Origin of the sequence: Bacillus sp. EKM202B (genome assembly GCF_011066025.1) — a bacterium.
In the GTDB taxonomy this organism is placed as follows: Bacteria; Bacillota; Bacilli; order Bacillales; family Bacillaceae_G; genus Bacillus_A; species Bacillus_A toyonensis.
Genome location: NZ_JAAMNK010000002.1, coordinates 288358 through 403700 on the forward strand (window position 1 = coordinate 288358; position 115343 = coordinate 403700).

General features: G+C 36.2%; 122 protein-coding genes, 5 pseudogenes and 1 other annotated feature (2 of these 128 only partly in view). Of the genes and pseudogenes, 48 read left to right on the plus strand and 79 right to left on the minus strand.

Going from position 1 to position 115343, the window contains the following annotated elements; all coding sequences use genetic code 11:
* From fabI to G9F74_RS04810, 9 genes are all read right to left on the minus strand, one after another.
* On the minus strand, nucleotides 1–400 hold the 5' portion of the coding sequence (gene fabI, locus G9F74_RS04770; RefSeq protein WP_000421885.1) for an enoyl-ACP reductase FabI. The gene continues 371 nt to the left of window position 1, outside the view; the window shows 400 of its 771 coding nt (coding positions 1–400); the start codon lies at nucleotides 398–400; its stop codon lies off the left edge, out of view.
* Nucleotides 401–508: 108 nt separating this feature from the next.
* A complete protein-coding gene (gene rfbD / locus G9F74_RS04775) occupies nucleotides 509–1363 on the minus strand; it encodes a dTDP-4-dehydrorhamnose reductase (RefSeq protein ID WP_016108018.1) in 855 nt (284 codons plus the stop codon).
* 11 nt (nucleotides 1364–1374) lie between these two features.
* Nucleotides 1375–2346, minus strand: coding sequence for a dTDP-glucose 4,6-dehydratase (gene rfbB, locus G9F74_RS04780; RefSeq protein WP_001024154.1), 972 nt, complete (start codon nucleotides 2344–2346; stop codon nucleotides 1375–1377).
* A 15-nt stretch (nucleotides 2347–2361) separates the two neighbouring features.
* Nucleotides 2362–2907: a dTDP-4-dehydrorhamnose 3,5-epimerase gene (gene rfbC, locus G9F74_RS04785; RefSeq protein ID WP_000869430.1), complete on the minus strand. Its 546-nt coding sequence runs from the start codon at nucleotides 2905–2907 to the stop codon at nucleotides 2362–2364.
* 8 nt (nucleotides 2908–2915) lie between these two features.
* Nucleotides 2916–3653, minus strand: coding sequence for a sugar phosphate nucleotidyltransferase (locus tag G9F74_RS04790; protein ID WP_000676183.1), 738 nt, complete (start codon nucleotides 3651–3653; stop codon nucleotides 2916–2918).
* 14 nt (nucleotides 3654–3667) lie between these two features.
* Entirely contained in the window at nucleotides 3668–4348 is a 681-nt protein-coding gene (locus tag G9F74_RS04795; RefSeq protein WP_000651532.1) for a glycosyltransferase family protein, read from the minus strand.
* Between the two features lie 12 nt (nucleotides 4349–4360).
* Nucleotides 4361–5047: a glycosyltransferase family protein gene (locus tag G9F74_RS04800; RefSeq protein WP_001271194.1), complete on the minus strand. Its 687-nt coding sequence runs from the start codon at nucleotides 5045–5047 to the stop codon at nucleotides 4361–4363.
* Nucleotides 5044–5733, minus strand: coding sequence for a class I SAM-dependent methyltransferase (locus tag G9F74_RS04805; RefSeq protein WP_001078421.1), 690 nt, complete (start codon nucleotides 5731–5733; stop codon nucleotides 5044–5046). Before G9F74_RS04805 ends, G9F74_RS04800 begins: the two co-directional genes overlap by 4 nt.
* A gap of 154 nt (nucleotides 5734–5887) precedes the next feature.
* On the minus strand, nucleotides 5888–6985 hold the full coding sequence (locus G9F74_RS04810) for a glycosyltransferase (RefSeq protein WP_033668570.1): 1098 nt from the start codon (nucleotides 6983–6985) through the stop codon (nucleotides 5888–5890).
* Nucleotides 6986–7150: 165 nt separating this feature from the next.
* Between G9F74_RS04810 and G9F74_RS04815 the strand changes: the two genes are divergently transcribed.
* From G9F74_RS04815 to G9F74_RS04845, 7 genes are all read left to right on the plus strand, one after another.
* Entirely contained in the window at nucleotides 7151–7975 is an 825-nt protein-coding gene (locus G9F74_RS04815) for a BclA C-terminal domain-containing protein (protein ID WP_016108016.1), read from the plus strand.
* 122 nt (nucleotides 7976–8097) lie between these two features.
* A complete protein-coding gene (locus G9F74_RS04820; RefSeq protein ID WP_016108015.1) occupies nucleotides 8098–8943 on the plus strand; it encodes a TylF/MycF family methyltransferase in 846 nt (281 codons plus the stop codon).
* 235 nt (nucleotides 8944–9178) lie between these two features.
* Complete coding sequence (locus G9F74_RS04825; RefSeq protein WP_016108014.1) at nucleotides 9179–9931, plus strand: class I SAM-dependent methyltransferase; 753 nt, start codon at nucleotides 9179–9181, stop codon at nucleotides 9929–9931.
* Between the two features lie 13 nt (nucleotides 9932–9944).
* Nucleotides 9945–10874 (plus strand): glycosyltransferase family 2 protein, encoded by a 930-nt coding sequence (locus G9F74_RS04830; protein WP_016108013.1) that lies wholly within the window; start codon nucleotides 9945–9947, stop codon nucleotides 10872–10874.
* Nucleotides 10875–11017: 143 nt separating this feature from the next.
* Nucleotides 11018–12178 carry an FtsW/RodA/SpoVE family cell cycle protein gene (locus G9F74_RS04835; protein WP_016108012.1) on the plus strand — a complete coding sequence of 387 codons (1161 nt, stop codon included), beginning with the start codon at nucleotides 11018–11020 and terminating at the stop codon, nucleotides 12176–12178.
* A 77-nt stretch (nucleotides 12179–12255) separates the two neighbouring features.
* Nucleotides 12256–12996: a bis(5'-nucleosyl)-tetraphosphatase PrpE gene (gene prpE / locus G9F74_RS04840; protein WP_016108011.1), complete on the plus strand. Its 741-nt coding sequence runs from the start codon at nucleotides 12256–12258 to the stop codon at nucleotides 12994–12996.
* Nucleotides 12997–13152: 156 nt separating this feature from the next.
* Entirely contained in the window at nucleotides 13153–14541 is a 1389-nt protein-coding gene (locus G9F74_RS04845; protein ID WP_016108010.1) for a peptidase G2 autoproteolytic cleavage domain-containing protein, read from the plus strand.
* Between the two features lie 48 nt (nucleotides 14542–14589).
* Here the strand turns inward: G9F74_RS04845 and G9F74_RS04850 are convergent, their stop codons facing one another.
* The 4 genes from G9F74_RS04850 to G9F74_RS04865 are packed head-to-tail and all read right to left on the minus strand — an operon-like array spanning nucleotide 14590 to nucleotide 17353.
* Entirely contained in the window at nucleotides 14590–15483 is an 894-nt protein-coding gene (locus G9F74_RS04850; protein WP_001079113.1) for an RluA family pseudouridine synthase, read from the minus strand.
* A 14-nt stretch (nucleotides 15484–15497) separates the two neighbouring features.
* Nucleotides 15498–16295 carry an NAD kinase gene (locus G9F74_RS04855; protein WP_000673191.1) on the minus strand — a complete coding sequence of 266 codons (798 nt, stop codon included), beginning with the start codon at nucleotides 16293–16295 and terminating at the stop codon, nucleotides 15498–15500.
* Between the two features lie 17 nt (nucleotides 16296–16312).
* Nucleotides 16313–16951 (minus strand): GTP diphosphokinase, encoded by a 639-nt coding sequence (gene yjbM, locus G9F74_RS04860; RefSeq protein WP_001081482.1) that lies wholly within the window; start codon nucleotides 16949–16951, stop codon nucleotides 16313–16315.
* Between the two features lie 30 nt (nucleotides 16952–16981).
* On the minus strand, nucleotides 16982–17353 hold the full coding sequence (locus G9F74_RS04865; protein WP_001180013.1) for a UPF0738 family protein: 372 nt from the start codon (nucleotides 17351–17353) through the stop codon (nucleotides 16982–16984).
* 144 nt (nucleotides 17354–17497) lie between these two features.
* On the opposite strand from G9F74_RS04865, the gene G9F74_RS04870 reads away from it, so the two are divergent.
* The 3 genes from G9F74_RS04870 (at nucleotide 17498) to G9F74_RS04880 (ending at nucleotide 19549) form a co-directional block, all read left to right on the plus strand.
* The gene (locus G9F74_RS04870) at nucleotides 17498–18076 is read left to right on the plus strand and encodes a CYTH domain-containing protein (RefSeq protein ID WP_000191111.1); all 579 of its coding nucleotides are present in this window, start codon (nucleotides 17498–17500) and stop codon (nucleotides 18074–18076) included.
* Between the two features lie 181 nt (nucleotides 18077–18257).
* Nucleotides 18258–18656, plus strand: coding sequence for a globin domain-containing protein (locus G9F74_RS04875; protein ID WP_016108009.1), 399 nt, complete (start codon nucleotides 18258–18260; stop codon nucleotides 18654–18656).
* The gene (locus G9F74_RS04880) at nucleotides 18656–19549 is read left to right on the plus strand and encodes a ClpXP adapter SpxH family protein (protein ID WP_000360648.1); all 894 of its coding nucleotides are present in this window, start codon (nucleotides 18656–18658) and stop codon (nucleotides 19547–19549) included. The genes G9F74_RS04875 and G9F74_RS04880 overlap by 1 nt, the downstream gene beginning before the upstream one ends.
* 535 nt (nucleotides 19550–20084) lie before the next feature.
* Here G9F74_RS04880 and pepF read toward each other — a convergent pair.
* The 4 genes from pepF to mecA all read right to left on the minus strand — a co-directional run bounded on the left by pepF (nucleotide 20085) and on the right by mecA (nucleotide 25587).
* Nucleotides 20085–21911 carry an oligoendopeptidase F gene (gene pepF / locus G9F74_RS04885; protein WP_016108008.1) on the minus strand — a complete coding sequence of 609 codons (1827 nt, stop codon included), beginning with the start codon at nucleotides 21909–21911 and terminating at the stop codon, nucleotides 20085–20087.
* 50 nt (nucleotides 21912–21961) lie between these two features.
* Nucleotides 21962–23206 (minus strand): competence protein CoiA, encoded by a 1245-nt coding sequence (locus tag G9F74_RS04890; protein WP_016108007.1) that lies wholly within the window; start codon nucleotides 23204–23206, stop codon nucleotides 21962–21964.
* Between the two features lie 80 nt (nucleotides 23207–23286).
* The gene (locus tag G9F74_RS04895) at nucleotides 23287–24831 is read right to left on the minus strand and encodes a cardiolipin synthase (RefSeq protein ID WP_000799211.1); all 1545 of its coding nucleotides are present in this window, start codon (nucleotides 24829–24831) and stop codon (nucleotides 23287–23289) included.
* Nucleotides 24832–24903: 72 nt separating this feature from the next.
* Nucleotides 24904–25587 (minus strand): adaptor protein MecA, encoded by a 684-nt coding sequence (gene mecA / locus G9F74_RS04900; protein WP_000402125.1) that lies wholly within the window; start codon nucleotides 25585–25587, stop codon nucleotides 24904–24906.
* 345 nt (nucleotides 25588–25932) lie between these two features.
* Between mecA and G9F74_RS04905 the strand changes: the two genes are divergently transcribed.
* A complete protein-coding gene (locus G9F74_RS04905; RefSeq protein ID WP_000362596.1) occupies nucleotides 25933–26607 on the plus strand; it encodes a TerC family protein in 675 nt (224 codons plus the stop codon).
* A gap of 49 nt (nucleotides 26608–26656) precedes the next feature.
* Here the strand turns inward: G9F74_RS04905 and spx are convergent, their stop codons facing one another.
* Nucleotides 26657–27052 carry a transcriptional regulator Spx gene (gene spx, locus G9F74_RS04910; RefSeq protein WP_000258267.1) on the minus strand — a complete coding sequence of 132 codons (396 nt, stop codon included), beginning with the start codon at nucleotides 27050–27052 and terminating at the stop codon, nucleotides 26657–26659.
* Nucleotides 27053–27644: 592 nt separating this feature from the next.
* Between spx and G9F74_RS04915 the strand changes: the two genes are divergently transcribed.
* On the plus strand, nucleotides 27645–27848 hold the full coding sequence (locus G9F74_RS04915; RefSeq protein WP_000559975.1) for a hypothetical protein: 204 nt from the start codon (nucleotides 27645–27647) through the stop codon (nucleotides 27846–27848).
* Nucleotides 27849–27877: 29 nt separating this feature from the next.
* Here the strand turns inward: G9F74_RS04915 and G9F74_RS04920 are convergent, their stop codons facing one another.
* A complete protein-coding gene (locus G9F74_RS04920; RefSeq protein WP_000728607.1) occupies nucleotides 27878–29527 on the minus strand; it encodes a peptide ABC transporter substrate-binding protein in 1650 nt (549 codons plus the stop codon).
* 352 nt (nucleotides 29528–29879) lie between these two features.
* Between G9F74_RS04920 and G9F74_RS04925 the strand changes: the two genes are divergently transcribed.
* Nucleotides 29880–31325 carry an MATE family efflux transporter gene (locus G9F74_RS04925; RefSeq protein WP_016108006.1) on the plus strand — a complete coding sequence of 482 codons (1446 nt, stop codon included), beginning with the start codon at nucleotides 29880–29882 and terminating at the stop codon, nucleotides 31323–31325.
* Nucleotides 31326–31451: 126 nt separating this feature from the next.
* Here the strand turns inward: G9F74_RS04925 and G9F74_RS04930 are convergent, their stop codons facing one another.
* The 5 genes from G9F74_RS04930 to G9F74_RS04950 all read right to left on the minus strand — a co-directional run bounded on the left by G9F74_RS04930 (nucleotide 31452) and on the right by G9F74_RS04950 (nucleotide 37170).
* The gene (locus tag G9F74_RS04930; protein WP_016108005.1) at nucleotides 31452–32387 is read right to left on the minus strand and encodes an ABC transporter ATP-binding protein; all 936 of its coding nucleotides are present in this window, start codon (nucleotides 32385–32387) and stop codon (nucleotides 31452–31454) included.
* A complete protein-coding gene (locus G9F74_RS04935) occupies nucleotides 32380–33423 on the minus strand; it encodes an ABC transporter ATP-binding protein (protein WP_000854338.1) in 1044 nt (347 codons plus the stop codon). Before G9F74_RS04935 ends, G9F74_RS04930 begins: the two co-directional genes overlap by 8 nt.
* Nucleotides 33424–33443: 20 nt before the next feature.
* Entirely contained in the window at nucleotides 33444–34460 is a 1017-nt protein-coding gene (gene opp3C / locus G9F74_RS04940) for an oligopeptide ABC transporter permease (RefSeq protein ID WP_000974107.1), read from the minus strand.
* Nucleotides 34457–35386 carry an oligopeptide ABC transporter permease gene (gene opp3b, locus G9F74_RS04945; protein ID WP_000534168.1) on the minus strand — a complete coding sequence of 310 codons (930 nt, stop codon included), beginning with the start codon at nucleotides 35384–35386 and terminating at the stop codon, nucleotides 34457–34459. Before opp3b ends, opp3C begins: the two co-directional genes overlap by 4 nt.
* A 128-nt stretch (nucleotides 35387–35514) precedes the next feature.
* Complete coding sequence (locus G9F74_RS04950; RefSeq protein WP_000727209.1) at nucleotides 35515–37170, minus strand: peptide ABC transporter substrate-binding protein; 1656 nt, start codon at nucleotides 37168–37170, stop codon at nucleotides 35515–35517.
* A 319-nt stretch (nucleotides 37171–37489) separates the two neighbouring features.
* Here G9F74_RS04950 and G9F74_RS04955 point away from each other — a divergent pair, with 319 nt between their 5' ends.
* Together G9F74_RS04955 and trpS are read left to right on the plus strand one after the other, a co-directional pair.
* Nucleotides 37490–37870: a DUF3899 domain-containing protein gene (locus G9F74_RS04955; protein ID WP_001045000.1), complete on the plus strand. Its 381-nt coding sequence runs from the start codon at nucleotides 37490–37492 to the stop codon at nucleotides 37868–37870.
* A gap of 105 nt (nucleotides 37871–37975) precedes the next feature.
* Nucleotides 37976–38192, plus strand: a binding site (T-box leader).
* A gap of 75 nt (nucleotides 38193–38267) precedes the next feature.
* Nucleotides 38268–39257, plus strand: a complete 990-nt coding sequence (gene trpS / locus G9F74_RS04960; RefSeq protein ID WP_016108004.1) for a tryptophan--tRNA ligase — start codon at nucleotides 38268–38270, stop codon at nucleotides 39255–39257.
* A gap of 155 nt (nucleotides 39258–39412) precedes the next feature.
* On the opposite strand, the gene G9F74_RS04965 is transcribed toward trpS, so the two are convergent.
* The 7 genes from G9F74_RS04965 to G9F74_RS04995 all read right to left on the minus strand — a co-directional run bounded on the left by G9F74_RS04965 (nucleotide 39413) and on the right by G9F74_RS04995 (nucleotide 45523).
* Nucleotides 39413–40159 carry a YjbA family protein gene (locus tag G9F74_RS04965; protein ID WP_000966122.1) on the minus strand — a complete coding sequence of 249 codons (747 nt, stop codon included), beginning with the start codon at nucleotides 40157–40159 and terminating at the stop codon, nucleotides 39413–39415.
* A 142-nt stretch (nucleotides 40160–40301) separates the two neighbouring features.
* Nucleotides 40302–41093 carry a DUF2268 domain-containing putative Zn-dependent protease gene (locus tag G9F74_RS04970; RefSeq protein WP_000539318.1) on the minus strand — a complete coding sequence of 264 codons (792 nt, stop codon included), beginning with the start codon at nucleotides 41091–41093 and terminating at the stop codon, nucleotides 40302–40304.
* Nucleotides 41094–41199: 106 nt separating this feature from the next.
* Nucleotides 41200–42438, minus strand: coding sequence for a beta-ketoacyl-ACP synthase II (gene fabF / locus G9F74_RS04975; protein ID WP_000412641.1), 1239 nt, complete (start codon nucleotides 42436–42438; stop codon nucleotides 41200–41202).
* 30 nt (nucleotides 42439–42468) lie between these two features.
* On the minus strand, nucleotides 42469–43401 hold the full coding sequence (gene fabH, locus G9F74_RS04980) for a beta-ketoacyl-ACP synthase III (RefSeq protein WP_001100553.1): 933 nt from the start codon (nucleotides 43399–43401) through the stop codon (nucleotides 42469–42471).
* A gap of 244 nt (nucleotides 43402–43645) precedes the next feature.
* Nucleotides 43646–43822: a ComZ family protein gene (locus tag G9F74_RS04985; RefSeq protein WP_001003338.1), complete on the minus strand. Its 177-nt coding sequence runs from the start codon at nucleotides 43820–43822 to the stop codon at nucleotides 43646–43648.
* 64 nt (nucleotides 43823–43886) lie between these two features.
* Entirely contained in the window at nucleotides 43887–44759 is an 873-nt protein-coding gene (locus G9F74_RS04990) for an NAD-dependent epimerase/dehydratase family protein (RefSeq protein ID WP_000486175.1), read from the minus strand.
* Between the two features lie 29 nt (nucleotides 44760–44788).
* Nucleotides 44789–45523: a lipase family protein gene (locus tag G9F74_RS04995; RefSeq protein ID WP_000028709.1), complete on the minus strand. Its 735-nt coding sequence runs from the start codon at nucleotides 45521–45523 to the stop codon at nucleotides 44789–44791.
* Nucleotides 45524–45679: 156 nt separating this feature from the next.
* On the opposite strand from G9F74_RS04995, the gene G9F74_RS05000 reads away from it, so the two are divergent.
* Entirely contained in the window at nucleotides 45680–45862 is a 183-nt protein-coding gene (locus G9F74_RS05000) for a YjzD family protein (RefSeq protein WP_001211112.1), read from the plus strand.
* 36 nt (nucleotides 45863–45898) lie between these two features.
* On the opposite strand, the gene clpB is transcribed toward G9F74_RS05000, so the two are convergent.
* Both clpB and G9F74_RS05010 read right to left on the minus strand, forming a co-directional pair.
* Entirely contained in the window at nucleotides 45899–48499 is a 2601-nt protein-coding gene (gene clpB, locus G9F74_RS05005) for an ATP-dependent chaperone ClpB (RefSeq protein WP_016108002.1), read from the minus strand.
* Nucleotides 48500–48709: 210 nt separating this feature from the next.
* Complete coding sequence (locus tag G9F74_RS05010) at nucleotides 48710–48889, minus strand: YjzC family protein (RefSeq protein ID WP_016082481.1); 180 nt, start codon at nucleotides 48887–48889, stop codon at nucleotides 48710–48712.
* 492 nt (nucleotides 48890–49381) lie between these two features.
* On the opposite strand from G9F74_RS05010, the gene G9F74_RS05015 reads away from it, so the two are divergent.
* The 3 genes from G9F74_RS05015 (at nucleotide 49382) to G9F74_RS05025 (ending at nucleotide 50634) form a co-directional block, all read left to right on the plus strand.
* Entirely contained in the window at nucleotides 49382–50191 is an 810-nt protein-coding gene (locus G9F74_RS05015) for a Cof-type HAD-IIB family hydrolase (protein WP_000043171.1), read from the plus strand.
* A gap of 104 nt (nucleotides 50192–50295) precedes the next feature.
* A complete protein-coding gene (locus G9F74_RS05020) occupies nucleotides 50296–50436 on the plus strand; it encodes a hypothetical protein (protein ID WP_000516816.1) in 141 nt (46 codons plus the stop codon).
* Nucleotides 50437–50634, plus strand: a complete 198-nt coding sequence (locus G9F74_RS05025; protein WP_000527396.1) for a DUF3813 domain-containing protein — start codon at nucleotides 50437–50439, stop codon at nucleotides 50632–50634. It abuts the gene before it with no gap.
* 25 nt (nucleotides 50635–50659) lie between these two features.
* Here G9F74_RS05025 and G9F74_RS05030 read toward each other — a convergent pair whose 3' ends face one another.
* Nucleotides 50660–51517 (minus strand): YitT family protein, encoded by an 858-nt coding sequence (locus G9F74_RS05030; RefSeq protein ID WP_000364440.1) that lies wholly within the window; start codon nucleotides 51515–51517, stop codon nucleotides 50660–50662.
* Between the two features lie 100 nt (nucleotides 51518–51617).
* Here G9F74_RS05030 and G9F74_RS05035 point away from each other — a divergent pair, with 100 nt between their 5' ends.
* Both G9F74_RS05035 and prsA read left to right on the plus strand, forming a co-directional pair.
* On the plus strand, nucleotides 51618–51749 hold the full coding sequence (locus G9F74_RS05035; RefSeq protein ID WP_001120851.1) for a DUF3941 domain-containing protein: 132 nt from the start codon (nucleotides 51618–51620) through the stop codon (nucleotides 51747–51749).
* A gap of 129 nt (nucleotides 51750–51878) precedes the next feature.
* Nucleotides 51879–52736, plus strand: a complete 858-nt coding sequence (gene prsA / locus G9F74_RS05040; RefSeq protein WP_001214219.1) for a peptidylprolyl isomerase PrsA — start codon at nucleotides 51879–51881, stop codon at nucleotides 52734–52736.
* A gap of 68 nt (nucleotides 52737–52804) precedes the next feature.
* Here the strand turns inward: prsA and G9F74_RS05045 are convergent, their stop codons facing one another.
* The 4 genes and pseudogenes from G9F74_RS05045 to G9F74_RS05060 all read right to left on the minus strand — a co-directional run bounded on the left by G9F74_RS05045 (nucleotide 52805) and on the right by G9F74_RS05060 (nucleotide 56542).
* Nucleotides 52805–53407 (minus strand): hypothetical protein, encoded by a 603-nt coding sequence (locus G9F74_RS05045; protein WP_016108001.1) that lies wholly within the window; start codon nucleotides 53405–53407, stop codon nucleotides 52805–52807.
* 221 nt (nucleotides 53408–53628) lie between these two features.
* Nucleotides 53629–53991: pseudogene (locus G9F74_RS30385) on the minus strand (hypothetical protein).
* A 16-nt stretch (nucleotides 53992–54007) separates the two neighbouring features.
* Nucleotides 54008–55435 (minus strand): annotated as a pseudogene (locus tag G9F74_RS05055) (RHS repeat domain-containing protein); the annotation flags it as partial.
* A 252-nt stretch (nucleotides 55436–55687) separates the two neighbouring features.
* Nucleotides 55688–56542: a CvfB family protein gene (locus tag G9F74_RS05060; protein WP_000281281.1), complete on the minus strand. Its 855-nt coding sequence runs from the start codon at nucleotides 56540–56542 to the stop codon at nucleotides 55688–55690.
* 230 nt (nucleotides 56543–56772) lie between these two features.
* Here G9F74_RS05060 and G9F74_RS05065 point away from each other — a divergent pair, with 230 nt between their 5' ends.
* Complete coding sequence (locus tag G9F74_RS05065; protein WP_001040146.1) at nucleotides 56773–57264, plus strand: YajQ family cyclic di-GMP-binding protein; 492 nt, start codon at nucleotides 56773–56775, stop codon at nucleotides 57262–57264.
* 39 nt (nucleotides 57265–57303) lie between these two features.
* Here the strand turns inward: G9F74_RS05065 and G9F74_RS05070 are convergent, their stop codons facing one another.
* Nucleotides 57304–57531: a hypothetical protein gene (locus G9F74_RS05070; RefSeq protein ID WP_001169968.1), complete on the minus strand. Its 228-nt coding sequence runs from the start codon at nucleotides 57529–57531 to the stop codon at nucleotides 57304–57306.
* 10 nt (nucleotides 57532–57541) lie between these two features.
* A complete protein-coding gene (locus G9F74_RS05075) occupies nucleotides 57542–58837 on the minus strand; it encodes an alpha-amylase family glycosyl hydrolase (RefSeq protein WP_000412000.1) in 1296 nt (431 codons plus the stop codon).
* Between the two features lie 218 nt (nucleotides 58838–59055).
* Between G9F74_RS05075 and G9F74_RS05080 the strand changes: the two genes are divergently transcribed.
* Nucleotides 59056–60288, plus strand: a complete 1233-nt coding sequence (locus tag G9F74_RS05080) for an ammonium transporter (protein WP_016107998.1) — start codon at nucleotides 59056–59058, stop codon at nucleotides 60286–60288.
* Nucleotides 60289–60560: 272 nt separating this feature from the next.
* Here G9F74_RS05080 and katB read toward each other — a convergent pair whose 3' ends face one another.
* The 3 genes from katB to asnB all read right to left on the minus strand — a co-directional run bounded on the left by katB (nucleotide 60561) and on the right by asnB (nucleotide 65082).
* Nucleotides 60561–62027 carry a catalase KatB gene (katB, locus tag G9F74_RS05085; RefSeq protein WP_001069169.1) on the minus strand — a complete coding sequence of 489 codons (1467 nt, stop codon included), beginning with the start codon at nucleotides 62025–62027 and terminating at the stop codon, nucleotides 60561–60563.
* A 57-nt stretch (nucleotides 62028–62084) separates the two neighbouring features.
* Nucleotides 62085–63044, minus strand: coding sequence for a ferrochelatase (gene hemH, locus G9F74_RS05090; RefSeq protein ID WP_016107997.1), 960 nt, complete (start codon nucleotides 63042–63044; stop codon nucleotides 62085–62087).
* 190 nt (nucleotides 63045–63234) lie between these two features.
* The gene (gene asnB, locus G9F74_RS05095) at nucleotides 63235–65082 is read right to left on the minus strand and encodes an asparagine synthase (glutamine-hydrolyzing) (protein ID WP_000333959.1); all 1848 of its coding nucleotides are present in this window, start codon (nucleotides 65080–65082) and stop codon (nucleotides 63235–63237) included.
* Nucleotides 65083–65322: 240 nt separating this feature from the next.
* Here asnB and G9F74_RS05100 point away from each other — a divergent pair, with 240 nt between their 5' ends.
* Nucleotides 65323–65877 (plus strand): DUF2777 domain-containing protein, encoded by a 555-nt coding sequence (locus tag G9F74_RS05100; protein WP_000616037.1) that lies wholly within the window; start codon nucleotides 65323–65325, stop codon nucleotides 65875–65877.
* 57 nt (nucleotides 65878–65934) lie between these two features.
* Here G9F74_RS05100 and G9F74_RS05105 read toward each other — a convergent pair whose 3' ends face one another.
* Nucleotides 65935–66300: a YisL family protein gene (locus G9F74_RS05105; protein WP_000233490.1), complete on the minus strand. Its 366-nt coding sequence runs from the start codon at nucleotides 66298–66300 to the stop codon at nucleotides 65935–65937.
* 150 nt (nucleotides 66301–66450) lie between these two features.
* Between G9F74_RS05105 and rocD the strand changes: the two genes are divergently transcribed.
* Complete coding sequence (gene rocD / locus G9F74_RS05110; RefSeq protein ID WP_016107996.1) at nucleotides 66451–67641, plus strand: ornithine aminotransferase; 1191 nt, start codon at nucleotides 66451–66453, stop codon at nucleotides 67639–67641.
* Nucleotides 67642–67751: 110 nt separating this feature from the next.
* A complete protein-coding gene (locus G9F74_RS05115) occupies nucleotides 67752–68033 on the plus strand; it encodes a hypothetical protein (RefSeq protein WP_000926856.1) in 282 nt (93 codons plus the stop codon).
* A 35-nt stretch (nucleotides 68034–68068) separates the two neighbouring features.
* Here G9F74_RS05115 and G9F74_RS05120 read toward each other — a convergent pair whose 3' ends face one another.
* On the minus strand, nucleotides 68069–68968 hold the full coding sequence (locus G9F74_RS05120) for a fumarylacetoacetate hydrolase family protein (protein ID WP_001213082.1): 900 nt from the start codon (nucleotides 68966–68968) through the stop codon (nucleotides 68069–68071).
* A gap of 246 nt (nucleotides 68969–69214) precedes the next feature.
* On the opposite strand from G9F74_RS05120, the gene G9F74_RS05125 reads away from it, so the two are divergent.
* From G9F74_RS05125 to gerPF, 7 genes are all read left to right on the plus strand, one after another.
* Nucleotides 69215–69391: an aspartyl-phosphate phosphatase Spo0E family protein gene (locus tag G9F74_RS05125; protein ID WP_000462849.1), complete on the plus strand. Its 177-nt coding sequence runs from the start codon at nucleotides 69215–69217 to the stop codon at nucleotides 69389–69391.
* A 99-nt stretch (nucleotides 69392–69490) separates the two neighbouring features.
* Complete coding sequence (gerPA, locus tag G9F74_RS05130; RefSeq protein WP_001111187.1) at nucleotides 69491–69712, plus strand: spore germination protein GerPA; 222 nt, start codon at nucleotides 69491–69493, stop codon at nucleotides 69710–69712.
* 14 nt (nucleotides 69713–69726) lie between these two features.
* Nucleotides 69727–69933 (plus strand): spore germination protein GerPB, encoded by a 207-nt coding sequence (gerPB, locus tag G9F74_RS05135; RefSeq protein ID WP_001012514.1) that lies wholly within the window; start codon nucleotides 69727–69729, stop codon nucleotides 69931–69933.
* Nucleotides 69934–70001: 68 nt separating this feature from the next.
* Nucleotides 70002–70616, plus strand: a complete 615-nt coding sequence (gene gerPC, locus G9F74_RS05140) for a spore germination protein GerPC (protein WP_001070753.1) — start codon at nucleotides 70002–70004, stop codon at nucleotides 70614–70616.
* 6 nt (nucleotides 70617–70622) lie between these two features.
* Nucleotides 70623–70817, plus strand: a complete 195-nt coding sequence (gerPD, locus tag G9F74_RS05145; RefSeq protein ID WP_001052804.1) for a spore germination protein GerPD — start codon at nucleotides 70623–70625, stop codon at nucleotides 70815–70817.
* A 15-nt stretch (nucleotides 70818–70832) separates the two neighbouring features.
* Complete coding sequence (locus G9F74_RS05150; RefSeq protein ID WP_000902326.1) at nucleotides 70833–71219, plus strand: spore germination protein GerPE; 387 nt, start codon at nucleotides 70833–70835, stop codon at nucleotides 71217–71219.
* Nucleotides 71220–71261: 42 nt separating this feature from the next.
* Complete coding sequence (gene gerPF / locus G9F74_RS05155; RefSeq protein WP_001141566.1) at nucleotides 71262–71477, plus strand: spore germination protein GerPF; 216 nt, start codon at nucleotides 71262–71264, stop codon at nucleotides 71475–71477.
* 88 nt (nucleotides 71478–71565) lie between these two features.
* On the opposite strand, the gene G9F74_RS05160 is transcribed toward gerPF, so the two are convergent.
* From G9F74_RS05160 to G9F74_RS05185, 6 genes are all read right to left on the minus strand, one after another.
* Nucleotides 71566–71844 (minus strand): RNA polymerase alpha subunit C-terminal domain-containing protein, encoded by a 279-nt coding sequence (locus tag G9F74_RS05160; RefSeq protein WP_000224035.1) that lies wholly within the window; start codon nucleotides 71842–71844, stop codon nucleotides 71566–71568.
* Between the two features lie 23 nt (nucleotides 71845–71867).
* The gene (gene addA, locus G9F74_RS05165; protein WP_016107995.1) at nucleotides 71868–75593 is read right to left on the minus strand and encodes a helicase-exonuclease AddAB subunit AddA; all 3726 of its coding nucleotides are present in this window, start codon (nucleotides 75591–75593) and stop codon (nucleotides 71868–71870) included.
* Entirely contained in the window at nucleotides 75590–79105 is a 3516-nt protein-coding gene (gene addB / locus G9F74_RS05170) for a helicase-exonuclease AddAB subunit AddB (protein ID WP_016107994.1), read from the minus strand. The genes addA and addB overlap by 4 nt, the downstream gene beginning before the upstream one ends.
* A 116-nt stretch (nucleotides 79106–79221) precedes the next feature.
* Nucleotides 79222–79785: a signal peptidase I gene (gene lepB, locus G9F74_RS05175; RefSeq protein ID WP_000751914.1), complete on the minus strand. Its 564-nt coding sequence runs from the start codon at nucleotides 79783–79785 to the stop codon at nucleotides 79222–79224.
* Nucleotides 79786–79967: 182 nt separating this feature from the next.
* Nucleotides 79968–80561, minus strand: a complete 594-nt coding sequence (locus G9F74_RS05180) for a TVP38/TMEM64 family protein (RefSeq protein WP_000347508.1) — start codon at nucleotides 80559–80561, stop codon at nucleotides 79968–79970.
* A 508-nt stretch (nucleotides 80562–81069) separates the two neighbouring features.
* A complete protein-coding gene (locus G9F74_RS05185) occupies nucleotides 81070–81651 on the minus strand; it encodes a competence protein ComK (RefSeq protein WP_000444438.1) in 582 nt (193 codons plus the stop codon).
* Between the two features lie 290 nt (nucleotides 81652–81941).
* Here G9F74_RS05185 and G9F74_RS05190 point away from each other — a divergent pair, with 290 nt between their 5' ends.
* Nucleotides 81942–82127 carry a hypothetical protein gene (locus G9F74_RS05190; RefSeq protein ID WP_000391370.1) on the plus strand — a complete coding sequence of 62 codons (186 nt, stop codon included), beginning with the start codon at nucleotides 81942–81944 and terminating at the stop codon, nucleotides 82125–82127.
* A 137-nt stretch (nucleotides 82128–82264) separates the two neighbouring features.
* On the opposite strand, the gene cspA is transcribed toward G9F74_RS05190, so the two are convergent.
* Complete coding sequence (gene cspA / locus G9F74_RS05195; protein WP_000301522.1) at nucleotides 82265–82468, minus strand: RNA chaperone/antiterminator CspA; 204 nt, start codon at nucleotides 82466–82468, stop codon at nucleotides 82265–82267.
* Between the two features lie 313 nt (nucleotides 82469–82781).
* Between cspA and G9F74_RS05200 the strand changes: the two genes are divergently transcribed.
* The 3 genes from G9F74_RS05200 (at nucleotide 82782) to G9F74_RS05210 (ending at nucleotide 84759) form a co-directional block, all read left to right on the plus strand.
* The gene (locus G9F74_RS05200; protein ID WP_050570019.1) at nucleotides 82782–83240 is read left to right on the plus strand and encodes a DUF6584 family protein; all 459 of its coding nucleotides are present in this window, start codon (nucleotides 82782–82784) and stop codon (nucleotides 83238–83240) included.
* Between the two features lie 19 nt (nucleotides 83241–83259).
* Nucleotides 83260–84051 (plus strand): phosphotransferase, encoded by a 792-nt coding sequence (locus G9F74_RS05205; protein ID WP_000073821.1) that lies wholly within the window; start codon nucleotides 83260–83262, stop codon nucleotides 84049–84051.
* A 378-nt stretch (nucleotides 84052–84429) separates the two neighbouring features.
* A complete protein-coding gene (locus G9F74_RS05210; protein WP_000721808.1) occupies nucleotides 84430–84759 on the plus strand; it encodes a hypothetical protein in 330 nt (109 codons plus the stop codon).
* A gap of 37 nt (nucleotides 84760–84796) precedes the next feature.
* On the opposite strand, the gene aceA is transcribed toward G9F74_RS05210, so the two are convergent.
* The 10 genes and pseudogenes from aceA to G9F74_RS05255 form a co-directional block, all read right to left on the minus strand.
* Nucleotides 84797–86074 carry an isocitrate lyase gene (gene aceA, locus G9F74_RS05215; protein ID WP_000787333.1) on the minus strand — a complete coding sequence of 426 codons (1278 nt, stop codon included), beginning with the start codon at nucleotides 86072–86074 and terminating at the stop codon, nucleotides 84797–84799.
* A 21-nt stretch (nucleotides 86075–86095) separates the two neighbouring features.
* Nucleotides 86096–87685, minus strand: coding sequence for a malate synthase A (aceB, locus tag G9F74_RS05220; protein ID WP_000107647.1), 1590 nt, complete (start codon nucleotides 87683–87685; stop codon nucleotides 86096–86098).
* A 225-nt stretch (nucleotides 87686–87910) separates the two neighbouring features.
* Nucleotides 87911–88819, minus strand: coding sequence for a DMT family transporter (locus tag G9F74_RS05225; RefSeq protein WP_000282398.1), 909 nt, complete (start codon nucleotides 88817–88819; stop codon nucleotides 87911–87913).
* Between the two features lie 221 nt (nucleotides 88820–89040).
* Entirely contained in the window at nucleotides 89041–89994 is a 954-nt protein-coding gene (locus G9F74_RS30645; protein ID WP_406565830.1) for a methyl-accepting chemotaxis protein, read from the minus strand.
* Nucleotides 89989–90768: pseudogene (locus tag G9F74_RS30650) on the minus strand (MCP four helix bundle domain-containing protein); the annotation flags it as partial. The pseudogene G9F74_RS30650 and the gene G9F74_RS30645, both read right to left, overlap by 6 nt.
* Nucleotides 90769–90903: 135 nt before the next feature.
* Complete coding sequence (locus G9F74_RS05235; protein WP_016107992.1) at nucleotides 90904–92172, minus strand: M48 family metallopeptidase; 1269 nt, start codon at nucleotides 92170–92172, stop codon at nucleotides 90904–90906.
* Between the two features lie 287 nt (nucleotides 92173–92459).
* Complete coding sequence (locus G9F74_RS05240; RefSeq protein WP_000949414.1) at nucleotides 92460–92648, minus strand: hypothetical protein; 189 nt, start codon at nucleotides 92646–92648, stop codon at nucleotides 92460–92462.
* A gap of 15 nt (nucleotides 92649–92663) precedes the next feature.
* Nucleotides 92664–92963: a hypothetical protein gene (locus G9F74_RS05245; protein ID WP_002093819.1), complete on the minus strand. Its 300-nt coding sequence runs from the start codon at nucleotides 92961–92963 to the stop codon at nucleotides 92664–92666.
* Between the two features lie 31 nt (nucleotides 92964–92994).
* Nucleotides 92995–93293: pseudogene (locus tag G9F74_RS05250) on the minus strand (malate synthase).
* Between the two features lie 61 nt (nucleotides 93294–93354).
* Nucleotides 93355–94203: a CPBP family intramembrane glutamic endopeptidase gene (locus tag G9F74_RS05255; RefSeq protein WP_001067942.1), complete on the minus strand. Its 849-nt coding sequence runs from the start codon at nucleotides 94201–94203 to the stop codon at nucleotides 93355–93357.
* A gap of 140 nt (nucleotides 94204–94343) precedes the next feature.
* Between G9F74_RS05255 and G9F74_RS05260 the strand changes: the two genes are divergently transcribed.
* Nucleotides 94344–95048, plus strand: coding sequence for a response regulator transcription factor (locus G9F74_RS05260; RefSeq protein WP_000283866.1), 705 nt, complete (start codon nucleotides 94344–94346; stop codon nucleotides 95046–95048).
* 9 nt (nucleotides 95049–95057) lie between these two features.
* Nucleotides 95058–96800 carry an ATP-binding response regulator gene (locus tag G9F74_RS05265; RefSeq protein ID WP_016107991.1) on the plus strand — a complete coding sequence of 581 codons (1743 nt, stop codon included), beginning with the start codon at nucleotides 95058–95060 and terminating at the stop codon, nucleotides 96798–96800.
* 120 nt (nucleotides 96801–96920) lie between these two features.
* On the opposite strand, the gene G9F74_RS29980 is transcribed toward G9F74_RS05265, so the two are convergent.
* From G9F74_RS29980 to G9F74_RS05280, 3 genes are all read right to left on the minus strand, one after another.
* Complete coding sequence (locus G9F74_RS29980) at nucleotides 96921–97115, minus strand: YxiJ family protein (RefSeq protein WP_307838071.1); 195 nt, start codon at nucleotides 97113–97115, stop codon at nucleotides 96921–96923.
* Nucleotides 97116–97184: 69 nt separating this feature from the next.
* The gene (locus tag G9F74_RS05275) at nucleotides 97185–97550 is read right to left on the minus strand and encodes a VOC family protein (RefSeq protein ID WP_016107990.1); all 366 of its coding nucleotides are present in this window, start codon (nucleotides 97548–97550) and stop codon (nucleotides 97185–97187) included.
* A 60-nt stretch (nucleotides 97551–97610) separates the two neighbouring features.
* Nucleotides 97611–98513, minus strand: coding sequence for an AraC family transcriptional regulator (locus G9F74_RS05280; RefSeq protein ID WP_000446845.1), 903 nt, complete (start codon nucleotides 98511–98513; stop codon nucleotides 97611–97613).
* Between the two features lie 136 nt (nucleotides 98514–98649).
* Between G9F74_RS05280 and G9F74_RS05285 the strand changes: the two genes are divergently transcribed.
* Together G9F74_RS05285 and G9F74_RS05290 are read left to right on the plus strand one after the other, a co-directional pair.
* Nucleotides 98650–99135, plus strand: coding sequence for an RNA polymerase sigma factor (locus G9F74_RS05285; protein ID WP_016107989.1), 486 nt, complete (start codon nucleotides 98650–98652; stop codon nucleotides 99133–99135).
* 5 nt (nucleotides 99136–99140) lie between these two features.
* Nucleotides 99141–100265 carry an anti-sigma factor gene (locus tag G9F74_RS05290; protein ID WP_000501642.1) on the plus strand — a complete coding sequence of 375 codons (1125 nt, stop codon included), beginning with the start codon at nucleotides 99141–99143 and terminating at the stop codon, nucleotides 100263–100265.
* A gap of 43 nt (nucleotides 100266–100308) precedes the next feature.
* Here G9F74_RS05290 and G9F74_RS05295 read toward each other — a convergent pair whose 3' ends face one another.
* Nucleotides 100309–101286, minus strand: coding sequence for an HD domain-containing protein (locus tag G9F74_RS05295; protein ID WP_016090917.1), 978 nt, complete (start codon nucleotides 101284–101286; stop codon nucleotides 100309–100311).
* 260 nt (nucleotides 101287–101546) lie between these two features.
* Between G9F74_RS05295 and G9F74_RS05300 the strand changes: the two genes are divergently transcribed.
* Nucleotides 101547–102437, plus strand: a complete 891-nt coding sequence (locus G9F74_RS05300; RefSeq protein ID WP_016107988.1) for a CPBP family intramembrane glutamic endopeptidase — start codon at nucleotides 101547–101549, stop codon at nucleotides 102435–102437.
* A gap of 72 nt (nucleotides 102438–102509) precedes the next feature.
* Here the strand turns inward: G9F74_RS05300 and G9F74_RS05305 are convergent, their stop codons facing one another.
* The gene (locus G9F74_RS05305) at nucleotides 102510–103616 is read right to left on the minus strand and encodes a metallophosphoesterase (protein WP_000793639.1); all 1107 of its coding nucleotides are present in this window, start codon (nucleotides 103614–103616) and stop codon (nucleotides 102510–102512) included.
* A 34-nt stretch (nucleotides 103617–103650) separates the two neighbouring features.
* On the opposite strand from G9F74_RS05305, the gene G9F74_RS05310 reads away from it, so the two are divergent.
* Together G9F74_RS05310 and G9F74_RS05315 are read left to right on the plus strand one after the other, a co-directional pair.
* Nucleotides 103651–103833, plus strand: coding sequence for a hypothetical protein (locus G9F74_RS05310; RefSeq protein WP_002042824.1), 183 nt, complete (start codon nucleotides 103651–103653; stop codon nucleotides 103831–103833).
* Nucleotides 103834–104113: 280 nt separating this feature from the next.
* Nucleotides 104114–104479, plus strand: coding sequence for a hypothetical protein (locus G9F74_RS05315; protein WP_016107987.1), 366 nt, complete (start codon nucleotides 104114–104116; stop codon nucleotides 104477–104479).
* A 228-nt stretch (nucleotides 104480–104707) separates the two neighbouring features.
* On the opposite strand, the gene G9F74_RS05320 is transcribed toward G9F74_RS05315, so the two are convergent.
* The 5 genes from G9F74_RS05320 to G9F74_RS05340 all read right to left on the minus strand — a co-directional run bounded on the left by G9F74_RS05320 (nucleotide 104708) and on the right by G9F74_RS05340 (nucleotide 109103).
* Nucleotides 104708–104959, minus strand: coding sequence for a hypothetical protein (locus G9F74_RS05320; RefSeq protein ID WP_016107986.1), 252 nt, complete (start codon nucleotides 104957–104959; stop codon nucleotides 104708–104710).
* A gap of 111 nt (nucleotides 104960–105070) precedes the next feature.
* The gene (locus G9F74_RS05325; RefSeq protein WP_016107985.1) at nucleotides 105071–106603 is read right to left on the minus strand and encodes a fatty acid--CoA ligase family protein; all 1533 of its coding nucleotides are present in this window, start codon (nucleotides 106601–106603) and stop codon (nucleotides 105071–105073) included.
* Between the two features lie 164 nt (nucleotides 106604–106767).
* Nucleotides 106768–107193: a hypothetical protein gene (locus G9F74_RS05330; RefSeq protein WP_000822230.1), complete on the minus strand. Its 426-nt coding sequence runs from the start codon at nucleotides 107191–107193 to the stop codon at nucleotides 106768–106770.
* Nucleotides 107194–107369: 176 nt separating this feature from the next.
* Complete coding sequence (lplA, locus tag G9F74_RS05335) at nucleotides 107370–108359, minus strand: lipoate--protein ligase (RefSeq protein ID WP_000897290.1); 990 nt, start codon at nucleotides 108357–108359, stop codon at nucleotides 107370–107372.
* 9 nt (nucleotides 108360–108368) lie between these two features.
* Nucleotides 108369–109103 (minus strand): MBL fold metallo-hydrolase, encoded by a 735-nt coding sequence (locus tag G9F74_RS05340; protein WP_016107984.1) that lies wholly within the window; start codon nucleotides 109101–109103, stop codon nucleotides 108369–108371.
* 202 nt (nucleotides 109104–109305) lie between these two features.
* Between G9F74_RS05340 and yhfH the strand changes: the two genes are divergently transcribed.
* On the plus strand, nucleotides 109306–109434 hold the full coding sequence (gene yhfH, locus G9F74_RS05345; RefSeq protein ID WP_000567010.1) for a protein YhfH: 129 nt from the start codon (nucleotides 109306–109308) through the stop codon (nucleotides 109432–109434).
* A 40-nt stretch (nucleotides 109435–109474) separates the two neighbouring features.
* On the opposite strand, the gene G9F74_RS05350 is transcribed toward yhfH, so the two are convergent.
* Nucleotides 109475–110488 carry a LacI family DNA-binding transcriptional regulator gene (locus G9F74_RS05350; RefSeq protein WP_000103728.1) on the minus strand — a complete coding sequence of 338 codons (1014 nt, stop codon included), beginning with the start codon at nucleotides 110486–110488 and terminating at the stop codon, nucleotides 109475–109477.
* Between the two features lie 196 nt (nucleotides 110489–110684).
* Between G9F74_RS05350 and G9F74_RS05355 the strand changes: the two genes are divergently transcribed.
* A complete protein-coding gene (locus tag G9F74_RS05355; RefSeq protein WP_001082252.1) occupies nucleotides 110685–111626 on the plus strand; it encodes a helix-turn-helix transcriptional regulator in 942 nt (313 codons plus the stop codon).
* Nucleotides 111627–111718: 92 nt separating this feature from the next.
* A complete protein-coding gene (locus G9F74_RS05360; protein ID WP_016107983.1) occupies nucleotides 111719–112219 on the plus strand; it encodes a DinB family protein in 501 nt (166 codons plus the stop codon).
* Nucleotides 112220–112238: 19 nt separating this feature from the next.
* Here G9F74_RS05360 and G9F74_RS05365 read toward each other — a convergent pair.
* From G9F74_RS05365 to G9F74_RS05385, 5 genes and pseudogenes are all read right to left on the minus strand, one after another.
* Nucleotides 112239–112325, minus strand: a pseudogene (locus G9F74_RS05365) (YknW family membrane protein); the annotation flags it as partial.
* 108 nt (nucleotides 112326–112433) lie between these two features.
* Nucleotides 112434–113609, minus strand: a complete 1176-nt coding sequence (locus G9F74_RS05370) for a cell wall-binding repeat-containing protein (RefSeq protein ID WP_016107982.1) — start codon at nucleotides 113607–113609, stop codon at nucleotides 112434–112436.
* Between the two features lie 396 nt (nucleotides 113610–114005).
* Nucleotides 114006–114095, minus strand: coding sequence for a YjcZ family sporulation protein (locus G9F74_RS05375; RefSeq protein ID WP_000505668.1), 90 nt, complete (start codon nucleotides 114093–114095; stop codon nucleotides 114006–114008).
* 51 nt (nucleotides 114096–114146) lie between these two features.
* Nucleotides 114147–114449: a DUF2087 domain-containing protein gene (locus G9F74_RS05380; RefSeq protein ID WP_000140282.1), complete on the minus strand. Its 303-nt coding sequence runs from the start codon at nucleotides 114447–114449 to the stop codon at nucleotides 114147–114149.
* A 36-nt stretch (nucleotides 114450–114485) separates the two neighbouring features.
* Nucleotides 114486–114701, minus strand: coding sequence for a hypothetical protein (locus G9F74_RS05385; protein ID WP_000977616.1), 216 nt, complete (start codon nucleotides 114699–114701; stop codon nucleotides 114486–114488).
* Nucleotides 114702–114975: 274 nt separating this feature from the next.
* Here G9F74_RS05385 and G9F74_RS05390 point away from each other — a divergent pair, with 274 nt between their 5' ends.
* Nucleotides 114976–115122: a hypothetical protein gene (locus tag G9F74_RS05390; RefSeq protein WP_000264964.1), complete on the plus strand. Its 147-nt coding sequence runs from the start codon at nucleotides 114976–114978 to the stop codon at nucleotides 115120–115122.
* A gap of 152 nt (nucleotides 115123–115274) precedes the next feature.
* Here G9F74_RS05390 and G9F74_RS05395 read toward each other — a convergent pair whose 3' ends face one another.
* Nucleotides 115275–115343, minus strand: partial view of a YhgE/Pip domain-containing protein gene (locus G9F74_RS05395; protein WP_016107981.1) — the final stretch only. Its footprint extends 2871 nt past the window's final position; the window shows 69 of its 2940 coding nt (coding positions 2872–2940); its start codon lies off the right edge, out of view — the gene reads right to left on this strand; the stop codon is at nucleotides 115275–115277.

Here is a 115343-nt window from a genome sequence, read left to right on the forward strand (position 1 = left end):
TCTTCGCTTCTCTTGCTACAGCTGTTAAAGAGAATGCACTAATATTTTGTGCAAGTAAAAATCCATCGCGAGAAGTATCTACAAATTCACCTTTTAAATCATCACGATTTGCAAAAGCAATACAATGTGCTACACCGTGAATGGTACCAACTTCTTGCTTAATCGTTTCAAAGCAAGCTGTAAGTTCTTCATCATTCGTTACATCACAAGGTAATACAAGTGATTCTTGTCCTTCTAATGTGTCCGCTAATTCACGAACATTTCTTTCTAAACGTTCTCCTGCATATGTGAATATTAATTTTGCACCTGCATTATGCAAAGAGCGAGCAATTCCCCATGCAATACTTCTTTGGTTCGCAACGCCCATAACAACAAATGTTTTCCCTTGTAATAGTTCCATGATATATCCTCCCAGAAATACTTATACTTGTTATTAGTACCTGATACTATAATTATAGTACCATAAAACCGCTTAAAGGCAAACAAAAAAGTCATTAACATAAATTTGTTAATGACTTTTTGTTTCTATAAAAAAACGTTCTAATCCTTCTTCCCAAGAAGGCATTTGTAAAAAACCATTTAATCTTAGCATGTTATGTTGAAAGATAGAATATTTCGGCCTCACAGCCTCCGATCCAAATTCTTCCGTTGAAACAGGTAATACATTCACATTCATATTTGCATAAGAAAATATTTTTTGTGCAAATTCAAACCAAGAACATGATCCTCTATTGGATACGTGATATGTACCGTATAAAGAAGTGTGAATGAGCTTATTAACCATCATATTTAAATCTGCCACGTACGTAGGAGAGCCAATTTGATCCGCTACAACGGTTATTTCATCTTTTTCTTTACCTAATCGCATCATCGTTTTCACAAAATTACTTCCATATTTACCATACAGCCACGATGTACGAACGATAAAGTATTTATTATGTAACTCTTTGACGAACTGCTCCCCCGCATACTTAGAGGCCCCGTATATATTTATCGGCGCTGGATTATGAAATTCCCCATACCCATCCGGTCTTGCGCCCTGAAATACATAATCGGTACTAATGTAAACTAACTTAGCCCCTACTAATTGTGAAGCAACCGCTACATTTCGAGCTCCTATTGCATTTATTAAATAAGCAAGATCTTGTTCTTTCTCAGCACGGTCCACCTTCGTATAAGCGGCACAATGAATGATTATATGTGGTCTTATCTCTTGTACCACTTGTTGAACTCGGGATATGTTTGTTACATCTAGTAACTTTTTATCAAAAGGATATATGTCATATTCTTCAGGACTTAACTCTTCTTGCAGTTGCTTTCCTAACTGACCATTTGCTCCTGTTATGATAACCCGCTCTTTCATTTTCATGCCCCTTACTTTTCTTTTAGTGGTTTCCACCATTCTATATGATTTTCATACCATTCCACTGTTTCTTTTAGCCCTTGTTCAAACGTATACTGCGGTTCCCAATCAAACTCATTCTTCATTTTGTGTGCATCAATTGCATAACGACGATCATGACCTAAACGATCTGTAACAAATTCAATATCTTTTTCTGTTTTACCTAAGAGAGTAATAATTTGTTCCACAACATCTACATTTGTTTTTTCATTATTTCCGCCTATATTATATACTTCTCCTAAACGCCCCTTATGCAAAACGATGTCAATTGCACTGCAATGATCCTTTACATGTAACCAATCTCTTACATTTAATCCATCACCATATAACGGTAGTTTTTTTCCTTCCAGCGCATTCGTAACCATTAATGGAATTAATTTTTCGGGATATTGATACGGCCCATAGTTATTGGAACAACGCGTCACTATAACTGGTAATTTATATGTTTTATAATAAGATAAAGCTATCATGTCCGCGCTCGCCTTACTTGAAGAATACGGACTATTTGGAGCTAATGGGGTTTCCTCAGTAAACTTTCCTGTTTTCCCTAAAGAACCATATACTTCATCTGTTGATACTTGTACGAGCTTAATATGCGGATACTTTTTCACTAATTCTAATAAAGTGACTGTCCCGATTACGTTTGTATCATAAAAAGGGATCGGATCTTCAATGCTACGATCTACATGTGATTCAGCTGCGAAATTTACAACTACTTGCACGTCACGTTCCTTAATAACATGTTCCAGCAGCTCTCCATTTTGAATTTCCCCTTTTACAAAAAAGTAATTCGGATGATCTTGAAGAGACTTTACGTTATTTAAATTTCCGCTATATGTTAATGCATCGAAATTTATTATTTTATATGTTTCATAGCTTTGTAACATGTAATGGACAAAGTTACTTCCAATAAATCCGGCCCCACCTGTTACTAATATATTCATAAACAACTCTCCTACTCAAAAGCTATCTTCACATTCCTGAAGTAACGGTAATATTCGATCTTTATCAGACAAAATAGGACTTGTTACTGGCCATGGAATCGCTAATTCTTTATCGTTCCAAAGCACACCAGAGTCATGATCAGCACTATAATATTCATCTACTTTATACATAACAATAGTATGCGGGACAAGTGTACAAAAACCATGTGCAAATCCTTTTGGCACTAATAATTGCCTGTGGTTATCTGCGCTTAAAATATATCCTCTCCACTGTTTAAAGGTTGGTGAATCTCTTCGCAAATCAACGATAACATCATAGATTGCTCCTTGCATAACTTGAATAAGTTTCGTTTGTGCTTTCGGATTTTTTTGAAAGTGTAATCCGCGAATTGTTCCCGCTTCTGCTGAATAAGAAACATTATCCTGTACAAATGAATACGTAACCCCTAATGTTTCTAGCACCTTCTTATTATAACTTTCAGTAAAAAAGCCACGCTCATCTCCAAATAACCTCGGTTCTAACAATTTTGCATCGGTAAAGTTTGTTTCTACAACTTTCATATTCTCACCTATTCTCCGTTAAACTGTTTCCCAAAGTTCATATCCCGTGCTAACGTATTCGCCCTTTGAAGAGAAGCATGAGTTCCCGCATCCGTCCACCAACCGCTCATTTCATTATAAGTAAGTACTCCTCGTTTTAAATACCAATTATTTATATCTGTAATTTCAAGTTCTCCCCTTGCGGAAGGTTTTAATTCTTTTATATAAGAAAAGACTTTCGAATCATACAAATAAATTCCCGTAACAGCATAAGAGCTTTTCGGCTCTTTCGGCTTTTCTTCAATTTCAATTATTTTTCGGTTTTGAATATGCGCTACACCAAACCTTTCAGGATCTTCTACAGATTGCAATAGCACTTTCGCACCTTCTTTTTGCTTTGTAAACTCTTCAACATACGGATGAATATCATCTGAAAAAATATTATCTCCTAATATAACTACCATACGATCATTTCCGACGAAATCTTCACAAAGACCTAAAGCTTGTGCAATCCCGCCCGCTTTATCTTGCACCCGATACGTAAAAGACACGCCAAATTCGTGGCCACTTCCTAAAAAACTAACAACATCTCCCATATGCTCTTTACCTGTAATTATCATAATATCTGTAATCCCGCATTGTTTTAGCTTATATACTGCATGATAAATCATTGGATACCGTCCAACAGGAAGCAAATGTTTATTCGTGACTTTCGTAATTGGATATAGTCTCGATCCAGTTCCGCCCGCTAAAATAATCCCTTTCATCCTACATCTCTCCCTTATGATGGAGATAGTATATCTTTATACTGTTCTACAAACACTTTCCGATACTTCTCGTATGTATCGGCATCAAACTCATCTCCGTTATAATGAATACACCATAAATTTGCTTGATTAGGGATACCAATTAGATAGCCAGCCTTTTGAAACTCTAAAGACTGTGAAACGTCATAAAAGTGGAATCCTTGAAATAAATCTTCTCGCCACGGAATATCATACTGTGTTGCCATGAGTAAACCATCGATTGCCTGCACTGACATAAAAGATTGATTTCCATAAAACCCTTGATCTAAATTTAATAATTGATAATTCCGTCTTCTATACTCAATCACTTTCCCCACTAAATTTTTCCCTTCCCACCATATCCCGTTACTCGGTAAAAACTGAGCACCAGCGACTCCAATTAAACCAAGTTTTTCATTTTCTTTAAAAAGAGAAATAAGATTATAAAACATATCACGATTAATAAGGTACGTGTCTTGATGTATATATACTTTATACTTTGCTGGAAATGAAAGAGCACGGTTATATGCACTTGCCATACTTTTTGCATCTCGTATCGGGAAAATTTGCACAGCATAGCCAGGGGGAACAAAAATGTTTCTTATTTGCCTCTCGCATTGCTCGAAAAGCTTTTCATTATTTACACAAACAACGACTAATATTGTGTGATCTTTCATTTTGTAGCCCCTCTATTCTTCCTTATTCACATCTGACATATAGTTTTCTACAAATACTTTTCTATATTTTTCATAGTTTGTCATATTCACATCGAAATGATAATGAATACACCAAGCATCGCGCTGTACAGGTACACCGACTGTATATCCTGCTTTTTTAAATTCAAATGATTGAGATACATCATAAAAGTCAAATCCGTCAAATAAGTCTTCTCGCCACGGGATATCATATTGTGTTGCCATTAACAAACCGTCAATACATTCAACAGGAATAAACGTCTTTGATTCATGAAATGGTTGCTCTAAACTTGCCATATAAAACAAATCGTTCATATAACCAATGACTTTCCCGACAATCCCACGCCCTTCGTTCCATACACCAGTTGGAGGAACATATTGCGATCCAACCATCCCAATCATTCCAAGATGTTCATGTTCCTCAAATAATTGAATTAATCCGTATAAAAAGGCTGCGTTTATAATAAATACATCTTGGTGTAAATACACTTTATACTTTGCTGGATGTGAAATGGCTTGATTGTATCCGCTCGTCATGCTTTTTGCATTTCGAATCGGCATGAATTGTATAGTATATCCAGGAGGTACTGCCAATTTCAATATATGTCGCGCACATTGTGCATACAATTTCCGATCATTTATACATGTAACAAATAATATTGTTTTGTCTGCCGCACTCATAATTGTGATTTTTCTGCTTCAATAATATATTGAAATACAACCGTCTCAGCCATGAAGCCACTTCCAAGACGATACTTTTTACAAATTCCATATAACTCTTCAATAAGTGGCTCATATATTTTATGATCAACATATACACGATCTACTTTACTAATTGAATATCCAGCTTTTAAAAACAGTCTTAACATTTCATTAAAAGTAAAGAAACGAATATGCGTTTTATCTAACAGACCATACTCTGTATACGTCCAGTTTCCAGCGAGTAAGGGGGCTAACACCGAGATGTGAGCAACGTTCGGTATACTAGCTAAAATCACACCATTTTGTTTGATATATGGTTTCACTTTTTCTACCACAGCCCATGGATCAAACAAATGCTCTAATACGTCACCAAATATGACGCAATCAAATTGGCCCTCCTCATACGGCATATCCATTGTCTCTATATCACCTAAAACAACATGATCTAGCTTTTCTTTTGCTTTTTCCGCTGCTTCTGAAAATGCCTCAATTCCTGATACACGTGTACCATTTTCTTTTATAGCCGCTCCTAATGCACCGCTCGAGCAACCAATATCAAGAACTTCTTTCCATTCCTTTTTTATATGCTTCAATAAATTTGGATTCGCTGCATTATAATAAAAATCAGATTTTTCTTCATATAAAGAACTTTTTTCCCGATTCATTTCACACGCTCCTTATGTAAATTGAATTTGAAATATACATCTCATATGAACAAAATACACTTTATAACCAATACCATCCCTGCCGATACTCTAATATATAGCCAATCTATCATTATTAGAATCGTGACAAGTTATTTCCTAAAAATAGCATGCATTACACCTTATATTGTTTATCAAAAACACCTCGAAAATATTTACGGTTATACTCGATTGCAGCATTATTCGGAACATAAGAAGCTGCTAATTCATTGTAATAATAAGCTTTGTCTTGCTCCCCTAACTTGCTGTAGCAAATACACATTTGTAAATAAGGAAGCCATGTGTAGCTAGCTGGACTGTGAAACGGACTTTCCTTTGCCAGCGGCACTTCCGTTGCTAATTTAAACCAAAATATCGCTTCATTATACTTTTGTTGATCCATATATATATATCCTATTCTTGTACAATTCTCTCCTCTAGGAACATCGTACCGAAACGATTTTGCACAAGCCTCAACTGCTTTCTCCCACAGTCCGAGCTTCGCATAACAATCCCCTAACTTACCACATGCATAGATTTTCTCTTCATACCATCCTTCATCTTGATTCAGAAATGTTTCATATAAAAGAACCGCATCATTGTATTTTTGATTATCCATAGATTCATTTGCATAATAAAACAAATCTCTCGGACTCAATTCTTCTCCAGCTGCTACAGCATTTTGAAAAATTTTCAAATTACGATCCGTTACTTCTTTTTCCTTTTTATGTGTAATAGCAATGTTGCTATTAAAAATTTCACCGGAAACCGCTAAATACTCATGTACTTTACCAAACCATTGAAACTGTTTTTCGCGCTTTACAAGCCGATACCTTCTTGTGCAATATAAAGGCTTCCCGTTAGAGTCCATTACGAGGTGATAAGGCATCGAAACAGCATCCACATTAGAATCTAATTGGCCCTTTAATTGTTTCAATGCTTCTTGAGCATCTTCTAATAATACGTCATCTGCATCTAGCCATAATATATACTGTTGCGTCGCTTTTGAAAAAGCAAAATTTCTAGCCGCCGAAAAATCATCAATCCACTGAAAATCATATATATTAGGAGTATATTTCTCTACAATTTCTTTCGTTCGATCAACAGAACCTGTATCAACTACTACAATTTCATCAACAATTTCTTCAACCCCATCCAAACATCGAGCTATTGTCTTTTCCTCATCTCGGACTATCATACATAAACTAATTGTAATGCCTTGCTTGTTCAATATAATCACCTTCTTCCAACTCAATCATATGTTATACAAACGCGAAACTTTCCACATTTTTATATTGTTCAAGTTATTTTAGATTTCTTTTCAATAATTCAAATGTCCGTGTCATTTTCTTGCGATTTTGCATCTACTATATAATGAAAGCTTTATGGAGGTGAATTTATGTCAAATAATAATTATTCAGATGGCTTAAATCCTGATGAATCATTATCAGCTAGTGCATTTGATCCTAATCTTGTAGGTCCAACTTTACCACCAATACCACCGTTTACACTTCCAACCGGGCCAACTGGACCTACTGGGCCGACTGGACCTACTGGACCGACCGTACCTACTGGGCCGACTGGACCTACTGGACCTACTGGACCTACTGGGCCAACTGGACCTACTGGGCCGACTGGACCTACTGGGCCAACTGGACCTACTGGGCCGACTGGAGGCACTGGTACAACTGGCGCGACTGGACCTACTGGAGGTACTGGTGCAACTGGACCTACTGGGCCGACTGGACCTACTGGGCCAACTGGATCCACTGGCGCAACTGGACCTACTGGGCCGACTGGACCTACTGGGCCATCTGGATTAGGACTTCCAGCAGGATTGTATGCATTTAACTCTGCTACAGTTTCTTTAGCTCTTGGAATTAATGATCCTGTACCGTTTAACACGGTTGGATCTCAGTTTGGTACTGCAATTTCTCAATTGGACGCTGATACTTTCATCATAAGTGAAACTGGATTCTATAAAATTACTGTTATCGCATATACTGCAGCAGTAAGTTTATTAGGTAGCCTTGCAATTCAAGTTAATGGTGTTACTGTACCAGGTGCAGGCACAAGCTTAATCTCAATTGGCGCACCTATCGTTATCCAAGCAATTACACAAATTACAATAACTCCATCAATGGTTGAAGCAGTTGTTACTGGAATTGGATTATCTCTAGCTCTTGGTACAAGTGCATCTATTATTATTGAGAAAATCGCTTAATCTTTTACTTAGCAGTAAAACTGATATTGGTTTTACTGCTTTTTCTATTTCGAATTCAATCATGAAATCTTTGCTATCTACATAATCATATTGTTGTATGACATTTTTCAGGAGGCATAAATATGGAAAATAAATCCGCTGTTCAGCTTTATCTCGAATTGCTAAAGAAGACAATTTTATTTGAAATATGGTTAGAATATGAGGAGTACTTACCTGCATCTCTACATATATCAAAAGAACTTCAATTCGAGCCAGTTACCGTACCACTCCCTTTATTCATTAAGCAATATGCCGAAAATCACAACTTAAAAATTGTAAAGCCAGATGTTTCAAAAAGTGAACGTCATGATGGACTGGATTGGCCAAGAGCAGCACATAGTATGATTGGCCGAGAACGTATGAATCAGTTACATGAGGCAATGGAAACCGTTGTTCGTGAAAATATAGAAGGAGATTTTATCGAAACAGGTGTATGGCGCGGAGGCTCTTGCATTTTTATGAATGGCTTTTTACAAGCCAATAACATTACGAATCGTAATATTTGGGTTGCAGATTCATTTGAAGGTTTGCCAGCACCAAATTTAGAACAATATCCGAAAGACTACGGTGATTATTTACACACATTCGATTATTTACGTGTTTCTTTAGAACAAGTACAAGAAAACTTTAAAAAATATGATTTATTAAATGATCAAGTAAAATTTTTAAAAGGCTGGTTTAAAGATACTTTACCAACAGCACCAATAGAAAAGATTGCAATTGCACGACTTGATGGGGATATGTATGAATCTACGATGGATGGTCTCGTGAACTTATACGATAAAGTTTCAACAGGTGGCTATATTATTATTGATGACTATGGACTACCAGCTTGTGCAGAAGCTGTGACGGACTTTAGAAATCAAAGAAACTTAAAAGCTCCTATTACTAAAATTGATATCTTTGGTGTATATTGGCGAAAAGAATAAGAGAAATTTTGATTATAAGGAGGTTCCATTCCTATTAATCTAATACTTGAATACATGAACCGTTTTAGGAATCTCCTTGTATGTAATAAGCGGTCACATCTTATCCTCTTTCGCTATCAAATAAAACTTTAATTTCCCCATACTCCTCGTTTTGAGGTGAGATTTGTCTGTAAATATCGAGATAATATGGATACTGTATTGGTTTGCCTTTTTACTACAAGGAAGGAGTGTATTTATGAGCGAACTTGAAAAAGAAATAAAATTACTCCCCCCTCCTGAACTCGTCCAATATGTAGGTGGCGATTTTGAAAAGGTCGGTAAAGAATTCCTAAAGCATTTCATTCAAATTGGGGCTTTAAAGTCAAACGAAAAAGTATTAGATGTAGGCTGTGGCGTCGGCCGAATGGCTGTTCCATTAATGAATTACTTAACTGATGATGGAGCGTATTATGGATTTGATTTATTTAAAGAAGGTATCACTTGGTGTAAAAATAATATTACAACTACCTGTAATAATTTTCATTTTGAACACGTTGACATATACAATCAATTTTACAATCCAGAAGGAAAAGAAGATGCCTCTCACTATAAGTTTCCATATGAAGACGCGACATTCGATTTCATCTTTTTAACTTCTGTATTTACGCACCTTCTCCCAACAGAATTAGAACATTACGTATCTGAGATTACACGTGTATTAAAAAAAGACGGGAGATGTTTTATTACGTTCTTTTTAATAAACCCTGAGTCATCCTATTATTTAAATGCAGGACTAAGTACGTTAGGATTTTATCATCAAATTGAAAATTGTTATGTCGTAAATAAAGATATTCCTAATTTCGCAGTTGCTTATCCTGAAACAGATATTTGCGCTTTATTGAATAAATATGGCTTAGAGGTAATGAATAAACCACACTATGGTTTATGGTGCGGCCGACATGAATATACGAGTTATCAAGATATTGTTCTTACAAAAAAAAGCTTCTGAAAGGAAGTTACGTATGACAAATGAAAAAAATCTACCTCTTGTTTCCATCCTTATTCCCACCTATAATAGACCACATTATTTCAAAATCGCTTTAGAAAGTGCTTTGGCACAAACTTATCCAAACATTGAAGTTATTGTAGGAGACGATAGTACGAATGATGAAACTGAAAAATTAATGCATGAAAAATACTTACTAAACCATTCCCATATAACATATATCCGGAATAGTACTACTTTAGGACAATTCCATAATGACCTCATGCTCTTAGAACAGTCTAGTGGCGAATACATAAACTTCTTAATGGACGATGACTTATTCCATAGTAATAAAATTGAGAAAATGATGTTCTATTTCCAACAAGACTTAAATCAAAAACTCGCACTTATTACATCATATCGCACTTGGATTGATGAAAATGGAGATATAATTGAAAACCATCCCGCTGTAAATAGATTGTATAGCGAAGATACCCTGCTAAGTGGGATAGATTTTGGAAACCATATGCTTTTATCTGGACAGAATATTATTGGTGAACCTACGACTGTACTCTTTCGAAGGCGACTATTAACAGAACCTTTTGGTACTCTAAATGAAAGGAACTATTGTTGTAGTGTTGATATGGCCTCTTGGATGGGTTTACTTTCAAAAGGTGATGCATTTTATATCACTGAACCTTTAAGTTCCTTTCGCTTTCATGATGGACAGCAAGTACACCATAAATTACTTGAAGGATCTGAAGATTTTTCACATCTCGTTTTAACCTCAAAAAAGTATGGTTTCTTACAAGATTTCAATGATTATAGAACTAGTCTGCTCAAAGCCTATGAGTGGTGTATGGGTGCATTCGAGTTTTATAAACAATACCCCAATCTCATTCCAGATGCACATATACGTCTTTCTCGTTGTTTAAATATAATTATAAAAGAGCTAAATCCACGATAGCTTTGCATAAGGGAGGAGCTATTCCTCCCTATTATGTATGACTTTACATAAATAGTGGAATAAATGTATGGACAGTCTGCTTATATTACTTTTAGAATGACGTCATCAACATATTTACTAGGCGATAGAAAGGATTACATACAGTGAAAGATACGAATTCTCAATATCAAATAGACTACGTATTACTATTCATTTTATTTGCCATTGGGACTGTTAGTTGCTTTGCTATTGCAAGTGCGCAAACCTCTTTACCACCATTTTTACAAAATGTAAATTTTGCACTCAAGCAAATACAATGGTACTTCATTGGATTTGTCGCTATTAGTGTTATTATGATTATCGATTTCGATCGGTATCAAAAAATTGCTTGGTATTTATATAGCTTTGCAATGATATTACTTATCGGGCTAGAACTTCAGGTTCCAGGTGCCGTTACAATTAAAGGGGCTACCGCTTGGTACAGGCTCCCAGGCATCGGAAATTTTCAACCTTCAGAAATTATGAAATTATTTTTAATTATCGTCATTGGACGAATTATAGCTAATCATAACGAAAAATATTTTTTTCGAACACCTCGTGAAGATTTTATCTTACTCGGAAAAATATTCGCAACGAGTTTGCCACCGCTACTACTTATTGCAAAAGAACCTGATTTAGGAAACACAATGGTAATTTCAGCGATGCTGGCAGCAATGATACTAGTTTCCGGTATACGTTGGCGCTTTATTTTCGGATTAGTCTCCGTTATTTTCACAGCAGGTGTTACCTTAACGTATATTTATATTGCTCATACAGAATTCTTTAAGGAGTATATCTTAAAAGAATACCAATTAAACCGCTTCTATGGTTGGTTAGCGCCTTACGAATATGATTCACAAGGCTATCAATTAAGACAAGCATTCTTAGCTACTGGATCAGGAGAAATGCAAGGAAAAGGTTGGGAAAATGGACAAGTATACTTTCCAGAACCACATACAGACTTTATTTTCACTAATGTCGCTGAACAATTCGGTTTTTTAGGTGCAAGTGTCATTATTTCACTTTTTTTCATACTCATTTTCCGTATGATTCATATCGCTTTGGAAAGTAATGATCCTTTCGGTAGTTATATTTGTGCCGGTACAATCGGAATGTTTACTTTTCAAGTATTCCAAAATATCGGGATGACAATTGGATTACTCCCTATTACAGGGATAACATTGCCCCTTATGAGCTATGGAGGAAGTTCGTTACTTACATATATGATTGCGATTGGATTTATTTTAAATGTTCGCTCAAGAACGAAAACCTTTATGTTTAAATGAACCATACAAAAAGTGGTATATTTTTATCTCTATCCTTTTTTAGATATACTAATGAAAAATATGTTGGAGGTTTACATATGAAATATGACATTATAGGGGATATTCACGGGTGCTTGCAAGAGTTTCAAAATTTAACGACGAAACTAGGATATAACTGGGATAGTGGCCTACCGGTTCATGCCGAAAATCGTAAGCTTGCATTCGTTGGTGATATTACAGATCGTGGTCCCCATTCATTACGTATGATCGAAATTGTATGGGAACTTGTCATAAATAAAAAAGAAGCTTATTATGCTCCTGGAAATCACTGTAATAAACTATACCGATTTTTCCTTGGGCGTAATGTGACAATCGCTCACGGACTTGAAACAACTGTTGCTGAATATGAAGCACTACCTTCTCATAAGCAAAACATTATAAAAGAAAAGTTCATCACCCTTTATGAACAATCCCCTTTATATCACATACTAGATGAAAAAAGAATAATTGTATGTCACGCTGGGATTCGGCAAGATTACATAGGAAGACAAGATAAAAAAGTACAAACCTTTGTATTATATGGCGATATTACAGGAGAAAAGCATGCTGACGGCTCACCTGTCCGTCGCGACTGGGCGAAGGAGTATAAGGGGCAATCTTGGATTGTATATGGACATACACCAGTAAAAAAACCTCGCTTTGTAAATCAAACAGTCAATATTGATACTGGCGCTGTATTTGGCGGCAATTTAACCGGATTACGTTATCCTGAGATGGAGACTGTTTCCGTCCCTTCTTCCCTGCCTTTTGTCCCTGAGAAATTCCGCCCAATTTCATAACTATCCTTACCTAGGTACAATTCATAAATTACGAGGGGATTGCCGGATTATTTAGCCGTATCTCCTATAAAAACTAGATAAAGTAATAAAAAAAAGATGCAATAAGGTGCATCTTTTTTTTATTACACGACATATAATGTCGCAGGAGGTGACAGAATGAAGAAAAAATCTTCTAAACAAAAAAGAAAATTCCACCCTTTATATCAGCCCATGTATGGAATTAACAACTGGTGCGGCATTCGAGCTGCAGCTATAGAAGAACTAGAAGAACAAGAGTCATCAAAAAAGAGCAAAGCTAAAACAAAATATGTCTCTTTAGAAAATGCTGTAATGAGTCGCATAATCAATCGTAGAAAAGTAAAGATGCAACAAAAAAATAAACATCTCTCTCATCACGATGAACAAATACTGCATTCTGAAGAAAAACAGGAAAATACGGAAGAGAACATTCCTGTAGCAATAAATAAAAAAATACAACCAGAAATTCCAACCGATATTATAAACCAAGTAAAAAAAATAAAAGAAGCATTAACTCCATCAAATAATATACAAACAGAAAAAACGATCATAATTCAGACTCCTGCACCTGAAAATACGAAAGTAAAAAAAGAAGGCCGATATTCACATGCAGAGGGGCTTCACTCTCATGCAGAGGGTACAGTTTCACATGCAGAAGGACTTCTTACACACGCAAAAGCAACTTGCTCCCATGCAGAAGGATCGAAAACAAAAGCAACTGGACATAGTTCGCATAGTGAAGGAAGTGAAACGACAGCAGGCGGCTCTTATTCTCACGCGGAAGGTAAACATACGATTGCTTTAGGCGAAGCAGCACACGCAGAAGGAACCGCAACTATCGCTAATGGATTCTCTTCTCATGCGGAAGGTAATCATACATCAACAGCTCATTTTGCAGGAAGCCATATTATGGGACGATTCGGCACGGCCGAAGAAGCCTATTCTTGGTTTATTGCAAATGGAACAAACGATACCGATCATAATATCGGTGCTAAATGGCTTGCTCATAATGGAGAAATGTACATTGAGGGTGCTTCTTACAATGCAGGCGGAACGGATTTTGCACAAATGTTTGAAACCGCGGACCATAAAGCTATTGATGTCGGTTATTTCGTTACATTTAGTAGCGAAGAAAAAATTCGGATAGCTACTTCAAACGATTCTTTCATTTTAGGAATATCTAGTGCAACCCCCGCTATTATAGGAAATAGTGGTGCTTTAAGTTGGCAAAAGCGCTATAAAACAGATAACTTTGGAAAGCGTCAATATGTACGTACAGAAACACAAGAAATACAACCACTTTTAAATACAGAATGGGATCCAGCTTGCAAATATATAGCAAGAAAAGACCGTTCTGGTTGGCTTCCTGTCGGATTAATTGGACAAATGTTAGTACGTGATGATGGCACTTGCGAACCGCATGGATATTGTCGTCCAAATGATGACGGCATTGCTACAAAAACTGAAAGTGGATTTTTCGTTATTAAGCGTACGGATGATAATCAAATTTTAATATTATTCCGCTAAGAAAAAAGGGACCAAAATTCTTCATTACATAAGAATTTTGGTCCCTTTTTAAGCGTGCATTAATAACTGCTGCATATCGCTTGGAATCGTCGTAGCAAAAGACATTTCCTTTTCTAAAATAGGATGATAAAACGCCAAAGATGTACTGTGAAGTGCTTGTCGTTTCATTTCATCCCTTCTTCCTCCATATAAGTCATCACCAAGTAACGGATGTCCTATATGAGCCATATGCACGCGGATTTGATGCGTTCTTCCTGTCTCAAGTTCAAGAGATACATGCGTCTTTTGCGAGGAACTATGAATCACTCTAAAATGAGTAACTGCCCTCTGTCCATCCTCACAAACTGTTCGTTCAATGATGCTATCTGATTTTCTACCAATCGGTGCATCAATCGTTCCTTCACGTTTTATCATCTCTCCATGAACAATTGCTTCATACGTTCGTTTCACAGCTTTTTGTTGATGTTGTTTCGATAAAAGATGATGTACGAAACGATTTTTTGCAATAAGCATGAGTCCTGACGTATCACGATCCAACCTTGTTACAATGTGCACCGTACTGGCAAGATGCTGCTTATCATAATAAGACAAAAGCGCGTTAGCAACACTTCCCTCTGGATGTTCTCTAGACGGAATCGTTGACATGTTCGCTTCTTTATTGATGACAAGAACTGCATCATCTTCATATACAATGCATAGTGGGATATCTTCCGCAATCATCCCTTCACTTCTTTCTTCCACTGGAAAAAAAACACGTAATTGTTCGCCCGCTTGTAGTTGATGACGAACGCTTGCATATTGACCATTTACTTCAATGGCTCCGCCATGAAATTTTATATCCGTTAAAGCAGCTTTAGAAATCCCTTTTGTTTTCAAAAATTCTCTAACTAAAGTTCCCTCTTCAGCTGACTCTATATCCCATTTCAATGTAAATCTGTTCAATATATAAACCCCTTCTATTTATCTGCAACAAACGAGTCACGGACACGTTTCCAGAATGGGAACGGGCGGAAACGAACAAATCGCACTTTCTCGTTTGCAACGCGATACTGGATTGATTTCACATCTTGATGAACCATCGTTAAATGGTCCACCGTAATTTGTAAGTTCATCCCTGGAGCCGGCTTCAACACACATGTATGATGCTTCGGCAATACAAGCGGCGAGCCTACAGTACGAAACACACGGTTGTTAATGGATGCCATTTCTGCAATTTGAATTGCTTCAATAGAAGGGTGAATAATTGCACCGCCAAGTGCTTTATTATAGGCAGTACTTCCTGAAGGAGTTGAGATACATAGACCATCCCCGCGGAATGTTTCAAAGTACTCTCCCCGTATTTCCACTTCTGTTACTAATGTGCCCTCTGCACTTTTTACAGTCGCTTCATTCATCGCTAAATACTGTGACTCTTTACTTCCATTCACATAGCGAATAATCACTTCTAAAAGCGGATATTCCACCACTTGGAATGGCGTTTTAGCAATCGCAATTACTAATTTCTCTACTTCTGTCGGTAACCAATCTGCATAGAAACCTAAATGCCCTGTATGTACACCAACAAATGCTGTTTCATCCAATCGATTATAATAACGATGAAACGCATATAAAAGCGTTCCATCTCCCCCAACAGAAATTACAATATCGGGTTCCTTTTCATCCATAATGAATCCAAAATCTAGCAAGTACTCTTTCATCGTGCTTGCTAGTGTATCTGATGATTGATCTCCCTTTGACATAATTGTAAATTTCATCGCCAACACCCTTTAGTTTATGATTCGGAATCTTTCGTTTCTTGCTTTCTTGAAAAAGCCTTTTGTGCTTCTTGAATTTCAAGACGAATAGAAGACATTTCTTCATCCAATAAAAACGCCGCTTCCGCTGCACGTTGCAAGCGTATTTTAATATCTTCAGGAAAACGCCCACTATATTTATAATTCAAAGAATGCTCAATCGTTGCCCAAAAGTTCATTGCTAGCGTGCGTATTTGGATTTCTACCAATACTTTTTGTTCCCCTTGAATCGTTTGAACAGGATAACTAATAACAACGTGATAAGAGCGATAACCGCTATCTTTCTTTTGCGTAACATAATCACGCTCTTCCACGATTTCAAAGTCATTTCGTTTTCGGAGATATTCTACAACAGGCTTAATCTCATCAACAAATTGACACATCATTCGAAGGCCCGCGATATCCTGCATATCTTCTCTGAGCCGGTCTAGCGGTACATTTCTCTTCTCCGCTTTATCAATGATACTTGCAACCGACTTTACCCTTCCTGTTACAAACTCAATTGGAGAATGCTCTGTTAACATTGCAAATTGAGTACGCATTCCTTTTAGTTTCACTTTCAGCTCTGCCACCGCTTGATGGTAAGGTGCTAAAAATTCTTCCCAATTTCGATTCATTTCAACCACCACCAAAATCAATCCATTTGCTTATAGAAATACTTTTTCTACAGCAGTTACTAGTTCTTCTCCGTAATTTGCATTACCTTCAATATTTTCAACTAAATATTCTACTTCTTCTTTTAAACCTTCTAATTCCATTTCAACATCATTCACTTGAATAAACATCGCTGTATCTTTATTCATTGCTTCACGCATTGCTTCCCAGCATGTATGCGGAATACTTACATATATGAAAGATGATTCGTTTTCTAAGATATATAAAAATGATAAATTGTCTGAGTCTACAAGTACGTGATTACGCGCACTTAACTCCTTTACCTCTATTTCAGTATTTTCCGCACAAAAAATAAGCGCATTCTCTCTCATTTCTACGCTCTTTACTTGAATTTTATTTTGCATGCTCGAACTCCTCCATCTCAACTTCCTGTCTTACTTAACAGTATTATTGTATCATAACATGGACGCAAACAAATAAAACATTGAACCAAATTTGTGAAAAAGCGATAATGTGTAAAGAATTATTTTTCAAAAGGAGCGCATACAATGACACAAGAAATTGAAATTGAATTTAAAAATATCGTTACAGAAGAAGAATTCCAATCATTATGCAAATCTTTTTCTATTGAAGCTTTCACGAAACAAGTGAATCACTACTTTGAAACGCCCGACTTTTCATTAAAAGAAGCTGGTTCTGCACTTCGTATTCGTCATAAAGGGGAAACTTATACATTAACGTTAAAACAACCTGCAGAAATCGGCTTGTTAGAAACGCATCAAGTTGTAACCGAGGCCGAAGCAAAAATGATGATGGAAACAAACACAATCATTCAAGGTGCTGTAGTAGACCAACTACACAAATTACAAATTCCTGTTTCCGCTTTAACTTATATGGGCAGTTTAACAACTGAAAGAGCTGAAACATTATTTGAAGGCGGAACGCTTGTCTTTGATCATAGTTTCTATTACAATCACGATGATTATGAAATTGAATATGAAGTGCAAGACGAAGAAACAGGAAAAGCTGCATTTATTCATTTGTTAACACAGCATAACGTACCAGTTCGCCATACAAATAACAAAGTAAAACGCTTTTTCCTTGCCAAACAAAACAAAGCACGCTAAAGTGAAAATTCCACTAGTGAATCCGTTCTACTAGTGGATACATCTCACTTCTTAAAAAGTAAAAGGTTCATTTACACCTGTAGAAGAAGCAAAGAATGTTAGGAAGGCTGTTTATTTGCCCTCTCGAACATTCCATTGCTACAATAGATATACATTTCATGGAAAAAGGAGTTTATAAAGGATGAGCAAGCAACCGATGACACCATTTGAAGCAATTGGCGGTGAACAATGCATTGCAATATTAGTAGACACATTTTATTCCTATGTCAGTAAACACCCTGACTTATCTCCCATCTTCCCGGATGATTTAACAGAAACAGCTAGGAAGCAAAAACAATTTTTAACACAATATTTAGGTGGTGCTAATTTGTACACTGAAGAACATGGTCATCCTATGTTAAGAGCACGCCATCTTCCGTTTGAGATTACGCCAAAACGAGCAGAGGCTTGGCTATCATGTATGGAGCAAGCAATGGATGACACAGGAGTACACGGTCATATAAGAGAGTTCGTTTTTGAACGTTTAGCATTAACTGCTCAGCATATGGTTAATACTCCAAACGAAACAGGTGAAATATAATGGATAAACAGGAAGCAAAGCATATCAATATGCCATCTCCTTCCGCATGTGAGCATAAGTCTGTAGAAGCATATTTATTTATTGATCCACTTTGTAAAGATTGCTGGGAAATTGAACCCTTTATTATTAAACTATGGCTTGAATACGGGAAATACTTCTCTATTCGTCATATTGTAACTGGAAAAGTGGACGGAACGAACGCTTCCTCACACAAATGGAATAAACCTGCTAATATTCGATTTGTGTGGGAAAAGACGACAAGTTTACAAGGTTTTTCATGTGATGGAAAAGTACATATGCAAGAGGCATCATCAACACCATATTTAGTTTCGATGGCAATTAAAGCAGCGGAGTTACAAGGCCGAAAAGCAGGTTCGAAGTTTTTGCGAAAACTCCAAGAATACATTTTCCTTGAAAATGTATCAAACCCTGACTGCGAATTATTGCTTGCATGTGCAAAAGATAGCAATATTGATGTAGAAGAATTTAAAAAAGATCTACATTCCGCCAGCGCAAAAAAAGCTTTCCAATGTGACTTAAAATTCACAAATGAAATGCATATTACAGAAATACCTTCCCTCGTCTTTTTTCATGCGAACTCAGATGAAGAAGGCATTAAAATCGCTGGAACTTATTCCTATGATGTATACGTACAATTATTAAAAGAGCTCGTAAAATGTGAAATCGAGCCAGAACCATTACCGCCTTTAGAAATGTTACTAGAAGCAACGCAATTTATATCTTCAAAAGAAGTAGCATTTATATATGACTGCTCGCAACAAGAGATCGAGCGCGAACTAAAAAAATTACAACTGAAACGCAAAGTACAAATGATTGACGTAAAATGTGAGCGTTATTGGAAATGGATAGCAATAGAAAAAGACCTGGTGTAAACACCAGGTCTTTTTCTTTACGGCTTATAAAAATATTAAAGGGGATGGGAGAAATTTTCACGTTCAAACAAAGGGGTATATGTTTGTATGTGAATTCGTTCACGCTTATTATATTACAAGATTCGACGTCAGATGACAACCCCTTTTGTCGAATTTCACACTTTTGTCACATTCTAAACGTTTTCATTTGTGAATAAGCTATATAAAAGCCCTTTAGGAGGTGTTTTTCATAAAGAAATCCTATATTTTACTAATTTTTTCATGTGTCCTTGTTTCTTTTTTCTTGTACATTCTCTCTCTATTACAAGCTTTTCCTAAAATTATCGCCTTTCCTCTTTTATTCGGAGTCATCGTCATCGCTCTCTCTTATTTCAACCATAGAAAACGATTTAAAGGATTTTGAATTCAAAAATTAACTATAAAACTGTCTTCAAATTTAGAAATAGTAAGGAAAACCGATTTTCATTTCGACAAATATCGACAAATTGTATTTTTAAACAAAAAAGACGAGGATAAAATCCCTCGTCTTTTCTCATTACTTTTCTTCAAATAATAACGCTTCTAATTCATTTAATTTCTCTTCAAATACTTGTAGTGCCTCTTTCACTGGTTCAGGAGATGCCATATCAACTCCTGCTTTTTTCAGCACTTCAATTGGATAATCAGAGCTTCCTGCTTTTAAGAATTCATTAATGTAACGTTCTACCGCTGGTTGCCCTTCTTCTAAAATCTGTTTAGATAGAGCCGTTGCTGCACTAAATCCTGTTGCGTATTGATATACGTAATAGTTGTAGTAGAAGTGCGGAATGCGAGACCATTCTAACCCAATTTCTTCGTCGATTACTAAAGCGTCACCGAAATATTTCTTATTTAAATCGTAGTAGATCTCCGTTAACATATCCGGCGTAACAGCATGTCCTTCTTGTACTTTCTTATGAATAATATGCTCAAACTCTGCGAACATCGTTTGACGGAATACAGTACCACGGAATCCTTCTAAATAATGATTTAATAAATATAGGCGCTCTTTTTTATCTTCTGTCGTTTTTAATAAATAATCATTTAGAAGCGCTTCATTACAAGTTGACGCTACCTCTGCAACGAAGATTGAATAATCACCGTATACGTGCGGCTGTGTCTTTCTTGTGTAATAACTATGCACAGAATGACCAAACTCATGAGCAAGTGTAAATAAATTATTTACATTATCATGCCAGTTCATTAAAATATAAGGATTTGTTCCGTATGCACCAGATGAATATGCTCCGCTTCGTTTTCCTTTATTCTCATACACATCTACCCAGCGATTTTCATATGCTTCTTTCAAAATTTCAACATACTCATCACCAAGTACGTTTAAAGATTTTAATAACATGTCTTGTGCTTCTTCATATTTCACATTCATTTTCACTTCTTGTACAAGTGGTGTATATAAATCGTACATATGAAGTTCATCAAGTCCTAGCGCACGCTTTCGAATATCGATGTAACGGTGCAATAAATGTAAGTGATCATTTACCGTTTCAATGAGTTGATCGTAAACTGCTTCAGGAATATTATTATTGCTCAATGCAGCTTGGCGAGCAGAGTCATATTTACGAATACGTGCATTGAAATTATTACGTTTCACCGCTCCGCTTAACGTACTTGCAAATGTGTTCTTAAATTTCCCATACGTTTCAAATACAGCTTTGAATGCATCTTCGCGAACACGACGATCATCACTTTCTAAAAACTGAATGTAACGACCATGCGTAATTTCTATTTCTTCTCCGTCCTCGCCTTTAATAGACGGGAATTTCAAATCCGCATTATTCAACATACCAAATGTATTACTTGATGAACTCATTACTTCAGATGCTTCCGCTAATAAAGCTTCCTCAGCCTCAGATAATACGTGTGGACGTTGACGTGTAATTTCTTCTAATGCATGTTCATATACACTTAAGTCTCTATTTTCTTTTAAAAATGCTTGTAGTGTATCTTCTGAAATAGATAAAATTTCAGGTACGATATACGCTGTGCTACTAGATACTTGTGAATATAAATTCGTCGCACGATCATTTAAAGCTTGATACACAGAGTTTGTTGTATCTTGATCGTAACGCATATGAGCATATGTATATAGCTTACCTAGTCGCATTGAAATTTCATCTTCATATTGCAGTGCCTCAAGTAAGTTGTTCGCAGAGTCACCAAGCTTCCCTTTAAATTCAGTTAACTGCGGTAGTAACTCTTTAATCGCTTGAAATTCTTTTTCCCATTCTGCATCTGTTTGGAAAATATCTTCTAATCGCCACGTACTTGCTTCTTCAATCTCATTGCGATCTGGTAATGTTTTTGCTTTATTTTGTTCAGACATTCTGTAAGCCCTCCTTTAAATATCTCTACTTAAGTACAATTCTGTTTTTCTTATGTAATTCCTTCACGTTCATTCTTTATTATATCCCCTTTTTCTTCTCCCATGTTGAACTTTGTCTCAAATAGAGATAGCGCATAAGTTAGGCAAATCTCATCATATTTCCTAACTTCCTCCTCCGTCTGTAACATAACTATATTCCTCATTTTTCGGTACGTATAAGTTCCTACTTTACGCAACACGCCTACAAAACATAAAAAAGTCATATATTCAGTAACCGCTACTTTCCATATATGTTGTGAAAAGTACGGAAGTAAGCGCCTTTTCGTATATTTTTTTACATAACTACACACATATTGAAGGGAAATACAATTCCCTACCGCAAGCATTTCTATACACTTCATGTATAGAAATGCTTGCCATGTAAATGGATTTGTTTGAAAAGCAAATGAAGACGGGAGTGGCACACCAATTTCAGAAGGAAAGCTCGCTGGAGTACATTTAAATTGATATAAGAGGCGTAATAGTGACTTATGATTATAATTCCAAATAGACAGGGCATTTTGCCGAAAGTAGTCCTTTCGCTTCTTCCATTCCTGTCCTAATATTTCTTTCCGGAAAGGAACAGGGGAAAAGAGTAATTCAAAAGTAGTTGTATCGTTTGGTAAATACATAATATGTGAGAAAGAGACGTTTGTAGAAAACGGAGTGATAAAGGCACATTTCATAAATGATTTTTGTTTCGGACAGAAGAAAATAAGAAATGGCTGAGGATAAGATTGTAAGGAGAAAGCCAGAAGTGAGGAAAATTTCATCCAATATGCAGCTTGCTTTTTTAATTGATTTCCACCAATGATCCAGATGACCTGAATGCCCGCTTGCCAATACGAGTATGTTCGTTTAGAAAGTTGTTCTATGGAGAGATTGGCGCATTGATATTCAATCGCAATTTCCCTACCTGCTCTCTCTACGAAAATATCTGGTCTTTGCTGGATTTTTGGAAGGTAACGCTCTATATCCACATGGAAATTTTGACGTTTCAACCATCTATATAGCAATTCTTTACCGTGCATATGATATATAGATTCTGCTTCATAAAAAGCAAGGCATGACTCCACTTTCTTATGAGCAAAATGCCAACTTTTTTGTTTCCCTAATTTCATTTGCACTTCCTTTCCACAAGCTATACAAAAGAAACGCTTCCTTTTACGCATACGTTGTAAAAGCTCTTCATTTCGATTATAGAGTAGATGAATTTTCTCTCCGTTTTCTCTTTTAGCGATAAACATTATAATCACACCCTTTCAGCTCCTTATATTCTACAATTTATTACAAATCCCTTTTAAAAAAGAGATGTCCCAATTTCGGACATCTCTTTTTATAATAAAGGTGATAATAATCGATATGTCGATTCAACAATTCGTCTATGAAGACGTCTTTTATGAAAACGATCGACATGAATTTCACTTGATTCTTCTAAATCATCTTTAAAGTCTTGAACGAGTTTTCGAATGCTATCTGTATCATATAAAAAGGCATTCACTTCAAAGTTCAAATGAAAACTTCTCATATCCATATTTGCTGTCCCAATTGAAGCTAAATCAGAATCAACGATGACAACTTTACTATGAAGAAAACCTTTTTCGTATTCATATATCTTTACTCCTGCATCTAAAAGCTCAGGGAAATATGATCTTGATGCATAAAAGACAGTGCGCTTATCAGGCTTACTCGGCATTAATAAACGAACATCAATACCAGCAAGTGCCGCTACCTTTAATGCAGATAAAATATCATCATCCGGAATGAAATACGGTGTTGCAATCCAAATAGATTTCCGAGCAGAAGAGATCATTGCAAAATATAAATGTTTAATCGTTTCCCATTTATTATCTGGTCCACCTGCAATTAGCTGAACTCCGCCCCAATGATCACCTTCAACTGCTTTTGCCTGTAAATATTCTGGAGCCAGCACTGCCTCACCAGTCATATAAAACCAATCTTGAAGGAAAATAAGCTGTAAACTTTGAACAGCCTCACCACGCAAATATAAATGTGTGTCTCGCCAAAAACCGAAATATTTATCCTTCCCTAAATATTCATCTCCAATATTTAACCCACCTACAAACCCTTCATTTCCATCAATAACAACGATTTTCCGGTGGTTTCGATAATTAATCTTATCGTTTAAAATTGGAAAGCGCACAGGAAAGAACGGAATCATTTCGACACCTGCGTCATTTAATTCTTCAATATACGAATTCGATAACCTAAAACTTCCAACCGCATCATATAAAAACCGAACGACTACGCCTTCTTTTGATTTTTGTATTAAAATATCTTTAATTTCTGTTCCAAGCTTATCATCACGCACAATGTAATATTCCATATGAATGTGGTGTTTCGCTCGTTTTAATCCATCTAAAATGGCCTGAAACGTTTCATCCCCATTTGTTAATGTTCTCGTTTCCGTTTGAAATGAAATATTTAAAGCACCTAAGCGGTCCGCTAAACGAAATAACAGCTCTTGATGCTTATGATTACGTAACATCCGTTCTTCATAATCTTCATGCCCCTTATATTGTAAAAACGCCTGTTCATCCAGTAACGCCTTCTTTTGGAACATTCTCTTTCTCCGAAAGTTTTGTCCAAATAATAAATAAGCGAAGAATCCAAATACCGGAAAAATACCTAACACAATGAGCCATGTAAGTGTTTTAGACGGGTGACGGTTTTCTAAGAAAATAACGCAGCCAATTAAAAATGCAGATACCGTAAATAAAATACTAATAATACCTAAAATCGAAACATCTTTTATCCCAATTACATCCGAATAAAATGCTACATCAATAAACATACGTAACGAAACAAATAATGCGAACAATAGTAGAACAAAGAAAATCAACTTTAACGTATTTTTCATCTCTTACCTCCTTACTAAGAAAGCTTTCCTATTCTTCATATAAAAAGCCGATTTCATACTACAGAAATCGGCCTACGTTTTAGCAGGAAAATTATTGCGAATTGTTTCAAGCGCACGCTCTTTCACAATTTGTTTCCCATACTCACTCACACGATGAATTGTTAAAGTTGATTCTTCTCCATATTCTAAAATAATACTTAAAATACGATCAATTTCTTCTTCATCATGTAGCACTTCATCGAATTCCACATATACATAATAGCGGTCATCAAATGAATACAGCTCATCTTTTATATCTTCAAAGATAAGACGATGACTTAATGAAATAACATCTTCAAAATCATTAAACTTAATTAAAAAGCCAAACGTACCATCTTCATTAAAGTTTGTTCCTGTTTGTTCTTCTACCTCTTCCACTAATTCTTGCTGGAATAATGACTCGATACCCTCATCTAAAGGAATGTCTATAATTTTGTCTACACCTATCGGTAGCTCTAGCTTTTGTCCATCCTTTGAGAGCTCGGCTTTCGTGACAAGTACTTCAATCCCTTTATCGACTGCTTGCACTTGAATCCATAACGGTCCATCAATAAAGAAGTCATCATGATCACGAGCTTCGTCCATCATCTCCCAAAAGAGCTCTTCACTACGTTCGCGGTCATACCAAATTTCTTCACGATTAAACCCTCTGTCCTCTATATCAATGTACGTAATAAAAAACTTCATCGTATGATCGTTAATTCTTTCAATTTCCAAAATACAACTCTCCCTTCCTGTTTAGAATTGTTATGAAGGGATCCCCCACTCATATGACAAATCAATAGATTCTTGTACTCTCATTTTATGATAAGATTCTCCAGAAGGGAAATAAAATCGATTTATTTTACAAAAATAGTTATATGCCTATCTTTATTCGATTGTCTACATAAATATATCATTATGACAATTCTTTACACACGAAAAATTTGGACATACATTTCTATATTCCCCCGTACACTGTAATAAAGTGAAACTTCTATTAGAGGAGATTATTTAGTTCCCACTTTCTTCATCACATACATATATTTCGCTTATTAAAACATCATAAATGGAGGCAGACGAATGGACTTAGAGTTTTTAACATCTGTACTAATGATTGTCGGTATTGATGTTGTATTAGGTGGTGACAATGCAATTGTCATTGCATTAGCTAGCCGGAATTTACCTGAAGCAAAACGAAATAAAGCCATTTTGATCGGTACTCTTTTAGCAATTGTGCTACGAATTCTTCTTACAATAATAGCTGTCTACTTACTCGACATTCCATTTTTACAGCTTATCGGCGGCGTTTTACTTACATTCATTGCAGTAAATTTATTAACTGATAATAGCAACGATCTTTCTTCTATTCAAGGGAAAACAACTTTATTCCAAGCTGTGCGTACAATTGTATTCGCGGATCTCGTTATGGGGTTTGACAATGTCATCGCTATTGCAGGTGCGGCTCACGGAAGATTATTACTCGTCATAATCGGGTTACTCATTTCTATTCCGATTATTATTTGGGGCAGCAAACTTATTTTAATCCTTATGGAACGCTTTCCACTTCTCATTTATTGCGGAGCAGCGATACTCGCCTATACAGCTGGAAAGATGATTACACACGAAGACAGACTTGCAACCTTTTTTCATAACAACCCAAGTTTCACTACAAGCATTCCTTTCTTGTTCATTTTCACTGTTCTATGCATCGGTATTATCGTTCAACAAGTTCGCATACGAAATGTGAAACAATAAAAAAAACCTTCTACTATATAATAGGTAGAAGGTTTTCATATTATTATAATTAATTTACAAGACGTTGTGCTTCACGTAATTGGAACGTTCTTACTGTACGTGGTAAGAAACGACGGATTTCATCTTCATTGTAACCTACTTGAAGACGCTTCTCGTCAATCATAATTGGACGACGTAAAATCCCTGGATAGTCACGAATCATCTTATATAAATCTTGAAGTGGTAAAGACTCTAAGTTTACATTTAATTCTTGGAAAACTTTCGAACGAGTAGAAATAATCTCATCTGTTCCGCTTTCTGTCATACGTAAAATCTCTTTAATTTCCTCAATCGTTAATGGATCTGAGAAAATATTACGTTCTGTATAAGGAATATGATTTTCCTCTAGCCATAATTTCGCCTTTCTACAAGACGTACAGCTTGGAGAACTATATAATGTTACCATACAAAGCTCACTCTCCTTAAAGAGTACAAATTCTGTACTAATTACAGTTTAAAATTCTAACTTCAGCAATTTTTCGCGATAACTTGTCTTATAACAAAGTACAAAAATCGCATTTCATGTAAGCAACAACTTATAATAAACAACAATTACTTTTAATAAGTAACTTCTATAATCATTATACAATAGATTTTGCAAGAAATATACAGTAAATTTCCTACTAGTTGAGAAAACTCTTCCGCGTATTCCACTGCTATGTAACATGATTATGCTCACTTTAGCTGTACTTTAACAATGACCTTCAAACCTTTTAATACTCACTTCCCATTGATTTTTCATATAATATATAGTTATTTATCTATAATTTTCCCTAAAAAAAGAGAACGTTTTCTTACTTTTTCTTGATAAATCAATTAAGAAATGTAAGACTATATAAATGAGAATCGAAAGGAACGTTTGTTCTTATTTTAACAAACATTCTCCCTCCTGTCTACACGATTTCTAAAGTAAACCAAATATTTTTCTGACATTTCTTTCTTTTTTATCTTTTATCTCATACAATAAAAATACAGACAGGCAAAGGGGGAATTTGCAAATGATTGCTTTTTTTATTGATTTTGTTACTGTTGCTGCCCTCATCATCGGAATCACAGCATTGATTGGTGTCATTTCAAATAGCATCGGTGAAAAACTCTTTGGCGGAAAAGAAAAAATGAAGTTTGTTAACAAAAGTTTGGATGTACAATCCGGATGGAACCAAGTTGGTGGGAAAGGTATTTATAAGAAACGTACGTATTAAAAAAAAGCAGGTAATCACCTGCTTTTTTCTTATTTCTCTACTGACGCCCATTTAAAGCTTAAATCGCCACCATATTTATGGTTGTACATATTTTTAATTGAATCTCTTTGTAAGTATGCTCTACCACGTTGATATACTGGAACAATCGCAGCATCATCAAGTAACATTTTCTCTGCTTCTAGTAAGTTTTTCCAACGAGCATTTACATCGCTTCCATCTTTCTTCGCTTTCATGATAATCTCATCATATTTCGGATTAGAATATTTCATTTTATTTTGTGATCCGTCCGTTACAAACATATCAAGGTATGTAACTGGATCTGGGAAGTCTGCACTCCATCCAGAGAATGACATGACGTAATCGCCCGCATCTTCTAATTTTAGTTTTTGTGCAAATGGTTGTTGTTTAATTTTCACTGTTAAACCTGGTAAATTCTTTTCTAACTCACCTTTTAAATATTCACCAGTTTTCTTCGATAATTCAACGTCTTCATTTAATAGCTCTAATTCGATTTCATTTTTACCAAGCTCTTTTTTACCAGCTTCCCAATACTTCTTCGCTTCTTTCACGTTTGGTTTTACAATATCTCCATTTACAGCACGGAAGTCCTTTTTATCCGGTCCTTTAATGAAGTTATCAGGAATTAATCCTGTCGCTGGCTTAGAACCGTTATTTAATAGCGTGTCAACAAACGGCTTACGTTCAAAAGCAAGAGAAATTGCTTTACGAATATTTTTATTTGCTAACGCTGGATCTTTTTGATTTAAACGAAGGAAGAATACAGATGTATCTTCTACTGTTTGGAAATCTGGTTTTCCTTTATATTTATCGATGAACTCTGCTAATAACGTCGCTCGATCGACTGCGTTTGTTTCATATAAATTGATTGGCGTAGACGTATCTTTTACAATATTAAAGTTTACTTCCTCAATCTTCACTTCTTTATTTTCCCAATAAGATGGGCTCTTTGTCATTTTAAAGCTACGTTCATGTTGCCAATCACTTAGTGTAAACGGTCCATTATATAGTGTTGTATTTGCTTCTAAACCAAACTTCGTCCCCTGCTCTTTTACAAACTTTTCATTCACAGGATAGAAGATTGGATATACCATTAAATCTACAAGATATGGAATTGAATTGTCTAATTCCACTTCTAATGTATAGTCATCAATTGCTTTTACGCCTAATTGGTCTGGACTCATCTCTTTTTTATTAATTTTCTCTGCATTTTTTATATCATACATAATGTACGCTGATTTCGCAGCTGTGTCTGGGTTAATCGCTCTTTGCCATGCGTACACGAAATCTTTCGCCGTCACAGGCTCACCATTTGACCATTTTGCGTCTTCACGTAATTTAAATGTATATTTTTTACCGTCTTCTGACTTTTTGAATTCCTTCGCTACACCTGGAACTAGCTTATCATCTTTTCCTAAACTGTATAAGCCTTCCATCGTATTAGTCATTACTCTTGAAGAAACTGCATCAGCTGATAATGCTGGATCCATCGTTGGAATTTCTTGCGTTTCAATTAAGTTAATAACTTGCTTCGCACCGCTCTTCCCGCTATCCCCTTTTGCGTTCGCTTGCGATTGTTCATCTTTTTGATAACTACATGCCCCTAAAATCATGCTCATTGCTACCGTTGATAATACAAAAACCGGCATCTTTTTTTTCATATTTCCACCCTCCATAAAAATGTTAGCCCTTTCATTTTCAAACAAAAAGAAATATATATATGTTCTAATAATTCATATTATACACACAAATATATTTTTTGTATATTTATATTTCTATCTTATTAAAATTTCCTGTGAAAAAATAAATCTTTGAAAACGTTTCATATTACCAGTTTACCCGACTGAAGTGTCGGAAATAACAAATTTCAAACTTTTATAAATTATCAGAGAAAAACAAATTTTATATTTTATAATATTTTTTGTATAATTATCCTTCTCTTTTTAGCATAAAATAAAGGTCTCTTCATATTAAAAATATGTAGGTTAAAATGAGTGCAAAGGATAAGAAAGTATGTTACGATACACTTTGCTAAAAATAGATATCGGTAAAGAGGGGACGGACATGACAGCAATTCACTCAAAAAACGGGCCGACAGAAAAATTAAGTTTATTCTTATTAACATGGCCTATTTTTCTAGAAGTTTTTCTTTTTATGTTGATGGGGATCGCTGATACTTTCATGTTAAGTGCATTATCAGACGATGCTGTATCTGGGGTTGGTGCAGCGAATCAATATCTTCATATCGCTATTTTGGTACTAGAAGTAATCGGGAATGGCGCTGCGATCGTCGTATCTCAATACCTCGGTTCCAAACGTTTTATCGAAGCATCTAAAATATCAGCATTAGCCGTCACATTAAATTTAGTGGTCGGACTCGTTATAAGTGCTGGTTTTCTTTTATTTTCAAAACATATGATGATGGCAATGAATTTACAAGGCGATGTACTAACGTATGCACAAAGCTATTTATCCATCGTCGGAGGAGCCATTTTCCTTCAAGCTATTATTAACTCGTTAGCCGCAATTATTCGCGTTCACGGCTTTACAAAGCAAGCAATGTTTGTTTCGCTTGGAATGAATATTATTCATATCGCCGGAAACTACGTACTTATTTTCGGGAAGTTCGGTTTCCCTGAACTTGGTGTACAAGGGGCCGCGATTTCTTCCGCTGTCAGTCGACTACTGGCACTGATTGTGTTCTTCTGGTTACTATACCGCGTTATGGAATACCGTGTAAAATTACAATATTACTTCACCTTATCAAAAGAATACGTGGGGAAAATTTTAAAAATTGGCATTCCATCTGCTTTTGAACAAGTCATGTATCAAGCTTGCCAAATTGTCTTCCTGTACTACGCAACTTACTTAGGAACAGAATCGTTAGCTGCTAGACAATATGCTACTAACATTTCCATGTTTACTTATTTATTCGCAATTGCAATCGGTATGGGAACAGCTATTATCGTGGGACGCCTAGTTGGCGGAAATGAAAAAGATGAAGCATACACACGTGTATGGAAAAGTGTACAATGGGCAATTGGTGTGACTTTATTTATGGTCGCTCTCGTTATTACATTCCGCACACAATTAATGGGGGTATTTACTGATAATCCTCATATTATCGCTCTAGGGGCAAGCGTTCTTTTACTAAGTGTACTACTCGAAACAGGACGTACGATGAACATCGTCATCATTAATTCCCTTCGTGCAGCCGGTGATGCAAAATATCCAGTTTTAATTGGTGCGTTCTCTATGGTGTTAATGAGTTTGCCACTCGGTTACTTTTTCGCCTTCCATTTAGATATGGGACTCGTTGGTATTTGGCTAGCGATTGCTATCGATGAATGGACGCGGGCAATTATTATGTTCTTCCGCTGGAGAAGTAGAGCATGGGAAAGTTACGCACTTGTTAAACCGAATGAGCAAGAAGAGAATGTTTCTGTTCAGGCGCAGTAGCACTTCTTTGATTAAGGTGCATTTATTGATAAATACACTTTATATCGGTGATTCTTTAAATATATCGACTTATCGACAAATATAGTAAAAAAGGTCATTCTTCCGTAACGGAAGAATGACCTTTTTTTATTGATAAATCTCTTTATATTTCTTGTACTCTGCTTCAGAACATAATACGAAATGTCCTGGGCCAATTTCACGCATTGTTGGTGCTTCATTACCATAATCATGCTGCGATGGATCGTATACGATACGTTTACGATTGCGCTCATAATCTGGATCTGGAAGCGGAATCGCTGATAATAGTGATTTTGTATATGGATGAATTGGATTCGCATATAACTCATCACTTGTTGTTAGCTCAACGATTTGACCACGATACATTACGCCGATGCGGTCACTAATGTATTTTACCATTGATAAATCATGGGCAATGAATAAGTATGTTAAACCTTTTTCTTTTTGTAACTGTTTCAGTAAGTTTACAACTTGCGCCTGGATCGATACGTCAAGTGCTGAGATTGGCTCATCGGCAATGATAAATTCAGGTTCTACAGCAAGCGCACGAGCGATACCGATACGTTGACGTTGTCCACCCGAGAATTCGTGCGGGAAACGGTTTGCGTGTTCTTTATTTAAACCAACTGTGTTTAACAGTTCATGAACACGGTCCATACGTTCTTTTTTACTTTTTGCTAATCCGTGAATATCAATACCTTCTGCAATAATATCCCCTACTGTCATACGAGGGTTTAATGATGCATATGGATCTTGGAAAATCATTTGCATTTTACGGTTGAACTTCTTCAGTTCTGCGCGCGATTTCTTACCATGTACGTTTTCACCATCGAACAACACTTCACCAGCAGTTGCATCATATAAACGAATAATCGTTCTTCCAGTTGTTGATTTACCACAACCAGATTCTCCTACAAGCCCGAATGTTTCTCCGCGGAAAATATCAAATGAAATATCATTAACCGCTTTGACAACACCACCACTCACGTCGAAGTGTTGTTTTACATTTTTTACTTCAATTAATTTCTCACGTTGTTTAGTCATGTTGTTCACCTGCTTTCATTTGAAGAATACGTTTTTCAACAACTGCCGGCGGTTTTACTTCTGGTGCTTGCTCGTGAAGTAACCAAGTTGCCGCATAGTGTGTATCACTTACTTTAAATAAAGGCGGTTCCATTTCAAAATCAATTTTCAGCGCCTGTGGGTTACGTGGTGCAAAAGCATCACCCTTTGGCGGTTTTAATAAGTCAGGAGGCGTTCCTGGAATCGCATATAGCTCTTCCTCTGATCCATCTAAACTTGGCATAGATGCGATTAAGCCCCATGTGTACGGATGTTTTGGGTTGTAGAAAATTTCATCTACAGTTCCAATTTCAACAACTTTACCAGCATACATAACCGCAACTCGGTCAGCAACGTTTGCTACTACACCTAAGTCATGCGTAATGAAAATGATTGCTGCTTCTGTCTTTTGCTGAATGTCTTTCATAAGCTCTAAAATTTGCGCCTGAATCGTAACGTCTAGCGCTGTTGTCGGCTCATCGGCAATTAATAATTTCGGGTTACAAGCTAACGCCATCGCAATAACTACACGCTGTCTCATACCACCTGAGAATTGGTGAGGATATTGTTTTAAACGTGCTTCTGGATTTGGAATACCTACAAGGTCGATTAATTCTAACGCAACTTTACGTGCGTCTCCTCTACTCATCCCTTGGTGTTTAATAAGACCTTCCATAATTTGATTCCCAATTGTCATCGTTGGATTTAATGATGTCATTGGATCTTGGAAAATCATTGCGATATCTTTACCACGAACTTGCTGCATTTCTTTTTCCGTTAATTTCGTTAAATCACGACCGTCAAATATAATCTCTCCATTTTTAATACGGCCTGGAGGATTTGGGATTAACCCCATTAGCGCTTTAGAAGTAACTGATTTCCCAGAACCAGACTCTCCTACAATCGCTAATGTTTCCCCTTTTTTCAAATCAAAAGTAACTCCGCGCACTGCTTGTACTTCACCTGCATGTGTATCAAAGGAGACTTGTAAATCTTTTACCTCTAACAATGTTTTCATTTTTACTTCTCCCTCCTCGTTTACTTACGCATTTTTGGATCTAACGCATCGCGTAATCCATCTGCCATTAAGTTGAATGCTAGAATTAACATACTGATGACAACCGCAGGGATGAACATCATGTGTGGATACGTTTGAATAGATTTATAACCATCATTTACAAGAGAACCAAGTGACGCGAATGGTGGCTGAATTCCTAAACCAATGAAACTTAAGAACGCTTCACCAAACACCGCTGATGGAATTGTAAACATTGTCATTACGATAATAGGTCCCATTACGTTTGGAATTAAGTGTTTTACAATTAATTGCGTGTTCGTTGCACCTAATGTACGAGATGCTAATACATATTCTTGGTTTTTTAACTTTAAGATTTGTCCACGAACAATCCGCGACATCCCTATCCAACCTGTAATCGCCATCGCGAGTGTAATCGACCAAATACCAGATCCCATAATGATTACCATTAAAATAACGATGATTAAGTATGGAATACCGTTAATAATCTCCATAATACGTTGCATAATATTATCTACTCTACCACCGTAGAATGCTGAAATACCTCCGTATGCAACCCCAATTACTAAGTCAATTGCTGCTGCTAAAAGAGCGATATATAATGATACGCGTGTACCTTCCCATGTTCTTGTCCATAAGTCACGGCCAAGATCATCTGTACCAAACCAGAAGTACTCTTTAATATCACGTTTTTCATATTGGTCAACACCATATTGATCTGTACCGTCAAATGGTAACCAATGAACATTTTCAATAACTGGAATTTTTGGTGGTAATTTCGCACGACCTAAATCTTGCTCTTTATACGAGTGTTTACTTACCATCGGTCCAAAAATCGCTAATAGCGCAATGATTACTAATAATACAAGGCCAAGCATCGCACCTTTATGTTGGAACAAACGTCTTCTTACATCTTGCCAAAACGTTAAGCTTGGACGGGCAATGACTTCATTATCAACATTATTTTGATTGGCTTGTTGAAATAAATCTGGAGATAATTTTTGTACATCTTTCATCATTTTTTCCCTCCCGCTAAACGAATACGAGGATCAATAATTCCGTATAAAATATCGACAATGAAAATAACTAAAATGAAGATTGCACTATAGAAAATCGTAGTTCCCATAATAACTGTATAGTCATTTAAAGTAATCGATTTAACGAATTGTTCCCCAAGTCCTGGTACAGCATAAATTTGCTCGATAACAAGTGTTCCTGTAATTAATGCCGCAACCATTGGTCCTAAAATTGTTACAACTGGAATTAACGCGTTACGAAGTGCGTGTTTTACAATGATAACGCCTTGACTAATTCCTTTTGCTTTCGCTGTTAAAATATAGTCTGACTGCATAACTTCAATTAATTCTGCACGAGAGAAACGTGCGATTGTTGCGATAACTCCCATCGATAATGCAATTGTAGGCATTACAGTAAACTCTGGTCCTTTCCAGAATGCTACCGGGAACCAACCAAGTTTTACCCCTACGAAATATTGTAGTAATGCGGCGAATACGAATGATGGTACCGACATTCCGAGTACCGAAATAACTGTTGCACTATAATCCACCCACGTATTATTACGAAGTGCGGCAACAATACCTAAAATTAAACCGATAAATGTCCCTAATATAATCGCTTGTAAACCTAATTGGGCTGATGGTCCAATACGATCCACAATCATGTCTGTTACTGGGCGGTTATCATATTGGAACGATACCCCTAAATCACCTTTTGCTAAGTTACCTAAGTAACGTGCGTATTGAACTGGTACCGGATCATTTAATCCGTATTTTTCAAGAATGATTTCTTTTTGTGCCGGTGATAGCTTCTCCTGGTTTTTAAGCGGAGAACCCGGAAGTAATTTCATCAAAAAGAAAGTCAGTGTAGTAATTAAAAATAATGTCAAAGCCATGTACACGAAACGTTTTAATACATAACGTCCCATAGTCAAGCACCTCCCCGTTTTTCTCAAAAGCAATAAGATAGTTTAAAATATTCTTACTTTTATTTTTTTAAAATAAGAGCATATGCCCATCATAGGCATATACCCTTGTAAACGATGGAAAAAAAAGATTATTTTTGTTCAACAGATGCCCATTTGTAAGTTAATTTACCACCATAGTTAATTGGGATAATATCTTTTACGGCACCTTTTACTACATACGCTGAACCTTTTTGGAAGATTGGAGTGATAACTGCATCCTCTTTAATTAACATCTTCTCTACTTCTAGAAGGTTGTTCCAGCGAGCTTGTAAATCTTTTGTATCTGTTTTAGCTTTTAGGATTAACTCATCATACTTCTGATTAGAATACCCTGTTTTATTTTGAGAACCATTCGTAACAAACATATCTAAATATGAGATTGGATCTGGGAAATCTGGTCCCCAAATACCAAACGCAATATCATATTGCTGAGAATCTTCTAATTTATTTTTTTGTGCGAATGGTTGCTGTTTAATTTTAATTGATAAACCTGGTAAGTTCTTTTCTATCTCACCTTTTAAGAATTCACCAACTTTTTTAGCATCTTCATTATCAAAGTTTAAGAATTCTAGTTCGATTTTATCAGTTCCAAGCTCTTTCTTCGCTGTTTCCCAAAGCTTTTTCGCTTCTTTTGGATTTGTTTCAACTAGCTTTCCATTTTCAGCTCGGAAATCTTTTTTATTCGGACCTTCAGCGAAATCTTTTCCAACAAATCCGTAAGCTCCAATTGCACCGTTATTTAAAATAACTTTCGCAATGTTATCACGGTCAAAGGACATTGAAATTGCTTTTCTTAAGTTTTTATTACTTAAGTACTGATTACTTTGATTAAATCTTAAGTAAGCAACCCCTGCTTCTTTTCTTGTTTGGAACTCTGGGCTTTGTCTAAACTTATCAACAAATTCAGACGTTAAAGCCGCACGATCAATCGCGTTTGTCTCATATAAATTTACATCAGTTGCTGTATTTTTTACAATATTAAAGTTGATTTCTTCGATTTTAACCGTTTTATTATCCCAATATGAAGGATTCTTCTTGAATTGGAAACTTTGTTCATGTTTCCAATCACTCATAACGAATGGACCGTTATATAATGTTGTATTTGCCTCTAAACCAAACTTATCACCTTGTGCTTTTACAAAGTTTTCATTTAGCGGGTAAAATACTGGATAAACTGTTAAATCGATAAAGTAAGGAACGGGATTGTCTAATTCCACTTCTAATGTATAATCATCAATCGCTTTTACACCTAATTGGTCAGCAGGTAATTCTTTTTTATGAATTTTCTCTGCATTTTTAATATCGAACATAATGTACGAATACGTTGCTTTTGTATCTGGATTTACGGCTCTTTTCCATGAATACACAAAGTCTTTAGCGGTTACAGGTTCCCCATTTGACCATTTCGCATCTTTTCTTAATTTAAATATGTATTTCTTCCCATCATCTAGCTTTTCGACATCTTCTGCAACGCCAGGCATTCTCTTTTGATCTTTGCCAATACGATATAAACCTTCCATCGTATTATTTAATGCTGTAGAAGATGAAGAGTCAGATGCTAATGATGCATCCATTGACGGAATTTCAGATAACTCTGTTAAATTAAGAATCTGTTTTCCGTTACTACTACTCGTAGCGTTCTCTTTCCCTTTTGCTTTTGCGTCATCTTTTTGGTAGCTACACGCGCCAAGCAACATACTTGCAGTTAAAGTTGATGCAAGTAATAACGGTATCTTTTTCTTCATGTTGTGTTGCCTCCCCTAATTGCACTTCCTGTACCCTCACTTGTTAAAAAGTAGAATTGAAAGAATAATCTCCAAGTTTCTACAATTTTCATTATACATATAATACGACGATTGTGAATATAGTTTTTTGTTTTTTTGTTAAAATTTTTAATAAAATGTTTATATTTTTAATTTTTCGTAAAGGGATACGTTAACATTGCTACCATCATCTTAAAATCAGACCTTTAATTGCGTATAATTTTCAAAAAATTATTTCTAGTACTTATTATAGCTTTTATAGTATAATAATTCTAGTAATATTTTGACGGAGGGGAATATTTTGAATAAAGTTTTTTTTCATACTTGTATACTAATTTTTATAGCGATGATTGCTTCTAGTATTGGTGCATTCCTCATTTCATCTCAATTTTTGTTGAACTTTGTCAACATCTCGTTTTATATCGCGCTATTTTTTATTCTGATAGGTGGTTTTTTATTCATATTTCAAAATGGATTTTTCAATGTAACTCTTTACGCTTTCCAGAGAGTATTTGGCACGAACAAAAAAATAGACTCGTTAATTGAAGAATCCGAGGAACCGGTGAATAAGAAAGAACGTATTTATAAAACATATTCATTCAAATGGACATATCCTATTTGTATTACAGGTATCATACTCGGAGCGTTCTCGACTCTCATTAGCTTTACTATTTTGATGTAGTTTGCAAACACTATCCCATATGATATAATTATCAGCAAAACATTTTGTTATAAAACTTTAGTTCTTTCATATTAAAAGAGCTCAGTTAACAATAAATAAATTTATATGTATGCGATGATAAAGAAGAGTACATATTGAAACAATTTCAGAGAGCTTGTGGCTGGTGTGAACAAGTAATTGTACAATGTGGAATGGGCTTTTGAGCACCAAACCGAACCGAAAGTAGTAGGCCTTGGCGTTATATCCAGACGTTACTATGGATTAGAGAGATTTCACAGTAGTGAAATAATTAGGGTGGTACCGCGGTCCATTCGTCCCTATAGTTTTTTGGGATGAATGGGCTTTTTTGTTTGCCTTCTCTTCCCTATCACGCATTCAAATTTAGGAGGAAATAATTATGTCAGTTATCTTTTCTGGTATTCAGCCAAGCGGAACGATTACACTTGGAAACTATTTAGGGGCTATGAAGCAATTTACAGAGCTTCAAAACGAACACGATTGCTATTTCTGTATTGTAAACCAACATGCCATTACAGTACCTCAAGATCCTATACAACTTCGCAAAAACATTCGTAGTCTTGCTGCACTTTATGTAGCATGCGGCATCGATCCTGAAAAAGCTACTTTATTTGTACAATCAGAAGTACCTGCACACGCTCAACTAGGATGGATCATGCAATCTGTTGCTTACGTTGGAGAATTAGAGCGTATGACACAATATAAAGATAAAGCTTCAGGTAGAGATTCAGTTCCAGCTGGATTACTTACGTATCCACCATTAATGGCTGCTGATATTTTACTTTATAACACAGAAATCGTACCTGTTGGTGATGACCAAAAACAACATATGGAATTAACACGTGATCTAGCAGAGCGTTTCAACAAACGCTTCCGTGAAGTGTTCATAGTTCCTGAAATTCGTATTCCAAAAGTAGGAGCTCGCGTTATGTCATTAACAGAACCTACGAAAAAAATGAGTAAATCTGATCCGAATCCAAAATCAATGATCAGTATGCTTGATGAACCAAAAACAATTGAAAAGAAAATTAAAAGTGCTGTAACAGATTCAGAAGGTATCGTGAAATTCGATAAAGAAAATAAACCTGGAATCTCTAACCTATTAACAATTTACTCTTCATTCTCAGGAAAAACAGTTGAAGAAATAGAAGCAATGTACGAAGGAAAAGGATACGGCAACTTCAAAGGCGACCTAGCACAAGTAGTCGTAGAAGCAATTCGCCCAATCCAAGACAAATATAACGAACTAATCAGCTCCCCAGAACTAGACGAAATTCTAGACAAAGGTGCCGAAAAAGCAAACCGCGTTGCATTCAAACAACTACGCAAAGTAGAAAACGCAATGGGACTAAGCAGAAAACGTAGGTAACTTATAAAGTGGAAGCGGCTCGTTTAGAATGTGAGGGGGATGGAGCTCCTGACGTAGAGGCGCTTTTTGCCTCGCAGGAAGGCGCGAAGCCACCGAACATTCTTGCCGCTGAAGCTAGATTTCACCAAATTAAAAAACCGCCAATTGGCGGTTTTTTAATTTACCTTTTGCTCATTTTCCATTTCCCATAACTTTTCAAAAAACGGCTGTCCTTTTACAAGGCGCTCGCATAATTGTTCGTGCTTCTCAGACCAGCCTGATTTCGCTTCATCATATAGTCTTGCCCAAATATCTTCAAATTCCATATGTTGGACCGTTCCATATGCTGACGGATCCCATTCTGTGTACCAATAGCGAATTTCCGCTGTGTTTTTCGTTGTATGTAATTGATCTAACGCCATAAATAATAATTGTTTTAGCTGTCTCTCTTTACGAGTTAAGCCATTCATAATGAAAGGCGATGGTGATAAAATATGATGTTCCTTTTCTGTTTCCTCTACTTGGAACTCATACTTTTCTGCTTGTACGTTTTCCACCATCTCATATACCATCTGCTCTTGGCGAGGTATAAGTCTACTTTTTCTAATTGGTACATTGTAACCAATTGTATCAATCGCAATAATTCCTTTTCCATCTGTAACAACAAAGCAATACTCTTGCTGCAAACGTTCATGATTTTTACGAATATAAGCCTTATGATGTACGTCTTCCAACAACTTTTGCGGAAGCTCTAACAATTCGTTCTCGATGTAATGATATAATGTGGCATCTACTTTTAATAATGGCACTTGATCTAATAGTTCAATCGTATCATCTTTCCGCCATTCGTAAAAATGACAAACGTTATACCCATTTTCTTCACCTTCAAACCAATTTACCCATACATCATGTAGATATAACATTCTCTATCCCTCACTTCACTACTGTTTGTACCAATCATTATGTTCATTTTCGCTTAACTTTATTCCACTTAAGGAAATATATTCTAATTATTATTTTTCCTTCTATAATATCTAAAAAAACAGGAGATAGACCTCCTGTTTTTCATGGAATACGAAATGTATTTGCTTTACTCAATATTTCTTTCGCATCTATAGGTAATAAAGACAGTGTATCTTCCCCTTCAAACGCTACACAATCTTTTACAATGTGAAATCCAAGCGCATAACCAAGCATTTTCGGATAAGAATGAAGTCCGTTTAATAATACGTCATGCTCCCTCGTTCCTCGTTTTATACTTATTCTTTCTTGAACAACGTTTTGCCAATAATAAATCGCCTCTTCTTTTGAAAGATATTTCGTCCACGGTGCATTATTTTTTTCTGTATATCTTTCCGTTACTGCTTGCTCAGCTAACCCTTCCATAATCATCGTATCAAGTAACGTATACTCTGTTTCTTTCGTCTCAATTTGATGTAACCTGCATATGTGGTGATATTCATGTGCCAATAACACTTTTAATTCTTCCACCGAATTCCGTCCACATACGAATAAGAAAATAACGTGACGCATAGATAATCCAGCTTTTCCGTTATACTCTTCTTGTACAGTTCGATTATACGAATCTGATAATAAAATAAAGATAGGGACATCCGGACCTTTTAACCAATTTTTCAATTTATCATACTCCATACGTAACTCTTTCCAAATTTCTTTTTTCTCTAATTCTTTAATTTCACGTTCTCCTCGCATTACTGGGCGATACATACCTTTAGAAATTAAAAAACGATACAACCTTTCTTTTGGTAGTGGAATATACTTCGTAAATTTCTCACAAAGCTTTTCTGGCCGTCCATAATATAGATGTAACCACTCGGCTGTTTCAACAACCCCCATCTTTATCCCCCCTTTTTCTTATGTATATGCAAAAGAAGAAAAAGGCGTAAAAATAAATAAGGTGTTTTTTCGTAGTTTATTACGAAAAAACACCTTATTTCATCTATTATTTATATGATTTAAATACTAATACTGCGTTATGACCACCGAACCCTAGTGAGTTACTTAATACAGCTTTTACTTCTTGCTGTCTCGCTTTATTCGGTACGTAATCTAAGTCACATTCTGGATCTGGTGTTTCATAGTTAATTGTTGGAGGAATTACTCCGTCCGTAATTGATTTAATAGAGAAGATCGCTTCAACAGCACCAGCTGCACCTAGTAAGTGACCTGTCATAGATTTCGTTGAGCTAATGGCTACTTTATATGCATGCTCACCGAAAGTTTCTTTAATTGCCATCGTTTCGTATTTTTCATTTGCATCTGTACTTGTACCATGTGCATTAATGTAATCGATATCTTCTGGCTCTAGACCTGCATCCGCTAAAGCTTGACGCATTGCACGCACTCCGCCTTCACCGCCAGGAGCAGGCATTGTAATATGGAATGCATCTCCAGTTGCGCCATAACCAGCGATTTCCGCATAAATGTGAGCACCACGTGCTAATGCATGCTCTAATTCTTCAAGAATTAGAATCCCTGAACCTTCACCCATTACGAAACCGCTACGGTTTTTATCAAATGGGCGGCAAGCAGTTGCTGGATCTTCATTAAATGTTAATGCTTTCGCTGAACTAAATCCTGCGAATGCCATACTTGTTAACGGTGCTTCTGCTCCACCTGTAATCATTGCATCCGCATCACCGCGCTGAATTGCTTTAAATGCATCACCAATTGAGTTTGCACCAGATGCACAAGCCGTTACAGAACAAGTGTTAATTCCTTTCGCTCCAGTCGCAATAGATACTTGACCTGCTGCCATGTCTGGAATCATCATCGGTACGAAGAATGGACTCACGCGGCGTGGACCTTTCTCAGTAAAAATCTTAAATTGTTCTTCGTATGTTTCCATACCACCAATACCAGAACCAATCCATACACCAATTCGAGGTCCGTTTTCTTCTGTAATTTCAAGCTTTGCATCCGCAACTGCCATTTTCGCTGCTGCTACTGCATATTGTGTAAAGCGATCCATACGGCGCGCTTCTTTTTTATCAATATATTTCTCGACTTCAAAGTCGTTAATTTCTGCTGCTACTTTTGCTGGAAATAGTTCCGGATCAATTCTTGTAAGTCGCCCGATTCCAGATACACCCTTTTTTATGTTTTCCCAAGCTGTTTCAACATCTGTTCCGATCGGTGTAACAGCTCCTAGTCCTGTAATTACGACCCTCTTTTTTTCCATACAAAATACACTCCTTTTTTCTCTCAATCCTTATTTACCCCAACGAAGAGCTACTGCTCCCCATGTTAATCCACCGCCGAAACCAACAAGTATAATTAAATCACCGTCTTGAATACGTCCATTTTGCAATTCCTCTACCATTGCAATTGGAATGGAAGAAGCTGATGTATTACCGAACTTTTCAATTGTCATACTCATTTTTTCTTGTGGTAAATTTAATCTCTCTCTCGCAGATTCCATAATACGAATATTCGCTTGATGTGGTACTAAGAAATCCACATCCTCTTTCGTAAGACCAGCTTTATCTAACACACGAAGACAAGAATCTCCAAGTTGACGAACAGCAAATTTAAAGACTTCTCTGCCATTCATCATAACATACTCGTCTTGATAAAGATGCTTGCCGCCACTTCCGTCTGCTCCTAATTCGAAAGATAAAACGCCTCTTCCTTCTGAAACAGCTCCCATTACGATAGCGCCAGCTCCGTCTCCAAATAGTACTGCTGTGTTTCGATCATTCCAGTCTACAATTTTAGATAGTTTATCACTACCAACTACTAATACATTTTTATAAGTTCCAGTTTGAATAAATTGCTGTGCTGTAATCATTCCGTACATAAAACCAGCACACGCTGCACTTAAATCCATTGCCGCTGCGTGTTTCGCTCCAATTGCCTCTTGAATCACACAAGCTACTGCTGGAAAAGCACGATCTGGCGTTACTGTTGCCACTAAAATAAGATCGATATCCTCTCCGCTAATCCCTGCATCTTCAAGTGCTTTTTTAGAAGCCTCTACGGCCATATATGAAGTATCTATTGTCTCATCGGCAATGCGTCTCTCTGCAATTCCCGTTCTCGTACGAATCCATTCATCGGATGTATCCATTACTTTCTCTAAATCGTGATTTGTGACTACTTTTTCTGGCACATATCTTCCGATCCCTAAAATGCCCACGTTCACATCGCAGCCCTCCGTTTTATATCAATTATTATGACTTGGTACTAATTTTAAAACATAAATTTACTTTTGTCTAGAATATATTTCAGCTAAAACAGAAAGCTAGCGTTTTATTCTCTTTATTTTTCAGTAAAAACAACGAAAACATACCTTCCCCTATTCTTCCCCTTACTTCGCTCGAAATATAAAAAGACCCGAACCGCTTCTACTCACGGTTCGAGCCTCTCTCCCCTCAAAAAGAAGGGTTTTATTCTTTGTCTGCTTTCCCAAGCTCATATGCTTCATTCATAACTTTCATTAATAACTCTAACACTGGTTGTGCCTTCTCCATATCAAGCTCAATTCCATTCGAATCTAAAATTGCCTTTGCTTCTGGTAAATGCTTCATTGCGATTTGTAAAAATTGCATGCTTTTTTCGTTCATATTATACTCTTCCTCTCCATTAAAACTTTCAATTCATAATCCATACAATAGTGTAACACGTGCACTATCCTTCGTATAACTCTTTATATTTTTTCATATGTGCCAATTGTTTATTTAAACCGTATTCTAACGGGGTATTTCTTTTTATCGGAATATCCTCGGCCGCTTCATCTCTTTCTTCCTTATTATTTTTATTCACTTTATCATCTGCACGTAAAAGATTCATCCCTTTTTCCCATAACGACCGTTTACCACTAAGTAAATTGTATATACCGAGATGCTCTCCGTTCGTTCCATTTCCCCATAAGTATTCGCATACATCTTCAATGTAAAGTAAATCGCTTCCTTTTTCCTCACTCGTACAACGGCACTCTTTCTCATCCAGTTCTGATAAAATGAGCTGATGATACATCATAAAGGATGGTTGCCACGGACCATATAATGTAGGAACTCGAAATACACTATATTGTAATTCCCCTTTTTTTAACCCTTCTTCTACTTTCGAAAATAGGCGTTTATTTTCGGAGCCCCCTGTGCATCCTACCTCAATAGAAGAAATTAGATTTAGCTTTACTTTATTTTCTTCACACATTTTTATAATCCGCTTTAAATATTGTAATATGACTCTTTCATTCCGAAAGCCACTTTGCTGGTTTGGTTCACACAAACAAAAGTAAACTGCATCGAAATTCTCTTCCTCCACTGATCTCCATCCATCTTCATCTCTTATTGGATAGTACGTAAATAAAGCGTTTCGCCCAATTAACAATAACTTCTCTTCATTAATTTTTGTCATACTATCATATTCATCAAAATCAAGACCATACACTTCTACTTCTTCTGCAATCATTTTATTCACAAGGTGATAACCTACAAACGTAAGTGCACCTATAATCAGCACGCGTTCCATACCACCAACCCTTTCCCCTTGAAACAAATAGCTCCTCATTTATGTATATGGGAGCCTCACAATTCTTCTTCATATTTTTTAAAGAAATCCGTTGTTTGTCTAACCATTTTATATTTCACATCTTGGAGATGGAATAAGACAGAAGTATCACATTGATTGAATTGCCTCATTTTCTCGTATTTACGTAACAACTGTTTTCTTCCTCTTTTTTCTTGTGTTGATACGAAAATTTTAACAGGTACACAAGACGGAAGAAGCGTAAATGATTTCTTATTTATTTTTGATTCTAATTCTTCTTCTTTGGAATCGTACGCCAAACTTAATTCCTTCACTAATCTTTTGTAAAAAAACTTATGCTCTTTTTCGAACTCCACATATTCTGGCAAATCTAAACACGGATTTAACATAATGACAGAACGTATACTTTCAGGGTATTTGTTCATCATTTCAAGCGCTACAAGCGCACCCATACCATCTGCCATAATGTGCATTTTCGTATTTAATGTCTCTTTTCTCAAAACAACATCATATAAACGTTTCGCTAGACGAACAGATTGGTCATTCCCCCAGTGTCTTCCATATAAATTAGAAGAAAAGACCGTGTAGCCTTCCTCAATAAGGCCATGTAAAAAATAAGATCTTCCCGCATGCTGTGTCCATAAACTTGTACCATTCTCAATAAAGTAGTTGTAATCACCGAGGAGCATAACTGAAAACCCATTTGGCTTCTCCGGTAAATAAATGACACATGGTTCTTTTTCTAAGTAAAAAAAACGTTCCGTAATACTCATTTTTCCCCCGCCTTATTTTCTAAACGTATAAAACCACTCTTTTATAATGTATGAACGGAATGCAAATTTGCGTTGAAAAATCTACAAATATTTTTCTATATTCTTTTTTCAATTGTGTTACAATAAGGACAGATTGAACGAATAGAGGTGTAAAATATGCGTTTCATTTGGGCATTAATTTGGTCGTTCGCGCTTGTACATATGATGAGCTACGTAATCGGCTCTATGACTGGCGGTACATACGATTTTAACCAAGCGTCTATTTTCTCAGTTGTTCTTGCGGTATTAGTATTAGCGATTTCAGCTGCAATTCCAAACGAACCAGTAGAACAACACTAAAAAGAGTCCGGATTTTATCCGAACTCTTTTTTATTTTCATTTCACATGAACAACTAATTCGTTATTTTCTACATCAACAACTACGTGACTATTATCCGTAATTGTGCCTGCAATTAATTCTCTCGCTAATTTCGTTTCCACTTGACGCTGTACGTATCGTTTTAATGGACGAGCTCCGTACATCGGATCAAAGCCAGCTTCTACAACAAATTCTTTTGCAGAATCCGTTAATTCCACTGTAATATGACGGTCAGCTAAACGACCTTGTAATTCTTTTACAATTTTATCAACAATACCTTTAATTTCATTCGTTGTAAGCGGTTTGAATAAAATAATTTCATCGACACGGTTTAAGAACTCTGGTCGGAAATGTCCTCTTAATTGCCCCATTACAAGTTCTCTTGATTCCTCTTTAATGGAGCCATCTGCTTCTAATCCATCTAACAAATGAGCAGATCCAATATTTGAAGTCATAATAATAACCGTGTTTTTAAAGTCTACTGTACGTCCTTGCGAATCTGTAATGCGTCCATCATCTAACATTTGTAATAAAATGTTGAATACTTCTGGATGTGCTTTTTCGATTTCGTCTAACAAAATAACGGAATATGGTTTACGTCTTACCGCCTCTGTTAATTGACCGCCCTCTTCATATCCAACATATCCAGGAGGCGCACCAATTAAGCGTGACACAGCGTGTTTCTCCATATACTCAGACATGTCGATACGAATCATTTGCTCTTCACTATCGAATAAAGACTGCGCTAACGTTTTTGCAAGTTCTGTTTTACCAACACCTGTCGGTCCTAAGAAAATGAAGGAACCAATTGGACGGTTCGGGTCTTTAATACCAGCGCGTGCACGAAGAACTGCGTCTGATACTAAACTTACCGCTTCCTCTTGTCCGATGACACGCTCTGATAAAATTTGCTCTAAGCGTAGTAATTTCTCACGTTCACCCTCAACGAGTTTTGCGACAGGAATACCAGTCCAGCGTGAAACGATATCAGCAATTTCTTCTTCACTGACTTCCTCGCGTAATAAACGATTTTCTTGTTTATTATGTGCGCTCATTTCTTCCGCTTCTTTTAATTCTTTTTCAATTGCAGGAATTTTTCCGTGACGAAGTTCAGCTGCTTTATTTAAATCGTAATTACCTTCTGCTTCTTCTAATTCACGGCGCAGACGCTCTAAATGTTCACGTAAGTCACGAACTTTGTGAATATCTTCTTTTTCTTTCTCCCATTTCGCTCTCATGCTACTTGCAACTTCTTTTAAATCCGATAATTCACGTTGCAATGTTTTTAGACGTTCTTGGCTACCAAAGTCCTTCTCTTTTCCAAGAGCGGCTTCTTCAATTTCCAGCTGCATAATACGGCGCGTTACTTCATCTAATTCTGTTGGCATAGAATCAATTTCTGTACGAATTGTTGCGCATGCTTCGTCAACAAGGTCAATTGCTTTATCCGGTAAGAAGCGATCTGAAATATATCGATCTGATAAAACAGATGCTGCTACAATCGCGCGGTCATGAATATTTACACCGTGATAAATTTCAAAACGCTCTTTTAAACCACGTAAAATGGAGATTGTATCTTCAACAGTCGGTTCCTCTGCTAATACTTGTTGGAAACGTCTTTCTAACGCTGGGTCTTTCTCAATATATTTACGATATTCATCTAATGTCGTTGCCCCGATACAATGCAGTTCACCACGAGCAAGCATCGGTTTTAACATATTCCCTGCGTCCATCGCACCTTCTGTTTTACCAGCGCCGACGATTGTATGAAGTTCATCAATGAATAATAAAATACGGCCTTCACTCTTTTTAATTTCATTTAATACAGCTTGCAGGCGCTCTTCAAATTCACCACGGAATTTTGCTCCGGCTACAAGTGCACTCATATCTAATGCAAAGATTGTTCTATCTTTTAACCCTTCTGGTACATCTTTTTTCACGATACGCTGTGCTAATCCTTCAACAATTGCTGTTTTACCAACACCTGGCTCACCAATTAAAACAGGGTTGTTTTTCGTTTTACGTGAAAGAATGCGAATAACGCGGCGAATTTCACTATCTCGTCCGATAACAGGATCAATTTTCCCTGCTCTCACTTCCGCCACTAAATCACGGCCATATTTTTCTAATGCTTCATAAGTTGCTTCTGGATTTTGACTAGTCACTCTTTGATTCCCCCGAACTGTCATTAAAGACTGTAATAAGTTATCTTTCGTAATATGCAATCTTGTAAATAAATGATTGATATCGCCTTTTTCTTCAGAAAAAGCAAGCAATACATGTTCTACTGAAATGTAATCATCCTGCAGTTTTTCTGCTTCTTTCCCTGCTCTTACAAGCAGTTGCTGCAGATTGCTTGTTATATACAATTTCCCAGCTTCTGCTCCGCTTCCCGTTACAGAAGGTTTCTTTTTAATTACATTTTCTACATCTTGCTTCAATGCTTCTATATCAACATTCATTTTTTGAAATATACGTACTGCTAATCCATCTTGCTCCTCTAATAATGCAAGTAATAGATGAACAGTATCCACCTCTTGGTGATGATGAGATACCGCTAAAGATTGGGCACTCATAATCGCCTCTTGTGTTTTCGTTGTCATTTGATTTAAGTCCATCTTTACAGCCCTCCAAAAGTTTGACTTTCTTTGACCTTTGATTTGATTATACGCCAACTTACTTTTTTATACAATAAATTTGCCTATGTATTTTCAAACTTATTATTGGAAAAAGAAAAAGGGAGCATTCATTATGCTACTTAAAAAAGTACAGTAAATGAAATTATATTATGTAACAAAAAAAAGCCGCAATAAAGATTGCGGCTTCTGTTACGGTTTTCTTTTATATGTCCACTGACGGTTATGATTCGTGTTATCTGGAAACTTTTCACCGGCAGTTAATTGTACCATTTGCGGATTTTTTACCATACTCCCCGTTTCACCAATTTCTACGTAAACGCCATCATTTGGCGCTTTTTGTCCAGAACGAAACCTGCGATTTTGTCCCATCTTCATTCTCCTTCCATGACGTCTTGCCTCATTAGTATATCCATTTTAAAAGAAAGCTTTTCTGTCATGTTTAGGAAACAAGTACTACAGTTCACCGATTTACAATATATATAATTACACAAGCTTAAGCAGGGATTACTTCCTTACTTGTAGAAAAAAAAGAAACCAACCTACCTGTAGGCTAGCTTCAAAGGAGAGTCAAACATATACGAGAAGATTACATGTTTATTATAAGCCTCCTCATACGGGCAATGTAACCCTTTTCACAATTTGTACATAATGAAAGAAACATTGTTTGAACTTTCTAAAAAGTTATTGACTTTTCTTGATTTCCAACGAGAAATAGTAGACACCACAGTACTTTGCGACGTAAGATGGATATATAGTGAACTTTCCATCTATGGTGGTCTCACCCAGTCTAACCTCTTATTTCTGCATATTAAAAACGGAAATACAGATAGATACAAAAAAATTATTATAAGAGGTGAAATTATGAGTAAACAACATTTAATCGCATTAGACTTAGACGGCACTTTATTAACAGACAACAAAATAATTTCCACTCGAACGAAACAGACAATTACAAAAGCAAAGGAACAAGGGCATATCGTCGTCATTTCAACAGGACGTCCATTCCGTGCTAGTTTTGATTATTATAAAGAACTTAATCTTAATACACCGATTGTAAACTTTAATGGTGCTTACGTGCATCACCCTCTTGATTCAAATTGGGGCACACATCACTCTCCACTTGAGCTAGCAACAGCCCAAGAAATTGTCCGAGCTTGCTTTGATTTCGGCGTAAAAAATATATACGCTGAAGTAATGGATGATGTGTACGTTCGTGAAATTGATGAAGATAAAAAACACATTTTCGAATTTGGTTCTCCAAAGATTTTCACAGGAGATTTATTAAATATTTTAAACGACCATCCGACTTGTTTATTAATTGACGCACACGATGATCATTCCGTTGCAATTCGTCAACATTTAACTGATATGCACGCTGAAGTGATCGATCATAGAAAATGGGGCGCACCTTGGCCAATTATTGAAATTGTAAAAAGTGGATTAAATAAAGCGGTCGGATTGCAAAAAATTTCTAGTCATTACAACATTCCAAAAGAGCGCATTATCGCTTTCGGTGATGAAGATAATGATTTTGAAATGATTGAATTTGCTGGTCACGGTATCGCAATGGGTAATGCAATACCTGAATTAAAATCACTCGCCAATCATACGACATTAACAAATGAAGAAGATGGCATCGCTCTATATTTAGAAGAGGTTCTTGGATTGTAATCTAAAAATTCCCTGCTTATAGTTTCTCGCCAAACGCTCATACTATAATTAGACGCCGAGTTAACGCGTCAATTGTTTTCAGCTAAATAAAGGGGGTTTTTCGAATGGGTAAAAAGAACAAATCAAAACGTTTTATCCAACAAGGAGCCGATGCTGTTATGAAGCATGATGCAAGATTCCCGTACAGAGGTACATTAGCTGAGGCAGAAAAAGCGAGAAGTAACTCTTCTTTTGGAGGGGTTTAAATGGGGAACTTACTATTCCAACAAGCTAGAGATGCTGTTGCAAATGCCGTATCTTGTTCAAGCGGCGCTGAACAACAAGATCTCGTATATACAGCAAAAAACGCTTTGCAATCCGCTTACGCAAACTCTTCAACTGCTGAGAAAGTTCAGCTACGCGAGATGCAGGAGCAGTTGCAAAACATTACGAATTTGCATTAAAAAAGAGGACCAGCTTTGGTCCTCTTTAATCTTTTCGAAACAATCCGAATACCCCGACCGTTTGCAGTATATTTGTGAACGCACCTGGGTCTACTTGTTTAATAACCCTTTCTAATTCGTACAACTCGTAACGAGTAATAACCATCATTAACATTTCCTTATTTTCATTTGTGTAAGCACCTGTTGCAGGTATAGTTGTAATCCCTCTCACTAATCGTGAGTGAATCGCCTTTCGTACGTCTGCACCATTTTTCGTAACGATTAACGCTGTTATTTTCACATGGCGAGTATGGATGGCATCAATAATTCTCGTTGATACATATAAAGTTACTAACGTATATAACGCTTTCTCCCACCCATATACATAACCCGCAGCGATAATAATAATTGCATTAAAAAAGAAAAAGTATGTACCGACAGGTTTATCTTTTATCTTAGATAAAATCATCGCAATGATATCTAAACCACCTGTAGAAGCACCCCATTTTAATGCAACCCCTACCCCAATCGCTGAAATAATGCCGCCAAAAATTGCATTTAGTATAATATCGTTCGAAACCGCTCGAACTGGGATAATTTCTAAAAACAAGGTCATAAATATAACGCATAGAAAACTAAAAAACGTAAAAGCCTTCCCAACCTTTTTCCACGCTAAAATAACGACAGGAATATTAAATAAACTAAACAACACCCCTGTAGATATATGAATAGATAAAAAATCACCTAATATTTGTGATAGTAATTGAGACAATCCAGCAAAGCCACTCGCGTACACTTTCGCTGGTGTTAAAAACAAATTCATTCCAATCGCATTTAATAAACCTGCGATAATTACAACGATTAATTTCTTAATAAGTTCGGTATAATTCAACTTCAAATCCATCTCTAATCCACCTTTACCCTTCATAAATGCACCGCTATACATAGTCTTTACGAAAAAGGAAATGATAAACGTACAACGTTTAGAAATGGAGTTGATACATATGCCACATACGAGTGATAACGACAAAAAAGCTCGCGATAATAATGCAAAACGCACGCAAAAAAATGAGCAAGAGCAAAAAAATATTCAGCAGGGCAAGCGCGCATATTCCAAGAAGACTGATCACCTTTGATCCCATCGTACATCAACATAATTGTTGATGTACTTTTTTTACATTTCACAGGAAAAAACATTAAAAATTCACTTCATGTTCACTTCTATATTCTACAATAGCGATAACATATTCGGATGAGGTGTTAGCATGAGAGGGAAACATATTTTCATTATTACTGCACTAATAAGTATATTAATGCTTTCTGCTTGCGGACAAAAGAATGGATCAGCTACAGTCGCTACAGCAACAGACTCAACCATTACGAAGAGCGACTTCGAAAAACAATTGAAAGATCGTTACGGAAAAGACATGCTATACGAAATGATGGCATACGACGTTATTACGAAAAAATATAAAGTATCTGACGATGATGTAGATAACGAGGTCCAAAAAGTAAAAAATCAATTTGGAGACCAATTCAAAGGATTTTTAGAAAACAATCGTTTAAAAGATGAGGCTGATTTCAAAAATCAAATGAAGTTCAAACTCGCTCTGCATGAAGCGGTTAAGAAAAGCGTTACAGAAAAAGACGTGAAAGACCACTATAAACCAGAAATTAAAGCGAGTCACATTTTAGTAAGCGATGAAAATGCAGCGAAAGAAATAAAGAAAAAACTAGACGCTGGTGCTTCATTTGAAGAATTAGCAAAACAAGAATCACAAGATCTACTATCAAAAGAAAAAGGCGGAGACCTCGGATACTTTAATTCAGGTACAATGGCGCCTGAATTTGAAACAGCTGCCTACAAACTAAAAGTTGGCGAAATTAGCAATCCCGTCAAATCAACGAACGGCTATCACATTATTAAATTAACTGATAAAAAGGATTTAAAGCCTTACGATGAAGTGAAAGACTCCATTCGTAAAAACTTAGAAGAAGAACGTATCGCTGACCCTACATTCAGTCAAAAACTATTACAAGACGAATTAAAAAAGGCAAATATTAAAATAAATGATAGTGAATTAAACGATACATTTTCTCTTATATTTGAGCGGGGAAACTAAAAAAAGCACGGTCTTATTTAAAAAGATAAGACTGTGCTTTTTTTATTTCATGTTTTATTGCTTGTATTCTAGCCTATGATACATTCTTCTGCATAGCAAACAAATACTTGCTTTTCCGAACGTAAAGATACTATATAATACTCATCTTCAAAATGCCCTACTATATAACCCATTTCCCCCGCCAGTTCAATTGTTTCTTTATTGAAATATACTCTTGTCCGATCAAATTTCATATACTTTATGATACTCTCTAACTCATTTTCGTTTACTTCCTTTTCAGAGAAAAGGAACATGAGGCTTCCCTCCATACATACAGGAGAAATCACATCGAAAATATCAGTTGCAGGATCATACTGGTTTATTAAAATTGCGCTCTTTACGATCGACTTTTTCCAGTTTAACTCTTTTAATTCTTTTTCCCAAATATAATTTTGCACCTTTGTTAATTCTTCTTGAACCCCTTCACAATTCACTAAAAGATATAAATGAAATTTCGACATCATTGTTTCCATAAATTGTTCCATGCTTGTATCAACATCAACTATATATCTATTAATTGTTGATAACAAATTCAAAATTTTATCATTTTCAAAATTATCATGCTCATCTAATACTAGAAAATATTCGTTTTTTTCCGTTGCAGGTTTGTGTATTTCAATATATTTATCCATATTTTCTCCTTATATCCGAATGGATTGTCCGCTGCGATTCCTTTTGCTTCGCTCTTTAAGACGTTCCCCCATGCATCATATTCATACGTTGCGACAACTTCCTTATTATAGTTTGTCATCGTCGTAATATATATATAGAAAGAAGAGCCTATATTCGCTCTTCCTTCATACACACATTTAACAAATGAATCTTTCTGACCACTAACTTTTCTGGTGGTATATTAATAGCCTCTAAAAGCAAATTGAATATACATGTAAGTACCAACACCATAAATAACAAAAGCAACTATAGTAATTATCCATTTTTCAGCACTTTTTTGTACATACTTCGAGCATGCCCAAATAAGAAGTAAAATAATTAATTGAATTGCAGTCACTTTTGAGACAGCAATTATAGTAGTTTCCGTAACAAATACTATCTATATTCCTATTAAAATACGTGTGACTTGAATAATAAACAAGATCCTACTATTAGTAATACTTTCTTTAATACTAATTACATTACTTTCTTGAAATAAAACAATCAATATTAAAACACATTCTAAAGCCAAGATAGCAGCAAATTCTAAAATTTCTATAAGCACATTTAACCCCTCTTTATTAACGTCTTCCTACTGCATTCGAAATCCTCATAAGTTTCGCTTTCGTTGAATTTTTAAATGCTTTTTCCCTTTGTTTTTTCGCTCTTTTCATTCCATCTAGCCGAACCCCTGGATTCCTTTGGATATGTTTTCTAGGATTCTGCATGAATCGTTTTGCATTGCTTACACCTTGTTTCATTGCAGGTGTGAGACTTCTTTTTTGAAAAATTGCTCTTCCCAAACCTTTAAGAGGACTCATAAAGCCCAAAATCCTTCCTGCTCCACCAGAAATCACCCCTTTAACCGCTCCATATCCCGCTGCTTTAAGTCCTCCTTTCCATGTGTATCCCTTATTTCTATTTTTATATAGGTACATTCCAACTTCCCAACCAGCACCTATAGCAGCACTACCAACCCACCAAGCAACATGTCCATCAGGATCGACCATCATTACCGGATTATTATCCGTATACGTATATCCATTCTGCGTTACTGGATCATCCTCATTACCCGGATCAGGGAACACACCATAATCTGGATTGTAGTAACGAGCGATCAAGTAATACATACCAATTTCTTTATCATACATGTATCCTGCATATCCAAATGGGTTGTCTGCTGCGATTCCTTTTGCTTCACTCTTTAAGACGTTACCCCATGCATCATATTCATAGCTGGCGACTATTTGCCCATCTTTGTCGGTCATTGCTATTACGTCACCGCGCGGGTTGTAGTGGTAGTATACCGATTGATCTTGTATTTTCATTGCTAGGCGGACGCCGTCTTTGTTGTAAACGTATTGTCGGAGGACTTTTCCGTTTCCGTCTGTTTCGTATAGCGGGTTAATGCTATCACCGTCGTAGAAGTAACGGGTTACTTGTCCGTTTACGTTCTTTTCAATACGACGGTTTTCGTTGTCGTATTTATATGTTGCGAACGGTTTGCCTTCCCCTTTTTTCGTTACAGCAACAAGTTGGTCTGCTTCGTTCCATGTGTATGTGTATTTCCCATCAGATGTACGGTTACCATTTGCGTCATACGTTAACGATTCGTTTCCGAATTTTAGAAGTTGATTTCCTTCGTTAAATGTTGCGATTACTGATTTCGTTTCTTTTCCATTTTCTGTTACTTTCACACTCGTACGATTGCCAAATCCATCATACGTGTAGTCTCTAACTGTTCCATTTGGTGTAGATTCTTTTAATAATTGATTAATTGGATCGTATACGTAATTTGTTTCCGTTATTTTCCCATCAGAACTTTCATGTTTAATCTTCGTACGGTTTCCTGTTTTGTCATACTCATATTTCTCTAATAGTAGCATTTGCTTTGGTGTTGCAATAGCTAAATCCGATAGTTTCCCTGTTTGATCATAATTATACGTTACACCAGCATCATTCGGTGCGATATACGTACGTACGTGGCCATTCTCATCTGTTTTCATTCTTACAATTAACAATTTAAAGAATTTTCTGATGATCTTCAATATAAAAACGACAATATTGTGTCTTTTTTCTAAAAATGTATATTTTCCGACAATTTACCATTTTATATTCTTTTTTCCTTATAAATACAGTAAAATATTTGTAGATTAAACGTTTTATTACACCTTATTTACTTTTTATCTACTTTATAATAAAAAAAAGAACTATTTTTTCTCTTAAAAATTTAGAGAAAAAATAGTTCTTTTTCATTCACTTTATTTCTTAAAGTAAGTCCAACCTTCTTCTTGGTAAATCTTTTCTTCTTTCATCATTTTACCAAGCGCACGCTTAAACGCAGCTTTACTCATATTGAAACGTTCTTTAATGTCTTCTGGGTGGCTCTTATCCCAAAACGGCATTGCTCCGCCTCTTTCTTCCATATATTCATAAATTACTGCAGCATCATCTTCCATTCCTTCTTCTTTACGAGGAAGAAGTGAAATGTTGATTGTACCGTCATCTTTCACGTCAATAATACGACCTGTTACACGCTCACCGATGCGGACTTGTTCTTTTCTTTCTGTATGGTGTAAGAAAGCACGGAAATGCTCATCAGTTAGTATGAATGAACCAACTTGAAGTGAACGATACACACGTCCATTGACGTTTTTATTACGCATAGATGGCGTCGCATCTACGATAATTTCTTGCATATCACTGTCTCTTGCTGGAAGAGCGATTAAACGATCACGATTCGTTAATTTTAACGTACAATATAATTCGTCGCCTACTTCTGGCCATACTGGCATATAAATCGGGAACTCATCAAGTGGAATTAGTATATCTTTTGATACACCAATATCAACAAACACACCTAAACTAGGAATAACTTCTACAACCTTTACCCAATTCCAATCATGTGTTGTAATAATTGGCTCCTTCATTGTTGCTGAAATACGATTTTGGTGATCAAGGTATAAGAATACATCAATTGTATCGCCTTCTTCAATTTCTCCAGCTACTTCGTTTTTATGTAGGAAAATTTCTTCCTCTTCATTCCCAACCATATATCCGATTTCCGTTTCGCGTAAAACAGTTACCTGTTCAATCGATCCTAATTGCAAATACATATTTTTTAATTCCCTTCTATATATATAAAGTTATCTTTTTTATCATTCCAAACAAAAGTTAATTATAACACGATTTTTCCTTTATTTGTCCAACTGCCCAAAATTCACTATAATAAAGTGAGGTTACATGAATATCAGTATGAAAACACTTAAGTCTAAGCTCGTTTTCAGCTATACTTTAGTATGTACAGTACATAAAAAGATTAGAAATTTATTTGGAGGTGCTAACTATGGCAAAAGATAGTTCTTTTGACATCGTTTCGAAAGTAGAATTACCTGAAGTAACAAACGCAATTAACATCGCATTAAAGGAAATCCAAAACCGATATGACTTTAAAGGAAGTAAAAGTGATATTAAACTAGAAAAAGAAGTACTTGTTTTAACTTCTGACGACGAGTTCAAATTAGACCAAGTAAAAGACGTTTTAATTTCTAAACTTGTAAAACGTAACGTTCCAATTAAAAACTTGGACTATGGAAAAGTGGAAGCTGCGACTGGTAACACTGTTCGCCAACGCGCAACGTTACAACAAGGTATCGATAAAGATAACGCGAAAAAAATTAACAACATCATTAAAGAAATGAAATTAAAAGTGAAAACACAAGTACAAGATGATCAAGTACGTGTTACAGCGAAAAGCCGTGATGACTTACAAGCAGTAATCGCAGCCGTTCGCAGTGCTGACTTACCGATTGACGTACAATTCATTAACTATCGCTAAAAAGAAAACTCCTCTTAATTAGAGGAGTTTTTGTATTTATTAAGAGCAGCACCATATCGCTTTATCAAATGATTTTTTCGGAATATATACTTTATCATTTTCGATTTTGTATTGAATATTATTTTTCTTAAGAGCTGCTGTGTCAACAGAATGAATACTATCACCCCACCGAACAAATTCCCTATCGTCACCGATGTCCCCAAAATACAAACTTACAAATACGATAAGAAGACATGAACATAGAGCGAGCAACTTCTTTTTCTGCAAATATCTCACCTCATCTGTGTTTCCTTTTAACCGCAATTAAAAACGCAATAAATAATACGTTCACACCGACGATTAAGGAAATAAATAACCAATTCACACCTGTTTCTTTACTAACAGTATACACATTCGATTCTTCGCGCTTTAAAACGAGATAGAACTTCCCGTTTTCTTCTCTTATAATTTCGTCTTCTAACAATCCTCTTAACTGTTGTTTTTCACCAATTGCACTTGCAGGTAAGGCAACTTTTTGTGTTTCTTTCGTATTATTAATTGCTACTAATGTTACTTCATCTTTGTACTTTCGTTTTAATATACTCATTCCATCTTTATCATATAAAAGTTCAAACGTACCACGTCGTAAAGATGGTCTCATTTGTCTAAGTTCGCCAAGCTTTGTTATGTGCTGCATAAACTTTTCATCTGATTTAAAATCCATTAATCGGCGATTATCCGGTACGCTTCCTCCATCTAATGCGATTTCAGTTCCGTAATAAAAATTCGGAATCCCTGGTGATGTTAATAAATAGGTAAGAGCTAGTTTCAAACGTGATGGCGGATAATACATATTTTCTTTTGCGATACGTGCAAACCTTTTTGTTTCTTGATTATCTAAAAACGTAACAAACTCCTCTTCTTTTTTACTCACATCATATAACGATTTCACCGATACATCCGCTTCGGAAAACGATTCTACTATTTTTTCATTGTATTCACTATCTTCTTTTGTCATAATACGAAAATCTTTCTTTATCACTTGCATATCCTTTTGAACGTCACCCCAGAAAGAACGCGGCTTTTTTTCACTATGTATTACATAACTTCCATCTAAATCGACTTCTTTTACCCACCATTTCATCGAGTCGATTACTTGTTGTTCGTTTTCTCCAAATGGAAATTGAAATACAACTTTCATTCCTTTTTCGTGAGCTTCTTTTACAAGCTCTTTCACATCATTTTCTGTTCCGAAATGTTCATTTACTTTTTGAAAATTTCGCACGTCTAATCCATCATACTGTCCACTTTCAAAAAGCGGCGAAAGCATAACAGTCGTAAAACCCATTTCTTTTATATAATCCAGCCTTTTTATAATCCCTCTTATATCTCCGCCCTGATAACCTTCTAAATTACCAACGTCTAACTGCTTGTCATTTTTCGGTTCTCCATTATTGAAGCGATCAATCATAATCGAATATATGACTTCATCTCGCCACTCTCTTTTTTCATCTGCAAAAGTATGTATTGGTACAAACAAAACGACAGCTAAACAAAAACAAATGAATAGGTTCCTAGTCCATATTTTTTCCACACGCATCCCCCAAGTTTTTTAATTGTAAGAATATTATACCAATTATCCAAGCAAATCGCATACGCTGATTTCATTCCTTCAAAAATACATAATGTTAGATTTTCTTACATGATTAATGAAATTTTCTAAAAATTCAGTTGATTTTCACCTCAATTTCGAATATGATATGAAACATAACAAACAATGTAATATTTTCTAACATTACAGGAGGGGATTGAATGAATACGGGAGATACAGTTTTTATGTTTGTAACGACAGTAATGGTCATGTTAATGACACCAGGATTAGCACTTTTTTACGGAGGCATGGTTCGTAGTAAAAATGTATTGAGCACAACGATGCACAGCTACAGCGCAATGGCTATCGTCTCAATTCAGTGGATTGTAATCGGTTATTCTTTATCTTTCGGACCAGATTGGCACGGACTTATAGGCAATCTCGATTGGTTCGGCTTAAACGGAGTTACCTACGTACCAAATCCAGACTACTCATCTACTATTCCTCACAATTTATTTATGATGTTCCAACTCATGTTCGCTATTTTAACTCCAGCTTTAATTTCAGGTGCATTCGCTGAAAGAATGCGTTTTTCTGCCTTTCTTATTTTTATTCTTCTATGGACAACACTCGTTTACAATCCCGTCGCTCATTGGGTATGGGGCGTTGGCGGATGGCTAAGAGAACTTGGCGCGTTAGACTTCGCTGGTGGTAATGTCGTTCATATCACTTCTGGTGTTGCCGGTCTTGTATTAGCGATCTTCCTCGGAAAACGAAAAAACATAAACGGTGCCTCTCCTCACCATTTACCATTTACGATGTTAGGTGCAGGTTTACTATGGTTCGGGTGGTTCGGTTTTAACGTCGGGAGTGCATTATCATTAAACGACGTCGCTTTAACTGCATTTATTAATACAAATATAGCTGCCGCTGCCTCTGCTCTAACTTGGATGCTATCTGAATGGTTCTTCCAATCGAAACCGACTGCGATGGGAGTTGCTTGCGGGGTTGTTTCCGGTTTAGTCACAATTACGCCAGCTTGCGGATTTGTTACACCTTTCTCCGCCCTTCTTATCGGAGCAATCGGGGGCGTATTATGTTTCGGTGCTGTCTTCTTCTTGAAAACGAAATTTGGGTACGACGATACACTTGATGCATTCGGATGTCACGGCATCGGAGGAACTTGGGGCGGTATTGCAACTGGACTTTTCGCAACTACTACTGTAAACGGTGATGGCGCTAACGGTCTGTTTTACGGAAACGCAGCTTTACTATTTAAACAACTTGTCGCAATCGGAGCAACATATGCATTCACAATTATAATGACATACGCCATTATTAAAGCGATCAACTACTTCCTCCCTGTTCGGGTAGATGAGCACGAAGAACATATGGGACTTGATATTTCGATGCACGGTGAGAAGGCTTATGAGTATACTGAGCGAGTGAATTAAAAAAGAGATGCAATCTACTACTAGTAGATTGCATCTCTTTTTATTATACTGTCGGTGGTATACCCTAGTTGGTATATTCATGAATATATCAGCGATTATTCGAATATATCGACGATTTTTTAAATATATCAGCGATTCTTTCATTATATTGACGTTTCGACACAAAATATCGATTTACCAACAAATTCCGACATGATGAAAACGAAAAATACCCCGTGTAAAGCTTATTTTACACATAAAAAGACGACCGAAAACCGGTCGTCTTTTTCTATTTATTTCGGAGCATTCCCTACATATTGCGTAATATCAACATTTAACGCTTGAGCTAAACGCATACCGTACTCTTGATCTGCACGGAAGAAGTTACAAACAGCTAATAATTTCGTGCGCTCATTTACGTCTTTTAAGTCGTTTGTTAAGTTTGCAATTAAGTTATCTTGCTCTTCTTTAGAAAATGAACGGTAACGCTCACCTGCTTGTTTGAAGTCATTTGGTTTCTCAATTTTTTCACGAGATACGTAGCCTTCTACTTTCATAGTTGAATCGCGGTAAGTTGGATCTTCAACCGGATTTTCCGTATGACGGCTCGGTTCGTAGTTTACCGTAGATGGGTTTTGATTTACTTGCATTGCACCATCACGTTGTTGGTTATGAACAGCTGCATATGGGCAGTTTACAGGAATTTGTAAGTAGTTTGCACCAAGGCGATAACGCTGTGTATCTGGGTAAGAGAATAAACGTCCTTGTAATAATTTATCTTCAGATGGTTCAATACCATTTACAGTTGCACTCGGAGAGAACGCCACTTGTTCTACTTCCGCGAAGAAGTTTTTCGGATTACGATTTAACGTCATTGTTCCTACTTCCATTAATGGGAAACGATCTTCGGGCCATACTTTCGTTGGATCTAGTGGATCAAAGTCTAAAGAATCCGTTTCATCTAGTTGCATCACTTGTACGTGTAAATCCCACTTCGGATAATTTCCTTTTTCGATTGCATCGAACAAGTCACGAGTTGCATGGTTGAAGTCTTTCCCTTGCACTTCTTGCACTTCTTTTGCATTTAAGTTACGTACACCTTGCTGTGGTTTCCAGTGATATTTAATATAGACGATTTTACCTTCTGCATTAATCCATTTAAATGAATGGACACCGAAACCTTCCATTTCACGATAACTCGCTGGTGTACCGTAATCAGAAAATACCCACGTCATCATATGTGTAGATTCCGGACTTAACGTCATGAAATCCCAGTAACGATCTGGCGTTTGAATGTTTGTATCAGGTGCTGGTTTTAAAGAATGCACCATATCAGGGAATTTAATTGCATCACGAATGAAGAAGACTGGTAAGTGGTTACCTACGATATCGTAATTTCCTTCTTCTGTATAAAATTTAACAGCGAACCCACGTGGATCACGAGCTGTTTCCGGAGAACCTTGACCATGAATAACCGTTGAGAAACGAACAAATACAGGCGTTTCAGTTCCTTCATTTTGTAAAAATGCGGCTTTCGTATATTGCTTCATGCTGTTTTTCGTTACGAATACACCGTGAGCACCTGCACCACGCGCATGCACAACACGCTCTGGAATACGTTCACGATCAAAATGTGCAAGTTTTTCTACTAAATGATAGTCTTCTAACAATACCGGTCCACGGCGACCAGCTGTACGAGAGTTTTGATTATCTCCAACTGGAGCACCTTGGTTTGTTGTTAAGCGATTATTTGGATTCATCTGGGGATCCTCCTCTTTCTTTCGTAGTAATTATTATTTATTTAAAATTATTATAAACTAATTATTATTCAAAACTAAATCTTTGTCAACTATTCCCTTCATTTTTTTGGAAACAATTTCAGCTAAACAATCAATAAATACAGGTTGTGCATTTGGCATATTCGGTCTAAAATATTGGGCGTTTAATTCATCCGTTACAACCTTACATTCATAGTCGTTGTCATATAAAACTTCTAAATGCTCTGCCACAAATCCAACTGGGCAATATACGAAAGATTCATATCCATGCTCTTCAAATAAATCTCTCGTTAAATCTTGCACATCTGGTCCAATCCATGGGTCTGGTGTATTTCCTGCACTTTGCCAACCAATTGTATAGTGCTTTACACCTGCTTCTGTAGCAATTAAATCTGCTGTTTGCCGTAATTGCTCTACGTATGGGTCACCTGCTGCAATAATCTTCTCTGGTAAACTATGCGCCGAAAAAATTACGACTGCTTTTTCTTTATCTTTAACTTTTGTAAACGTTTCTTTTATTTGATCTGCCCAATAGGAAATAAACTTCGGTTCATCGTACCATTGTTCAATTGGTTCAATAACAGGGCCACCAATGTCTTCTGAAAGACGAATCGCGCGTTCATTATATGCTTTAATGCTGAATGTAGAGTAATGCGGTGCTAATACGATACTAATCGCATGCTCAATCCCATCTTTCTTCATCTCTTCTACTGCGTCTTCTATAACTGGTGCAATATGTTTTAATCCTAAGTAACAAGTAAATTGATACTCTGTAAATATATTATTCATTGAATCCGTTAATTTATGCGCTTGCTCTTTCGTAATTTTCGCAAGCGGTGATATTCCACCAATTGCTTTATAACGCCCGATTAAATCTTGGAGCGCTTCTTCTGTTGGCTTACGCCCATGACGGATATGTGTATAATACGCTTCTACATCATCCAATGACTCCGGCGTTCCATACGCCATTACGAGTAAACCTATTTTTTTCTTTGCCATCTATTTCACACCTCAATTTTTGAAAATGAGAATCTTTTTCAAGAACATTTGTTTCCAATTATAACAAACAATAATAAGTACGTCAAAATAATAATTCTAAATAAATATTATTTATAAGGTGATTTTTAATTTTATATGATAATTTATTTAATAAAAAAAGCGGCTCACGTACATGTAAGCCGCTTTTTTGCTATTCTTTAATATTTACCCCATACTCTTTAAACCAAACGTGAATTTGTGCTAAATGAGCTAGAAGTTGTGGCCCAGTCATTAATTGACCGAACCAAGGTGTTTGGAATGCACTTCCGCCTGAGTGGATTAATCCATTCAATTGCTCTTTATCAAACAATTCATGCAAAATTGAGCCTTTATCCGTTAATAAATCCTGTAGCCATACTGTTACCGCTTTTGTATAATGCGGGTTATGCGTTTTCGGATAAGGACTCTTCTTTCTATATAAAATGTCATGTGGAAGTATCCCTTCTAAAGCTTTACGCAATAGACCTTTTTCGCGGTTTTCATACATTTTCATTTCCCAAGGAATATTCCACGCATATTCGACAAGTCGGTGGTCCGCAAATGGAACGCGCACTTCTAAGCTTGCTCCCATACTCATGCGGTCTTTTCTGTCTAATAATGTTGTCATAAACCATACCATGTTTAAATAAAATAATTGTCGTCTCTTCGCTTCTAGTGGGCTTTCTCCCTCTAAAATAGGAACTTCTTGAATGGATTCTTCATAGCGCCTTTGTACATATTGTTGTAAATTTAATTTACTTCTCCATTCTTTCTTCAGAAGTTGTTCACGTGCTTCTGTAGAGCGCATCCATGGGAATGCACTTGATTGTAAATCATCTTCTCTATAAAACCACGGATACCCACCGAAGATTTCATCTGCACATTCTCCAGATAAACCGACGACAAAGTCTTGTTTAATTTCGCGGCAAAACCATAATAATGAGGAATCGATATCTGCCATACCAGGCAAATCACGAACGAGCACCGCTTCTGTTAAACACTCTGCTAGCAGTTCATTTGAAATGACGCAACGATGGTGAGTCGTTTGAAACGTTTCAGTCATTAAGTTAATAAACGGCGCATCTGAATTGGGTTGGAATGCATTTGCTTTAAAATATTTTTCATTATCTTCATAGTCAATAGAATACGTGTGTAATGGCCCTTTCCCTGATCTTTCATATTCTTTTGCGGCAATTGCTGTTATAGCACTTGAATCTACACCACCTGATAAAAAAGTGCATAACGGTACATCAGAAACGAGTTGCCTTGTAATAGCATCTTGTAATAAAAAGCGTGTTTTCTCTACTGTTTCTTCAAAGGAATCTTCATGTTTTTTACTTTCTACATTCCAATATCTCCATATACATAAACCATTTTTTGAAAATGTCATTGCGTGGCCCGGTCGTAATTCTTTTATACCAGCATAAATACCGTGACCAGGCGTTCTAGATGGTCCGAGGCCGAATATTTCTGATAACCCTTCTAACGTTACTTCAGCCTTCACATCAGGATGCGCTAGTATCGCTTTTAACTCTGAGCCAAATAGTAATCGTCCACTATCATATTTATAAAATAGCGGTTTTACACCTAATCGATCTCTTGCAATAAATACTTGTTCTTTCCGTTCGTCCCATACAGCAAACGCATATATACCGTTTAAATGATCGACACATTCTTCTTTCCATTCAATATACGATGCTAATAATACTTCCGTATCAGAATGACCTTTGAACGTATATCCTCTTCTTAAAAGTTCCTTTCGAATGTCTTCCGTGTTATAAAGTTCGCCGTTATAGCAAATCGCATAATTCACTTCATCCTTTAAACAAGTCATCGGCTGTTTACCACCCTCAGGGTCAACAACGATTAACCGTTTATGCCCAAACGCGACATTACCCTTAATCCAAACTTTATTATCATCTGGGCCACGCTTCGCTAACGTCTCAGCCATCTTCATAACGACGGCCCTTTCTCCTTCTAATGAGCGTTTATAATCCACCCATCCTGTAATCCCGCACATATAAATCATCCTTCCATCTTATTACTTTTCCTGAACGTGCAGTAATCCCCACTCTAAAAGTGCGGATACAAAAAAATGACAAACTTGACGATAACCTACCATCCGTATACGGAATAGTAATTTCACTCAGTAAAACGTGTTTTATTGTATGCCCACCTATGTCCGGATGTGTCTAGTTATAAAGAACGCGCGAACTGTCTATAACAAGAATAACTACTTTTCATAAAGGAGAAATCGTGTATGATACAACGTAAACATATTTTATATAACCAGCCTCGTGCTCATTCAGTCGGTAATGTAGAATATATAAACAATGAATGGGTATTCTTTGATGATGAAAATGACGAAGCATTTTTATTAGAAGATATTGCCGAAGATGGCTTTGAGGTTTTATATAACAACAACTGGCTACCAGCTCGTTTTTATGAACAAAACATATTGCAAATCGCAAATGAACAACACCCCCTCCAAAACGGGGAAATGATACGCATTCGTAAAAAATTACTCCTTAGCTATCATGAATGGCTTGAGGAATTACCCGATTCTGTTTTTGCGTTATTAACAGAATCATTGCAATCACTTCATTACTCTCTATATGATTGCATGTATTGCCATAATTATTTATCCTTCTTACCGAAAGAGGAAGCATGCGAGGGAGTAAATATTCTTTTATTTGATAATGAAGAGATGATCTGTACACTGCAGCACCATTTCGTTCGTCACTCTTCTTCAAATAAAAATATTTTCCGTTTTACGAAAGTAAATGGAGAAGAGTTGCATATCGATGCGACATAAAAATAAAAACCACCGTATCCCCCAAACATTTGAGAGATACGGTGGTTTTATTTTTTATTAGAATACTTGCCAACCAATCGGTAATTTCAGTCCAAGGTAAAATACCGCTACTAGTGCGACAATAAATAATCCCCAAACTGCCCCTGTTGCCTTATTCTTGCTCATTTTCACAAGAACCATTTCCATTCCACCGATAACTAAAATACCAGCTATCATTTTTAAACCGTACCACATGTGCATGTTACTTGTTGCAGTCTTCATAATACCCATGTACAACATGAAACCTGTCACAATAATGATAATGTACATAAGACGAAGCCCCATATGTACACCTTTCCCTTTTCTTCCTGCTGAATAAAGTGAATACGCAACGAAGAATAAAATTAAACCTAACGCCCATGCTGTAATATGCATATGTACCATCGTATCCCCTACCTCCTCTTTTCACACTTTTTCACTCTATATGATAACATGTTCATTTATTTTCAGGAAATGTTTCGCTTTTTTACATTTAAATGATATAATATTTAGAGTATTTACAAACTTCTTGTAATAACAAAAGGGGGAACAATCATGATTCAAACTAAGGATATTATCGAACTTACAGACACATACGGAGCAAATAACTATCACCCACTTCCAATCGTTATTTCTAAAGCAGAAGGCGTTTGGGTAGAAGATCCTGAAGGAAATCGCTATATGGACTTATTAAGTGCATATTCTGCAGTTAACCAAGGTCATCGTCACCCAAAAATTATTAACGCTTTAATTGACCAAGCTAATCGTGTTACGTTAACTTCTCGTGCTTTCCATAGTGATCAATTAGGCCCTTGGTACGAAAAAGTTGCGAAACTAACTAATAAAGAAATGGTACTTCCAATGAATACAGGTGCAGAAGCTGTTGAAACTGCAATTAAAACAGCTCGCCGCTGGGCTTATGATGTGAAAAAAGTAGAAGCAAACCGCGCTGAAATCATCGTTTGTGAAGATAACTTCCACGGACGTACGATGGGTGCTGTTTCTATGTCATCAAACGAAGAGTACAAGCGTGGCTTCGGTCCAATGCTTCCTGGCATTATTGTAATTCCTTACGGTGATTTAGAAGCGTTAAAAGCTGCAATTACACCAAATACAGCAGCATTCATTTTAGAGCCAATTCAAGGTGAAGCAGGAATTAACATTCCACCAGCTGGTTTCTTAAAAGAAGCTCTTGAAGTATGTAAAAAAGAAAACGTTTTATTTGTAGCAGATGAAATCCAAACAGGCTTAGGCCGTACTGGTAAAGTATTTGCTTGCGACTGGGACGATGTAACTCCTGACATGTACATACTTGGTAAAGCACTTGGTGGCGGCGTATTCCCAATCTCTTGCGTTGCAGCAAACCGCGACATTTTAGGTGTATTCGAGCCAGGTTCTCACGGTTCTACATTCGGTGGTAACCCACTTGCATGTGCTGTTTCTATCGCAGCTCTTGAAGTGTTAGAAGAAGAAAAATTAACAGAGCGTTCTCTTCAATTAGGAGAAAAATTAGTTGGGCAATTAAAAGAAATTGATAACCCAATGATTACTGACGTTCGCGGTAAAGGTTTATTCATCGGTATCGAATTAAACGAGCCAGCTCGTCCTTACTGTGAACAACTAAAAGCAGCTGGGCTGTTATGCAAAGAAACACACGAAAATGTAATTCGTATCGCACCACCTCTAGTAATCTCTGAAGAAAATTTAGAGTGGGCATTCCAAAAAATTAAAGCTGTTTTATCGTAATGATAGAGAGGTTGTCCTACACGTTAGGACAACCTCTTTCCTTTTATAGTGATTTATATTAAAATTTAATTGTAATTTTCTGTATTTTAATTCGCAGAAGGAGGTGCGACATGCTATTAAGATATGGTAAACATATTAACTATTTAGCTACAGCTTTTATTTTAGTTACATTCTTTGGTTTCATCCTTTCCACAACATGGCTTCATTACTCAACTCCTACTACACTCACACTACTGAAAGCATCATTTTGGACTGCTGTTATTCTTACTATTATTGGATTTGGACGAGAAAAAAGCGCACTTGCGGTTATATTATTTGGCATTTGTACACTTGCATTAATTGGTCTTTACACTTTTGCCGTTATCGATTACCTCTATAACCCGAGACCATAGAAAACAGCTATCTTTATACAAGATAGCTGTTTTCTTCATTTCACTACATTTCGCAAAGTACCAATTCCCTCTACTGTAATGACCACTTCATCACCAGCGTGTAAAAACTTCGGTGGTGTAAAGCCCTTTCCGACACCAGACGGCGTTCCTGTTGCGATAATATCGCCTGGTTCTAATGTCATCCCTTTACTTATCGTTGAAATAATTTCTTCAATTGAAAAAATCATTTTATTTGTGTTTGAAGTTTGTCTTACTTCTCCATTTACTACTGTTTCGATGTGTAATGCGTTCGGCGTTTCAACCATTGATTTATGCATTAAATACGGTCCCATCGGACAAAACGTATCGAAGCTTTTCCCAAGGAAAAACTGTTTATGTTTCCTTTGAATGTCACGAGCGGTTACATCATTTATAACTGTATATCCGAAAACATGGTCAAGCGCTTTTTCTTTTTTTATTTGCTTCCCTCGCTTACCAATAACAATAGCTAGTTCCCCTTCATAATCTAGTTCATTCGTTGCGTGGGAATGCCCATTGATTTTCTCATCAATTCCAATAACTGTTGTTGGTGCTTTCGTAAAAATCATTATATTTTCCGGAATAGACTCTACTCCGCCCATCTCGATTGCATGTTCACGATAGTTTTTCCCAACACAAAGTATATTCTTTCTTGGCCTTGGAATTGGTGCTAATATTTTCACCTCTGTTAACGGATAATACGCTACCCCTTCATTTTCCTTTGCCCAATTTACAATTTCACATATTTTCTCAAGACATTCAGTCCCTCTTTCAATACACTCTAACATTGTAATCGGAATCGTAACCTTTTCCCCTTTTTGTCTTTGCGCTTCTCTTAAGTGCAGTACTTTTTCTTCCTCTTCGTCTACAATACCTACAAATACCTTTTCCTCTTTCTTCGCCGTTACAAAACGCAATATTTCCACTCTCCATCCTAAAACTCATACCATTTAATTGTATTCGCATCTATAAGAAAAAAACCTTCTCATGCACGCTAATTTTTACAATATTCTTCTCGCACCTTATTCGTTACCATTCGTTATTTGACATAAAATGTAGAAATTTTACTTTTTTTAGCGAAGTTGTTTCTTTTTTATGGGATTTTTGTATAATATGTACTACATATATACTAAAAATTTCATTTAGAGATGGAGCCGATTTCAATGTTTGAGCAAGCTATTGAAAAAAAACGTGAAAAAATGATCTATTTTGCTGAACGCTACGGAATGACTTCTCAAAAAACAGTGGATTGTAGCCAAGAACTGGACAGGCTCTTAAATGTAATTTGGCATGTACATACGGATTTTCAACCTAATCAAACATTCGAAACACACACGTAATAACGTGTGTGTTTCTTTTATTTCAAAAAAACACACATTTTATTGAAAACGCCCATACAATAGTAGAAAAGAAAATTTTAAAAACGAAAGGTGTTTTATATGCCAGCTATGGTCGGACATATTCGTATCGTCAATATTGGGTCAAGTGGTATTTTTCACATTGGAGATGTATTTGCGATTAGGCCTATTAGTTATTCACGTGCTTTCGCTGGGGCCGGCTCTTTTAACGTTGGAGATAATGTTTCTGTCTACAATTATCAAAGCGCAACGACTGTCAATGATTCAGATGTAATCGATCAAGCGATAATTGGTTCAACTTAAAGGAGGCAATTGCATTGAATTTTTACGTGAACCAAAGTATTATCATTAACAGTATTAGAATCGATAGCATTACGACTTCTTCTGTATTCCAAATTGGTACGGCCGGAAGTATTAAAGCTCTATCTAAATTTTCAAATACGGGTGGATTTACAGAACCTCTTCGCCCATTACAGGCGAAAGGACAAATTATTTCTATCAAACCATCAAACAGTTCTTCTTAAGGCATCCTTGTCATAAATATATAGCAGGAATATATTTACCCTCCCTATTGAAAAGGAGGTTTCACAAAATGAATCAAGATATATATACTTACTTACACCAACTTCAGCAAGCTCTCCAAATACAACAAGCAACCATCCTTAGCCTAGAAGATCAAGTCCGCCAATTACAAGAAGAGCTTAATGAATTAAAAAGTCGCCCCTCCTCTTCTATAGGAAAAGTGGAATACAAATTCGATCAATTAAAAGTAGAAAATTTAAATGGTACTTTAAATATTGGTTTAAATCCATTTTCAACAAAAGGACAACAAATTGAAGATTTTCAAGTTGATACAGAAACATTGAAGGTCAATCCTGAAACTGACACCAACCCTGACTTTTATCAAGGTATCCTTCAAGAAATGCATCGCTACTTAGATGAAGAAGCATATAATCGAATTCTCCATTTTGAACAAGAAGAGAGAACACCGCTTGATGAAATGTATCGACAAATGATGGTTGATGACATAAAAAAACAGATGGAGCATAGACTTCCTTATTATTTATCACAAGCTCAATCATATGAAGGTATTTCAACAGATCCAGATTATTTACGAGACCTCATTATTCAAGCAATGAAACAAGATATCGACAAAGCCTTTCTATCCTTTATTCAGCACATACCGGGAAATTTCCGAAAGGAGTAAGTATGTATGAATCTTAACGTTGTAAATCGTGAGTTAAAAGTCGGACAGATTAAAATGAACGGTGTATCTTCGTCCGCTCTCTTTTTAATTGGGGATGCAAATTTCCTCATTTTATCTTCTATTCTTGATACACCGTTTGAAACTGTTACAGAGGGTCCATTTGTACCATTAGTAACAGATGTCCCTCCGACTCCAGGTTAAGGAGACTGAGAAATTATGTTACATCATGTGTCTATTGTCCAAAATGTTTCTATTATTTCTTTAGGGATTACTGCTGTATTTCAAGTTGGAGATGCAAATCAAATGGAATTAAAAAGTAGAGCTCTTGCCGTCCACAGGGAAATCCCTTGTTATATAAAAGGTGAAGGGCGCTTAGATGCATTTGAAATCTTTACAGATGAACACATTACAATCCCAAAGCGAACGACAGATGTCAAATTAAATATTATAAATGAATGCCCTTTTATTGAAGTAAATAACGTTGAATTGCGAACACTTTTAAATTCTGGTTGCTTTCAAATTGGAAATGTTGATTATGTTTTTAATAACTCTCGTATTATGCAAATCCGCCAATATATTACGGATGAACCTTCCGCTCAATAATTCATATAGTAATTAAAAAGCTTAGTAAAGTAGGTGGATGGTATGCCTTCTGTTGTTGGAAATCTCGTCGTTCAAAACAGTAACGGTTCTTTCAATTTAGGAGATTTTTATAACGTGTCTCCGAAAGAAAACACGAAAGCCTATAACGGATCTGGAGCTTCCAATGTTGGGTTTGTCGTGAATACGTTTAACGGTGTTAGTGCAACAAATACGTTTGATTCTGATGTGGCAGATCAAGATCAGATTGGAACAGCGTAAAAAAGAGGTGTCTCCTATAGGTGACACCTCTTTTTTATATGAAATAGTAACGGATCTTTTCTTTGAAAATTATTCATCACATCACCATTTATTTAAATGATAATCCGCCCTCCTCCAAAGCCTTTCTAAGCTTTGGTAAAGATGCGGGGCCCATACCATGCAGTTTTAAAATTTCTTTTTCACTATATTTTGAGAGCTCTTCTACAGTGTGAATACCATGGTGCTCTAATGCCCTTCTTGCTGGTGCTGAAAGAAGAGAGAGAAAACCTTCTTTTGGCTTTCTCTCTTTCTCACAGGTTGGGCAAGTTGGACAATCGCTACTTTTATAGTACTCGTGTCCCTGTTCACAAGTTCTTAACGTTGCCATTTTTTATAGCCCCTTTCTGTTGTCTATTCCTCAATATTCACAACATAATTCCCATCAAAGAAGTATAAACATTTCTCTTTCACAGGATGTTGTAAGCTTTTCTCGAGTGCTTTTGCATATAACGAAAGCTGCACTTTATAGCGATCTTCTAAAATTGGTTTTGCTTGTTCAAATCCGCCTGGGAATTTACCTTCAATCGTATCTGTTTTGAAATCGATTAGCGTAATACCATCTTCTTCTTCAATCATGCAGTCGATAACCCCTTGGACAAGAATCGATTCCCCGCTATTCCCTTGCCAATCTTGATATGCTTCTTCTGCTGATAGCATCATCGTAAATGGAACTTCACGCTCAACACTTTTCGCCGCTAATACCCTTTTACCTAGGTCACTGTCAAAGAATGAAATTACTTTTTCAATCGCTATTTCTTCCGCCTGCTCGAATGTTAACAATTCCTTATTTACCATTCCAGCAATTTGTTCTTGAAGAACTTCAACCGTAATCGGCTTCTTCAAATCTACATGTTGCATAACGGTATGGACTGCCGTCCCACGCTCTGCGTACGTTAATCCTTTTTTCTCCATAAAGCGCGGACGTGTTTTAATTGGTGCACGTAGTTTTTTAATAAAGGCGTTATCGCTGCCTTCTTCAGACTGATAATTTCTCTTTATTTCTGTAACGGATTGCTTCGCACGATGAGAGGTTGCTTCCTCATACCCGTACTTCCACATTAACCTATCGTACACTTCTTCTTTTCGTTCACTTTGTAATGGCACAGCCTTTTTCTCACGAAGTGCTTCTAACAACTCTTGTTTCTCTTCTTGAACTGGCTCTGGTGCAAGTAGCGTGTTACCGTCCACAACTTCTACTTTCCAGCTAGTGTCATACCCGTAAATTTCATCTGGAATACTTCCTTGTCCTAATTCAAGAAGTATTTCACTATCACGATGTCTATATAATGAAGGTGCAATCCAGTCTAAATAGCAAGACGCTCCAGCACGTATGTGATCTGGTAATAACCATTCACTATGTTCCCTCGCATCGAGCCATTTTTCCATTTCCTTATTTGCATCCTTAACTGTTCCGATTAAAATTAACTTCTCTTTTGCACGCGTTAAAGCTACGTATAATACGCGCATTTCTTCCGCAATTAATTCCATTTTCATTTTACGTTTAATTGCAAGTTGCGATAATGTCGTATATTTAATTCGTTTACGCGGATCAATGAACTGTGAACCGAAACCGAAGTCTTTATGCAGTAAGAAACGTTTCATTAAATCTTGTGTATTAAAACGACGACCGAGTCCAGCTACAAATACGACCGGGAACTCAAGTCCCTTACTTTTATGAATCGTCATAATGCGAACAACATCTTCTTGTTCACCAAGAGCTCTCGCCGTCCCCATATCGTCACCGCGTTCTAAAATACGTTCAATAAAACGTAAGAAGCGGAATAATCCTCTAAATGATGTTGCTTCATATTGCCTTGCGCGGTCATATAATACACGCAAGTTTGCCTGCCTTTGCTTTCCAGCTGGTAAACCGCCGACAAAGTCATAATACCCTGTCTCACCGTACACTTTCCAAATTAAATCAGAAAGTGATTGTTGGCGCGCGAATTCACGCCATCCTTGTAGTAAGTTATAAAACCATTCTAGTTTTTCATGAAGTTCTTGTTCTTCTTCAAGCGGTGCACCTTTTAAGAATGAGCTCATTACTTCATAAAATGACCTTTTCTTTCCGTGAGCACGAAGCGTCGCAAGTTCTTCATCATTTAATCCAACGATCGGTGAACGAAGTACTGCTGCAAGTGGAATATCTTGCATCGGATTATCAATAACGCGGAATACGTTCATCATAATATTTACTTCTGTCGCTTCAAAGTAACCAGTCGCAAGGTCTGCATATACTGGAATTCCTTGTAGTTTTAACTCTTCCATAATTTGCGGTGCCCACGGCATAGAGCGAAGTAAAATAACGAAATCACGATATTGCACTGGTCGCATACTATCCGTTTTTCGGTCATACACTTCATAACCTGAATCGACCATCGCTTTAATGCGCTGCGCCATAAGACGAGCTTCCAGTTGCGCCTTTTCGACTTCCGTACCTTCTTCACCCTCTAGTACTTCTTCTTCCGTTTGCTGAATGCATAATAATTCAGCCGCTACATCTTCACCTATTGGATAGCTAGCACCTAGCTTTAATTCAGCGTCAGCATCGTAATCGATTTCCCCAACTTCTTCGCCCATAATTTGTTTGAAAATAAAGTTCGTACCTGCCAGTACTTCATGACGACTACGGAAGTTTTTCGCTAAATCAATCTTCATTCCGCCGCCCGATCCTTCTTGCGTGAAGCGTTTATACTTTCCTAAGAATAAGCCTGGTTCTGCTAGTCGGAAACGGTAGATTGACTGTTTTACGTCACCAACCATGAACAAGTTCCCTTCACTCTCAGAATCTTTCGTTACGAATTTAATAATGGATTCCTGTACGAAGTTCGTATCTTGATATTCATCGACTAGTACTTCTGCAAATTTATTACGATATTGAAGCGCTACTGCTGATGGCTTCACTTCATCATTTTCACTTTGTTCACTTAAAATTTGCAAACAGAAATGCTCTAAATCTGTGAAATCAACCATTCCTTTATCTCGCTTCATCGCTTGGAAACGCTCTGTAAAGACTTTTACGAGCTTCACGAGTTTTTCTAATACAGGATGCATATCTTGAAAATCTCGTAAGAAACTTTCAGGTTTGCGGCTAAATAACTCTTCTTGTAATTTCTTCACTTCATCTTTCGCTTTATTACGAAGAGAGTCTACTTGTTTTACAACATCCTCGTTGTAATCACTTTTCTTAATACGCTTTAACGTTTGCCACGATACGTTTTGCATCGCTTCATACACGCTTGTCCACGATTCACGAGCTGCTGATGATAACATTCCAAGTAAAGCTGCATCCGCTTGCAGGGTTTCAACGCGAGGCGCCGGGCCATCAGGAAGCATTGCGAGTTCGGTTGCTTTACGAATATGTTGTTCCGCTGTTTCAAGCTGGAATCTCACATCTTCTAATAGGTAAGAAGCATACACTAAATCTTCAATTGTCTTTCCTTCCACGTCGTATGCTTCTACTAATTTATCGAGCCATTTTTCCGGATTTGGATGCGCTCTTGATTCTGTATGAAGCGCTAAAATCATTCTTTGTAAGTCATCATCACTACGGTCACTCGTATAGCGATCAACTAATTCAAAGAAAATACTATTATCTTCGATTCCATACTCTTCTTCTAATATGTCATCTAGCACTTCTTCTTTTAACAACTCATTTTCTGTTTGATTTGCAATACGAAAACGAGGATCAACATCCAGCATGTAGTAATACCCTCTAATTACTTGTAAACAAAATGAATGGATCGTTGAAATAGATGCTTTATTTAATAGGCTCAGCTGTTTTCTTACATGTTGAGATCCTGGCTCATCAATTAGTACTTTTTCTAACGCTTCTCCAATTCGATTTTTCATCTCTTGCGCCGCTGCATTCGTAAATGTTACAACGAGCAGGCGATCGACATCGACTGGATTTTCCTCATTAATAATCTTTTTAATCATACGTTCAACTAATACTGCTGTTTTTCCCGATCCAGCTGCTGCTGCGACTAAAATGTCACGTCCATTCGCTACAACGGCTTTCCACTGGTCATCTGTCCATTGACTACCTTCTGGTTTTTTAGGCCAATTCTCTATCATTCTCCGTCAACCTCCTCTCTAATTTTCTCCATCGCTTCACTATCTTTCATATCTTTTAACGTACGGAATTGATTATCTTCAAGTGATTCATCAAACTGACAGACAGATTTGAAGTTACAGAACGTACATGCCGCTTTATTCCCCTTTTTGTAAGGAGCAATATCAATAACACCTTCTGTAATGTCTTTTCCGATATGTTCAAACGTATGGTGTACATATTTTTGCAGTACGTTAAACTCTTGCTCACTTGCAATGCTAGAACGCGCACTAAAACTACCGTCTTTTTTCAGACCAGCAGAAATAATATCTGAACTTCCTGTTGAAAGTTTGTTATCCATTAAACGAACAACGTCAGCATCTCCTAGTACGAGGCCTTTCATTTTAAATTTCTTTAAAATTTCTTTTTCAATTTCAGCTTCAGATGCGTCACCTTTCATTTCAACAATCGGGTTATGAATATGAAAGTACAGTACACCAGCAGGTGATGCTGCGTGGCCTTTTTTCATCCACGTTTGTGCATTTGTAGTAACGACATCTAAATACGTTAACATTTGAAGTGCCAATCCGTAATACACTTCCGTTAAGTCTAACGCTTTTGAACTTGATTTATAATCAATAATACGAAGGAATGTTCCGTTTTCATCTTCAGCCTTATCCACACGGTCAATACGGCCGATAACTTCCATCTTCACACCATTTGGTAATGAGAATTCCATCGGCGGAAGCGATCCCGTACCGCCCATACCGAATGGCACCTCTAAATCAACTGGTACGAAACCGCTCGACTTCGCGTGTTCACGAAGAATGATTGACGTACGGAAAATGATTTGTTGTAGTTTTTGTTTTAAATAGAAATGACGATTTGAGCTTAATAAAATTTGTCTTTGTAATAACGGTGCGATTTCTTCTATTACTAAAACAGAAAGATGCTCACACTCTTTTATTGATAAATCCGCCCAAGTGCGGTTTTCACGTAATAGCCTGTCTGCAATTCTCTTCAGTGCTGCATGGAATAGTTCACCGATATCTGGTGCATCTAGTTTAAAAACATCACGCTCTCTTAACGATAAACCGTGCTGCGCGAAATGAGCGTACGCACAACGGTTGAAGAGTTCCATACGAGAAACGCTTCCTTTTATTTTATCTCCGTATAAATCTCTACTTACTACCGTACTTAGTTTCTGCGCACGATTTCGATAGAATAAACTCGATAACACGCGACTACTTTTTTGTTTCCATTCATCCGAAGTGACGTAGAAGTTATAGACGTCCCACCAAAAATCTAGATTCCCTTCAAATCCGTATCGCTTCCACGTTTGTAGTTGCTGCATGACATAAGATAACGTCACTTCTGGCGTTGCTACGTATGAAATTTGTTCCGAACGCGATAAGTCGTTTACGTCATTCGTAATAAACGAGTCTTTCACATTAGGGAACATTCTTTTTATTTTCTTAATAAAGCTAGATGCAAGTAATGTCTTTCCTTCTTCATCTGCAAGTGGGCATGAAATATATAATTTCTCAGACGCTCTCGTTACCATCTGATACATAACGAACTGCTCTTCTAATAAAGTTTGTCTCGTCGTTGGCGCGAGTTCAATTCCTGCCGCACCAAGAACTTCTCTTTCCTCATCAGAAAGCATCCCTTCATCCATCGGTGCTGCTGGAATAACTCCTTCATTTACGCCGATAATAAACGTTGCTTTCACATCTGATAACCTGGAGTGATCAATATTGGCAACTAATACTTGATCTAATGATGGCGGAATGTTAGCGAATTGAAGTGCCTCAAGTCCTGTCGACATAACGTCCGTGAACATTGATAGTGACATCTTCTCCTCACCAAGCATTTCTACAAACGTATCAAGAAGGCTCATTACTTCTTCCCATACTTGTTCATGGTCTGTTGCAAATAAGAAATCTCCGCTCTCTTCTGCACGTATACGTAATTCTTCTAACTTCTTTGGAACGTCAAGTTCTTCTAAAAATAAGTAAACCGCTTCGCACATTTGCATCACTGTTCCCGCACGCTTTAACCTTTTTTGCATGCGAATAACTGGCGTTCTTACAACATCACGCAGCCTGTTTATTTTCTCTTCCATTTCACGTTCAATATCTGTTATCATTCCGTTTGTATCGTCAAGTGAACGGTAACGGCGATACATCCACGGATCCTCAGAAGTCCATCTCTTCCCTTGTACACCGTACGCTAAACAGTAGTTTTCGAACTCATCCATCTCTTCACGCATCATTTCTTTCCTTACGTCTAATGGATATAAAAGCTCTGTTTTCACGCAGCGAAACACCGCGTCATAACGCCAATTTCCGCTAATAATTTCTAAGGCAGAACGAATACACTCTACTAATGGATGATGTGACATCGGGCGTTTTTCATCGATGAAGTGTGGAATATTATAATCTGTAAATAACGTTCGCATCACATCGTAATAACTTTCCCCGTTACGAAGAAGTACTGCAATATCTCGATAACGATACGTTTCATCCGCGACAAGTCTACGAATTTCACGAGCAACCCCTTCTACTTCAGCTCGTAAATTCGCCGCTGTACTAATTGTTACACTTGCTTCATCATAATACTTTTCATTCGGACGCGCTTCATAATGCGTTTCTAAATGAGCTAATGCCGGAGAATGAAAACGCGGTTGTTCCATAAGTGGAATTGTTTTTTCAATTTCTATTTTCTCTTCACGCGCTACTTGTTTTATTTTTTCATATGTTAACGTCGTTTCATAAAATAAATCCAGTTCATTCACTGGCTGCGCTAATGTTTTTTCATCTATCGTTAACGTAATTGTGACTCTCGCTCCACAAATCATGAGCTGTCTTACAATTTCAAGTTCTTGCGGAGAAAATGAATGAAACCCATCTATATAAATTTCAGCACCATTTACATACTCAGACTGCGGAAGCTTTTCCACTAGCAATTGTAAATAGTCTTCTGAATCTAAATATTTCCCGATTAAAGCACGTTCAAAATCATCATATAATAGCTGTAAATCATATACTTTATTCGCTAATAACTTTTGCTCAGCACTGCTACTATGCGCATCTAATTGTTGCCACATTTCATATACGTTAGATGGCGTCACATTGTAACGTTTAAACTCCGCAATCATACTGCCAAGATGCTCAAAGAAACCGTTTTGCTCCGCTGCTTTTTGGAACACCGATAATCCATCTTTACGAGATTCTACAATTTTACGAAGTAACATATGCACACCCGCTTCATCAATATGAAGACGACTCGCTCCGCCAACTTCTTGCAACACCTTCCAAGCTAATCGTGAAAAACTAAAAACTTGTGCCCGAATAGAACCTCTTACATCCTCACTTTCAATTAACGCCTGCTGCGTCTGGAATGTCATCTGTTCTGGCACAAGATATAATATTGTTTTGCCTCTCGGGCGCTGTTTTAACTCTTCTTGCACTTCTCGTAAACAAAGTGTACTCTTTCCACTTCCCGCTCTACCAATCACCAATCGAAGTGACATGTAACCCCACCTTTCACTTACACAACGAACGTTAGTTTGCTACTATAATTGTATTATAGTACACGAAAAAAGACAAACGGAGTTGTTTGTCTTTTCTATACTTCTACTTCATTATATCAACCTTTTGAAAAATTCGTTTGCACCTCTTGAATTGGCCAATATCTTAAATCGACTTTACCGACAACTGTATCAGCCTTCACAAAGCCAAAGTGTCTACTATCCCAGCTCCCAAGGCGGTTATCGCCTATTACAAAAATATGACCAGCTGGCACCACCTTTTCTTTTGTTAACTCTTCTAATGTAAAATCACCTGTTAGTTGCCTTCCATTTATCTCTTTCTTGTACTTCTCTAAATAAGGCTCATCAATAAATTGACCGTTTATATACAACTTATCATGCTTATATTCAATATGGTCTCCAGGTAAACCGATAATTCGCTTTACATAGTCTTCTTTTTTATTCGCATGAAAAACGACGACATCGAACCTGTTCAAGTCCCCCACTTGATAACTCACCTTATTTACAACGAGCATATTGCCATCCTGCAATGTCGGCATCATTGACTTCCCCTCTACAACGTACGTTGAAAAGAAAAACGTTCGAAAAAATACAGCTAATAGTACACCAATTAAAATTGTTCGTATCCACTCTAGGCCTTCTTTTTTCAAAGTTTTCTTCATCCGCTTCTCCCCTTACCCTTTAATAATGAAGCTTGCATTTATAAAGTGAAACTTAATCGGTGGGGATTTTGTTCATCCCGCACCGATCGGGCAGTTTGATCCCCACCTAACTTCTCTGCTTCAGCCGAATTTTTTGGAGGGAGTTTCACTGCCCTCAAATAGTGGGACAAAGAAGACTATTCTTAATGTAGTTCTAACTTTACTTCAATTCTTTTACCGACATACCATAAAATAAAAATAACAATCGCTACAATAACTGATTTCACCGGCTTATGAATAAACGACATTAAATCATGACCGATGTACGTTAAAATAAAAATCATCACAAGCTTCCCGAATGCGAGCGCAAGTCCGAACTGTTTTACGCTAATGCGAGATAAACCAGCTACAACGTTTATAAGCGCAGACGGTGTAAACGGAAAACAAAATATAACAAACACTGGCGCGAATCCTTTCCTTTCAATCCACCCCATTGCCTTGCGCACTTTCTCATGCTTATTTACAAAAGAAAAGAAACGGCTTCGTCCAAAATGGCGGATAATGAAAAAAACAAGCATAGCACCGATTACTGATCCAAGCCATGAATAAAGGAAACCCAGCCAAAATCCAAATGCAACAGCATTCGCTAGTACAAACACAATAAGTGGTAATGCTGGAATAAGCGCCTCTATCATCGGCAAACCGATGCCAAGAAGCGGTCCGAACGCCTTATAACTTTCAACAATATGATCCATATTTTCTGGTGAAAAATACTCTTTGATTGACTGAAAATCCATTCTACACTTTACCCCTTTACTCTAATTACTACCTCTACTGTATCATTGCTTTTCTGAAAGAGGAAATGGTAGATACGACATATGGAGATGTAATTATTAAGTTTCCATGTCCTTCATTAGAATTCCTTCATTATTTAGCTATGATAATCTTTCAATATTCGACAGGATATGAAGATAATTTAGACACTATACACAAATTGTAACTTAACGGTTACGTTTGATGAAAAAGCAGAAACTACAGAAAGGAATAATTCGTCTTTTTCAAAAAAATACCCTTACTGCACGTAAGGGTATTTCTACCTATATAGAAAGAAGTATCATGTATGCCACAAATATAAAATGATATATATCCACACTACATTAAATATATATAAGGAAATTACCATTATATTGTTCCATTAAAGAACAATATATTTGTACATCTCACTCGGTTTATTTATGAATCTTACAGCGTAAACTGTATATATAATGAAATAAAAAAAGGATGAGTCTCCTCATCCTTTTCCTCTCACACATCTTCTTCCCTAACAAAATACACTTTCTCATAAGCTGGTCTTAATGTTGATTCATCTCTTTTATCAATTTCTTTAAAACAAGGATTTCCTTGTTTCTTCTTTCGATCTTCATATTCTGTACGCAGTTTCGCTGTACGATTTTGTTGATTTTCAAAACTACTTTTTGATATTTCTAATTTCACAGCAAGGCCATTTATAAATCGAATCATAAGATTTCCATCTTTTAATTCTCGATTACTTTCGATATAAAAATGCGACAGCCACGCGCACTCTTTTCTAGAATAAGAATAAGTAGGGAAAAAATAAAGTTGATCTGTCGGACTGATTGCAATCGGTGCTTTATGTGTAATGTGCGTTAACTCTTTCGTTCCTTCTTTTCTGCCCAAAAAACTAGATCCATGCTTACGACAACTTCTCTCTATAATATCTAGAGGCTTTTGAAATACGAAAAAAGAATCTTCCATTTCAACAACTCGCGTAACAATTTTCTTTTCACTTAGAATAACAGGAAGTAAGGCCATTGTATTTTTAGTTACAACATAATTTTCGACATAGCGTTCTACTTTACTTTCCATATCCTATTATCTCCTTTTTTCATTTTCTATTTATATTAGCAGCTGCATATATAATTTTAGCACCTATGAAAAGGAAATAGGTAACAGGTTCCGCTTTTTTACAATTTTTTATCATTTATCAAACATTTGTCAAACAATAAAATCACGATATATAAATTAAATAGTTTTATAACCATAAAAACAGCATTTATACTACCTATAAATATTTATTATTCCTTCCTCTTTTTACATCATTACAACAATTAACTTTGCTATAATTAAAATATAAATCCAATATATGGAGGGCCCTTATGGAAGAAAAAGAGATCCAACCATCGATTCAAATGAAAAATAGTAGCGTCATTATCGTGAAAAACTCAGCTAGTATTATATTCGGTTTATTTTTCATTCTGCTATTCTTCGCTAAACCATTTCGTAAATCGAAATGTCCTGAATGTAAAAAACGCGAGAAGAAAAAAGCAGGAAAAGAAGAGTAAAAGGCCTTCCTTTTTGGAAAGCCTTTTACTCTTCTTCATTACCTCTATAAACGTCGAGTACAACTTCATTTACATATATCTCAACAACAAAAAAAGGATGGCATGAGCCATCCTTTTTTCCATCATCAACTATAAAATTATAGTTTGATTACGTTTTTAGCTTGAGGTCCACGGTTGCCTTCTTCGATTTCGAAGCTAACTTTTTGACCTTCTTCTAAAGATTTGAAACCTTCAGTTTCGATTGCAGAGAAATGTACGAATACATCGTTTTCGCCTGGAACTTCGATGAAACCGAAGCCTTTTTCGTTGTTAAACCATTTTACTTGTCCTGTTACTGCCATGATTATTTCCTCCTAAGAAAATACAAATTATTTTAGTCTTCCTGTATAAAAAAAGAATCCACACATTATCAAACACGAAACATAAACTAGTTCTCACATACTTTTTCTCGTTCGTTTTCGGCACTTGATAATATATGGATTGCTTAATTTAACTATTCAACTGACATCATCATAGCATACTTAAAATAAAATGTACAATCTTTTTTGAAAATAGAATTTCTAATTTTTAGTATTTCTTATAAAATAAAATTATCTCTATTCTATATAAGGAGGAATTCATGACAACCAAAATTCCTAAAAAACATTAAAGAGAATTGAAGAGGATATTGAAAATAATAATCTCGGAAAGGCAAGAGAAAGATTACACGGTCTCATCTTTACATACCCAAATGAATTACATCTTCGAAAACAAATCGGAGACATTTATTATAAATTACAATATCCAGAAATGGCTGGACGTTATTGGTATCTAGAGGAGCATAAAACAGATATTATGCATGAATCATGTTTATTATTTGAAAAATCAATGGGAAATGATCCTTATCATATTGCGCGTGCTTTAAAATTCAAAGGCGATTCTAGCAAGATAAAGAAATTGTATAAAGAGCAGCCTTTATCTCCAGTACAAAAAAAAGTAGCAGAGGAATTAGTATATGAATATAAAGAAACATGGGAAGATAAGTTACTCTCTCTTGGGTGTCTAGTATTCCTTGCTTTCCTTCTTTTCTCTGCTATTGTCGGTATATTCACTATTTGGAATTGGATTTTTTAATTATAGGGGGAATTTTCACATGTCAAACTACGAACAAGAAGAAAAGCTAACAGGGGGAAACGTCTCAAACGTATATCGTTCTGAAAATACTGTTCGGCGGGAATTAAAGCCAGACAGTACAAAAATTCATAAGCTATTACGTCATCTAGAAAACAAAGGATTTCATTATGCCCCAAAGTTTTTGGGCATAGATGAAAAAGATAGAGAGATTTTATCATTTATAGAAGGCGACGCAGGCAATTATCCTTTAAAAGAATTCATGTGGTCTAATGATGTGCTGAAAGAAATCGCAAAGATGCTCCGTCTGTACCATGATGCTGTAAGTGACTTTCCGTTATTAGCTGATTGGAAACCGATGGATCATACCCCACATAACATTGAGGTTTTATGCCACAATGATTTTGCTATATATAACATTATTTTCAATAATGAAAAGCCAGTCGGTATTATTGATTTTGACGTCGCTGCTCCTGGTCCAAGAATGTGGGATATCGCTTATACGCTTTATACTTGTGTACCTTTAAGTCGAGTGTATTATACGGAATCAGGTGAGGCAATTCATTACGACTCATCGCAACATGCAGGTCGTATTAAAGAAAGAGTAAAGTTGTTTGCTCAGTCCTACGATAAAGATATGGACGAAAATTACTTCGAAATGGTGTTACTACGTTTAGAAGGGTTATGTACATATGTGAAAAGAAAAGCACAAGAAGGAGACGGAAATTTCCAAAGAATGATTGATGAAGGACATCTAGATCATTATGAAAAAGATATGACGTTTATTCGTAAGCATGGGAAAGAATGGATCTAATATTATTTCTATTTTTGTTAGTAAATATATTTTAAGTTATGTTACATATATCCGAATAATCGTTCATATCGTTTCTTTTCCTACCGGAACTATCAAGCTAAAATCTCGAGATACCCCCTAACGAAATTTTAGCTTTCTATAGTTATGTAAGAGAATTCAGCCCATTTTTTCGTTTCACAAAAATTTTATAATAATTAAAATCACATTATAAAAATATTATATTATAATACAACTAGTTAAAGGGAAACTTTAATCAGTGGGGTTTTGTGCATCTCCCACGTAACTTCTTTGCTCCAGCCAACTTTTGAGGCGGGAGTCTTACTGCCGCAAATAGCGGGATAAAATTACAAGGCCGTTTGCCATGGGGGATTTACATACATGAAAAAGATTTTATTTTTGTTATTGGCTACTATTATTACGTTAACATACCTTCTAGTTTTTAATAAGACTATTGATTCTGAAATTAAAGGATTCCCTATACCTTATGAAGCTAAATTAATTCATACTACTGAGGAGATAGGTGAGTATGTATATAAAGGCGATTGTTTTGAATCAGGTTTATCTATATGGTATCAAATACATATAAAATTAAAGGGATGGGATAAGACTTTTGCAGAGGGTGGAATGAAAGTTTATGAGAAGGATAATAAAAAAGTAACCGTAATATATTTAACGGGAGAAGATGTTATCAGTTTATATAAAGAGTAATAAAAAAGGTGATCACTTAATTGTGATCACCTTCCTTTTATTTCGTAAACTGAGCTTCTTCTGTAGAACCTTTTAACGCTGTCGTTGATGAAGTACCGCCTGTAATGACTTGTGCTACTTCATCAAAATAACCTGTTCCTACTTCGCGTTGATGACGAGTTGCAGAGTAACCGTGTTTCTCTGCTGCGAATTCCGCTTGTTGTAATTCAGAATATGCTGCCATGCCACGCTCTTTATAGCCACGCGCTAATTCAAACATGCCGTAGTTTAATGAGTGGAATCCAGCAAGTGTTACGAACTGGAACTTGTAACCGTAAGATGCGATTTCTTTTTGGAAGCTCGCAATCGTTTTTTCATCTAATTTTTGTTTCCAGTTAAATGACGGTGAACAGTTATAAGCGAGTAATTTCCCTGGATATTTTTTATGGATTGCGTCTGCAAATCGTTTTGCATCTTCTAAATTTGGTTCAGACGTTTCACACCAAACGAGGTCTGCATACGGTGCATACGCTAAACCACGTGCAATTGCTTGATCCAGTCCTGCTTTCGTACGATAAAATCCTTCTGGTGTTCTTTCTCCTGTAATAAACGCTTTATCAACCGGATCGATATCACTCGTAATTAAATCGGCTGCATCTGCATCTGTTCTTGCAACGATAATTGTCGGTACTCCCATTACGTCCGCAGCAAGGCGTGCGGAAATTAAATTACGTACCGCTGTTTGTGTCGGCAGTAATACTTTTCCACCTAAATGTCCGCATTTTTTCTCTGAAGATAATTGATCTTCAAAGTGTACACCTGATGCACCCGCTTCAATCATACCTTTCATAAGCTCGAATACGTTTAATTGTCCGCCAAATCCAGCCTCTGCATCTGCTACAATCGGTACGAAATAATCTGTATCATCGCTTCCTTCCATATGCTGAATTTGATCCGCACGTTGAAGTGTTTGATTAATTCGTTTTACTACAGCTGGTACGCTGTTCGCTGGATATAAGCTTTGGTCTGGATACATATGTCCAGAAAGGTTTGCATCAGCCGCTACTTGCCAACCACTTAAGTAAATTGCTTTTAATCCCGCTTTCACTTGTTGCATCGCTTGGTTTCCTGTTAATGCACCAAGTGCGTTAATATAATCTTCCGTATGAAGCGATGTCCAAAGCTTCTCAGCCCCGCGGCGTGCTATTGTATGTTCAATATCAATCGAACCACGCAAACGAATTACATCTTCAGCTGAATACGGACGTGTTATTCCTTTCCATCTCGTATCTAATTCCCAGTTCTCTTGTAATTTATCGATTCTTTCGTTTTTCATTTATTCCATCCCCTTTTCACTTTATAAAATTTCATAACCCGGTAATGTTAAAAACGGTACGAACTCATCATTCCGAATGAGGTTTGTAAACAATGTTGTCGCCTCTTGGAATCTCCCTTTCTTAAAGGCTTCTTTACCAATCTCTCTTTCTATCTTTACTAATTCTTCTTCTTTCCATTCTTCCATTAATTCGAGCGTAATATTGCGGCCATCATTTAGCTTTCCGCCTTCATGACGAATCCATTGCCATATTTGTGCTCTGGAGATTTCCGCAGTTGCTGCATCTTCCATTAAGTTATAAATTGGCGCTGCTCCCCGTCCACTTAACCAAGATGCAATATATTGAATACCTACACTAATATTCGTGCGAAGACCTTCTTCTGTAATCGTTCCCACTGGTACTTCTAATAAATCTTTTTCTGTAACACGTATTTCTTCACGTTTCCTAAAAATTTGATTCGGCGTTTTCATAATGTGATTAAATACTTCCATCGCAACCGGTACAAGTCCCGGGTGGGCAACCCAAGTCCCATCATGACCGTCTAAAGCTTCACGCTCCTTATCAGCACGCACCTTTTCGAAAGCCGCTTCATTCGCTTCTGGATTATTTTTAATCGGAATTTGTGCTGCCATTCCTCCGATTGCTGGTGCATTACGGCGATGACATGTTTGAATTACTTTTAAAGAATACGCGCGCATAAACGGCGCCGTCATCGTGACTTGCGCTCTATCTGGCAGTAAAAATTCATTATGATTACGGAAACCCTTTAAGAAGCTGAAAATGTAATCCCATCTTCCGCAGTTTAAGCCAGCAGAATGATCTTTTAGCTCATACAAAATTTCATCCATTTCAAACGAAGCGTGAATCGTCTCCAATAGCACAGTCGCTTTAATTGTTCCGTTTGGAATACCGATGTATTTTTGAGCAAATACGAATACATCGTTCCATAATCTCGCTTCTAAATAACTTTCCATTTTCGGTAAGTAAAAGTACGGGCCACTTCCTTTTTCTAAAAGCGCCTTCGCATTATGGAAAAAATACAGACCAAAATCCACTAAGCTGCCGGACATATTTTTCCCATCAACTTGCATATGCTTTTCCTCTAAATGCCATCCTCTTGGACGCACAATGAGTACAGCTGTTTTATCATTTAATCTATATTCTTTTCCTTTATCATTTTTGTGTGAGATCGTTCCCTTTACTGCATCTCGTAAGTTAATTTGGCCTTCAATCGCATTTTCCCAAGTTGGTGAATTCGAATCTTCAAAATCCGCCATAAAAAGATGAGCTCCTGAATTTAAAGCGTTAATGACCATCTTTCTATCTACCGGTCCAGTAATCTCTACGCGGCGATCCTCTAAATCTTTCGGAAGATTGGCGATTGTCCAATCCGCTTCACGTATGTGCTTTGTTTCTTCTAAAAACTTCGGAAACTCCCCTGCATCAATTCTTTTTTGTTTCTCTACACGTTTTTGTAATAGTTCTGTGCGGCGCTCATTGAAATTTTCATGTAGTTCCTTTAAAAAACTAAGCACCTCAGGTGTCAATATTTCGTTGTACGCTGGTAACATTTCTCCGGGCAATGTAACCCGTGAAGTTCGCGTCGACATATTAGCATCCCCTTCTTAAACTGTTTTATAACAGATTTGATTTTATGTTTTATATTATATAACAAATCTTCAGAAAAGGAAGTTTTTTTTGAAAATTCATTTCATTTTTTTTGAAAACGCCGTTCTTTCGTGCTCTATTCCATACAAAAAAGGCCACTGTTATACAACAACGGCCTTTTCGTAACATCTTCCAAAATTAAAAATGAAATTATATCAAATACAACTTTACATTTCAGAGGTAGCACTTCCCTTCACCGATAGCTCCTTTTCTCTTCCTTTACGAAAAGTGAGTGCCATTCCTACAAAAATAAGGACAATCCCTACAACTTGCATACTAGTCGGTCTAAATCCGGTAAAGACCGTATCTAACAAAATTGCTACAGCAGGATCTAAAAACACTAATACAGAAATAAGTCTCGTCGATAAATCTCTTAAACTGTCAAAAAACAAGTAATATACAAACCCAGTATGTATAAGTCCTGTTGCCGTTATCATCATCCAGTTCGTCTCTGTTAAACCTTGAAACTGTCCGAAATCCACAAATGGTAACAATAAAAATATACCTAAAAACGTTTGTACAAATGTCATCGCATATGCACTCGTATGCTTGATTCCTTTTCCTAATAAAGTCGTAAAAGCATAAAATAACGCTGCAAGTAGTGCCCATACCATTCCAGATGACATGAGTTTCTCGAGCGACACACTTCCATCTACTCCAGCTACTAAAACCGTGCCGAGGAAACAAATGACAATGGACATAACGGCAAACGCTGTTAGCCTCTCTTTAAATACGATACTCCCAATCATTAATACGATAATTGGAGCGAGATGATAGACAGAAATTGCAATTGTAATTGACATAACTTCAAACGCTTTAAATAGAAATACCCAGTTAAAAACGAGAAATACGCCGCACGCTAATATTTGCACAATCTCTTTTTTATTCCACTTTTCATTTTTATATTGTCCTGTCACTAACCAACATAACGCTAAAAATATAGTTGCACAAATACAACGAACAAATACTAATTCAAAAGACGGTAAACCTGTTTGGACAGAAAAAAATCCAATTGATCCGAAAATAGACATCGAAAGGATCATTTTTATAGCCGGCATTGATTTTTTATTGTACACCCTTTCTCTCCTCCTACAATCACTCTCTTATAAAACTAAAAATTCTAAAAACATTACTTATTATTATATATTACAATCAAAAAATTGTAAAAAACTAGAATATAACGATTGACATCCACACAAAATTTTCATAATAAAAAATCATCCTTTTGTATTCCACAGGATGATTTTTTATATGTATTGAGAGGTCTATATATTTATGAAGACTTACATATACTCTACTATTTTTGAAGAGTAAATTGGGAAACTATCTGTTTTAGTCCTCCTGCTACGTTGTGCAGATGTTCAATTGAAGTCGAAATCTCTTGAACAGATTTTTCTTGCTGTTGAATAGACTCTTTTACCCTATCAGTTCGATCAGATGATCTTTGAGAAATTTGCGCCATATCTTCTGTAGAAGCAGAAATCTCCTCACTACTCGCTGCAATTTCATCTGTAGACATAGATACCGTTTGAATTTGCTCAGATACTTGCTGCACTTTTTCTGTAATAGTTCCAAATACTTTTTCTGTATGCATTACTACTTGTGTACCTGCCTGTACCTCATTATCTACTTTCCCCATCATATGTACCGTATGATTCGTTGTTCCCATAACTTGAGTAATAAGCTTCTCAATTTGTTTAGCAGAGTCACTAGATTGTTCTGCTAATTTTCGTACTTCATCTGCCACAATTGCAAATCCTCTACCACTTTCTCCAGCACGTGCAGCCTCAATTGCGGCGTTTAATGCTAATAAGTTAATCTGAGAGGTAATACCTTGCATAACATCAATGATTTTAACAATTTCTTCTGATTGTTCTTTCATAGTCTCTACTTGTTTCACACCGCTATGTACTGAATTTTGGATTGTATCCATCTGTTGAATCATTTGTTTCATTAATTTGTTACCACTCTCTGCATCTAGTGCTGATTGAGCAGACAATTCATTTACAGAGGATGATGTATTCACTATACTCTGCATTCCTTGTGTCAACTCTTCCATCGCACCCGCAGTTTGTTCCATTGCTTGCATTTGGCTCTCTGCGCCATTGGCAACTTCTTCAATATCCATAGTGATTTTCTTTGCTGCACCGCTAGATACTTCTGATGCAGATACTACTCCGTCTGCATGTTGGAATAAAAGCTGAATATTATTCTCTACTTCTTGCATATTTGTTCTTAGCCCTGCAATCATCTCGTTAAAATCACTTACTAATACACCTAATTCATCTTTAGCATTATAATCACCATGTACAGTTAAATCTCCCTCTTTTGCTCTTTCCATCATACGACTAACCGTTTGTAAAGGAGCAACTATAAGTTTGCTAATAATATAACTTACTATACATATAATGATTGTAGTAACTACTGCAAGAATGATAAAGGTAATAACAGAGCGATCTATCATTTTTTGAGAATCTTTAAATACTTGGTCAGCTAAGTTTGAAACATAAGTTTCTAAATCTACAGCATAACCAGCTAACTCTACTCCCTTCGGTTTTAAGTCCTTTTGAAATTCGTTTACCATTTGAGATTCATTTGTTCCCTTCGCTTTGTCAAACAACTTCTTATATGTCTCCATATAACTTGGCAAAGATTTCTTCATCTTCTGAAACAGCTCATCCTCTTGCTTACTTAAATTAACGCCATCATCATATTCTTTTAATAAAGAATCATATTTTTTAAGATCCTTTTCAACATTACTAATAATCCCTTCTTTATTGGTCCCCTCATTTTGTGACGTTGTAATTAATTCTAGTAAGTTATATTCTAGTGAATTTTGTGTACGAAGCATTCCTTCTAATATAACTGCAGAATTTTGATAATCATCTACTACAATCTCTGTATCGTGCTTAATCTTATTAATAGAATTAATTGCTACACAGCTCATAATTGTCATGCCCAAAACTGCTAATGAGATAAGTAAGAATAATTTATGTTTCACTTTTAAATTTTGTAAAAAATACATATTTCCACCTTTATTCCTTTATATATAGATTTTTAGAATTTTATAGCTTATTATTTACAAAATCACAATAAAAAGCAATGATAAATATTCCCAATACCAAACTTATATTTCTATAAACAAGAAGTAGCATAATCGCTACTTCTTGTTTTTTTGTTTTTCATATTGCTCAAACGTATGAATTCTTTCGAAAATTGGTGGATGTGTGTATAAGAAAAATTTTACTAACGCAGGTGGATTCACTTGGCTTAAACTTGTTTTTGATAAATATTGAAACGTTCTCACACCTGATTTCCCATCTTTCGTCATATTTAAAGCGTATTGATCCGCCGCGCGTTCTTCTATTCGTGAAACGTAGTTTGTTGCTGGTTGTGATGCAAAGGATAGTACAGAAGAAATTAAGAAAAATAAAGGTAAAATCGAGAAACATGCCATTTTTGAAATTTGCAGCGTATCTCCCCATTTTCGAATACACAAATTTAAAATTCGACTAATTACATACATACCTATAAACGATAGTAAAATATAACTCGCAACGCCCCAATATATATGTTTCATTACGTAATGTCCCATTTCATGGGCCATAATAAATAAAATCTCTTTATCTTTTAATTGCTGAAGTGTTGTATCCCACATTACAATACGAAGGTTTTTTCCAATTCCTGTTACATATGCATTTAACGAATTCGTTTTTTCCGACATATTTACTTCATATACATGTTCAGATGGAATATCAGCTTTATCTGCCATCGCTAAAATTTTCGTTTCTAATTCCTTATTTTTCAGCGTTGAAAAATCATTATAAAGTGGATCAATTACAACAGGTTGCACGAACGTTAAGAAAATTGTAAACGGTACAGAGAGTGCCCATCCTGCTAGCCACCATCTCTTCGGAAATTTACGGATGAGCCATAAAAGAACTGTAACAATGAGTAACATCGTCGCATAATTAACCCAAAAATCGATAACGTGATCTTTTATCCAGCTTTGTGTACTTTGCGTGGAAATACCGTAATCAACCGACACTTTACGCCCAATCCATTGCATCGGTAATGCCAGTACCGTTGTGAGTAATGATAAATAAAAGAAATAAATCGCAACTTGTAAGACACTTATTTTAGTCGTTTCCTTTGACCATTTCTCAAACTTTTTTGAAATACCGAGCACGAGTACAAATAATAAAATAATCCATTCAAGAGGCGTCGCTAAAAAGAACAGTAAATTTTTCACGCGCGAATAATCTTGGCTTAGCGTAAGCTCTTTCGCATTCATAAACGTTTCTGGATCCGCACTCGTACCTTTATACATGTTCGGAATGAGTTCATGATTCCATCCAAATAAATACCAATATATAAGCAACGCAAATCCAACGTACAAAAAAAGCGACCACCCAATAACTTTCCTCACGCTATTCCCTCCTCTATGCTGCCTGTCTATTATTATTGTAAGTTCGTACATGCTAAATTAGAACAAGCTAATTACGAGAATTGCTCGAGAGCCTTCTATTTACATAAAGTGAAACTTTAATCAGTGGGGGTTTTCTTCATCCCCCACTGATTATTAGCCTTCACCAATCGGGCTTTTACGGGCAGTTGATCCCCCGCCTAATTTCTTTGCTGTCACTGAATTTTGAGATGGGGGTCTTACTGCCCGTTAATGCGGGATAAAAAAAACTCTTCTACATAAGAAGAGTTTCACCTATTTTTAGACACTTTCCTCGGTTCATAATTCGGAATAAGAAAAGCACTTACAAACCAGCACATTAAACCAGCGCCTTTTACATATTTTACATATTCATAGTCTTGAAAAAATAGCGTCGTTATAATAATCGTAAAAAAACCTACTAAAACAAATATATACCCTATTTGTTTCTTCGATAACATAAGTACTTATCCCCCTTAAGGCAGTACATCTATTAACAAACTGAAATCTTGTACAGAAAAAGAACTATATTTCATAATACCTTGTACAGCTAAAAGTAAAACAAGACCGATCACACACATATAGTTAACACTTTCGCCACCCTTTTTTTCAGTAACCATGCCACCACTTATACATAAGACCCCTAATAAATGGAGCGCTAAATACATGAAAAAGTAGGCTTCCTCCCAGCGGAGAATAACATTTACTGTCGTTATTAGCACTATGCTAAGTAAAATCAAATAAAAAAACTTATTTGATGATATTGTTTCATTCATATAATTTTATACATTCCTTTCAAATTTAGAATTAATGATGTCTCAAAGCTATAAAGTAAATGATTGTTTTCATACCATAAAACAAAAGGAAAGCTCCCATTACTTTCGCGAATACTTTATGAACCCGCACATACTTCTCTTCATTTTTTCTGAAGATACGCTTCATCATTACTTCTAACATTAGACCGAATATTATTAAAATCCCTAATACAATAAGAAGAGAAATAATATTTTCTTTTAAATGAGTACTAGAAAATAAGTAATACTCCGGAAACACAATTGTATCTACTACAAGTTAAAAAGCCAATGACAAAAGCCTTTATCACACATATCTGTAATAGACGTAGCATCTATAATGTCTTTCAATATTTTTTCAATCGTTTTCTTCGTCTCATTTATCTCCCACTACATCTGCAAAACTCTCTACCTGCTCTGCGTATATAACTGGCACTTCTTTACTCCAGTATTTGCGGTTAACAAATAAAAAGATGAGTACTAAATTTAATCCTGTTATAAAAATAATCAGTCCTGGAAAGAACGTCGTATAGTTTGAGAAATCTGCAAAACTCATGATCTTTTCTCTACTTACTAGGAACGATGCACAAAGTACAAATGTATTATTTAACATATGTATCGCAATTGGCATGAGTAAGCTTTTCGTACGAATATATACGATTGATAATACGATACTAAATACGGCGGCACCGAGAAAATCGACATGTAATATCGCAAATAAAAGTGCCACTGCAATCATCGCTATACTCGTTCCCCATTTCGCAGCAAAGCGCTGAAGTAAAAATCCACGAAAAACAAATTCTCCAATAATAGGTGCGATAAATACAACCATAATAAATTGATATATATATCCCCCGGCACTATCTACAATCGGTTTGTGTAAAGCATTCATAATAAAATCTGGTGTAATCCATGCAAAGCTGTACATGTATAAAATCAGATACCCGTAACTGAACATGCACAACATAATCGTAATGTATATAACTTGCACCAAGTTAAATGTTTCATTTTTATTAAGAAATAATGAAAATGAAACACGGTGCTTTCTATACTCATAAAAAATCCATGCAATCGGAAGGATATAAAATATAAGTATATTTATAAAAGATGAATTTTGTATATGAAATGTACTTTCTAGCAATTTTTCACTACTTCTCGCTACTAAAATTAATAGTGCAAATACAATTAAAAAATATCTAGCTCGCATCATTTGAAACGGATTCACACTCATCTCCTCCCCTATGTTACTTTTATCATATCATTTGATTCTTAATTTTTTATAAAAGAAAACCTTAAATTTTCCTTAAAAATTCCATATGTTACAAAAAGATGATATGATATTCGAGGAAATTAAGGGGGATTCTTATGTATCAAGCAAATATATTACTCGTCGATGATGAAACAGCAATTTTACAACTACTAACTACCATTCTTGAAAAAGAAGGTTTTTCTCATATTACAACTGCAACATCAGCTGAATTAGCTTTATCTCTCATCGAACAAAACAATTACGATTTAATTATTTTAGATGTCATGCTTCCTGGACAATCTGGTTTTGATATTTGTCCAATTATTCGCCAACAAACAGATTGTCCGATTTTCTTCCTATCAGCGAAGGCATCTGATCTAGATAAAATATCTGGATTTTCATACGGTGCAGATGATTATATTACGAAGCCATTTAATCCATTAGAAGTCGTAGCTCGTATGAAAGCACAACTTCGAAGACATATGAAACAAACCGTACCACACGAACAAAAAGCACACTCTATTTCATTTGGGAGATTTGAAATTGATCAACATTCCGCAGAACTTACAGTAAATGGACACGTTGTCGAATGTTCCGCTCAACTGTTTCAACTACTACTCTTCTTTTGTGAGAATCCGAACTACGTATTTTCGAAAGAAGAAATATACGAAAAAGTTTGGGGAGCACCCGCCTATAATGGCGATGACAATACTGTTATGGTCCACATTCGAAAGCTACGCGAAAAAATTGAACAAGACCCAAGTAAACCAGAATACATAAAAACTGTTCGCGGACTTGGCTATAAGTTCGTTACAAAGTAGGGTGACGATATGAATCTTAATAAACGGCTTATCATCCAATTTATACTGCAACACGTTTTTGTTTTAGTTACATTACTTATTGCTGTAGTCGCTGCTTTCACTTATTTAATTTTTCTTGTTACTAGTATTTCATACGAACCTAACATTCCGGATTCTGATAGTTTTACAATTTCAAGATATATCTCTTCAGAAGATGGCGATATTACGTTAAAAACGGAAGTAAAAGATTTAATTAAAGAGAAAAATGATTGGATTCAGATTGTAGAGGAAAACGGGAAAGTCCTCTATCAATTTAATACACCAAGTGATGTCCCAACTTCTTATACGAAAACATCTTTACTCGCACATATACAGAATCATATAGAAAGCCCTTATACATTTACATATTGGGAAATTGAAGTAGAAGAAAAAAACGTACTTGTTATTTACGGCGGTATGTTAAAAAGTAATGCATTACTAAAAACAATTCAGAAAGAACACTCTTCTGTACCTACAGATTCGTTCACATTAACAGAACAAGAAAAACAGTTACTCTCTAAAGAAAAAGCAACGCTGCAAATATTTAATCATAGTGGCGAAGAGGTTTTTTCCTATCCAACTGGAAAGAAAAAAACACTTTCTACAATACAGACTGCTCTTAACGAAAAAGAACCGTGGAATCATAAAGAAAACACGTCTAGCTTTTACGATGCAAATAGTGGTCAGCTTCTCGTCGTTACAGCAAAAAATGAACGATACTACCCAGATGACGAAATTGAGGATGTATTTACTAAGAAGTTTCTAATCGGATGCGGATTAATCCTTCTTATCGTCTTTGTTTATTTAGTCATTCTATCTATTTGGTACGGAAATAAGTTTGGGAAACCGTTACTACACGCAATGCGTTGGCTTAAAAATATCGCTGGTGGAAAATATGAAGAGCCTGTTAGTAAAAAAGGAAAACCAGTTCGATTCAGGCGATCTGGTAAAGAAAAATGGTCATTTCGCTTATTTAGAGATGTTACTAGCTCACTAGAGCACCTTTCAATTACACTCAAAAAAAATGATGCGATGAGGCAAGTACTGCAGCAAACACGTGAAGAATGGATTACCGGTCTAACGCACGATTTAAAAACACCACTTAGCTCTATATATGGCTACGCATTATTACTAGAATCAAAGCAGTATAACTGGACTGATCATGACATTCAGCAATTCGGCAGCGTTATGAAAGAGAAATCTCAATATATGACTACACTAATTGACGATTTAAGCTTAACGTATCAATTAAAAAATAACAGCCTTCCTGCCCAGCACGTAAACATTGAAATGAATCAATTCGTCCAAAAAGTATTATTACAATTTATTAATAATCCGACACTGCAAAATCAAAATATTGAATTCGTACCGAGCTCAAATAAAATTCAATATTTCATTGAAGAAAAATGGTTCCAGCGTATTATCGAAAACTTACTAGCAAACGCTGTGAAACATAATAATGAAACGACAAATGTAATCGTAAAGCTTTCGCAGGATGTAAATTCATTTACACTATCTATTTCAGATAACGGAAAAGGAATGGACGATAAAACGAAAGAACTTTTATTCGAGCGATATTACAGAGGGACTAATACAGAAGAAAGCAACATCGGAACTGGACTTGGTCTCGCCATTACGAAACAGCTCGTTCATGCCCATAACGGGACAATTTCTATTGATAGTGAACTCGGGAAAGGAACGACGATTGTTCTTGTATTTCCGTTTCGTTCATAAAAAAGGTGCTTTACAAAAGCACCTTTTCTTTAATACTCTTCTATGATAACAATTAATAACTTCCGGATTTGTTCATATATGCTTAGTTGGCGATTCAATTCCACATATTGTTCCATATACCTATAAATATTCTGGATACACTTGTAAAAAGCTTTTATACAACAACTCTCTTTGTAATTCCAGAATTTTTTTAGAAAAAAGAACATAACTCAAATTCCCATCTATTAATGACTTATAACTGTAAAAATCCTCCACAAAAGAATCTGTCTTATATTCCTCTTCAATTCTTTCTATATCTTCCGATGGGTATGGTATTTCTAACTCTTCTTTTAAATATTCAAGCTTTTGACGAAGTCCATGTTAATTTTTACTATGTCTTCTCTCCTATTTCCCTACTAACACAAACACATTCTCATCAGGCGCTTCCATTACCGCAACATGTCCTGATTCTGTTGGCAATGGTTCACGAATCCATTTTACATCTTTATTATCTTTTAAACTTTCATACGTTTGTTGTACATCTTCTACTAATACTTCGACTTCCATAAAATTAATATCCGGATGATTACTTATTACTAACTCCGAACTTTTTTCATCTAGAAACTTCAATCCTATTAACGTCCAAATAACCCCTTCTTCTAGTTCTCTTTCTATAATCCAGTTTTGCTTCATTCCCATTTCTTTATAAAAAGAAACCGACTTCTTTATATCCTTCGTATGTATAGATACACATTCTAGTTTTTTGAACATCTTCCCATTTCCCCCTTTATTAAAAAGCGAACCATCTCCCAATGATTCGCTTTTACCCTATTATTTTTTCTTCACCGGTATCCAAAGCTCTACTTGAGCGAACTCACTCTTATCTTCGTGGCAACGCTCATCATATAGTTCAAACTCTGTAACGCCGCAATGTTCATATCCTGAATGCGGGAACCATTCTGAGAATACTGCATTCCACGTTTGATGAATAGACGACACCATTTCTGCATGAGGAACTTTCGGTGTTGTAAATACGGCATATGTTGCTGCCGGGAATGTACGCTTTGCAACCTCATTTGGTACGTTTTCAAAGTCTGTAACTTCCATTCCGATAATATAAGTGAAGTCCCCTGTTTCTAAATTAAAATCTGTACATAATCCAAGTTCTACCCATTGGCTCGTATCTTTACGATTCGGAATCGTTGTTCCAAGATCTTTTTGTAAATATTCTTGCCAAAATGCTGGGATGTCTTGATGGTTTTTCCCTTCTTTACTTGTCGTCTTCAGTTCATAACCTGCCATTAAAAATTCTGGTTTATTTACAATACGATATTCCATTTGTATGCCCCCTAAATACGGATTTAATTTTCTTTGTTTTACATTCACACTGTAATACATCGGTGTTTCAATTTCTTGTTTTCGATATTCACTCGGTGTCATTTGAAATAATTTTTTAAAGGCTCTCGTGAACGTTTCATGAGATTGAAAGCCATGCTCAAACGCGATATCAATAACTTTTTCATCCGTATGAGAAAGTTGATAAGCTGCCCGGGCTAACCTCCTCTTTCGAACATACTCCATTACTGTATCACCTACTAACGCCTGAAATACACGATGAAAATGCGACTCAGAAAAACCTGCAATGCGAGCTAAATTACGCAGCGTCTGTTTTTCCATTACATCTTCCTCAATATAATCAATGGACCTTTGAATTTGTGTTTCATAGCTTTCCATCTCTGTTCACCCGCCTTATATGTATTATGATAAAAGAGAATCCTATCCAATTCTTGACGTTTTTTACTATAATTTTAAAAACAAATGTAACTTTTTTATATGTATTTCGTTGTTATGTATGAAGGGAGGGAAATTAGTGAAAAGCAAACAATCATTAGAAGACATTTATTCAGATCATATGCATGATTTATTTCGCTATCTTCTCTCCCTAACCGGAGATTCCCACTACGCGGAAGATCTTATGCAAGAAACATTTTACCGAATGCTCGTCCATATTGACTATTATAAAGGAGAAGAAATTAGACCTTGGTTATTTACAATTGCCTACAACGCCTTTATCGATTGGTACCGAAAAGAGAAAAAATATAAAACAACTGAAGTTGCAGAATTCCATTTACCAAACGTGCTAAGTACAGAACATGCATATTTCGTAAAACATGAGATTACTAGTTGGTTAGACCGTTTATCCTCACTTCCGCTCGAAAGACGAAACGTGCTACTACTACGAGATTACTACGGATTCTCTTATAAGGAAATAGCAGAAATGACTGGTCTCTCATTAGCGAAAGTAAAAATTGAATTACACCGCGGACGAAAAGAAGCAAAAAGCATAAAGGAGTGATACAGATGGGTTGTGCAGAGTTTAAAAAACTTTGGGAGAAATATGAAAAAGGAACGCTCACACGTGATGAGCAAGAACAGTTAGAAAGTCATATAGAAACTTGTGCAGAATGTGAAGCTCATTTAGATGAATTGCTTACGAAGAGTGAACCCGTAAAGAAAAAATTACCGCCAAAAGATCTTAAAGTTCCTTTTTGGAGAATTAAGTGGAAACATCGGTTACAAACGTTTGGTTTTATATTATCCATTTGCATCGTTATATATATAATCGGTGGGGTATTATCAGCCTTTTATTTTCAAGCTAATAATGATAAAAGGCTAGAAGAAATTAGAGAGGTTCCTTCACTTGCACTTGAAGCAACGATCCCAAATAGCCGCGTTATGGGGGGCGGAACAAGTGTAGAAGCTTTTTTCCGTACGAACAGCAGCTTTGATTTAGTAAGAACCGTCGGTAAAAAAGAAATGCCACTCGGTACAGTAGAAACAAAAAGCTTCTTATCATCTGTAGATGTCACGAAACAAACTTGGATGAATCCGTTCTATCAACCAAAGCTTTTCTTTGTTCATCCTAAAACAAAGCAGGGTGATTATTTAAAGGATTCCTCAAAAAAAGTATGGGATACACTTGCAAAAGTACATGATGGAACCGTTGCAGAAGTAGCAATTTCTTTTGATAAATCTTACACTTTAAAAGAATTAGAACCGCTTTTATATAGCATATTTGAAGCACAAGAACTCCCTCCAACTCCTGTATGGTACGCTTTAGATACAGGGCAAGACAGAAAAAATGTAGATGACTATATCCTACATGGCGGAGAAGCTATAGGATTTCCAGAACATGTAAGATTCCTCGATAATGATACTGACAAGCAGAAAACGCAAGAAGATCAAGTAATCGAAATGATGCGCGTCCTTTCTATCCATAAAAAAACAGTAAGCAAAATAGCTGCGCTTTCTGAGAAAGAACTAAACTTAGATAAACGTTATCAATATGTAAAAGATAACGGTGTAAAAGTATACGGAATTGTTATTACTGGCCCATCGAAAGAGTTATTAAAATTACAAAACTCCCCGCACGTACGTTATGCGACTCTTGGAGATATTGAGATGTGGAATTGGTTTGATAATTAACAGGAAAGAAGTAGAGCATCCAAAAGTGATGCTCTACTTCTTTTTAATTAGAAATCACTTTCACATACATCCCTCTCACCGATTTTTCATAAGCGATATCGCTCATCTCTCTTATTTTTTCTGATACGACAGATGACTGAATGATTTTCCCTTCACGAAGTAATGGCGGGTCAATAAGACGGACTTTATTTTTCTGATGTAAATCATACTCACTTCTATCCTCTCTTACTTTTACATTTGGATGGACTTTTCTTAATAAAGCATGTACTTCTGAATCGTTACATAGCTGCAATTTTACTTGAAGCTCATGATCTTCAAGAAGAAAATCATCTGCATGAATAACTTGTTTATGAAGAGCTAACTTTAACGTCTTAGCTAACATATCATTTCCGTAAATATTAGTTGGTTGCATAAAGAAATCGATTACTTCTTTGTAATACGTTTCTGTAAACCATTCTGCCATTTTGATATTTTGAAGAACCATTTTCCCATCTACTTCGATGACATCCGATAAAAAATTGTGAACTTCTTCTAAAGAAACATATCCGTATGTATACATATCTCGTAATGTGTAATCCACCCGGTCTGCACATAATTCCGGCGCGGATCTTTCCAGTAACGTCCACTTCGAATCATCTAACAAAATATCTTCATAGTTATAACCATACTTTGAAAGAATTGCTGGAATTTCTGAGTTTTTCACAACAGAACTAAATATCTCTTCATGATAACTTTCATTCATATTATCAAAAACGTAATCCATTACATGAGAAAAAGTAGTATGTGATACGTCATGCAGTAAACCAGCAATCTGCTCTTCTACCGAACCACCTAGTTTTTTTATTAACAACATAACACCAACTGAATGATTAAATCGCGTTACATTCCATTTCTCATTCATTAAGTAACTTGCTCCGGCTTGATGAATCCCCTTCAACCTTTGCACTGGTTTACTTAAAATTAATTCTTCTAACACTTGATCTACTTCAAATTCTCCGTATAGTACATCTGATATGATCACTTACAGTCCCCCTTTTCAAGCAGAGTCTTTTTATAGTATCTCTTTTTTAAAGAAGAGTAAATATGCTATTCTGTCATTCCAATATGAACGTTCTGTTTTCAAAAAAGCGGTCCTCTATTCTCATCAAGTTAAATCATAAAAATTAAAATATTTCCACAGTTCTTCTTTTTTGTTTTAATAGATTTATAAATGCATATTCATTTAAAAACAGAAATAATTGAAAATCGATTCACCATTATAGTATGAAAGGTCGGATAACTATGGGTAGTTATTTTCCAAAAGCGGGGAAGCTCATTGGTGGAATCATTATACTTCTTATTTTGCTTTCATCTCTTTGGCTTATATGGATCGGAGAAACAAACATTCGTTACAGTGGGGATCATACGGGCACACTGCCTTTTTGGAACAAGTGGATCCCTGTTATTGTCGGTATACTCCTTGTTCGTTTCTTACCATCTCATCATAAAAACTATAATCCCCTTCAACAATTTGAACTAAGGCGCATCATAATTCAAACTGTTATTTTATTCTTGAGTGGCTTCCTCTTCACAATTTGTCTCCTCACCACGAACTTTAAAGGAATGACATTACAATTGTGGTTTATGATATTTAAAATTATTTTATTATTATTCACTCCATTCATGCTTCTTTTGTTTTATAAAAGTAACCCCGAAAAAGAACGACAAAAGCCTGTAAAATCAACGGGAGGTAATAGATGGTATCGGTTTACACCACTTATTGTCATTATAGTCTGGGGTTACTTCAACTTCTTTTCTACATTCTCTACACCATTTGTTTCAGCGAGAATGGAACCCGCGATTTTAATCTTAATTTTACTTGTAGGATTTCTTATAAATAGTGTACTGGAAGAGCTTTTTTATAGAGTTTGGTTGCAAACACGTTTGGAACTATTACTAGGCACTTGGCCGGCTATACTTCTTACATCATTATTATGGGCAAGCTGGCATATTGCATTACACGGCTCTGGTCATTGGGATATTGATACAGCTACGGTTATTGTGAACCATGGTATCGTAGGTCTATTCCTTGGATATTTGTGGGCGCGTTATCGCAAGGTATGGGTAATTATTATTGTTCATGGATTAATTAATGCACATCCACAACAACTAATTGAGATTATATTCAAGTAAAGGTCGCGATTACGAAATAAAAAATAAAAGGGATTACACATATTAATCATGTATAATCCCTTTTATTTAACCTTATTCAAACGTAACTTCTACCTGCACAATCTCCGACCTACTACCAAGTCTAAGCGGCGGTCCCCAAAATCCAAATCCAGAAGAAACAATTGCGTGGAATGCGCCTTTTTGTGCGTATCCCCAGTCTAGCTCGTACATTCTTCTCGTTACAATATGATTTGGTGCCATTTGTCCGCGGTGCGTGTGACCGGATAATAATAAGTCTACACCTGCCGCTGCTGCTTGTTTTAACTCAAATGGCTGGTGATCCATTGCTATAACAGGCATCGATTTATCCACTGTATTCATAAGTTGTTCAAAGCTTTGGCGATCTCGCTCTGTTTTATCTCTTCTTCCAACGAGATAAAAGTCATCTTCAATTGTGATCCCTTCATCTAAAAGAATACGAATATCAATCTTATCCATCTCTTGTAAAAACTCCGGAACCGCTCTGCCGTAGTATTCATGGTTTCCTAAAACGCCATATACGCCTAATGGAGCTTTCATTTGTTTCATAATATGACCCATGTTTTTTTGAATAAATACCCCTGGATGATCATCGATAATATCCCCTGGCAGTAAAATAATATCAGGCTCCATTTCATTTACGTGACGGACAAGCCTTTTTAAATGCGAAACACCAGACAGTTTACCGAAATGCATATCAGAAGCCATCGCAATACGTAAACTTTTGCGGCCCTTCACCTTTTTCGGTATGTGCACTTCATATTTTCTTACTACCGGACTATACGCATTAAATACTCCATATGCAAAGATAAAGATAAACGCAGCTAACACAGCCGCCCCTGTCCAAATAATTGCTGTTTCTTTCTCAACCGAAAACTGTAAAACAAAGACTGTTATATCAGCTAACGGCAATAACATAAGGGCGTATTGTATGACTGCAAACCAAATTGAGCCAATCGTCCGAAGGAATGGGAGAAACTTAAACACTTGCACGAGAATATACGCATAAGAAATAAATCCGACTACGAAAGCATAATACCCCCAGGACTCCCAGCCAAATACTGCATGAAGCCAAACCCATCCGTTCCAGCCGATGTAAAACATAAGTAGCGTGTATATAATTAACATAGTAAATATATTGAAATAACGAAGATTCTTCACAGCTAGCCTCCTTATTGATTTCTTCTATTATAACTTGTTATGCACGTTTAACGTAAATATTAAGCACAGCAATCTTCACAATAAAAACATTGATAAGCACATCGTTTTAAAATTTTTAGGAACTGCTGTAATGGGCATTTTAGAATCTTACGTGTTAGGCGAAATTGATAATGATATTGAATATGTTGCGATGCAGGTTGGGTTGGAAACAACGTAAAAGATGTTGATCAAAAAACATTTAATAAATCATTTACACTAGATTGGAAGAATAAAAAATTAGTAGAGAAAAAATAAAGAAAACCGAACCGCCACTTAGATGACGGTTCGGTTTTTAAAGTTCGTTACCTTACTTTCAACAATTGAGCTAGCTCTTTAAGACTCCCTCTCAAAGAAAGTTCGTTATTTATGTTAAAATATTGCGAGTAAGTTTCTGTCCTTAACGATTTTATCACGTATTAAACAAAATCATTTAAAAACGAAGAAAGGATGGTACTAACATGGAAAACGTATCAGATGTACATAAAGAGGAATCAATAAAATCCTTACAGTCAACAATCCGTAAACTCGAAAGTGCCTTGTCACAAATGACTCAGAAAGGCTCAAATACTACGTTAGTAAAGAAACGCCTCCAGGCAGCTTGTATCGGCTTAGCAATGCTAGATAGTGTTTGGAATCAAAAACCTCATCATTACAACCAGGAAGATTTAGCAGAAGCTCGCAATGTTCTTATCGGTTTGCTTCCATCAATTGAAAAGATTTACGTTAAGTCAAAGGTTGGTAGTTCTCAAAGAACTCTTTTAGAAAGAAGGATTAAATCTTTGGAACTTGCTATTCAAGCGATTAATAACACTTCTAATGAGTAACTTTTCCAACTAAAAAGTGGCAGGTGCTTTCATTCATTAAGAACAAAACAACTGTAAAGAGCCTTACTACAAACGTGTAGCAAGGCTTTTATTTCGAGCTTTATTATTTATAAGTACAATTATAAGCAGATTAATTTATCGTCTTAAACCCATTGTACTCATCCTTTTATTAATAATAATTATCAATAAATATCAAAAATAATAAACACCCCATCAAATGATGAATGTTTATTTATTACACAAATATGCTTTACGATCATTTTCAAATAATAAATAGTGCGCTGTATGAACTTTCCTCTCCAAATAATCAATTGAATACGTACCAGATGGATCTACTAAATCACCAATTGCTCCTGAAAGCTGGTCAATTACTTTCTGCAGTGTTTCTAAGTTTTTCTTCTCATTTTCAGCGTTCATTTCATCCATAATGTCACAAATAAGATATTGCACTCGCCGCAAACGTAATTCCTTCTGCTCCATGTATATCTCCTCCCTACTAGTCATATTACGGTTTAAATATATGGCGTCATAGCTTAACCAATGCAAAAAAATAGAGGCAACCAACTTCATAAAGCTGGTTGCCCCCCATTCTTACACTTGCATCGCTTTTTCTCTCAAAGCTCTTCTTAACAACTTACCCGTCGTATTCTTCGGCAATTCTGTTAAAAACTCTATGCTCATTGGCACTTTATATTTTGCTAAATGTAACGTGCAATAATGCATCAGCTCTTCTTCTGTTACGTTCGTTTGTTTCAGAACGACGAAAGCACGCACTGCTTCTCCTAAGTTTTCGTCTGGTACACCAATTACGACAACTTCAGCTACTGATTCGTGCGTATATAGTACCTCCTCTACTTCACGAGGGTAGACGTTATAACCACCAACTAGGACGATATCTTTTTTACGATCAACGATATAGAAGTAACCTTCTTCATCCATTTTCGCTAAGTCTCCTGTATATAGCCAGCCATCTTTTAATGTCGCAGCTGTATCTTCTGGTGCATTATAGTAACCCTTCATAACGTTAGGTCCACGAACAATTAATTCACCGACTGCGCCGACTGGTACGTCTTCCCCAAGTTCATTCACAATTTTATTTTCTACATGCCAAATATTTGTGCCGATTGACCCTGGTTTACGCGGGCGATCTAACGGATTGAAACAAGTAACTGGTGATGCTTCTGATAAACCGTATCCTTCTGAAACAATTACGTCAAAACGTTTTTCAAAGTTTTGCAGAAGAGCAACAGGCATTGACGCACCACCTGAAATACAAAGGCGAAGCGTCTTCACATCTTCTGCGCTTGCTTCTTCAAATAAATATAAATAATTGTACATCGTCGGTACGCCAGCAAAAATCGTTGGTTCATACGTACGACAAATACGGAACACTTCTTTCGGACTAAATTTCGGTAACATTAAAATCGTTGCCCCGTTCACAATCGGTGCATTTACCGCAACTGTTAAACAGAATACATGGAACATAGGCAGTGCCGCAACGACGCGATCATCGGCCGTATATTGTAAATACGACGCCACATCGCTTGCGTTACTATATAAATTTTTATTTGTTAACATAGCACCTTTTGGTTTTCCAGTTGTGCCTGAAGTGTAGAGGATAACCGCTACATCTTCTTCATCTAGTTCCGGACCTTCGTAAGTCGCATCTCCAGTTCCTATAAAACTAGTAAACGTTTTCATTTTTTCGGTTTCTATATGATTAAAATCTGATGAGGTTTCGCATATGATGATGTTCTCTAGTGAAGGAAGTCTTGTTGTAAGAGATTGTATAACAGGTAGAAGGACGTCGAGTACGATGATTGTTTTTACATCTCCATTTTGTAAAATATAATGCATTTCGTCTGCTGTATAAATTGGATTAACTGGTATAACAGTTGCCCCAGCTTTCATTGTTCCGTATAAACCGACTAAAAAATGTGGTGAATTCCCAACAACTAATGCGACATTGTCCCCTTTTCCAATGCCCATTTCTGCTAAATTGCTAGAAAACCTTGTGACCATTTTGTTTAATTGGTCATATGAGACCGACTGATCCATAAAAACATAAGCCGGTTTATCCCCCTTCTTTTTTGCCGTTTCAGCCAAAGATTGAACGAGATTCACACAAACCCCACCTTTATAAAATTTAGAATATTTAAAAATTCTAAATTAATTATATTAAAAGAAAATTAAAGTGGCAAGTAATATCCTATTAACTGCATATACACGGCGTGCTTCCTATTGAATAACTTTGGGAAAATAAGGTACTTTCACTTGCCAGCAAATTATTAAACGAGGACAGAAATCATTTTAGGATAATATGCACCTATCTTTTCTCTAAGCTTTTCAAGTTCTTCTTTATTTAAACTTGTATGCTCTCCATACAAGTTTATCGCGTCCGCTCCATTTTCATGAAAGTACACTGTAACATATACTGTCGGTAACCCTATATCGTCTTCATCTATAGACAAGACAACATCTGGTATTTTACCAACAGTACTAAACATTTCATTTCTTTTCCATTTCTTATTTTGAAACATAGTTTGTATATCATCTATCTTTCGTTTGTTATCCGTATGCGTATAATATATAACATTATCCTTCGCTGGTTTTCCAATAGATAAAGTTGTACGACTTGAGGAGGTTTCATCGTTACACGCTGTCATCCCGATGAGGAAGCTGAGCAATAATACAACGCACATTATTCTTTTCATTTTGATCCACCTCCTTTTATTATGTATATTCCTTTATAAGGGGCAGATGACTCGTGAGTGGTGTTTTGAGGAAGATATTTGTGATAAGTGAAATTATATTAGCCGCAACTCAAAACCAAAAGTGACAATCCAAACAAAAAGAAAGAGGCTGCCCTTTATGACAGCCTCCCCCATTTTTAGAAGAATAAATGTAAGAAATCTTCTGTTGTAATATTACCGAAGTAGCGTACGATATCTACGCCTTCTAAAGCTATAGTGAATGCATCTTTATCGAACTGTACGCCTGTTAAGCGTTCTTCAATGTCATGAACATCTAGTGATCCGAAGAAGTCACCGTAAATTTTACATTCTGTTACTGTTCCTTTTTTCACTTCAAGACGAACGTCAACTTGTCCAACTGGGAAACGGTGCGAATGTTGTAAGTTGAACTTCGGAGATTTTCCGTAGTTCCAATCCCAATTGCGGTAGCGCTCTTCAGAAAGTTTATGTATTTCTTTCCAATCCGCTTCTGTTAATTCGTACGTTGGAATTTCTGTTTCGCCTTCGAAAATGGTTTCTAGAAGAAGTTGTCTAAACTCTTCTGTCGTCATTTTTTCGTTTAAGAACTCTGTAATATTCGCAACGCGGCTACGGATTGATTTAATTCCTTTTGATTGAATCTTATCCATTTTTACTTTTAATGCCGATACGACGTGATCGATTTCAGAGTCAAATAGTAACGTACCGTGACTGAACATACGACCTTTCGTTGAGAACTGCGCGTTACCTGAAATTTTTCTACCTTCAGCTAAAATGTCGTTACGACCACTTAGTTCTGCATTTACGCCTAATTTACCAAGCGCTTTCGTTACAGGCTCTGTGAATTTTTTGAAGTTGCTGAAACTGTCTCCATCATCTTTCGTAATAAAGCTGAAGTTTAAGTTTCCTAAATCATGATATACCGCGCCCCCGCCTGATAGACGACGAACGACATGAATACCTTGTTCTTTTACGTAATCTGCATTAATTTCTTCTACTGTGTTTTGGTTTTTACCAATGATAATGGAAGGTTCGTTAATGTAGAACAGTAAATATGTTTCGTTAATATCTAAATTCTTCACACAATATTCTTCAATCGCTAAGTTTATTCTAGGGTCTGTAATCCCTTTATTATCAATAAATAACATCGTATCACCTCATAAATTCCATACGTAGCCACTATGAGCTAACGTAATATGGCCACTGAAAATTTGTTTTGCTTCTGTTACTAAATCAGATGGGTTTCCTATATGCGGTAAGTGCGTTAATAAAAGTTCTTTTACATTCGCATCTTTCGCAATACTTGCCACTTCTGTACTATTCATATGCCCTGCTTTTGCAGCCTCTTGGTGTGCATACATATTACACTCACAAATGAAAAGATCAGCATCTTTTGTGAATGGAATGAATTCAGGAATATAACTGGAATCAGCGCTATATACTACAGCGTTACTACCAGCTTTAATACGCATCGCAAAGCATGTAACAGGATGAACAGTTTTTAAGAATGAAATAGAAAACGGTCCAACTTGAAGTGTTTCTTCTGGGTTGTACGCGATTCCTTTCGTATGCGGTGCATGCGTTAAAGAATGGAATCCATTCTCGTCAAACGTATGACCGTATATTGGCAATTCCGGTAGTTGTCCCTTTGTCGCACTTGTAATTAATCTCGCATATTGCAATACCCCAATGTCTGCAACATGATCGTGGTGGTAATGCGAAAGTACAACTGCATCTATATGAGATGGTGTTATATATTTTTGAAGCTGTGCTAGTACACCACTACCACAGTCTACAAGTAAACGAAAACCATCGTGTTCAAACAAATACCCCGACGTTGCTTCTCCCGCTTCTGGAAAGCCGCCCCAAAAGCCGACAACAGTCATTTTCATATGTATCCATCCTTTCTAAAACCGAGTAGGAATGCAGTTTTTCTCCGTACTTGAGAAAGTTTTTTACTTACATCCTACATTGTTAACTATAATCCATTTCCTAAACTTTTTCATTAATTTTCAATTTGTTATAAAACAGTTGTTGACTTTTATTTTTTGTACTAATACAATGATAGTAAGAAATGGAAATGGAGGAATTGACATGATCGATCAACCAATGGAGTTTTTCAGAAATTTACCGACGAAAACTTGTGCGCACTGCGGGAAAGAAATTGATGAGCAGCACGAAGCATACCATAACAAATGTGATGACTGCGTTCACGAAGAGTAGTAGTTTGTGAACAGAAAAAAAACCTAGCAGACATAGTCTACTAGGCTAATAACATCGTATCCTTCATCGTTGAACCTTTCACCAAGAGCTCCAGTTCAAACTCATACAATTCTTTTTTACGATAATTTTTCGTATGGATTTTATCCATCATCAGGTCGACAACTTTTCGAGCCATTTCATCAATTGGCTGTTCAATTGTCGTAATACCTGGCTCAGTAATCTGCGATAAAATTTGATTATCAAAACCGATAACAGCGAGATCCTCTGGAATACTCCAGTTATGGCGCTTCGCCTCTGAGATAATTCCAGCTGCAACCTCGTCGCCTCCTGCCAAAATCGCGGTAGGATTTTTTTTGTCCTTTAATACTTCATGGAATATTCGCTTCCCATCATCCCAAGAGAAAGCGTTTTCAAGAAAATCAATCGCTTCTACTTGGCGGCTCTTCTCAGTTATTGCACGTAAAAAGCCCATTTTCCGCTGTTGGCTAACAACTTTGGTTTCGTTACCACGGCAAAAAATAAGATTACGATATCCTTGTTCTAATACATGATTGGCAGCTATGTATGCTCCTTGTGCATGATCAAATTTCACTGTTGGAACATTTGCTTCCTCAATATATTCATTACATAACACGATTGGACCGTGCTGTAAGTACGGCTCTACATCTTCCCATGGATTTTCTAGTGAACATAGAATAATCCCATCTACTTGTTTCGTAGATAATAATTGTAAATACTCCATCTCTTTTTCTGGTAAATATCTTGTTTGACAAATAATCAGTTTATATTTATGCTCAGAAGCAGCAATCTCGATTGCTTCAATAAATCTACTAAAAAAAGGATTTGTAATCCTTGGAACAAGCACCGCAATTGTTTCTGTTTTTTGTTTACGAAGCCTTCTCGCCGCAGAATTAGGAACGAAGCCTAAATGCTTCATTGCTAATTGAACCCTTTTTTTCTTCTCATCTGAAACATATGGATGATTATTGATCACCCTAGAAACCGTTGTCCTTGATAACCCCGCTAATTTCGCCACGTCCTCGATAGTCGACACGAAATTCTCCCCCTTTGCATGAAAACGTTTTCTTATCCTGATTATATAGTATATTATTGGAAACTGCAATATAGGTTGTTATGATTTTACTATATTAATATTATACATAGGAAAAAGTCTGTTAATAGTAGGGGAAAATGTATTACTTTTAGAATTTTACAGTGATCATATTTATAAAAATAAAGGATGATATTTCATGAATCGAACGGATCGTTTATTAGCAATATTAATTGAATTACAAAGAAAACAAACTGTTACAGCACAAAGTTTAGCTGGAAAATTTGAGACAAGTATAAGAACTATTTATCGAGATATGGATGCACTTAGTGAATCTGGTGTCCCAATTTTTGCAATGCCCGGCCACGGCTACTCATTAATGGATGGATATTTCTTACCACCCATTCAGCTTACCCCTGAAGAGGCTGTTACCCTTTTATTAGGCGGTGATTATATCGAGAAAACTTTCACTTCTTCTTTTTCTGCACATGCACAATCGGCAAAAGAGAAACTTGAGGTTATCCTCCCTACTGATCAAAAAAAGAAAGTTGAGGGGTTACGAGGTACTTTCCGTTTCCTTTCTCCTATATTTTCAAACCAGCAAGCCGAGCAAGAAAAACTAGAGAACCAACTTTTCTTGCTACAAGAAGCAATTCAAAACGAGCAAGCTATCTCTTTTTCTTATCGTAAGCCAAGAGAAACCACAAAAATAGAGCGGACTGTTCATCCTTACGGTTTAGTCAATATTTCAGGAATTTGGTACATCGTTGCTCATTGCTTACTTCGGAAACAAATACGTAATTTTCGTTTAGACCGTATGGATACATTACAGCAAAAACAAGAATTTTTTACAAAACCGAAAGACTTTTCTTTACAAGACTATCAACCTGAAAACAATCGTATTGTTACGATTCATTTATTGTTTCCATCTCATATTGCACATAAAATTATTGAATCCCGATACTTTTTTATAGATTCATACGAGCATAAAGATAATGGTTTCCATGTCTTTTTGAAATCAAGAAACATAGACGAAGTGTTTCAATGGGTATTGAGCTGGGGAAGCCAAGTGCAAGTACTTGAGCCAAAAATTCTTTCTGAGAAAATCCGTGATGAAGCAAAAAAAATGTTAAAACTTTAATTTTTATATTTCACTACTGACATAATGTTGTCAGCATTACTTCTTTATAGTAGGTAGTAACAAATACATTTTCATAAAAAGGAGTTAGTGATATGAAGAATTTTGAAGAGTTAGCAACGTACTACATAGGGGAATTAGAAAAGTACTCTATAGAACAATTTAGGATGAAGCCTTCTAGTGAGGAATGGTCTCTCGGTCAAATGTATAATCATCTAATTGCTTCCACATACATGCAATTAGATGCAATCACAAAATGTAAAGGCGAAACACCATCAGTAACTAACAAAAAAACGGATATGGGTGAAAAAGTATATAAACTTGGTGCTTTCCCAGACATACAAATCAAAGTACCAAATCATCCTGGATATACGCCAGAAAATCCAATTAACAAAGAAGAAGTACAAGAGCGTTTTCTGAAATTAATTACAGTTGTTAAAGACATTGAACCAACAATTACTTCTATTCGAAGTGCTTGTAAAGTCGAACACCCTGGGCTTGGTTACTTAAATACGGCAGAATGGTTTCAGCTCATTTCTATGCATTTTGCACATCATCTTCGTCAGAAAGAAAGATTGGAAACAAAAGTTTTATAATTCTACTTCCCACATATCCTTACAGTTTAGATATTTCCTGCATAAATCCAGCCATGCTCGCTAATAAACTAGTGAAAACGAAAAGTGCAAGAATAAGAGGAATAAGTAATAACTAACTGTAAAGATGAAAAAAACACCTTCACAGGTGTTTTTTTCATCATAGAAATATCTTAAAATAGATATCTATTGTCATTTATTCAATTAAAAATCTTTGTTACATCATAACGCCATCATTTTTGAATGAATACCATTTTCCATTAATGAAATGTTTGCCCACTGCCATTGCACCATTGGATTGTAAATAGTACCATTTTCCATCTTTTTGTAACCAATTTGTTTTCATCGTTCCATCTTCATTCAAGTAGTACCATGTGCCATTCACTTGTACCCAACCAGTTGTCATTGGGCCATCATAAAAGTAATACCACTTGCCATTGTAGTTTAACCAACCTTCATGATTCGCTCCACTTTTCTCATCAAAGTAATACCAGTCACCATCCACTATTTTCCATCCATTCACCATAGATCCATCTGGATTAAAATACCATGAAGTGCCGCCTTCAGCTAGTTTCCCTGTACGCATAGCACCACTGTCATCGAAAAAGTAGCGCTTTCCTCCTTCATCTAACCAACAGTCTTTCCATCCATTTTCTGAACTTTTCATCGTGCCATTTGAGTTCAGATAATACCATTTTCCATTTTCTTTTACCCAGCCTGTTTTCATTGTGCCGTCTGTATTCATGTAGTACCATTTTCCATTATCTTGTACCCAACCTGTTTGCATCTTACCACCTACAAAATAATACCAGCTTCCGTTATAGCTTAGCCAGTCATTATAACTAAGCCCCTTATCGTTAAAATAGTACCACTTATTATCAATTGAAGTCCAACCTATTGCCATTGATCCATCTTCGAGAAAATAATTGCCTGTATGATATTCCCCAATCCAAGCTTTCGTAAACATCTGCCCATTATCTGGATTTAAAAAATAAGTTTTCCCATTATATTCAAGCAATCCGTAATGTAGCTTTCCACCTTGATGTACATAATACCACTTTCCACCATACTGAATCCAACCTTCATTGGCATACATTGTACCGTCTGCTCCCAGTAAGTAACCCTCATATTGATATACAATATGACCTGTTTGCATTTTTCCATTACCATCAAAATAATACCATTTTCCACCATCTTGTAACCAGCCTGTTTTCTTCATACCTTTTTGGTCATAGAAATACCATGTATCCCCTACTTTTACCCAACCACTTTGCTGAATTGTCTGCTCTGCTTTTGCAGTAGTCTGTTTCACATTATCTTGTTTTTCAGCATGTGATACTGCCGGAACTATAACCATAGCAGACATTAAAACTGGTAAAATAACTTTCTTCATTTTCCATATCCCCCAAATAATGAATAATTTTTGTTTTTATTTCCACAAACAGTATTATATTACGCTATTTAGATATAATCAATAGTTTTTGTAATATAATCGTAATATTTTTAAATGAAACGAAACAAAAGTATAGTTAAAGTCATTAAATTCACTTATACGTTACAATATAGGTAATATTACACATCTATCAACTTAAAATATTACTTTTTCTAAAACGAAAAGGCTGAGCCGAATTTTCAGTACTAACTGTAAAAACGTGAATTTTTCATTATGGAGTGATCTATTTTCTTAGGTTGATGAGTATTTGGCAAGCCCCCATAAATAAATGTTTTTGTGGGATTACGTCTTCATAAAGAAAAGACACTCTTATAAGAGTGTCTTTTCCATAGTTTTTTAGCAAAAGCAAGCAGCTCCAACGATGATTAATAAAATAAACAATATAACTAATAAAGCAAATTCACCGCAACTACCACCAAAGCCCATAATATTTCCTTCTTTAGATAAGAGAGGCAAACTAGGAATTACTCATTACATTTATAACTCCTCCCACTTCGTCCAAACTTCTCTCCCATTTATATGGTACATATTATCCTCTCGATCCATAAACCCATGCACGATAAATTCTCTTCTAATCGTACAAAAATCATCATGATATTGTTTTATGAACACATTTATTTCTTTCTCTGTATATTGATTTTCAACGTTTAACTTGCTAATCAAATGTTCTAATAACACTAACTTTTTCTTTTTTTGACCTGGAATCGATTTTAAACGATTCTCTTTATCGAAAAAGTTACGAATGTTCGTATCCCTAAATTTCATTTCGCTTTCGGTCATTTTGTTATCCTCCATCAGCTTTTAAATAGTGAAACTTTACTGTTTTTCTTTACCGTTTTTCTTTATTCTTTCACTTAAAAAATCAATAAAGTAATATCCACTAATTAAAATGTAATACGTTACAATCATTCCCAGTATATCCTTCATGCTCGTATGTTCTTTTTTGTGAAATAAAATCGGATATAGTGTATAAACCAAGAAGGTGATTAGTGGATATATTATAAAATAGAAGCGAGATTTTTGTTTCATCATATCAACTCCCCTATTCTAGTTTTCTCTGTAAATTGCTGTAAGTCCTTTTCTTTCGTTTAGACTGCAATTAGAAGTTAAAGATTATCCTTGTTCCAAAGAAAATACGGATGAACTGCAACTACAGCAAGATGTACAAGCCATTTAAGAATTGAAAAATCTTCTTAAAAAACCTGAATTAACGGAAGAAAAAAGAGCTCAATATTAATTTTCAATTATCGCTTTAACTCCTTATACACAATTGCATGAAACACTTCCCCTCTTGGACGAATCGGATATGTGGATACAAGAGAGAGCGGCTGAAATTCTAGGTTTCCATAGATACGTGCCAGCTAGCGAAAAACTAAATTGGGTTAAAGAGCACGGACAACATAACGGGAAAATGGCAGCTGAATTAGCATTAAAAAGAATAAAAATGGAATGAAAGAACGAAAAGAAAAATGCTCTAATAACAGCAATCTTTATGAACAGATCCAATAAAAAGAGCCTGTATCGATAATCACTGAGTAATTATTGATACAGGCTTTTCATTCCAATGTTTCGTTATTATAAATATTTACCTACAAGGTGCTTTTTTTAAACTTCAATCGATTGATTTTCAACAACATTTCTAAATTGTCGTTTGTGCATCCAAGTTAAGGAAGC

Excerpts from the sequence above, each read along its gene's own strand:
- rfbD (WP_016108018.1), bottom strand. The coding sequence starts at position 1,363 with ATGAAAGAGCGGGTTATCATAACAGGAGCAAATGGTCAGTTAGGAAAG.
- rfbB (WP_001024154.1), bottom strand. The coding sequence starts at position 2,346 with ATGAATATATTAGTAACAGGTGGGGCCGGATTTATTGGAAGTAACTTT.
- rfbC (WP_000869430.1), bottom strand. The coding sequence starts at position 2,907 with ATGAAAGTTGTAGAAACAAACTTTACCGATGCAAAATTGTTAGAACCG.
- G9F74_RS04790 (WP_000676183.1), bottom strand. The coding sequence starts at position 3,653 with ATGAAAGGGATTATTTTAGCGGGCGGAACTGGATCGAGACTATATCCA.
- G9F74_RS04795 (WP_000651532.1), bottom strand. The coding sequence starts at position 4,348 with ATGAAAGATCACACAATATTAGTCGTTGTTTGTGTAAATAATGAAAAG.
- G9F74_RS04800 (WP_001271194.1), bottom strand. The coding sequence starts at position 5,047 with ATGAGTGCGGCAGACAAAACAATATTATTTGTTACATGTATAAATGAT.
- G9F74_RS04805 (WP_001078421.1), bottom strand. The coding sequence starts at position 5,733 with ATGAATCGGGAAAAAAGTTCTTTATATGAAGAAAAATCTGATTTTTAT.
- G9F74_RS04815 (WP_016108016.1), top strand. The coding sequence starts at position 7,151 with ATGTCAAATAATAATTATTCAGATGGCTTAAATCCTGATGAATCATTA.
- G9F74_RS04820 (WP_016108015.1), top strand. The coding sequence starts at position 8,098 with ATGGAAAATAAATCCGCTGTTCAGCTTTATCTCGAATTGCTAAAGAAG.
- G9F74_RS04825 (WP_016108014.1), top strand. The coding sequence starts at position 9,179 with ATGAGCGAACTTGAAAAAGAAATAAAATTACTCCCCCCTCCTGAACTC.
- G9F74_RS04830 (WP_016108013.1), top strand. The coding sequence starts at position 9,945 with ATGACAAATGAAAAAAATCTACCTCTTGTTTCCATCCTTATTCCCACC.
- prpE (WP_016108011.1), top strand. The coding sequence starts at position 12,256 with ATGAAATATGACATTATAGGGGATATTCACGGGTGCTTGCAAGAGTTT.
- G9F74_RS04845 (WP_016108010.1), top strand. The coding sequence starts at position 13,153 with ATGAAGAAAAAATCTTCTAAACAAAAAAGAAAATTCCACCCTTTATAT.
- G9F74_RS04855 (WP_000673191.1), bottom strand. The coding sequence starts at position 16,295 with ATGAAATTTACAATTATGTCAAAGGGAGATCAATCATCAGATACACTA.
- yjbM (WP_001081482.1), bottom strand. The coding sequence starts at position 16,951 with ATGAATCGAAATTGGGAAGAATTTTTAGCACCTTACCATCAAGCGGTG.
- G9F74_RS04865 (WP_001180013.1), bottom strand. The coding sequence starts at position 17,353 with ATGCAAAATAAAATTCAAGTAAAGAGCGTAGAAATGAGAGAGAATGCG.
- G9F74_RS04870 (WP_000191111.1), top strand. The coding sequence starts at position 17,498 with ATGACACAAGAAATTGAAATTGAATTTAAAAATATCGTTACAGAAGAA.
- G9F74_RS04875 (WP_016108009.1), top strand. The coding sequence starts at position 18,258 with ATGAGCAAGCAACCGATGACACCATTTGAAGCAATTGGCGGTGAACAA.
- G9F74_RS04880 (WP_000360648.1), top strand. The coding sequence starts at position 18,656 with ATGGATAAACAGGAAGCAAAGCATATCAATATGCCATCTCCTTCCGCA.
- pepF (WP_016108008.1), bottom strand. The coding sequence starts at position 21,911 with ATGTCTGAACAAAATAAAGCAAAAACATTACCAGATCGCAATGAGATT.
- G9F74_RS04895 (WP_000799211.1), bottom strand. The coding sequence starts at position 24,831 with ATGAAAAATACGTTAAAGTTGATTTTCTTTGTTCTACTATTGTTCGCA.
- G9F74_RS04905 (WP_000362596.1), top strand. The coding sequence starts at position 25,933 with ATGGACTTAGAGTTTTTAACATCTGTACTAATGATTGTCGGTATTGAT.
- spx (WP_000258267.1), bottom strand. The coding sequence starts at position 27,052 with ATGGTAACATTATATAGTTCTCCAAGCTGTACGTCTTGTAGAAAGGCG.
- G9F74_RS04915 (WP_000559975.1), top strand. The coding sequence starts at position 27,645 with ATGATTGCTTTTTTTATTGATTTTGTTACTGTTGCTGCCCTCATCATC.
- G9F74_RS04920 (WP_000728607.1), bottom strand. The coding sequence starts at position 29,527 with ATGAAAAAAAAGATGCCGGTTTTTGTATTATCAACGGTAGCAATGAGC.
- G9F74_RS04925 (WP_016108006.1), top strand. The coding sequence starts at position 29,880 with ATGTTACGATACACTTTGCTAAAAATAGATATCGGTAAAGAGGGGACG.
- G9F74_RS04930 (WP_016108005.1), bottom strand. The coding sequence starts at position 32,387 with ATGACTAAACAACGTGAGAAATTAATTGAAGTAAAAAATGTAAAACAA.
- G9F74_RS04935 (WP_000854338.1), bottom strand. The coding sequence starts at position 33,423 with ATGAAAACATTGTTAGAGGTAAAAGATTTACAAGTCTCCTTTGATACA.
- opp3C (WP_000974107.1), bottom strand. The coding sequence starts at position 34,460 with ATGATGAAAGATGTACAAAAATTATCTCCAGATTTATTTCAACAAGCC.
- opp3b (WP_000534168.1), bottom strand. The coding sequence starts at position 35,386 with ATGGGACGTTATGTATTAAAACGTTTCGTGTACATGGCTTTGACATTA.
- G9F74_RS04950 (WP_000727209.1), bottom strand. The coding sequence starts at position 37,170 with ATGAAGAAAAAGATACCGTTATTACTTGCATCAACTTTAACTGCAAGT.
- trpS (WP_016108004.1), top strand. The coding sequence starts at position 38,268 with ATGTCAGTTATCTTTTCTGGTATTCAGCCAAGCGGAACGATTACACTT.
- G9F74_RS04965 (WP_000966122.1), bottom strand. The coding sequence starts at position 40,159 with ATGTTATATCTACATGATGTATGGGTAAATTGGTTTGAAGGTGAAGAA.
- G9F74_RS04970 (WP_000539318.1), bottom strand. The coding sequence starts at position 41,093 with ATGGGGGTTGTTGAAACAGCCGAGTGGTTACATCTATATTATGGACGG.
- fabF (WP_000412641.1), bottom strand. The coding sequence starts at position 42,438 with ATGGAAAAAAAGAGGGTCGTAATTACAGGACTAGGAGCTGTTACACCG.
- G9F74_RS04985 (WP_001003338.1), bottom strand. The coding sequence starts at position 43,822 with ATGAACGAAAAAAGCATGCAATTTTTACAAATCGCAATGAAGCATTTA.
- G9F74_RS04995 (WP_000028709.1), bottom strand. The coding sequence starts at position 45,523 with ATGAGTATTACGGAACGTTTTTTTTACTTAGAAAAAGAACCATGTGTC.
- G9F74_RS05000 (WP_001211112.1), top strand. The coding sequence starts at position 45,680 with ATGCGTTTCATTTGGGCATTAATTTGGTCGTTCGCGCTTGTACATATG.
- clpB (WP_016108002.1), bottom strand. The coding sequence starts at position 48,499 with ATGGACTTAAATCAAATGACAACGAAAACACAAGAGGCGATTATGAGT.
- G9F74_RS05010 (WP_016082481.1), bottom strand. The coding sequence starts at position 48,889 with ATGGGACAAAATCGCAGGTTTCGTTCTGGACAAAAAGCGCCAAATGAT.
- G9F74_RS05015 (WP_000043171.1), top strand. The coding sequence starts at position 49,382 with ATGAGTAAACAACATTTAATCGCATTAGACTTAGACGGCACTTTATTA.
- G9F74_RS05020 (WP_000516816.1), top strand. The coding sequence starts at position 50,296 with ATGGGTAAAAAGAACAAATCAAAACGTTTTATCCAACAAGGAGCCGAT.
- G9F74_RS05025 (WP_000527396.1), top strand. The coding sequence starts at position 50,437 with ATGGGGAACTTACTATTCCAACAAGCTAGAGATGCTGTTGCAAATGCC.
- G9F74_RS05030 (WP_000364440.1), bottom strand. The coding sequence starts at position 51,517 with ATGGATTTGAAGTTGAATTATACCGAACTTATTAAGAAATTAATCGTT.
- G9F74_RS05035 (WP_001120851.1), top strand. The coding sequence starts at position 51,618 with ATGCCACATACGAGTGATAACGACAAAAAAGCTCGCGATAATAATGCA.
- prsA (WP_001214219.1), top strand. The coding sequence starts at position 51,879 with ATGAGAGGGAAACATATTTTCATTATTACTGCACTAATAAGTATATTA.
- G9F74_RS05045 (WP_016108001.1), bottom strand. The coding sequence starts at position 53,407 with ATGGATAAATATATTGAAATACACAAACCTGCAACGGAAAAAAACGAA.
- G9F74_RS05060 (WP_000281281.1), bottom strand. The coding sequence starts at position 56,542 with ATGTATTTGCAATTAGGATCGATTGAACAGGTAACTGTTTTACGCGAA.
- G9F74_RS05065 (WP_001040146.1), top strand. The coding sequence starts at position 56,773 with ATGGCAAAAGATAGTTCTTTTGACATCGTTTCGAAAGTAGAATTACCT.
- G9F74_RS05080 (WP_016107998.1), top strand. The coding sequence starts at position 59,056 with ATGAATACGGGAGATACAGTTTTTATGTTTGTAACGACAGTAATGGTC.
- katB (WP_001069169.1), bottom strand. The coding sequence starts at position 62,027 with ATGAATCCAAATAATCGCTTAACAACAAACCAAGGTGCTCCAGTTGGA.
- hemH (WP_016107997.1), bottom strand. The coding sequence starts at position 63,044 with ATGGCAAAGAAAAAAATAGGTTTACTCGTAATGGCGTATGGAACGCCG.
- asnB (WP_000333959.1), bottom strand. The coding sequence starts at position 65,082 with ATGTGCGGGATTACAGGATGGGTGGATTATAAACGCTCATTAGAAGGA.
- G9F74_RS05100 (WP_000616037.1), top strand. The coding sequence starts at position 65,323 with ATGATACAACGTAAACATATTTTATATAACCAGCCTCGTGCTCATTCA.
- G9F74_RS05105 (WP_000233490.1), bottom strand. The coding sequence starts at position 66,300 with ATGGTACATATGCATATTACAGCATGGGCGTTAGGTTTAATTTTATTC.
- rocD (WP_016107996.1), top strand. The coding sequence starts at position 66,451 with ATGATTCAAACTAAGGATATTATCGAACTTACAGACACATACGGAGCA.
- G9F74_RS05115 (WP_000926856.1), top strand. The coding sequence starts at position 67,752 with ATGCTATTAAGATATGGTAAACATATTAACTATTTAGCTACAGCTTTT.
- G9F74_RS05125 (WP_000462849.1), top strand. The coding sequence starts at position 69,215 with ATGTTTGAGCAAGCTATTGAAAAAAAACGTGAAAAAATGATCTATTTT.
- gerPA (WP_001111187.1), top strand. The coding sequence starts at position 69,491 with ATGCCAGCTATGGTCGGACATATTCGTATCGTCAATATTGGGTCAAGT.
- gerPC (WP_001070753.1), top strand. The coding sequence starts at position 70,002 with ATGAATCAAGATATATATACTTACTTACACCAACTTCAGCAAGCTCTC.
- gerPD (WP_001052804.1), top strand. The coding sequence starts at position 70,623 with ATGAATCTTAACGTTGTAAATCGTGAGTTAAAAGTCGGACAGATTAAA.
- G9F74_RS05150 (WP_000902326.1), top strand. The coding sequence starts at position 70,833 with ATGTTACATCATGTGTCTATTGTCCAAAATGTTTCTATTATTTCTTTA.
- gerPF (WP_001141566.1), top strand. The coding sequence starts at position 71,262 with ATGCCTTCTGTTGTTGGAAATCTCGTCGTTCAAAACAGTAACGGTTCT.
- G9F74_RS05160 (WP_000224035.1), bottom strand. The coding sequence starts at position 71,844 with ATGGCAACGTTAAGAACTTGTGAACAGGGACACGAGTACTATAAAAGT.
- addA (WP_016107995.1), bottom strand. The coding sequence starts at position 75,593 with ATGATAGAGAATTGGCCTAAAAAACCAGAAGGTAGTCAATGGACAGAT.
- addB (WP_016107994.1), bottom strand. The coding sequence starts at position 79,105 with ATGTCACTTCGATTGGTGATTGGTAGAGCGGGAAGTGGAAAGAGTACA.
- lepB (WP_000751914.1), bottom strand. The coding sequence starts at position 79,785 with ATGAAGAAAACTTTGAAAAAAGAAGGCCTAGAGTGGATACGAACAATT.
- G9F74_RS05180 (WP_000347508.1), bottom strand. The coding sequence starts at position 80,561 with ATGGATTTTCAGTCAATCAAAGAGTATTTTTCACCAGAAAATATGGAT.
- G9F74_RS05185 (WP_000444438.1), bottom strand. The coding sequence starts at position 81,651 with ATGGAAAGTAAAGTAGAACGCTATGTCGAAAATTATGTTGTAACTAAA.
- G9F74_RS05190 (WP_000391370.1), top strand. The coding sequence starts at position 81,942 with ATGGAAGAAAAAGAGATCCAACCATCGATTCAAATGAAAAATAGTAGC.
- cspA (WP_000301522.1), bottom strand. The coding sequence starts at position 82,468 with ATGGCAGTAACAGGACAAGTAAAATGGTTTAACAACGAAAAAGGCTTC.
- G9F74_RS05205 (WP_000073821.1), top strand. The coding sequence starts at position 83,260 with ATGTCAAACTACGAACAAGAAGAAAAGCTAACAGGGGGAAACGTCTCA.
- G9F74_RS05210 (WP_000721808.1), top strand. The coding sequence starts at position 84,430 with ATGAAAAAGATTTTATTTTTGTTATTGGCTACTATTATTACGTTAACA.
- aceA (WP_000787333.1), bottom strand. The coding sequence starts at position 86,074 with ATGAAAAACGAAAGAATCGATAAATTACAAGAGAACTGGGAATTAGAT.
- aceB (WP_000107647.1), bottom strand. The coding sequence starts at position 87,685 with ATGTCGACGCGAACTTCACGGGTTACATTGCCCGGAGAAATGTTACCA.
- G9F74_RS30645 (WP_406565830.1), bottom strand. The coding sequence starts at position 89,994 with ATGATTGCAGGGCTAAGAACAAATATGCAAGAAGTAGAGAATAATATT.
- G9F74_RS05240 (WP_000949414.1), bottom strand. The coding sequence starts at position 92,648 with ATGTTATCGAAGAAACAAATAGGGTATATATTTGTTTTAGTAGGTTTT.
- G9F74_RS05245 (WP_002093819.1), bottom strand. The coding sequence starts at position 92,963 with ATGAATGAAACAATATCATCAAATAAGTTTTTTTATTTGATTTTACTT.
- G9F74_RS05260 (WP_000283866.1), top strand. The coding sequence starts at position 94,344 with ATGTATCAAGCAAATATATTACTCGTCGATGATGAAACAGCAATTTTA.
- G9F74_RS05265 (WP_016107991.1), top strand. The coding sequence starts at position 95,058 with ATGAATCTTAATAAACGGCTTATCATCCAATTTATACTGCAACACGTT.
- G9F74_RS05275 (WP_016107990.1), bottom strand. The coding sequence starts at position 97,550 with ATGTTCAAAAAACTAGAATGTGTATCTATACATACGAAGGATATAAAG.
- G9F74_RS05280 (WP_000446845.1), bottom strand. The coding sequence starts at position 98,513 with ATGGAAAGCTATGAAACACAAATTCAAAGGTCCATTGATTATATTGAG.
- G9F74_RS05290 (WP_000501642.1), top strand. The coding sequence starts at position 99,141 with ATGGGTTGTGCAGAGTTTAAAAAACTTTGGGAGAAATATGAAAAAGGA.
- G9F74_RS05300 (WP_016107988.1), top strand. The coding sequence starts at position 101,547 with ATGGGTAGTTATTTTCCAAAAGCGGGGAAGCTCATTGGTGGAATCATT.
- G9F74_RS05315 (WP_016107987.1), top strand. The coding sequence starts at position 104,114 with ATGGAAAACGTATCAGATGTACATAAAGAGGAATCAATAAAATCCTTA.
- G9F74_RS05320 (WP_016107986.1), bottom strand. The coding sequence starts at position 104,959 with ATGGAGCAGAAGGAATTACGTTTGCGGCGAGTGCAATATCTTATTTGT.
- G9F74_RS05330 (WP_000822230.1), bottom strand. The coding sequence starts at position 107,193 with ATGAAAAGAATAATGTGCGTTGTATTATTGCTCAGCTTCCTCATCGGG.
- lplA (WP_000897290.1), bottom strand. The coding sequence starts at position 108,359 with ATGTTATTTATTGATAATAAAGGGATTACAGACCCTAGAATAAACTTA.
- G9F74_RS05340 (WP_016107984.1), bottom strand. The coding sequence starts at position 109,103 with ATGAAAATGACTGTTGTCGGCTTTTGGGGCGGCTTTCCAGAAGCGGGA.
- yhfH (WP_000567010.1), top strand. The coding sequence starts at position 109,306 with ATGATCGATCAACCAATGGAGTTTTTCAGAAATTTACCGACGAAAACT.
- G9F74_RS05355 (WP_001082252.1), top strand. The coding sequence starts at position 110,685 with ATGAATCGAACGGATCGTTTATTAGCAATATTAATTGAATTACAAAGA.
- G9F74_RS05360 (WP_016107983.1), top strand. The coding sequence starts at position 111,719 with ATGAAGAATTTTGAAGAGTTAGCAACGTACTACATAGGGGAATTAGAA.
- G9F74_RS05370 (WP_016107982.1), bottom strand. The coding sequence starts at position 113,609 with ATGAAGAAAGTTATTTTACCAGTTTTAATGTCTGCTATGGTTATAGTT.
- G9F74_RS05375 (WP_000505668.1), bottom strand. The coding sequence starts at position 114,095 with ATGGGCTTTGGTGGTAGTTGCGGTGAATTTGCTTTATTAGTTATATTG.
- G9F74_RS05380 (WP_000140282.1), bottom strand. The coding sequence starts at position 114,449 with ATGACCGAAAGCGAAATGAAATTTAGGGATACGAACATTCGTAACTTT.
- G9F74_RS05385 (WP_000977616.1), bottom strand. The coding sequence starts at position 114,701 with ATGATGAAACAAAAATCTCGCTTCTATTTTATAATATATCCACTAATC.
- G9F74_RS05390 (WP_000264964.1), top strand. The coding sequence starts at position 114,976 with ATGTGGATACAAGAGAGAGCGGCTGAAATTCTAGGTTTCCATAGATAC.